Annotated in this window: 103 protein-coding genes (2 of these 103 only partly in view); 45 read left to right on the top strand and 58 right to left on the bottom strand. The window is 72.8% G+C overall.

Features of this window, described 5'->3' with window-relative positions:
- On the top strand, positions 1 to 508 hold the 3' portion of the coding sequence (locus ACZ3HQ_RS22035) for a phytoene desaturase family protein (RefSeq protein WP_467513296.1). 1052 nt of this gene lie to the left of the window's left edge; the window shows 508 of its 1560 coding nt (coding positions 1053–1560); the start codon falls outside the window, past its left edge; its stop codon occupies positions 506 to 508.
- 55 nt (positions 509 to 563) lie between these two features.
- Positions 564 to 2057, top strand: a complete 1494-nt coding sequence (locus ACZ3HQ_RS22040; RefSeq protein ID WP_467513298.1) for an acyl-CoA synthetase — start codon at positions 564 to 566, stop codon at positions 2055 to 2057.
- On the opposite strand, the gene paaK is transcribed toward ACZ3HQ_RS22040, so the two are convergent.
- Positions 2054 to 3349: a phenylacetate--CoA ligase PaaK gene (gene paaK, locus ACZ3HQ_RS22045; RefSeq protein WP_467513299.1), complete on the bottom strand. Its 1296-nt coding sequence runs from the start codon at positions 3347 to 3349 to the stop codon at positions 2054 to 2056. The two genes, ACZ3HQ_RS22040 and paaK, sit on opposite strands and share 4 nt — an antisense overlap.
- A gap of 249 nt (positions 3350 to 3598) precedes the next feature.
- Here paaK and ACZ3HQ_RS22050 point away from each other — a divergent pair, with 249 nt between their 5' ends.
- From ACZ3HQ_RS22050 to ACZ3HQ_RS22060, 3 genes are all read left to right on the top strand, one after another.
- Positions 3599 to 3841: a DUF397 domain-containing protein gene (locus tag ACZ3HQ_RS22050; RefSeq protein ID WP_350907846.1), complete on the top strand. Its 243-nt coding sequence runs from the start codon at positions 3599 to 3601 to the stop codon at positions 3839 to 3841.
- 164 nt (positions 3842 to 4005) lie between these two features.
- Positions 4006 to 4908, top strand: a complete 903-nt coding sequence (locus tag ACZ3HQ_RS22055) for a universal stress protein (RefSeq protein WP_467513301.1) — start codon at positions 4006 to 4008, stop codon at positions 4906 to 4908.
- A 71-nt stretch (positions 4909 to 4979) separates the two neighbouring features.
- On the top strand, positions 4980 to 5477 hold the full coding sequence (locus ACZ3HQ_RS22060) for a hypothetical protein (protein WP_086695114.1): 498 nt from the start codon (positions 4980 to 4982) through the stop codon (positions 5475 to 5477).
- A gap of 7 nt (positions 5478 to 5484) precedes the next feature.
- Here ACZ3HQ_RS22060 and ACZ3HQ_RS22065 read toward each other — a convergent pair whose 3' ends face one another.
- Positions 5485 to 7452 carry an N-acetylmuramoyl-L-alanine amidase gene (locus ACZ3HQ_RS22065; RefSeq protein WP_467513303.1) on the bottom strand — a complete coding sequence of 656 codons (1968 nt, stop codon included), beginning with the start codon at positions 7450 to 7452 and terminating at the stop codon, positions 5485 to 5487.
- A gap of 268 nt (positions 7453 to 7720) precedes the next feature.
- Complete coding sequence (locus ACZ3HQ_RS22070) at positions 7721 to 8857, bottom strand: aminoglycoside phosphotransferase family protein (RefSeq protein ID WP_467513304.1); 1137 nt, start codon at positions 8855 to 8857, stop codon at positions 7721 to 7723.
- A 261-nt stretch (positions 8858 to 9118) separates the two neighbouring features.
- On the opposite strand from ACZ3HQ_RS22070, the gene ACZ3HQ_RS22075 reads away from it, so the two are divergent.
- Positions 9119 to 10612, top strand: a complete 1494-nt coding sequence (locus tag ACZ3HQ_RS22075) for a DNA-binding protein NsdB (RefSeq protein WP_467513306.1) — start codon at positions 9119 to 9121, stop codon at positions 10610 to 10612.
- A gap of 12 nt (positions 10613 to 10624) precedes the next feature.
- On the opposite strand, the gene ACZ3HQ_RS22080 is transcribed toward ACZ3HQ_RS22075, so the two are convergent.
- The 3 genes from ACZ3HQ_RS22080 to ACZ3HQ_RS22090 form a co-directional block, all read right to left on the bottom strand.
- Positions 10625 to 11740 (bottom strand): SpoIIE family protein phosphatase, encoded by a 1116-nt coding sequence (locus ACZ3HQ_RS22080; protein ID WP_467513307.1) that lies wholly within the window; start codon positions 11738 to 11740, stop codon positions 10625 to 10627.
- A 268-nt stretch (positions 11741 to 12008) separates the two neighbouring features.
- The gene (locus ACZ3HQ_RS22085) at positions 12009 to 12533 is read right to left on the bottom strand and encodes a DUF4232 domain-containing protein (RefSeq protein WP_467513308.1); all 525 of its coding nucleotides are present in this window, start codon (positions 12531 to 12533) and stop codon (positions 12009 to 12011) included.
- A gap of 119 nt (positions 12534 to 12652) precedes the next feature.
- A complete protein-coding gene (locus tag ACZ3HQ_RS22090) occupies positions 12653 to 14308 on the bottom strand; it encodes an alpha/beta hydrolase (protein WP_467513310.1) in 1656 nt (551 codons plus the stop codon).
- Between the two features lie 335 nt (positions 14309 to 14643).
- On the opposite strand from ACZ3HQ_RS22090, the gene ACZ3HQ_RS22095 reads away from it, so the two are divergent.
- The 3 genes from ACZ3HQ_RS22095 to ACZ3HQ_RS22105 all read left to right on the top strand — a co-directional run bounded on the left by ACZ3HQ_RS22095 (position 14644) and on the right by ACZ3HQ_RS22105 (position 17228).
- Entirely contained in the window at positions 14644 to 15363 is a 720-nt protein-coding gene (locus ACZ3HQ_RS22095) for a chaplin (RefSeq protein WP_467513311.1), read from the top strand.
- Between the two features lie 171 nt (positions 15364 to 15534).
- The gene (locus ACZ3HQ_RS22100; RefSeq protein WP_467513313.1) at positions 15535 to 16389 is read left to right on the top strand and encodes a GNAT family N-acetyltransferase; all 855 of its coding nucleotides are present in this window, start codon (positions 15535 to 15537) and stop codon (positions 16387 to 16389) included.
- A gap of 62 nt (positions 16390 to 16451) precedes the next feature.
- Positions 16452 to 17228 (top strand): GNAT family N-acetyltransferase, encoded by a 777-nt coding sequence (locus ACZ3HQ_RS22105; protein WP_467513314.1) that lies wholly within the window; start codon positions 16452 to 16454, stop codon positions 17226 to 17228.
- Positions 17229 to 17236: 8 nt separating this feature from the next.
- On the opposite strand, the gene ACZ3HQ_RS22110 is transcribed toward ACZ3HQ_RS22105, so the two are convergent.
- The 3 genes from ACZ3HQ_RS22110 to ACZ3HQ_RS22120 all read right to left on the bottom strand — a co-directional run bounded on the left by ACZ3HQ_RS22110 (position 17237) and on the right by ACZ3HQ_RS22120 (position 21361).
- A complete protein-coding gene (locus ACZ3HQ_RS22110; RefSeq protein WP_350907870.1) occupies positions 17237 to 17503 on the bottom strand; it encodes a GlsB/YeaQ/YmgE family stress response membrane protein in 267 nt (88 codons plus the stop codon).
- Positions 17504 to 17647: 144 nt separating this feature from the next.
- The gene (locus tag ACZ3HQ_RS22115) at positions 17648 to 20371 is read right to left on the bottom strand and encodes a glycoside hydrolase family 2 protein (RefSeq protein WP_467513554.1); all 2724 of its coding nucleotides are present in this window, start codon (positions 20369 to 20371) and stop codon (positions 17648 to 17650) included.
- A gap of 363 nt (positions 20372 to 20734) precedes the next feature.
- Complete coding sequence (locus ACZ3HQ_RS22120; RefSeq protein WP_467513316.1) at positions 20735 to 21361, bottom strand: sigma-70 family RNA polymerase sigma factor; 627 nt, start codon at positions 21359 to 21361, stop codon at positions 20735 to 20737.
- A 112-nt stretch (positions 21362 to 21473) separates the two neighbouring features.
- On the opposite strand from ACZ3HQ_RS22120, the gene ACZ3HQ_RS22125 reads away from it, so the two are divergent.
- Positions 21474 to 22463 carry a MerR family transcriptional regulator gene (locus ACZ3HQ_RS22125; protein ID WP_467513317.1) on the top strand — a complete coding sequence of 330 codons (990 nt, stop codon included), beginning with the start codon at positions 21474 to 21476 and terminating at the stop codon, positions 22461 to 22463.
- Here the strand turns inward: ACZ3HQ_RS22125 and ACZ3HQ_RS22130 are convergent.
- A complete protein-coding gene (locus tag ACZ3HQ_RS22130) occupies positions 22438 to 23814 on the bottom strand; it encodes a cryptochrome/photolyase family protein (RefSeq protein ID WP_467513319.1) in 1377 nt (458 codons plus the stop codon). The genes ACZ3HQ_RS22125 and ACZ3HQ_RS22130 overlap by 26 nt on opposite strands.
- A gap of 70 nt (positions 23815 to 23884) precedes the next feature.
- Positions 23885 to 25471, bottom strand: coding sequence for an SDR family oxidoreductase (locus ACZ3HQ_RS22135; RefSeq protein ID WP_467513320.1), 1587 nt, complete (start codon positions 25469 to 25471; stop codon positions 23885 to 23887).
- A gap of 196 nt (positions 25472 to 25667) precedes the next feature.
- Between ACZ3HQ_RS22135 and ACZ3HQ_RS22140 the strand changes: the two genes are divergently transcribed.
- Positions 25668 to 25835 carry a hypothetical protein gene (locus tag ACZ3HQ_RS22140; RefSeq protein ID WP_467513322.1) on the top strand — a complete coding sequence of 56 codons (168 nt, stop codon included), beginning with the start codon at positions 25668 to 25670 and terminating at the stop codon, positions 25833 to 25835.
- On the opposite strand, the gene ACZ3HQ_RS22145 is transcribed toward ACZ3HQ_RS22140, so the two are convergent.
- Positions 25832 to 26863 carry an acyl-CoA dehydrogenase family protein gene (locus ACZ3HQ_RS22145; protein ID WP_467513323.1) on the bottom strand — a complete coding sequence of 344 codons (1032 nt, stop codon included), beginning with the start codon at positions 26861 to 26863 and terminating at the stop codon, positions 25832 to 25834. The genes ACZ3HQ_RS22140 and ACZ3HQ_RS22145 overlap by 4 nt on opposite strands.
- Positions 26864 to 26915: 52 nt before the next feature.
- Here ACZ3HQ_RS22145 and ACZ3HQ_RS22150 point away from each other — a divergent pair, with 52 nt between their 5' ends.
- The 3 genes from ACZ3HQ_RS22150 to ACZ3HQ_RS22160 all read left to right on the top strand — a co-directional run bounded on the left by ACZ3HQ_RS22150 (position 26916) and on the right by ACZ3HQ_RS22160 (position 29435).
- Entirely contained in the window at positions 26916 to 27824 is a 909-nt protein-coding gene (locus tag ACZ3HQ_RS22150; RefSeq protein ID WP_467513325.1) for an aldo/keto reductase, read from the top strand.
- A gap of 96 nt (positions 27825 to 27920) precedes the next feature.
- Positions 27921 to 28310 (top strand): VOC family protein, encoded by a 390-nt coding sequence (locus tag ACZ3HQ_RS22155; RefSeq protein WP_467513327.1) that lies wholly within the window; start codon positions 27921 to 27923, stop codon positions 28308 to 28310.
- Between the two features lie 54 nt (positions 28311 to 28364).
- Positions 28365 to 29435, top strand: coding sequence for an adenosine deaminase (locus tag ACZ3HQ_RS22160; protein WP_467513328.1), 1071 nt, complete (start codon positions 28365 to 28367; stop codon positions 29433 to 29435).
- Here ACZ3HQ_RS22160 and ACZ3HQ_RS22165 read toward each other — a convergent pair.
- Positions 29417 to 29932, bottom strand: coding sequence for a mycothiol transferase (locus ACZ3HQ_RS22165; protein ID WP_030815185.1), 516 nt, complete (start codon positions 29930 to 29932; stop codon positions 29417 to 29419). The two genes, ACZ3HQ_RS22160 and ACZ3HQ_RS22165, sit on opposite strands and share 19 nt — an antisense overlap.
- 45 nt (positions 29933 to 29977) lie before the next feature.
- Positions 29978 to 30880: a LysR family transcriptional regulator gene (locus ACZ3HQ_RS22170; RefSeq protein WP_467513330.1), complete on the bottom strand. Its 903-nt coding sequence runs from the start codon at positions 30878 to 30880 to the stop codon at positions 29978 to 29980.
- A gap of 143 nt (positions 30881 to 31023) precedes the next feature.
- On the opposite strand from ACZ3HQ_RS22170, the gene mgrA reads away from it, so the two are divergent.
- The 3 genes from mgrA (at position 31024) to ACZ3HQ_RS22185 (ending at position 33447) form a co-directional block, all read left to right on the top strand.
- Positions 31024 to 32016: an L-glyceraldehyde 3-phosphate reductase gene (gene mgrA, locus ACZ3HQ_RS22175; protein WP_467513331.1), complete on the top strand. Its 993-nt coding sequence runs from the start codon at positions 31024 to 31026 to the stop codon at positions 32014 to 32016.
- Positions 32017 to 32425: 409 nt separating this feature from the next.
- The gene (locus ACZ3HQ_RS22180; RefSeq protein ID WP_381145251.1) at positions 32426 to 32836 is read left to right on the top strand and encodes a hypothetical protein; all 411 of its coding nucleotides are present in this window, start codon (positions 32426 to 32428) and stop codon (positions 32834 to 32836) included.
- A 152-nt stretch (positions 32837 to 32988) separates the two neighbouring features.
- Positions 32989 to 33447: an ATP-binding protein gene (locus ACZ3HQ_RS22185; protein ID WP_399569007.1), complete on the top strand. Its 459-nt coding sequence runs from the start codon at positions 32989 to 32991 to the stop codon at positions 33445 to 33447.
- Positions 33448 to 33667: 220 nt separating this feature from the next.
- Here ACZ3HQ_RS22185 and ACZ3HQ_RS22190 read toward each other — a convergent pair whose 3' ends face one another.
- A complete protein-coding gene (locus tag ACZ3HQ_RS22190; RefSeq protein WP_467513333.1) occupies positions 33668 to 34558 on the bottom strand; it encodes an RNA polymerase sigma factor SigF in 891 nt (296 codons plus the stop codon).
- 291 nt (positions 34559 to 34849) lie between these two features.
- Here ACZ3HQ_RS22190 and ACZ3HQ_RS22195 point away from each other — a divergent pair, with 291 nt between their 5' ends.
- From ACZ3HQ_RS22195 to ACZ3HQ_RS22210, 4 genes are all read left to right on the top strand, one after another.
- Entirely contained in the window at positions 34850 to 35332 is a 483-nt protein-coding gene (locus ACZ3HQ_RS22195) for a VOC family protein (RefSeq protein WP_467513334.1), read from the top strand.
- A 115-nt stretch (positions 35333 to 35447) separates the two neighbouring features.
- Positions 35448 to 36242: a VOC family protein gene (locus ACZ3HQ_RS22200; RefSeq protein WP_467513336.1), complete on the top strand. Its 795-nt coding sequence runs from the start codon at positions 35448 to 35450 to the stop codon at positions 36240 to 36242.
- Positions 36243 to 36275: 33 nt separating this feature from the next.
- Entirely contained in the window at positions 36276 to 36977 is a 702-nt protein-coding gene (locus ACZ3HQ_RS22205; RefSeq protein ID WP_467513337.1) for a ribonuclease H family protein, read from the top strand.
- Positions 36978 to 37067: 90 nt separating this feature from the next.
- Positions 37068 to 38285, top strand: a complete 1218-nt coding sequence (locus tag ACZ3HQ_RS22210) for an FAD-dependent monooxygenase (protein ID WP_467513556.1) — start codon at positions 37068 to 37070, stop codon at positions 38283 to 38285.
- Positions 38286 to 38414: 129 nt separating this feature from the next.
- Here the strand turns inward: ACZ3HQ_RS22210 and ACZ3HQ_RS22215 are convergent, their stop codons facing one another.
- Positions 38415 to 39302, bottom strand: a complete 888-nt coding sequence (locus ACZ3HQ_RS22215; RefSeq protein WP_467513338.1) for a LysR family transcriptional regulator — start codon at positions 39300 to 39302, stop codon at positions 38415 to 38417.
- 139 nt (positions 39303 to 39441) lie between these two features.
- Between ACZ3HQ_RS22215 and ACZ3HQ_RS22220 the strand changes: the two genes are divergently transcribed.
- Both ACZ3HQ_RS22220 and ACZ3HQ_RS22225 read left to right on the top strand, forming a co-directional pair.
- A complete protein-coding gene (locus ACZ3HQ_RS22220) occupies positions 39442 to 40326 on the top strand; it encodes an SDR family oxidoreductase (RefSeq protein WP_467513340.1) in 885 nt (294 codons plus the stop codon).
- A gap of 65 nt (positions 40327 to 40391) precedes the next feature.
- Positions 40392 to 40886 (top strand): DUF6328 family protein, encoded by a 495-nt coding sequence (locus tag ACZ3HQ_RS22225; RefSeq protein WP_467513341.1) that lies wholly within the window; start codon positions 40392 to 40394, stop codon positions 40884 to 40886.
- Here the strand turns inward: ACZ3HQ_RS22225 and ACZ3HQ_RS22230 are convergent.
- From ACZ3HQ_RS22230 to ACZ3HQ_RS22255, 6 genes are all read right to left on the bottom strand, one after another.
- Positions 40859 to 41536 (bottom strand): DUF2238 domain-containing protein, encoded by a 678-nt coding sequence (locus ACZ3HQ_RS22230; RefSeq protein ID WP_467513342.1) that lies wholly within the window; start codon positions 41534 to 41536, stop codon positions 40859 to 40861. The two genes, ACZ3HQ_RS22225 and ACZ3HQ_RS22230, sit on opposite strands and share 28 nt — an antisense overlap.
- A gap of 98 nt (positions 41537 to 41634) precedes the next feature.
- Positions 41635 to 42669: a hypothetical protein gene (locus tag ACZ3HQ_RS22235; RefSeq protein WP_467513344.1), complete on the bottom strand. Its 1035-nt coding sequence runs from the start codon at positions 42667 to 42669 to the stop codon at positions 41635 to 41637.
- Positions 42670 to 42784: 115 nt separating this feature from the next.
- The gene (locus ACZ3HQ_RS22240) at positions 42785 to 43783 is read right to left on the bottom strand and encodes a polyprenyl synthetase family protein (protein WP_467513346.1); all 999 of its coding nucleotides are present in this window, start codon (positions 43781 to 43783) and stop codon (positions 42785 to 42787) included.
- Positions 43780 to 44820, bottom strand: coding sequence for a tetratricopeptide repeat protein (locus ACZ3HQ_RS22245; RefSeq protein WP_467513348.1), 1041 nt, complete (start codon positions 44818 to 44820; stop codon positions 43780 to 43782). The genes ACZ3HQ_RS22240 and ACZ3HQ_RS22245 overlap by 4 nt, the downstream gene beginning before the upstream one ends.
- 175 nt (positions 44821 to 44995) lie before the next feature.
- Entirely contained in the window at positions 44996 to 45673 is a 678-nt protein-coding gene (locus tag ACZ3HQ_RS22250) for an AIM24 family protein (RefSeq protein WP_366566105.1), read from the bottom strand.
- 72 nt (positions 45674 to 45745) lie between these two features.
- Positions 45746 to 46957 (bottom strand): serine hydrolase domain-containing protein, encoded by a 1212-nt coding sequence (locus tag ACZ3HQ_RS22255; RefSeq protein WP_467513350.1) that lies wholly within the window; start codon positions 46955 to 46957, stop codon positions 45746 to 45748.
- Positions 46958 to 47271: 314 nt separating this feature from the next.
- Between ACZ3HQ_RS22255 and ACZ3HQ_RS22260 the strand changes: the two genes are divergently transcribed.
- Together ACZ3HQ_RS22260 and ACZ3HQ_RS22265 are read left to right on the top strand one after the other, a co-directional pair.
- Positions 47272 to 49068, top strand: coding sequence for a M4 family metallopeptidase (locus ACZ3HQ_RS22260; RefSeq protein ID WP_467513352.1), 1797 nt, complete (start codon positions 47272 to 47274; stop codon positions 49066 to 49068).
- A 191-nt stretch (positions 49069 to 49259) separates the two neighbouring features.
- Positions 49260 to 50468 (top strand): SGNH/GDSL hydrolase family protein, encoded by a 1209-nt coding sequence (locus tag ACZ3HQ_RS22265; RefSeq protein WP_467513354.1) that lies wholly within the window; start codon positions 49260 to 49262, stop codon positions 50466 to 50468.
- 7 nt (positions 50469 to 50475) lie between these two features.
- On the opposite strand, the gene ACZ3HQ_RS22270 is transcribed toward ACZ3HQ_RS22265, so the two are convergent.
- The 3 genes from ACZ3HQ_RS22270 to ACZ3HQ_RS22280 are packed head-to-tail and all read right to left on the bottom strand — an operon-like array spanning position 50476 to position 53974.
- A complete protein-coding gene (locus ACZ3HQ_RS22270; protein WP_467513356.1) occupies positions 50476 to 50826 on the bottom strand; it encodes a UBP-type zinc finger domain-containing protein in 351 nt (116 codons plus the stop codon).
- Positions 50823 to 52301, bottom strand: coding sequence for an ATP-binding protein (locus tag ACZ3HQ_RS22275; RefSeq protein ID WP_467513357.1), 1479 nt, complete (start codon positions 52299 to 52301; stop codon positions 50823 to 50825). Before ACZ3HQ_RS22275 ends, ACZ3HQ_RS22270 begins: the two co-directional genes overlap by 4 nt.
- Positions 52298 to 53974, bottom strand: coding sequence for an NAD(P)/FAD-dependent oxidoreductase (locus ACZ3HQ_RS22280; RefSeq protein WP_467513359.1), 1677 nt, complete (start codon positions 53972 to 53974; stop codon positions 52298 to 52300). The genes ACZ3HQ_RS22275 and ACZ3HQ_RS22280 overlap by 4 nt, the downstream gene beginning before the upstream one ends.
- 170 nt (positions 53975 to 54144) lie before the next feature.
- On the opposite strand from ACZ3HQ_RS22280, the gene ACZ3HQ_RS22285 reads away from it, so the two are divergent.
- Positions 54145 to 55029 carry a universal stress protein gene (locus ACZ3HQ_RS22285; protein WP_467513360.1) on the top strand — a complete coding sequence of 295 codons (885 nt, stop codon included), beginning with the start codon at positions 54145 to 54147 and terminating at the stop codon, positions 55027 to 55029.
- A gap of 4 nt (positions 55030 to 55033) precedes the next feature.
- On the opposite strand, the gene ACZ3HQ_RS22290 is transcribed toward ACZ3HQ_RS22285, so the two are convergent.
- Together ACZ3HQ_RS22290 and ACZ3HQ_RS22295 are read right to left on the bottom strand one after the other, a co-directional pair.
- Positions 55034 to 55780 carry an MBL fold metallo-hydrolase gene (locus ACZ3HQ_RS22290; protein ID WP_467513362.1) on the bottom strand — a complete coding sequence of 249 codons (747 nt, stop codon included), beginning with the start codon at positions 55778 to 55780 and terminating at the stop codon, positions 55034 to 55036.
- Between the two features lie 56 nt (positions 55781 to 55836).
- Positions 55837 to 56466 (bottom strand): alpha-ketoglutarate-dependent dioxygenase AlkB, encoded by a 630-nt coding sequence (locus tag ACZ3HQ_RS22295; RefSeq protein ID WP_467513363.1) that lies wholly within the window; start codon positions 56464 to 56466, stop codon positions 55837 to 55839.
- Between the two features lie 121 nt (positions 56467 to 56587).
- Between ACZ3HQ_RS22295 and ACZ3HQ_RS22300 the strand changes: the two genes are divergently transcribed.
- Positions 56588 to 57202 (top strand): TetR/AcrR family transcriptional regulator, encoded by a 615-nt coding sequence (locus ACZ3HQ_RS22300; RefSeq protein ID WP_467513365.1) that lies wholly within the window; start codon positions 56588 to 56590, stop codon positions 57200 to 57202.
- A gap of 59 nt (positions 57203 to 57261) precedes the next feature.
- Positions 57262 to 58935: an FAD-binding dehydrogenase gene (locus ACZ3HQ_RS22305; protein WP_467513366.1), complete on the top strand. Its 1674-nt coding sequence runs from the start codon at positions 57262 to 57264 to the stop codon at positions 58933 to 58935.
- A gap of 10 nt (positions 58936 to 58945) precedes the next feature.
- On the opposite strand, the gene ACZ3HQ_RS22310 is transcribed toward ACZ3HQ_RS22305, so the two are convergent.
- Positions 58946 to 59293, bottom strand: coding sequence for a DUF488 domain-containing protein (locus ACZ3HQ_RS22310; protein WP_467513368.1), 348 nt, complete (start codon positions 59291 to 59293; stop codon positions 58946 to 58948).
- A 152-nt stretch (positions 59294 to 59445) separates the two neighbouring features.
- Between ACZ3HQ_RS22310 and ACZ3HQ_RS22315 the strand changes: the two genes are divergently transcribed.
- A complete protein-coding gene (locus ACZ3HQ_RS22315; RefSeq protein ID WP_467513369.1) occupies positions 59446 to 60873 on the top strand; it encodes a M1 family metallopeptidase in 1428 nt (475 codons plus the stop codon).
- A 3-nt stretch (positions 60874 to 60876) separates the two neighbouring features.
- On the opposite strand, the gene ACZ3HQ_RS22320 is transcribed toward ACZ3HQ_RS22315, so the two are convergent.
- Positions 60877 to 62097 (bottom strand): saccharopine dehydrogenase family protein, encoded by a 1221-nt coding sequence (locus tag ACZ3HQ_RS22320; RefSeq protein WP_467513371.1) that lies wholly within the window; start codon positions 62095 to 62097, stop codon positions 60877 to 60879.
- A 127-nt stretch (positions 62098 to 62224) separates the two neighbouring features.
- Between ACZ3HQ_RS22320 and ACZ3HQ_RS22325 the strand changes: the two genes are divergently transcribed.
- Positions 62225 to 62947, top strand: a complete 723-nt coding sequence (locus tag ACZ3HQ_RS22325) for a TetR/AcrR family transcriptional regulator (RefSeq protein WP_467513372.1) — start codon at positions 62225 to 62227, stop codon at positions 62945 to 62947.
- On the opposite strand, the gene ACZ3HQ_RS22330 is transcribed toward ACZ3HQ_RS22325, so the two are convergent.
- On the bottom strand, positions 62913 to 63797 hold the full coding sequence (locus tag ACZ3HQ_RS22330) for a LysR family transcriptional regulator ArgP (RefSeq protein WP_467513373.1): 885 nt from the start codon (positions 63795 to 63797) through the stop codon (positions 62913 to 62915). The genes ACZ3HQ_RS22325 and ACZ3HQ_RS22330 overlap by 35 nt on opposite strands.
- 66 nt (positions 63798 to 63863) lie before the next feature.
- Here ACZ3HQ_RS22330 and ACZ3HQ_RS22335 point away from each other — a divergent pair, with 66 nt between their 5' ends.
- Both ACZ3HQ_RS22335 and ACZ3HQ_RS22340 read left to right on the top strand, forming a co-directional pair.
- Positions 63864 to 64481: a LysE/ArgO family amino acid transporter gene (locus tag ACZ3HQ_RS22335; RefSeq protein ID WP_467513375.1), complete on the top strand. Its 618-nt coding sequence runs from the start codon at positions 63864 to 63866 to the stop codon at positions 64479 to 64481.
- Positions 64482 to 64575: 94 nt separating this feature from the next.
- Positions 64576 to 65871 carry an MFS transporter gene (locus ACZ3HQ_RS22340; protein ID WP_467513376.1) on the top strand — a complete coding sequence of 432 codons (1296 nt, stop codon included), beginning with the start codon at positions 64576 to 64578 and terminating at the stop codon, positions 65869 to 65871.
- 9 nt (positions 65872 to 65880) lie between these two features.
- On the opposite strand, the gene ACZ3HQ_RS22345 is transcribed toward ACZ3HQ_RS22340, so the two are convergent.
- Entirely contained in the window at positions 65881 to 66336 is a 456-nt protein-coding gene (locus ACZ3HQ_RS22345; RefSeq protein ID WP_130336025.1) for a cyclic nucleotide-binding domain-containing protein, read from the bottom strand.
- Between the two features lie 259 nt (positions 66337 to 66595).
- Positions 66596 to 66853 carry a hypothetical protein gene (locus ACZ3HQ_RS22350; RefSeq protein WP_467513378.1) on the bottom strand — a complete coding sequence of 86 codons (258 nt, stop codon included), beginning with the start codon at positions 66851 to 66853 and terminating at the stop codon, positions 66596 to 66598.
- Between the two features lie 152 nt (positions 66854 to 67005).
- Between ACZ3HQ_RS22350 and ACZ3HQ_RS22355 the strand changes: the two genes are divergently transcribed.
- Complete coding sequence (locus ACZ3HQ_RS22355; RefSeq protein ID WP_467513380.1) at positions 67006 to 67443, top strand: ATP-binding protein; 438 nt, start codon at positions 67006 to 67008, stop codon at positions 67441 to 67443.
- 50 nt (positions 67444 to 67493) lie between these two features.
- Positions 67494 to 68321 (top strand): SigB/SigF/SigG family RNA polymerase sigma factor, encoded by an 828-nt coding sequence (locus ACZ3HQ_RS22360; RefSeq protein WP_467513381.1) that lies wholly within the window; start codon positions 67494 to 67496, stop codon positions 68319 to 68321.
- 10 nt (positions 68322 to 68331) lie between these two features.
- Here ACZ3HQ_RS22360 and ACZ3HQ_RS22365 read toward each other — a convergent pair whose 3' ends face one another.
- The 9 genes from ACZ3HQ_RS22365 to ACZ3HQ_RS22405 all read right to left on the bottom strand — a co-directional run bounded on the left by ACZ3HQ_RS22365 (position 68332) and on the right by ACZ3HQ_RS22405 (position 82765).
- The gene (locus ACZ3HQ_RS22365) at positions 68332 to 70587 is read right to left on the bottom strand and encodes an FUSC family protein (protein ID WP_467513382.1); all 2256 of its coding nucleotides are present in this window, start codon (positions 70585 to 70587) and stop codon (positions 68332 to 68334) included.
- A 110-nt stretch (positions 70588 to 70697) separates the two neighbouring features.
- Positions 70698 to 72092 carry an NAD(P)/FAD-dependent oxidoreductase gene (locus ACZ3HQ_RS22370; RefSeq protein WP_467513384.1) on the bottom strand — a complete coding sequence of 465 codons (1395 nt, stop codon included), beginning with the start codon at positions 72090 to 72092 and terminating at the stop codon, positions 70698 to 70700.
- Positions 72093 to 72293: 201 nt separating this feature from the next.
- On the bottom strand, positions 72294 to 72728 hold the full coding sequence (locus tag ACZ3HQ_RS22375) for an ATP-binding protein (protein ID WP_467513386.1): 435 nt from the start codon (positions 72726 to 72728) through the stop codon (positions 72294 to 72296).
- 147 nt (positions 72729 to 72875) lie between these two features.
- Complete coding sequence (locus tag ACZ3HQ_RS22380) at positions 72876 to 74780, bottom strand: AMP-dependent synthetase/ligase (protein ID WP_467513388.1); 1905 nt, start codon at positions 74778 to 74780, stop codon at positions 72876 to 72878.
- A 259-nt stretch (positions 74781 to 75039) separates the two neighbouring features.
- Positions 75040 to 77247 (bottom strand): 1,4-alpha-glucan branching enzyme, encoded by a 2208-nt coding sequence (glgB, locus tag ACZ3HQ_RS22385; protein ID WP_467513389.1) that lies wholly within the window; start codon positions 77245 to 77247, stop codon positions 75040 to 75042.
- A 3-nt stretch (positions 77248 to 77250) separates the two neighbouring features.
- Entirely contained in the window at positions 77251 to 78615 is a 1365-nt protein-coding gene (locus ACZ3HQ_RS22390; protein WP_467513391.1) for a maltokinase N-terminal cap-like domain-containing protein, read from the bottom strand.
- A gap of 31 nt (positions 78616 to 78646) precedes the next feature.
- Complete coding sequence (gene treS / locus ACZ3HQ_RS22395) at positions 78647 to 80365, bottom strand: maltose alpha-D-glucosyltransferase (RefSeq protein ID WP_467513393.1); 1719 nt, start codon at positions 80363 to 80365, stop codon at positions 78647 to 78649.
- A complete protein-coding gene (locus tag ACZ3HQ_RS22400) occupies positions 80362 to 82353 on the bottom strand; it encodes an alpha-1,4-glucan--maltose-1-phosphate maltosyltransferase (protein ID WP_467513394.1) in 1992 nt (663 codons plus the stop codon). The genes treS and ACZ3HQ_RS22400 overlap by 4 nt, the downstream gene beginning before the upstream one ends.
- Positions 82354 to 82465: 112 nt before the next feature.
- The gene (locus ACZ3HQ_RS22405) at positions 82466 to 82765 is read right to left on the bottom strand and encodes a DUF5133 domain-containing protein (protein WP_031183318.1); all 300 of its coding nucleotides are present in this window, start codon (positions 82763 to 82765) and stop codon (positions 82466 to 82468) included.
- A 302-nt stretch (positions 82766 to 83067) separates the two neighbouring features.
- On the opposite strand from ACZ3HQ_RS22405, the gene ACZ3HQ_RS22410 reads away from it, so the two are divergent.
- Together ACZ3HQ_RS22410 and glgX are read left to right on the top strand one after the other, a co-directional pair.
- Positions 83068 to 83574 (top strand): pep a2, encoded by a 507-nt coding sequence (locus ACZ3HQ_RS22410; protein WP_467513396.1) that lies wholly within the window; start codon positions 83068 to 83070, stop codon positions 83572 to 83574.
- 23 nt (positions 83575 to 83597) lie between these two features.
- On the top strand, positions 83598 to 85712 hold the full coding sequence (gene glgX / locus ACZ3HQ_RS22415; RefSeq protein ID WP_467513398.1) for a glycogen debranching protein GlgX: 2115 nt from the start codon (positions 83598 to 83600) through the stop codon (positions 85710 to 85712).
- A 58-nt stretch (positions 85713 to 85770) separates the two neighbouring features.
- Here the strand turns inward: glgX and ACZ3HQ_RS22420 are convergent, their stop codons facing one another.
- Together ACZ3HQ_RS22420 and ACZ3HQ_RS22425 are read right to left on the bottom strand one after the other, a co-directional pair.
- Positions 85771 to 86583: a VOC family protein gene (locus tag ACZ3HQ_RS22420; RefSeq protein ID WP_467513399.1), complete on the bottom strand. Its 813-nt coding sequence runs from the start codon at positions 86581 to 86583 to the stop codon at positions 85771 to 85773.
- Positions 86584 to 86794: 211 nt separating this feature from the next.
- Complete coding sequence (locus tag ACZ3HQ_RS22425; RefSeq protein ID WP_467513401.1) at positions 86795 to 87586, bottom strand: RNA polymerase sigma factor SigF; 792 nt, start codon at positions 87584 to 87586, stop codon at positions 86795 to 86797.
- Positions 87587 to 87943: 357 nt separating this feature from the next.
- Between ACZ3HQ_RS22425 and ACZ3HQ_RS22430 the strand changes: the two genes are divergently transcribed.
- The gene (locus ACZ3HQ_RS22430; RefSeq protein ID WP_467513403.1) at positions 87944 to 88468 is read left to right on the top strand and encodes a hypothetical protein; all 525 of its coding nucleotides are present in this window, start codon (positions 87944 to 87946) and stop codon (positions 88466 to 88468) included.
- A 25-nt stretch (positions 88469 to 88493) separates the two neighbouring features.
- On the opposite strand, the gene ACZ3HQ_RS22435 is transcribed toward ACZ3HQ_RS22430, so the two are convergent.
- Both ACZ3HQ_RS22435 and ACZ3HQ_RS22440 read right to left on the bottom strand, forming a co-directional pair.
- Complete coding sequence (locus ACZ3HQ_RS22435; RefSeq protein ID WP_467513405.1) at positions 88494 to 89270, bottom strand: NPP1 family protein; 777 nt, start codon at positions 89268 to 89270, stop codon at positions 88494 to 88496.
- A 109-nt stretch (positions 89271 to 89379) separates the two neighbouring features.
- A complete protein-coding gene (locus ACZ3HQ_RS22440; RefSeq protein ID WP_467513558.1) occupies positions 89380 to 90330 on the bottom strand; it encodes an ATP-dependent DNA ligase in 951 nt (316 codons plus the stop codon).
- Positions 90331 to 90521: 191 nt separating this feature from the next.
- Between ACZ3HQ_RS22440 and ACZ3HQ_RS22445 the strand changes: the two genes are divergently transcribed.
- The 3 genes from ACZ3HQ_RS22445 to ACZ3HQ_RS22455 all read left to right on the top strand — a co-directional run bounded on the left by ACZ3HQ_RS22445 (position 90522) and on the right by ACZ3HQ_RS22455 (position 92434).
- Complete coding sequence (locus ACZ3HQ_RS22445; RefSeq protein WP_467513407.1) at positions 90522 to 90896, top strand: DoxX family protein; 375 nt, start codon at positions 90522 to 90524, stop codon at positions 90894 to 90896.
- A complete protein-coding gene (locus ACZ3HQ_RS22450) occupies positions 90893 to 91354 on the top strand; it encodes a peroxiredoxin (RefSeq protein WP_467513408.1) in 462 nt (153 codons plus the stop codon). The genes ACZ3HQ_RS22445 and ACZ3HQ_RS22450 overlap by 4 nt, the downstream gene beginning before the upstream one ends.
- Positions 91355 to 91459: 105 nt before the next feature.
- Positions 91460 to 92434 carry a TauD/TfdA dioxygenase family protein gene (locus ACZ3HQ_RS22455; protein ID WP_467513409.1) on the top strand — a complete coding sequence of 325 codons (975 nt, stop codon included), beginning with the start codon at positions 91460 to 91462 and terminating at the stop codon, positions 92432 to 92434.
- Between the two features lie 10 nt (positions 92435 to 92444).
- On the opposite strand, the gene ACZ3HQ_RS22460 is transcribed toward ACZ3HQ_RS22455, so the two are convergent.
- The 3 genes from ACZ3HQ_RS22460 to ACZ3HQ_RS22470 form a co-directional block, all read right to left on the bottom strand.
- On the bottom strand, positions 92445 to 93110 hold the full coding sequence (locus tag ACZ3HQ_RS22460) for a response regulator (RefSeq protein WP_467513410.1): 666 nt from the start codon (positions 93108 to 93110) through the stop codon (positions 92445 to 92447).
- The gene (locus tag ACZ3HQ_RS22465) at positions 93107 to 94468 is read right to left on the bottom strand and encodes a sensor histidine kinase (protein WP_467513412.1); all 1362 of its coding nucleotides are present in this window, start codon (positions 94466 to 94468) and stop codon (positions 93107 to 93109) included. Before ACZ3HQ_RS22465 ends, ACZ3HQ_RS22460 begins: the two co-directional genes overlap by 4 nt.
- Positions 94469 to 94556: 88 nt before the next feature.
- Entirely contained in the window at positions 94557 to 94970 is a 414-nt protein-coding gene (locus tag ACZ3HQ_RS22470) for a (R)-mandelonitrile lyase (RefSeq protein WP_467513413.1), read from the bottom strand.
- A gap of 350 nt (positions 94971 to 95320) precedes the next feature.
- Between ACZ3HQ_RS22470 and ACZ3HQ_RS22475 the strand changes: the two genes are divergently transcribed.
- Positions 95321 to 97738 carry a M4 family metallopeptidase gene (locus ACZ3HQ_RS22475; protein ID WP_467513414.1) on the top strand — a complete coding sequence of 806 codons (2418 nt, stop codon included), beginning with the start codon at positions 95321 to 95323 and terminating at the stop codon, positions 97736 to 97738.
- A gap of 64 nt (positions 97739 to 97802) precedes the next feature.
- Here ACZ3HQ_RS22475 and ACZ3HQ_RS22480 read toward each other — a convergent pair whose 3' ends face one another.
- The 3 genes from ACZ3HQ_RS22480 to ACZ3HQ_RS22490 form a co-directional block, all read right to left on the bottom strand.
- Positions 97803 to 98999: a glycoside hydrolase family 64 protein gene (locus tag ACZ3HQ_RS22480; RefSeq protein WP_467513416.1), complete on the bottom strand. Its 1197-nt coding sequence runs from the start codon at positions 98997 to 98999 to the stop codon at positions 97803 to 97805.
- A 135-nt stretch (positions 99000 to 99134) separates the two neighbouring features.
- A complete protein-coding gene (locus ACZ3HQ_RS22485; protein WP_467513417.1) occupies positions 99135 to 99890 on the bottom strand; it encodes a dienelactone hydrolase family protein in 756 nt (251 codons plus the stop codon).
- Between the two features lie 49 nt (positions 99891 to 99939).
- The gene (locus ACZ3HQ_RS22490; RefSeq protein WP_350908184.1) at positions 99940 to 100560 is read right to left on the bottom strand and encodes an L-threonylcarbamoyladenylate synthase; all 621 of its coding nucleotides are present in this window, start codon (positions 100558 to 100560) and stop codon (positions 99940 to 99942) included.
- Positions 100561 to 100826: 266 nt separating this feature from the next.
- Here ACZ3HQ_RS22490 and ACZ3HQ_RS22495 point away from each other — a divergent pair, with 266 nt between their 5' ends.
- Positions 100827 to 102362: a helix-turn-helix domain-containing protein gene (locus tag ACZ3HQ_RS22495; protein WP_467513419.1), complete on the top strand. Its 1536-nt coding sequence runs from the start codon at positions 100827 to 100829 to the stop codon at positions 102360 to 102362.
- Between the two features lie 138 nt (positions 102363 to 102500).
- Here the strand turns inward: ACZ3HQ_RS22495 and ACZ3HQ_RS22500 are convergent, their stop codons facing one another.
- Together ACZ3HQ_RS22500 and ACZ3HQ_RS22505 are read right to left on the bottom strand one after the other, a co-directional pair.
- A complete protein-coding gene (locus ACZ3HQ_RS22500; RefSeq protein ID WP_467513420.1) occupies positions 102501 to 103733 on the bottom strand; it encodes a serine hydrolase domain-containing protein in 1233 nt (410 codons plus the stop codon).
- Between the two features lie 115 nt (positions 103734 to 103848).
- Positions 103849 to 104967, bottom strand: coding sequence for a PP2C family protein-serine/threonine phosphatase (locus tag ACZ3HQ_RS22505; protein ID WP_467513422.1), 1119 nt, complete (start codon positions 104965 to 104967; stop codon positions 103849 to 103851).
- 229 nt (positions 104968 to 105196) lie between these two features.
- Here ACZ3HQ_RS22505 and ACZ3HQ_RS22510 point away from each other — a divergent pair, with 229 nt between their 5' ends.
- Positions 105197 to 106102 (top strand): GNAT family N-acetyltransferase, encoded by a 906-nt coding sequence (locus ACZ3HQ_RS22510; protein WP_467513423.1) that lies wholly within the window; start codon positions 105197 to 105199, stop codon positions 106100 to 106102.
- Here the strand turns inward: ACZ3HQ_RS22510 and ACZ3HQ_RS22515 are convergent.
- From ACZ3HQ_RS22515 to ACZ3HQ_RS22530, 4 genes are all read right to left on the bottom strand, one after another.
- Positions 106099 to 106938 carry a Gfo/Idh/MocA family protein gene (locus ACZ3HQ_RS22515; RefSeq protein ID WP_467513425.1) on the bottom strand — a complete coding sequence of 280 codons (840 nt, stop codon included), beginning with the start codon at positions 106936 to 106938 and terminating at the stop codon, positions 106099 to 106101. The genes ACZ3HQ_RS22510 and ACZ3HQ_RS22515 overlap by 4 nt on opposite strands.
- 36 nt (positions 106939 to 106974) lie before the next feature.
- Positions 106975 to 107958 carry an ATP-grasp ribosomal peptide maturase gene (tgmB, locus tag ACZ3HQ_RS22520; protein ID WP_467513426.1) on the bottom strand — a complete coding sequence of 328 codons (984 nt, stop codon included), beginning with the start codon at positions 107956 to 107958 and terminating at the stop codon, positions 106975 to 106977.
- 16 nt (positions 107959 to 107974) lie between these two features.
- Entirely contained in the window at positions 107975 to 108166 is a 192-nt protein-coding gene (tgmA, locus tag ACZ3HQ_RS22525; RefSeq protein WP_467513428.1) for a putative ATP-grasp-modified RiPP, read from the bottom strand.
- A 194-nt stretch (positions 108167 to 108360) separates the two neighbouring features.
- Complete coding sequence (locus tag ACZ3HQ_RS22530) at positions 108361 to 109227, bottom strand: fructosamine kinase family protein (protein WP_467513429.1); 867 nt, start codon at positions 109225 to 109227, stop codon at positions 108361 to 108363.
- 337 nt (positions 109228 to 109564) lie between these two features.
- Between ACZ3HQ_RS22530 and ACZ3HQ_RS22535 the strand changes: the two genes are divergently transcribed.
- Positions 109565 to 110122 (top strand): hypothetical protein, encoded by a 558-nt coding sequence (locus ACZ3HQ_RS22535; RefSeq protein WP_467513431.1) that lies wholly within the window; start codon positions 109565 to 109567, stop codon positions 110120 to 110122.
- 113 nt (positions 110123 to 110235) lie between these two features.
- On the top strand, positions 110236 to 110865 hold the full coding sequence (locus tag ACZ3HQ_RS22540) for a class F sortase (protein WP_467513433.1): 630 nt from the start codon (positions 110236 to 110238) through the stop codon (positions 110863 to 110865).
- Positions 110866 to 110875: 10 nt separating this feature from the next.
- Here the strand turns inward: ACZ3HQ_RS22540 and ACZ3HQ_RS22545 are convergent, their stop codons facing one another.
- Positions 110876 to 111132: the final stretch of a GDSL-type esterase/lipase family protein gene (locus ACZ3HQ_RS22545; protein WP_467513434.1), read on the bottom strand. Its footprint extends 922 nt past the window's final position; only the last 257 of its 1179 coding nucleotides appear in the window; the start codon falls outside the window, past its right edge — the gene reads right to left on this strand; the stop codon is at positions 110876 to 110878.

Below are 111132 nucleotides of genomic sequence, written 5' to 3' on the forward strand. Positions count from 1 at the left end.
AACCGCCCACGCCCAGGCCGCCGCCGGTGAACTCCCCGCCGCCCCGCCCTCGGAGATCTACTGCCACTCCCTGACCGACCCCACCATCCTCGGCCCCGACCTCGCCGCACGCGGCTACCAGACCCTCACCCTCTTCGGCCTGCACACCCCCGCCCGCCTCTTCGCCCAGGACAACGACGCGGTACGCGAGGAACTGCTGAAGGCCACCCTCGCCCAGCTCGACGCCCACCTCGCCGAACCCCTCGCGGACTGCCTCGCCACCGACGCCGACGGCCGTCCCTGCATCGAGGCCAGGACACCGCTCGACCTCGACCGCGACCTCGGCCTGCCCGGCGGCAACATCTTCCACCGCCCCCTCACCTGGCCCTACGCCCAGGACGGCACCGGTCGCTGGGGCGTGGAGACCCGGCACGCAGGCGTCCTCCTGTGCGGCGCGGGCGCGGTGCGCGGCGGCGGGGTCAGCGGGGTGCCGGGACACAACGCGGCGATGGCCGTGCTGGGGGAGTGACCCCGGCCGCAGAAGATCTTGACCTCGGGACCGGCCGGCCCGAGGATCGGCTCTCATGACACAGGGACACGGCAGCACCGTCGACGGGGTGCTGCGCCGCAGCGCCCGCCGCACCCCGGCACGCGTGGCGCTGAAGTACGGCGACCGCACCTGGACCTACGCGGAACTGGACGACGCCGTCTCCCGCGCCGCCGCCCTGCTGCTGGCCCAGGGTCTCCAACAGGGCGACCGGGTCGCCGCCTACGGCCACAACTCCGACGCCTACCTCATCGCCTTCCTCGGCTGCGCCCGCGCGGGCCTCGTCCACGTCCCGGTCAACCAGAACCTCACCGGCGCCGACCTCGCCTATCTGCTCGACCAGTCCGGCAGCGCTCTCACCCTCACCGACCCGGCCCTCACCGGCCGGCTCCCGGCCGGCACCCGCACCCTCCCGCTGCGCGACGCCGACGGCTCCCTGCTCGCGGGGCTGGCCGGCACCGAGCCGTACGACGGGCCCGAGCCGCGCACCGAGGACCTCGTCCAACTGCTCTACACCTCCGGCACCACCGCGCTGCCCAAGGGCGCGATGATGACCCACCGGGCGCTGGTCCACGAGTACCTCAGCGCGATCACCGCCCTCGACCTGAGCGCCGGCGACCTCCCCGTGCACGCGCTGCCGCTCTACCACTCGGCGCAGACGCACGTCTTCCTGCTGCCCTACCTCGCGGTCGGCGCCACGAACACGATCCTCGAAGGCCCCGACGGCGACCGCCTCCTCGACCTGATCGAAGAGGGCCGCTGCGACAGCCTGTTCGCGCCGCCCACCGTGTGGATCGCGCTCGCCGGCCGGCCCGACTTCGCCGACCGCGACCTGAGCGGCCTGCGCAAGGCGTACTACGGCGCCTCGGTCATGCCGGTGCCCGTACTGGAGAAGCTGCGCGAACGGCTGCCGGGGCTGGCCTTCTACAACTGCTTCGGGCAGAGCGAGATCGGCCCGCTCGCCACCGTCCTCGCCCCGGACGAGCACAAGGGGCGCCTCGACTCCTGCGGCCGCACCGTGCTCTTCGTCGACGCCCGCGTGGTGGACGAGGAGGGCACGGAGGTGCCCGACGGCACCCCCGGTGAGATCGTCTACCGTTCACCCCAGCTCTGCGAGGGCTACTGGGACAAGCCCGAGGAGACCGCCGACGCCTTCCGCGACGGCTGGTTCCACTCCGGCGACCTCGCGGTACGCGACGCCGACGGCTACTTCACGATCGTGGACCGGGTGAAGGACGTCATCAACTCCGGCGGCGTGCTGGTCGCCTCCCGCCAGGTCGAGGACGCCCTCTACACCCACGACGCGGTCGCCGAGGCCGCCGTGATCGGGCTGCCCGACGAGCGCTGGATCGAGGCCGTCACCGCCGTCGTCGTGACCCGCGACGAGGTCACCGAGGACGCGCTGATCGCCCACGTCCGCGAGCGGCTCCCCGCCTTCAAGGCCCCGAAGCGCGTGCACTTCGTGGACGGCCTCCCGCGCAACGCCAGCGGCAAGATCCTCAAGCGCGAGCTGCGCGACCGGCTCGGCTAGCGCGGGCGGAGGTCCACGATGCGGCGGATCTTGCCCACCGAGCGCTCCAGCGACTCCGGCTCCACGATCTCCACGGACACCGACACCCCGATGCCGTCCTTCGCCGCCGCCGCGATCGACCGGGCCGCCGCCTCCCGCATCTCCGGCGTGGCACCCGGACGCGCCTCCGCCCGTACGGTGAGCGCGTCCATGCGCCCCTCCCGCGTCAGCCGGAGCTGGAAGTGCGGCGCCACACCGGGGGTGCGCAGCACGATCTCCTCGACCTGGGTCGGGAACAGATTGACCCCGCGCAGGATCACCATGTCGTCGCTGCGCCCGGTGACCTTCTCCATCCGCCGGAACACCCGCGCCGTGCCCGGCAGCAGCCGGGTCAGGTCCCGCGTCCGGTAGCGGACGATCGGCATCGCCTCCTTGGTGAGCGAGGTGAACACCAGCTCGCCCCGCTCGCCCTCCGGCAGCACCTCACCGGTGACCGGGTCCACCACCTCCGGATAGAAGTGGTCCTCCCACACATGCAGACCGTCCTTGGTCTCCACACACTCCTGCGCCACGCCCGGACCGATCACCTCCGACAGGCCGTAGATGTCCACGGCGTCGATGGCGAACCGCTCCTCGATCTCCCGCCGCATGCTCTCCGTCCACGGCTCCGCCCCGAACACCCCCACCCTGAGCGAGGTGGAGCGCGGGTCCACGCCCTGCCGCTCGAACTCGTCCAGCAGCGTCAGCATGTACGAGGGGGTGACCATGATGACGCCGGGCCCGAGATCCTGGATCAGCCGCACCTGGCGGGACGTCATGCCCCCGGACGCGGGCACCACCGTGCAGCCCAGCCGCTCGGCGCCATAGTGCGCGCCCAGTCCTCCGGTGAACAGCCCATAGCCGTACGCCACATGGACGATGTCGCCGGGCCGTCCGCCCGCGGCCCGGATCGAGCGGGCCACCATGTCCGCCCACACCGAAAGGTCGTTGTCGGTGTAGCCCACCACCGTGGGCAGCCCCGTCGTCCCACTGGACGCGTGCAGCCGCCGCACCCGCTCGCGGGGCACCGCGAACATCCCGTACGGGTAGTTCGCCCGCAGGTCCGCCTTGGTGGTGAAGGGGAAGTGCGCGAGGTCGGCGAGCGAGCGGCAGTCCTCGGGGCGCACCCCCGCCTTGTCGAAGGACTCCCGGTAGAACGGCACGTGGGTGTAGGCGTGCCGCAGCGAGGCGCGCAGCCGCTCCAACTGGAGCGTCCGCAGTTCCTCGGGCCCGAGCCGCTCGCCCGCGTCCAGCAGGTCCGTCTCCTCCGCCATCGGGGCATCCCCTCGCACACGACACGCGTCACGACACGCAATACGGACGACCGATCATTCGGTCGATCTTGCCGAGGCCAGTAATTCAGGCCGCCGGGCCCCGGGCAAGAGGCAGGCGCGGATTTTTCCGTGCGCGACCCGCCGCCCGCGTACACCCGCCCGCCACAAGGTCCCCCTCACGTGGCCTGTCCGGCGTCCTGGCCGGTCGCTAGGCTGAGCCGCGGACGACGTAATGGGAGGAGCACGGACGTGGCCGAGAGCACCATCCAGCAGCAGTCGCTCACGGGCTGGGACAAGCCGGAACTGGACCTCAGCGGGGCCGAGTGGCAGTCCAGCAGCGGAGGCCGGGGCGACGTCCAGATCGCCTTCGTCGAGGGCTTCGTCGCGATGCGCAACAGCCGCCGCCCCGAGAGCCCCTCCCTGATCTTCACCCCCGCCGAATGGGGCGCCTTCGTCCTGGGGGCCCGCGAGGGCGAGTTCGACCTCACCTGACGCACCGGGCGGACCCGCGCCGGAGCCGACCGGGGGTGTTCCGGCCGCGATTGCCCAACACGCGCCCCGCGCCGCCCCCGGCCGAGCGCCGCCTGAGCGAGGCTGGCCCCGACGACAGGGCCGCCCCGGCACGGGGGGAGGCCGCGTCCCGGGAGGTGAGAACGATGAGCGCTGTGCCGGTCATCGCCGCGGTCGACGGTTCCGAGGACAGCCTGCGCGCCCTCGACTGGGCCCTGGAGGCCGCCCGCCGCCGCGTCGCACCGCTGCGCGTGGTGCATGTGCGCCAGTACGCCGCCTGGGGCCAGGCCGACATCCTCGTCGCCGGACCGCCCGACGACAGCGGCGACCCCGTCCTGGACGAGGTCCGCGACCGGCTCGCCGGCCTGCCCGACCTGCCCACCGTGGAGTACGTCGCCGTCGAGGGCGTGCCCGGCGCGGTCCTGCCCGAACTCGGCGCCGACGCCCAGTTGCTGGTCCTCGGCTCGCGCGGCCGGGGCGGCTTCGCCAGCCTGCTGCTCGGCTCCAACTCCGTCGCCGCCGCCCGCGACACCGCCTGCCCGGTGGTGGTCGTCCCCCGCCCCGGCCGCGAGGTGCACGCCCAACCCCCGGCCGGGCCCGGACGCCGGGTCGTCGTCGGACTGCACGTCGACAGCCCCGACGACGGCGTCCTCGGCTTCGCCTTCGCCGAGGCGTCGCTGCTCGGCGCCCGCCTCCAGGTGATCGCCGCCTACCCGTGGCCCGTACAGACCTGGTCCGCCCCCGGCCAGCTCGTGCCGCCGCCCATCGACCAGGTCGCCGTGGAGAGCGAGACCCGCGTCCTCGCCGAGGGCTTCCTCGACCCGCTGCGCGCCCAGTACCCCGGCGTCGACGCGCAGGCCGAGGCGCTGCCGGGCGACGCCGCAGGGCACCTCGTCGCCCTCTCGGCCGGCGCCGATCTGGTCGTCGTCGGCCGCCACCGGCGGCGGCTGCTCGCACCCACCCGCATGCTCGGCTCGGTCACCCAGGCCGTCCTGCTGCACGCCGCGAGCCCCGTCGCCGTCGTACCCTCCGGCCCCGCCGGGGAATGACCCCGCACCGGGCCGTGCCGCGAGGGCTCCCGCACGCCGCCGGGGCCGTCCGGGCACGTACCATTGGCGGCATGTCGTTCCTCCGCCGCCGCAGCGCCACTCCCGCCGGACCAGACTTCGACGTGCTGGCCATGGACCCCGGCGACTGGCCCGGCAACCTCGGCGCGGGCCTGCTGCCCGCCCCCGACGGAAGCTGCCAGGGCGTCTTCCTGCGCTACGACCTGTTCGGCGGCCGTGGCCCCGCCATGATCATCGGCAACCTCCCCGAGGGCTCCCCGGCCCGCGAGACCGCCGAGGGCGAGATCCCCTTCGAGGTCGCCCAGCTCCTGCTGGCGCTGGACAACGAGGAGGAGGTCACCGTCGTCGGCTCCGAGGACACCCCCGTCCTCCAGGGCGACAACCTGCTGATCGTCCGCCGCCTCAAGCTCTCCGAGGGCCGGATCTCCTGCGTGCAGTTCGACCGCAGCGACGGCGTCCTGGTGACCATCGCCGCCTGGGACCGCCCCATCACCGACGACCTGTACGCCCTGCTGAAGCCGCTCCCGGCGGAGCTGTTCCAGCAGGGCTGAGGCCGCGCTAGCGGCGGGCGGCCGCCAGGTCCACGTCCGCCGCGCGGACGAACCCGACCCGGTGGCCGTACTGGATCTCGTAGTACAGGTCCTTGCCGGTGATCACCCGGTGCGAGTCCTCGGTGAAGGTGACCGCGTAGTAGTACTCGCCCGGCATCCGGTCACCGACCACGTACTTCTGCCCGGCCGGGATCGTGTACGGCAGCGGCACCACCGACTGCGCCGGGACGCCCGCCGGGTACGCCTCCTTCTCCGGGTAGGCGCGGCCGTACACCGGGACGCTCGCCAGGCCCGCCTTCGGGGTGATCGTGGCCCCGGACGCGGGGACCGCGGTGCGCTCGTGGTGGGGGTTGTGGAACCACGCCTTCTGCCCCAGGTACCAGATCGCCGTCCAGTCGCCCCAGCGGTCCGCGACCACGTACTGCTGGCCGGTGGAGACCCGCGAGGACAGGTCGTTGACCCCGTCGGTCGGCGCGGTGCGCAGGCCGACGTCCTTGATCAGCGGCGCGTTCACGTCGTGGTCGGAGTACAGCCGCACCTCGCCGGAGCCGTGCGCCGGGCAGGGCTCGCCCTTCGTCGTGCAGCCCGTGTACACCGGCTGGTTGGCGGCGTAGTCCGGCAGGATCGTCACCAGCCCCGAACGGCTGGTGCCGGTGCGCTCGAAGGGGTGGCCGAGCAACTGGAAGTAGTGCCGCCAGTCCCAGTACGGACCTGGGTCGGTGTGCATGCCGGGGATGGTGGAGGCCGTCGGGCCGGGCACGTTCTCGTGGCCCAGGATGTGCTGCCGGTCCAGCGGCACGCCGTACGCACGGGACAGGTACTTCACCAGCCGGGCCGAGGAGCGGTACATCGCCTCCGTGTACCAGGTGTCCGGGGCGGTGAGGAAACCCTCGTGCTCGATGCCCACGGAGCGGGCGTTCACATCCCAGTTCCCCGCGTGCCAGGCGACGTCCTTCGCCTTCACATGCTGGGCGATCAGTCCATCGGTCGAGCGGATCGTGTAGTTCCAGGACACATAGGTCGGGTCCTGGATCAGGTTCATCACCCCGTCCCAGCCGCCCTCGGTGTCATGGATGACGATGTACTTCACGCGTTCGGCGGCCGGACGGAGACCGAGGTCGTGGTTGCCGTAGTCGTTGTCGCCGAACTCCTCGTACGGCGCCGGGACCGACACGCACGACACCGACCGGGGGCACTCGACATCGCCGGCGGGCGCGGTGCGCAGACCGGTCCGCTCCAACTGGGCGGTGTCGGGCTGGAGTTGCGGGCTGGCCTCCAGTTCGACCCGCTGGCCGGCGTCGGTGGTGCGCTGCTCGCCGGTGCGCAGCACGTCGTACACGTCGTTCGCGTACGCGGCGGCGGTCGCCGTGTCGTCGGCGGCGGAGAAGCGGGCCACCGCGCCGTACCAGGCGGCCGGGTCGGCGCTGAGCGGCTCGCCCAGCTCGCGCTGCGCGGCCGCCAGCAGTGCGGCGCCGCCGGCGATGTTGGCCGCCGGGTCGGTGCGCAGCTCGGCCGCCGGGAGACCGGTCAGCTCCGCCGCGCGGCGCAGCGTGGTCAGCCGGGCGGGGAGCTGCTGCAAGGCGGGCGCCCCGGCCTTGGGGTGCAGCGCGGGGCGGGCGTCGTCGCCGCGGGCGTCCTCCGTGCCCTCCGCGTGGTGCTCGGTCGCGGCCAGCGCGGTACGCGCGTCGGTGAGGTGCATCGGGCCGTAGCCGCCGCTGACGCTGGGCGCCCCGGCGTGCCCGTCCCAGCGGGACTGGAGGTAGGAGACGGCCAGCAGGACGCTCTGCGGGACGCGGTACTCGGCGGCCGCGCTGCCGAAGGCGCGCTGGAGCTGATCGGCCGGGGGAGCGGTGGGCGCGGCCGGGGCGGCGCCGAGCAGCGGCAGCACCAGGGCGGCCGTGGCGAGCGTTCCGGCGGTCCGCTTCAGGCGTCTGACGCCGGGTGCGGACGACGGTTCGGGGGCGAAACCTCGCAATGCGGCCTCCTGTGACGGGCGGGGCGTGGCGGGACGGGCGGCGCCGAGCTGGGTCAGTGGTACCGGCTTGCCGACGATCCGTCAATGATGCCTTCGGGAAGATGATTTCCCACGTCACAAAGGGTTTCGGGCGAGTTTCGCGCTTGATGGGGCGCGGGCCTGCGCGGCGTCAGTGGCGTATACCAGTGACCCCCCGCCCCGCAGGCCCGGCACCCGGAACCGCGGTGCGCCGCCGCTCGGGCGCACCGCGGTGCTCTGTGTCCGCTCCCTACCGGGTGCCGACCGCCGCGCGCACGGCCCGGCGGGCCATGTGGCAGTCGTCGTGCAACCTGCGCAGGAGCAGGCGCTGTTCCTCACCGGAGGGGGTCGCACCCGAGGGGACCGGGACCGGGCCGGCGCCGTGCATGGAGCGCTGTACGGCGGTCTCGTAGGTGCGGATCTCGCGGGTCAGCACCAGCATCAGGTTGACCAGGAAGGCGTCGCGCGAGGCCGGGCCGCCCGACTGGGCGAGCTGGCTGATCTGACGGCGCGCGTCGGGGGCGTCCCCGAGGACGAGCCAGAGGGTGGCCAGGTCGTACCCCGGCAGATACCAGCCGGCGTGCTCCCAGTCGACCAGCGCCGGGCCGGCCGGGGACATCAGGATGTTGGAGAGCAGCGCGTCGCCGTGGCAGAACTGGCCCATCCCCTGGCGGCCGGCCGCGTGCGCGATGCCGTGCAGCAGCTTCTGGAGGTCGCCCAGATCGCGGTCGGTGAGCAGTCCCAGCTCGTGATAGCGGGAGAGGCGGTCCGCGTAGTCCAGCGGGGCGCCGAAGGTGCCCGCCGGGGGCCGCCAGGCGTTCAGCCGGCAGATGGCGCCGAGCGCGGCCCGGATGTCCGTGCGCGGCGGCGCCTCCAGCGGGTGGCGGCGGTGCGAGGCCACCCTGCCGGGCATCCGCTCGATCACCAGCGTGCAGTTCTCCGGGTCGGCCGCGATCAGGCGCGGCACGCGCACCGGCGGACGGTGCCGGACGAAGGAGCGGTAGGCAGCTATTTCGTGCCGGACCAGCTCGGCCGCCGCCGGTGTGTGGTCCAGCAGGCACTTGGCCACCGCCGTGCTGCGTCCGGTCGTCCCCACGAAGGTGACGGACCGTGGGCTGCGGCGCAGCACCTGCACCGGGGCGAACTCCGGGCAGATCCGCTGCACCGCGGCGATGGCGGTGCGGAGTGGGGCGCCCTGCGGGCCGGACAGGTCGAGCCTGCCGCTGAGCGGCTGGGAACCGGGCTGCCCGGGAATACGTGGTGCCCGGCCCACTCCCAGGAGGGATGCTCCGGGTCGCGCCGCCGGGTCCAGATACGGTCCGCCGCCCACGGGGCGGGGACGTGGGGGCCGGGGCGGGGCGGACACGGAGGACGATGCTGCGTACATGGGAGATACAGATCCCTTCGTGTGCCTGCTGTGCCTGCCTGTGCGTCGCTTGTCACGAGCTGTGCGCCCACCCGGCCCGGTCCTCCCAGGCACACCCTGGGGAGTGCCCCTGGGAGGACCGGGCCGGGGTGGCGCTTTCCTACCTGACACCCGACGTCCACTGGCACACCATCTGGCGCACCCTGGCGAACCCTGGCGAATAGTCGCCCGGCAACTTGCACGGGGCTACTGTCAACTCAGCCGAGAACCTGGGGGCTTGACGTGAGCGGACAACCCAACACCCGCTTTGCGGACCTGTTCGGCATGGCCGGCTGGTCCAAGGGCGAACTCGCGCGACTGGTCAACCGGCAGGCGGCGGCCATGGGCCATCCCCAACTGTCGACGGACACCTCGCGGGTACGGCGCTGGATCGACATGGGAGAGATCCCGCGCGATCCGGTGCCCAGGGTGCTGGCGGCTCTGTTCACCGAGCGTCTCGGCCGTGTCGTGACCATGGAGGACCTCGGTCTGGTACGGCACGGGCGTGCGGGGAAACGGCAGGGCGACGGGAAGAGCGAAGATCCCGACGGCGTGCTGTGGGCGCCCGAACGAACCGCCGCGGTCCTCACCGAATTCACGGGAATGGACCTCATGCTCAACCGACGCGGCTTGGTGGGCGCGGGTGCCGCGCTCGCCGCGGGAACCACACTCAGCAGCGCCATGCACGACTGGTTGCACACCGACCCCACGCTCCGGGCCGACGCCCCCGTCCTCGACGACCCACTGCACGCGGAACCCGCCGGGTTCGACCGCTACGAGGCCGCCCCCATCGGGTCCCAGGAGGTCGAGGAACTGGAGGGCTCGGTCAAGGTGTTCCGGGCCTGGGACGCCGCTCGTGGCGGCGGCCTCCAGCGCAAGGCGGTCGTGGGCCAGCTCAACGAGGTGGGCGGAATGCTCGCCTACCACCATCCACCCCAGCTCCAGCGACGCCTGTGGGGCGTCGCCGCCAACCTCGCGGTCCTGGCGGGCTGGATGTCCCACGACGTGGGTCTGGAGCCCACGGCACAGAAGTACTTCGTCATCGCCACACACGCCGCGCACGAGGGCGGCGACCGTCCCCGCGCCGGGGAGGCGCTGTCGCGGGCGGCCCGCCAGATGGTGCACCTGGGCCGCCCGGACGACGCCATGGACCTGATGAAGCTGGCCCAGTCCGGCTCGGGGGAGGAGCTCCAGCCCAGAACCAAGGCCATGTTCCACACCATCGAGGCGTGGGCGCAGGCCGCCATGGGCCGGGGCCAGGCGATGCGCCGCACACTCGGCCAGGCCGAGGACCTGTTCGTCTCCGACCGCCAGGACACCCGGCAGCCGGACTGGATGCAGACCTTCAAGGACGAGGATCTGTACGGCATGCAGGCCCTGGCCTACCGCACGCTCGCCGAGCACGACCCGAGCGCGGCCGTGCACGCCCAGCACTACGCCCAGAAGGCACTGGCGCTCAGGACCGACGGGCGGGAGCGGTCGAAGATCTTCGACCATCTGTCCATGGCCTCGGCCTGCTTCATCGCGGACGACCCCGAACAGGCGGCCCGGTACGCCCGGTTGGCGCTGATGGCGATGGGAGCCAACTCCTCCCGCCGCACCTGGGACCGGCTGCGCGAGATGTACCGGCTCACCGCCGAGTACGCGAGCTACCCGAAGGTCGGTGAACTGCGGGAGGAGATCAGGCAGGCCCTGCCCAAGCCCCGGAGCCGCAGCACCGGCGCGGCCCCGGCATGACGAAGGACGGCGCTACCCGGACACCCTGACGACGAGCACACACGCGTCGCCGTCCTGACCCGCGCCCAGTTCCCCGGCCAGCAACCGCACGCACTCCCGCGCGGTACGGGCCGTGCACAGTCGTGCGCCGAGACCGAGCAGGCGTGCCACGTCCGTCTCGCTCACCCGCTCGGTGTGCAGGAGAAGCAAGTCGCCCGGTCGTAGGGTGAGTTCGGCCTGCCCGTAGGCCGATTCCGCGCTCGGTGGCGGGTCGTCCGGTGCGGTCAGCCGGCGGCCCGTCCCGTCGCGGAACAGCAGCGGGACGGGCCGCCCGGACCGCGCCCAGGTGAAGGTGCGGTTCTGCGGTTCGTAATGGCAGCAGACCGCCTCGCGCAGCGAGGTGGCGGCGCCCAACCGGTCCAGTATGGCCAGGAGTTGAGCGGGTCGCGTGCCCGCGAGCGCCAGGCCGTGCACGGCGCCGAGCAGGGTGGCGGGGTCCGGGCCGGTGAGGTCGCCGACGCTCAACAGGGCCGATCCGCCCGGCAGTTCCAGGGCGTCGCACCAGCCGGCCGCCGCCGTGACGGGCGCTGCGCCGGACATGCGGTGTGCCGCGAGGTCGAGAGTCCGCGGCTCGTGCGGGGGTGGCCGGCGGACCCGCGGCGGGTCCGGGGCCGCGCCCACCGGCCGTCCGCGCAGGCTGAGTTCGCTCACGTCCCGGATCACGGCCCACATGGAGACGGCGCCGCCGTCCGTGCCCAGCACGGGCTCGCCCGTCATGTGCACGGTGCGCACCGAGTCGTCGGGCCGTCGCACCCGGAACTCGCCGTCGATCGGCCGGGCGTCCACCAGGCAGCCCGTCACCATCGCGGTGAGGTGCCGCCGGTCCTCCTCGTGGACCAGCACCGGTAGTTCGTCCAGGGTGAGCGCGGGGACGGACGGGTCAAGGCCGAGGATGCGGTACAGCTCCACCGACCAGTCGGCCTCGTCGGTGAGCAGGCCCCACTCCGCCCGGCCCACCTGCTGGTCCGAATCGTTTCCCCGGGTGTCCCGCCGTACGGCGAGCCGCCGATTCCGCGGGGTCAGCGCCTCCACCGGGCCGCGTCCTGGCGGCTGGGCGGACGGGCGGTCCGCGGAGACTTGGGGCGGCATGACGCACTCCGAGGGGACGGTAGGGCCAGGGGGAACGGAGGGACCGGTACGACTGTGGCACAGCCCGCGATGCCCCGTAAGGGAATTGGCAACACACGATACGGGGGTGCTTCGGGCATATGCCAGGGTCTTCCCGGAGTGGTTCACGCGGTCCCGGAGGCTAAGCGCCGCGCCGGTCAAGTCGTAGTCGACGTACGGGACTTGACCCATCGGTGTGGACCCGGCGCGGCGCTCGCGCGTGCGTTCGCCGTTCACCTGTTCCTATGCGTCAGTCGAGGCCGATCGCCTTGTCCGCCTTGGCGCGCGTCGGCTGCCACCACGTCGTCACCGGCTCCCAGACCCGGACCTCCCGCCCGGTGCCGAGCCGGGCGGCCGGGAAGTCACGGCCGTACTGGGACGCCGAGGCCGACACCCCGAGCGACGGGGAGCGCCGCGCCTCCGGGTCGGACGGATTCCCGATGGTGCGGACCACCCCGTAGGCCGTCGTGCCGGCGTCCAGCCGGTAGGTGCCCCGGCCGCCCTCGGGCGTCGGCAGCGCGGCGCCGTCCAGCTCACCGAAGGTGATCGTCGGCACCCGGTCCACGAGACAGGCGCGGGAGGAGGAGTTGGTCACCGAGAAGCGGACGAAGGTCGTCCGCCCCTTCACCGCCTTGGCGTGGATGTCGAGCGCCTTCGCGGCGCACCGGACGGGCGCCGCCCGGTCCTGCGGGGCCGCCTGGCCCGGCGCGGCGGCCAGCAGCAGGGCTGCGGAGGCGGCGAGGACGGGCACGGTGTGGACGGTACGGATACGCATGAGGGGGTCCCCCTGTCACGATCGGGTCCGGTCGGCGGGCTGGGGCCGCGCCTACCCGGTGTGACGCCGGACATGACCGCGCAGTTGCGGCGTCACCCTTCGCTCACGGGTTCCGCCGCTCACCTGTCCGGCGACACGGTGGAGCTCCACGCCTTGCCGTCCGCCGGGCACGAGCTGCCGCTGGGCGGCAGTGTGCCGTACATCAGGAAGTCGTCGACCTTGCGGTGCACACACTTGGACGAGGTGTAGCCGGTGTGCCCGTCGCCCTTGTTGTCCAGCACCACGGCCGAGGGCCCCAGCCGCCGTGCCGTCTCCTCGGCCCAGCGGTACGGCGTCGCCGGGTCGCCGCGCGTGCCGACCAGCAGCATCCGCGCGGACGGCACGTCCTTCACCGAGTCCCTGATGTAGTCGGTGCCCTTGGGGCGGCCGTAGCACATCAGCAACTGGGTGAGCCGGTAGCGGCCGAAGACCGGGGAGGCGGCGTCGTAGGAGGCGCGCAGGTCGGTGAGGTCCTTGGTGAGGCGGGCGGCGGTGGGCCGGTCCGGGTCGTCCGCGCAGTTGACGGCCATCAGTGCGGCCGTGAGGTTGTCGATCGGCACCTGCCCCGGATCGGTCAGCCCGCCGTCGTTCCTGCCGGTCCCGTTCGCCCGCATCGGCAGTCCGACGCCGCCCGAGGCGAAGGTGAGCACCCGGCGCGCGTCCCCGTCCTCCACCAGCGTGGCGAGCGCCCGCTCCAGCGACGGCCACAGCTCCTTGCTGTACAGCCCCTGCCCGATGGCGCCCACCAAATCCTGCCCGGAGAGGGTGCCGCCGAAGTCGGTGGGCACGGGGTGCTCGTCCAGCGAGCGCACGAGCTGGAGCACCTGGTCGTCCGCCGCCCGCCGGTCCTGGCCGAACGGGCAGCCCATGTCCGTCACGCACCAGTCCAGGAAGCCCTCCAGCGCCGTCTGCTGCCCCTGGGCGCCCGCCACCCCCTGCTCGGACAGCGGTTCGGTCAGCGTGTCCACCCCGTCCAGGGCCATCCGCCCGACCTTGCGCGGAAACTGCGCCGCGTACACCGCGCCGAGCCGGGTGCCGTAGGAGAAGCCCAGGTAGTCCAGCTTCTTCTGGCCGAGGGCCTGGCGTATGACGTCCATGTCGCGGGCCGCGTTCACCGTGCCTATGTGCTTGAGCACCGGCCCGGAGTGCTTGGCGCACAGCTCCGCGGACTGCCGCAGCAGGGTCATGAGCCGCTGCGGGCTGCTGACGTCGACACTGGCGTCCGAACCGGACGAGTCGGACGAGTCGGAGGGGGGTTCCTCGCCGACGCCGCAGCTCACGGGGGAGGAGCGGCCGACCCCGCGCGGGTCGAAGGCGACCACGTCGGAGCCGTTGGTGAGGTCCATGAACTCCTTGCCGCCGGCCGCGAGCTGGTTCACCCCCGAGGCGCCGGGCCCGCCGAAGTTCAGCAGCACCGCGCGGTGCCCGGAGCCGGTGGCCCGGTAGCGCGCCAGCGCGAGATCGAGCGTGGCCGCCTTCGGATGGGCGTAGTCCAGCGGGACGGTCACCTTGCCGCACTGGAGATCCCTCGGCATGTCCGGGCCCGTGCAGCGGGCCCAGGCGACCTTCTGTTCGTAGAAGCGGGCCATGCCGGGCCGGTCGGCCTGTTCGGGCCGGGACCCGGCGGCCACCGCCGCGGGCAGGCTCGCGCCGACCAGCGCCAGGGCGAGCACTCCCGCACCCGCGCCGCGCCGAACGGCGGATCGTCTGGACTGCTGCCTCACCTTGGCCGGCATCGCTCGCCTCCCAGGGCACCACCGCCCTGAACAGGGGCGGCGCCGTCCTCACCATAAGCGGGCCCCGCACCGGTCGCCTCCCGGCCGTCCGGGCGTCACCTCCGGTCCGGCGCCGCCGGCACCCCCTCCTCCGGCCGGGTGAACGGTCCACCTATCCGCGTGGGTGCCGCGACAGCGGCTTGACGTGCGGTTCGAACGACCGTGCCCCCCGAACGGGTGAAAGCCGCACAGGCCATAACCCGAACGGTCCGTACGCGTTCTATGTGGTGCGGGTGACTGCCCGCTACGACTTTCTGGAAGGCAGGGAACCTATGAAACGGGCTACCCGAAACGGTGTGATCGGCGTCGCCGCCGCCTCCGGTGCGATGGCCATGGCCATGCCCGTCTCCGCCGCTTTCGCGGCTGGTGGTGCCACCGCCGACGGCGCCGCTGTCGGCTCGCCCGGTGTGCTCTCCGGCAACACCGTCCAGGCCCCGGTCAGCGTCCCGCTGAACGCGTGCGGCAACAGCGTCGACGTGGTCGGTCTGCTCAACCCGGCCTTCGGCAACTCCTGCGCGAACACCGGCTCCGACAACGGCGGCGGCGCGGTGAGCGACGGGGGCTCCGGCAGCAAGGCGGGGGGCAGCAAGGCCGGCGGCACCAGGGCGGGGAACGTCGGGGGTGGCGGCGCCACCGCGCACAGCGTCACCAAGGGCTCGCCCGGCGTGCTCTCCGGCAACGGCATCCAGTTGCCGGTCGACATCCCGGTGAACGCGTGCGGCAACAGCGTGGACGTGGTCGGCGCCCTCAACCCGGCCTTCGGCAACCACTGCGAGAACCACTCCGAGGCGCCGACCCCGCCGCCGGTCGCGCCGCCCAAGCACCAGCCGCCGGCCCCGCCGAAGCACCAGCCGCCGGCTCCGCCGAAGACCGTGGTGCCGCCCACCCATGAGACGCCGCCCAGCCTGGCGCACACCGGATCGGACTTCGCCGCCCCGGCGCTGGCCGGCAGCGCGGCCTTCCTGGTGGCGGGCGCGGCCCTGTACCGGCGGTTCCGCCCGGACAGCCTTCGCTGACCCCGCTCCACCGCACGGCCCCACCGACTTGAGCACCACTCGGTGGGGCCTTTGTAGCGCCTGCGCCCGGTACGCACCCGGTCCCCACGGGTCCGGCGTGACGTGGGGCCGCCCGATCGGGAAGGATGCGGCGCGAGCGACCCCCCGACCCCACGGAAACGGAGCGCGGCGATGACGTCACCGGCCCCCCAGGAGTTCACCGTCACCCAGGCCACCCTGGACGACTGGCCGGTGATCAGCGGCTGGGCGGCGGCCGAAGGCTGGAATCCGGGACTCTCCGACGGCCCCGCCTTCTTCGCCCAGGACCCCGAGGGCTTCTTCCTCGGCCGCATCGACGGCGAACCGGTCTCCGCGATCTCCGTCGTCAACTACGGCACCGACTACGCCTTCCTCGGCTGCTACCTCGTCCGCCCCGACCTGCGCGGCCACGGCTACGGCCTCACCACCTGGAAGACCGCGCTCGCCCACGCCGGGGAACGCACCGTCGGCCTGGACGGCGTCGTCGACCAGCAGGACAACTACCGCCGCTCCGGCTTCGCACTCGCCCACCGCACCGCCCGCTACACCGGCCCCGCCCCGGCGGCCGAACCGCCCGCCGGAGTGCGCCACGCCCAGCCCGGCGACCTGGACGCCATCACCCGCTACGACGGCGCCTGCACCCCCGCCGACCGCCCCCGCTTCCTCGCCGAGTGGCTCACCGCCCCCGGCCACCACACCTGGGTACGCCACGACGGCGAGCACCTCACCGGCTACGGCGTGATCCGCCCCGGCGCGGACTGCCTGCGCATCGGCCCCCTCTTCGCCGACACCCCCGACGACGCGCGCGCCCTGTTCGCCGCGCTCACCGCCGACCACACCGGCCGGCAGATCGCCATCGACGTACCCGAGCCGAACAAGGCGGGCGTCGAGATGGTCCTCGCGGCCGGACTCACCCCCTCCTTCGAGACCGCCCGCATGTACACCGGCCCGGTCCGCGAGCACGCCGCAGAGCGCGTGTTCGGCATCGCCACGCTCGAACTGGGCTGAGCGCAGGGCTCGTTCGGGGTAATCCCGTTGCCCGGACCGGGCCCGGATGCTGGAGTGACCGCATGGATCACGCCGCGGTACTCGCCCGCTACGACCTCGAGATGCGGCGGAACGCCCGCCCCGACGCGCCCGGCGCCCGGATCGAACGGACGGGTGCCGTGGTGCGCCAGGTCGCGGGCGAGCGGGGCTGGAACGGCGTCCTCTGGTCCGGCCTCGACGCGGCGGGGGCCGATCGCGCGATCGAGCAGCAGATCGCGTACTTCACGGGCCTGGGCCGGGACTTCGAGTGGAAGCTCTACGGCCACGACCGGCCGGAGGATCTGGGCGAGCGCCTGACCGCGGCGGGGTTCCGGGCGGAGGAGCCCGAGACGCTGATGGTCGGCGAGATCGCGGAACTCGCCCTGGAGGAAAGGCTCCCGGACGGCGTCCGACTGGTCCGGGCCGCCGACGCGGCGGGCGTCGACCTGGTGGTGGCGGTGCACGAGCGGGTCTTCGGCACCGACGGCACCGCCCTGCGCGCTCATCTGCTGGCCCGGCTCGCCGCCGACCCCGGCACGGTCCTCGCCGTGGTCGCGCTGGCCGGGGACGAGCCGGTGGCCTCCGCCCGGCTGGAGCTGGTGCCGGGCGGCGACTTCGCCGGACTCTGGGGCGGCGGCACCGTCGAGGAGTGGCGGGGCCGGGGTCTGTACCGCGCCCTGGTCGCCCACCGCACCCGCGTCGCCGCCGCCCGCGGCTGCCGTCACGTTCAGGTGGACGCCTCCGCCATGAGCCGCCCCGTCCTGGAACGCCTCGGGCTGCACGCCCTGACCACCACGACTCCGTATACGTACGAGAGGTGACCCTAGGGTCAGCGGCGGCGGCCCACCGTCCGGTCCAGCGCGGCGATGCCGACCGCGGCCAGCGCGATCTGGATCAGCCACTCGATCCAGTCCGGCCCGTCGGTGTCCGCGACGCCCAGGCCCGCCGCGATGGCCGAGCCCAGCAGGGCGGCCACGATGCCGACGAGAATGGTGACGATCACGCCGATGTGCTGGCGTCCCGGCACGACCAGCCGCCCCAGCACGCCGATCACGATGCCGATGATGATCGCGCTGATGATTCCTGAGATCTCCATGTCCACCCCTAGTGGTCTCGGCCCCTGCTGCAGTGGCATGTGCCCGCTGCGGACGGAGCCAGTCCACTGCGGCGCCGCCCCCGGGAACTCCCACCGGGAGAGTGCCCGTGGCGGCGGCCGTCGACGCGGCGGGGCGGGGGGAATTCAGGAAGCGGGGACCGTCCGTTCCGGGGTGTTCCAGCCGGAGACCCGCACCCGGGGCGCCGAGCCGCGCAGGTCCGCCGTGCGGTAGGTGGCGGTGAGCGTCACCGACTCGCCCGGCCAGAGCCCGACCTGGTTGTCCGACCAGCGCACCGGGAGGACCGGCCGGCCCTGGGCGTCGACCAGATGGACGTCCGTCAGCAGCGAGGGGGTCCGGCCGCCGCCGGTGCGGCGCAGGGTCACCGTCGTGGTGGACAGCCCGCCCGAGGAGCGGGTGGCCGCGGCCGCCGACACCGGTACCCGCGCCATCGTGGAGAGGCCCTTCAGGTCGGCGTAGGCGGTCGTCGGGGTGTACCACCAGTCGGTGTGCGCCCAGTCGAGGGTGTCGGGCCGGGTGGAGAGCCAGTACACGTTCCGGCTCACCTCCCTGCCGTCCGGGCCGGTGAGCACCAGACGCAGCAGATGGGTCCGGGAGGTGCCGCCGACGTCCTTCGGCAGCGTGAACGCGGTGGAGTGCGCGCCGTCGCCGGGTACGCGCAGCCCGGTCAGGGTGCGCGTGTGGCGCGGGGTGCCGTCCGGGTCGAAGAGGGTGGCCCGCGCGGTCAGGCCGGTGGCGGGGGCGTGGCGGTCGTTGACGACGACCACCGAGCGGTCGTCGTAGGAGTACTGGACGTGCAGTGGCTCGCCCGCCTTCCTGGCGCCGAAGTAGGCGCCGTTCTGGTCGAGATAGCGGTCCATGAGCTGCCAGTGCAGTGAGGTCCAGCCGCTGTTGAGCATCCAGTGCACGATCCCGGTGGCCGGCTTGTCGGCGTCGTGCGCGTTGCGGCGGTACGCCTCGAACTCGGCGCGGACGTTCTCGTACTGGGCGAGCTGCGCCTTGCGCACGTAGTCGGTGAGGCCGGCCGGGGCGCCGTAGCGGGCGGTCAGGGCGTCGTTGTAGAGCTTCAGTGTGGAGAACACCGCCGAGGGGGAGCGGTGGTACTGCTTGGCCGCCGGGGTCTGCCACAGAGTGTCCAGCTCGGCGGGGGTCATCATCCGGCGCAGGGTGTCCAGGGTGGGGATGCTGGGGCCCGCGCTGGTCTCGGAGTTGAAGCCGGTGGCGCCGCCCTCGCGCTTGGCGTACCAGTAGGCGGGCGGTACCCAGTCGTAGGGGCCGCTCATCTTCATGCCCGAACGGCCCAGTCTGGGCGAGGAGTTGTCCGAGGCGGCGGGGACTACGGGGGTGGGCCAGTCGGCGGCCGCGAGGGCGTCCAGGTAGTTTTTCTCGATCGTGGCGTTCGGTGCCGCGTCGCTGCCGATCAGGAAGGAGATGACGCTCGGGTGGCTGCGCAGCCGGGCCGCCTCGGCGGCCATGGACGCCTTCGCCACGGCGTGGTCGTCCGCGTCCCACTTCTCCCCGGAGCCGTCCTCGTTGACCTGGCCCTCCCACTTGTCGCAGCACTCCCAGCCCGGCAGCGTGAGCACGCCGAGCCGGTCGGCCAGGTCGAAGAACTCGTCCGGCTCGATGTGCCCCTCCAGCCGGACCGTGTTCAGCCCGAGGTCGAGGACGTACCGCAGCCGGTCCTCCACATAGCCCCGGTCCCAGCGCAGGAACTGGTCCGGGGACCAGCCGCCGCCCCGGATCAGCAGCGGGCGCCCGTTGATCCGGTACTGGCGGGCGCCGTCCTTGTTCAGGTCCGCCCGCACGTCACGGACGCCGAAGGTCTGGGACGCGGTGTCGGAGACGGCACCGGCGACGGAGACGGTGAGCCTCAGGTCGTACAGCGGCTGGCCGCCCATCCCGGCGGGCCACCACACGCGCGGGGACCGCAGGCGCAGGCCGGGTACGTCGGCGGGGGAGAAGGCGACGGTGCGCGACTCGTGTGCGGCGAGGGGGACCCGGCGGGTGAGCGGGGCCCCGGCGACGCTGCCGGAGACCAGGGCGGTGACGGCGCGGCCGGTGTCGTTGCGCACCCGTGCCTTCACCGTCAGGTCGGCGGTGTCCAGGGACGGCACGGCGAGCCTGGTCACCACGTGGGCGTCACCCAGCGCGACCGGGCCGCCGCGCCGGACCAGGACGTCGCGGACCAGGCCCATGTTCTGGTCCGGGGGCGGCTGGAGCCAGTCGAGCCAGCCCATGCTGAGGTCCCGGTTCGGATCGTTGGGCCGCACCCGGAAGGCGACCGTGTTGCGGCCGGGCCGCACCAGCGACGTGATGTCCAGCTCGTGCCGTGTGTACGCGCCCTTCACCTGCGCGTCCGTCGCCACCCGGTGGCCGTTGACGTGCACCTCGGCGCCCGGGACGACCCCGCTGAAGTCGAGCCGGGTGCGCCGGGAGGTGTCGTGCACGGTGAAGTCGGAGCGGTACCACCAGGGCACCTGGAAGTCGGCCTTCGGGATCTTGCGCAGGTTGGTGGAGCGGAAGGGGTCGGGGTAGCGGCCCTCGGCCAGCAGGGCCGCGAGGACCGTGGAGCGGGGGCCCGCGTGGTGCCAGCCGCGCGCCGGGTAGCCGGGTGAGGAGAGGGCGGCCGCGGAGTCACCCACCTTCGCGGTGGACTGGAGGGCGAAGGAGGTGAGCGGGGTGGCGGAGCCCGCCGTGTCCGGGACGCGGGTGACCCCGCCGGCCGGGAGGGGTGCGGGGGCGCGGTCCTTCGGGCTCGCCCAGGCGGTGGTGGTGAGGGTGCCGATCAGGCCGAGGAGCGCCGCGGCCGTGGCGAGGCGGCGGCCGGGGGCGGGGCGAGCGGACAGGGCGGTCTCCAGCCTCGTGAGGTCAAGGAACGCTATGGCCCGGCTCAAGCTAGAAAGTGCCGCGAACCGTGTCAAAGACCTCCGGCCGGGACGCGCCGCCCGCGCGCACGAGGAGGCCGGTCCGCTCCGGCGGACCGGCCTCGCGTCCTTCGTTGTCGGTGGGAGTCTGCGTACGGTCCTCCTTCCGTCGAACCGAGCGGACTCGACCGCGTCCGGTGGGCCTGCGGTGGAGTGCCGCGTATCGCGTATCCATCCATTCTGCGCCTTTTATTCCCGTATGTGTAGGGGGGTTCGGGCAATACTTCGACCGGATTGCTTCGACCGGATTGCTTCGGCCGGTTCCGACCCCCGTACCGGCCCCGCTCAGACGGCCGCCCGCTGCGGCTCCCGCCGCTCGATGCCGGAGCGCAGCCGGTGCAGGCCCCGGCGGGCGTGGCTCTTCACGGTGCCGAGCGGCCAGCCCGTGCGGGCGGCGATCTGCGGCTGGGTGAGGTCCTCGTAGAAGGCCAGGTAGAGCACCCGGCGCTGGGCGGCCGGCAGCCGCCCCAGTTCGCTGCGGACCAGGAGCCGGTCGAGCACCGTCTCCGGGTCGGCGGCGCTCTCCGCGCCGAGCGCGGCGCGGGACAGGGACGCGGCCGCTGCCGCGACCAGCTCGCCGCGCCGGGCGCGCGCCGCCAGCGCGTCGAAGATCTTGCGCCGGGTGATGCCGACGATCCAGCCGCCCAGCGGACCCCGGTCCGGCCGGTAGCCCGCACGGCCCCGCCACACCCCGAGGAAGACCTGCTGGGTCACGTCCTCCGCCTCACCGGCGTTCCCCAGCGCGCGGCGGGCGAGGGCGTACACCAGCGAGGACCAGCGCCGGTACACGGCCGCGAGACAGTCCTCGTCCCCCGCGACCAGGCCCCGCGCCAGCTCCTCGTCGTCGCACCCGTCCCCGGCCGGGGCCACGGGCGGCGCGGCAGTGGCGGGCGGGGACGGGTACGAGGTCATGACCGTGCTCCTCGGGGCTCCTCGGGTGGGACGGTCAGGTCATCGTGGGAGCCGGTGCCGGGTGCCGACAACTCGCATCGTTTCTGCGTCGTTCCCGGCGTAGAGTCGAGGCATGGACGACGAAGTGGCCGGTGCCGGACTGACCACCGGCGCGCTGGCCCGCAGGCTCGGTGTCTCGCCCACCACCCTGCGCTCCTGGGACCGCCGCTACGGCCTCGGCCCCGCCGCCCGCACCGACGGCAGACACCGCCGCTGGACCCCGGACGACGTGGCCGTGCTGGAGGCGATGTGCCGCCTGACCTCCTCCGGCGTACCGCCCGCCGAAGCCGCCCGCGCCGCACGCGACACCACCCGTCCGCCCGCCGGCCGGACCCCGGCCCCCGCGCCCCGCTCCCGCGCCCCCGGCGCCCTGCCGCTGGGGGACGTGCGCCAGGAGTGCCGGGGCCTGGCCCGCGCGGCCGTCCGCCTAGACGCCCCGGCCGTGGAGGAGCAACTGGACGCTGTGGTCGCCGAGTACGGCCTCACCGTCGCCTGGCAGGACGTGATGGCGCCCGCCCTGCACGCCGTGGGCCGCAAGTGGGCCTCCTCCGGGGACCGTTACATCGAGGTGGAGCACCTGCTGTCCTGGCACGTCTCCACCGCCCTGCGCCGCCACACCCCCCGGCTCCGCCCGCCCGGCACCCCCGTCACCGGGCCCGTGCTGCTCGCCTGCGCCCCCGACGAACAGCACACCCTCCCGCTGGAGGCGCTCAACGCCGCGCTGGTCCACCACGGCGTCCCCACCCGGATGTTCGGCGGCGCCGTCCCCGCCGACGCGCTCGCCGCCGCCGTACGCCGCCTCGGCCCGGCAGCCGTCGTGCTGTGGTCCCAGGCCCGCGCCACCGCGAGCCTGCCGCTGGCCCGGCATGTCGCGGGCATCGAGTGGGGCGTGCGCGGCGCCCGGGGGCAGACCCTGATGATGCTCGGCGGCCCCGGCTGGGCGGGCCGCTCCTGCCACGGCATGCTCCGCCCGACCGGACTCGCCGACGCCCTCGACACACTGACCGCCGCCTACGGCATGGGGCCCGGCCGGCATCTCACTCCAGCCCACGCGCGTGCTTGAACCGGTCCAGGCCGTCCTTGAGGTCGACGATCGGGTCCGGGTAGTTCCCGGTCTTCGCCCGCTCCGACCCCTTGAGCTTCCACGGCTCGTGCACCGCCGGCCCCTCCACGTCCGCCAACTCCTCGACCCAGCGCCGGACATAGGCGCCGTCCGGGTCGTACCTCCTGGCCTGGGCCGTCGGGTTCAGCACCCGGTTGGGGCGGGTGTCGGTGCCCGTGCCGGCCGTCCACTGCCAGTTGAGCTGGTTGTTGGCGACGTCCCCGTCGACCAGCAGGTCCAGGAAGTGCCGGGCGCCCACCCGCCAGTCCACGTACAGCGTCTTGGTCAGGAAGCTCGCGGTGAGCAGCCGGCCCCGGTTGTGCATCCAGCCCTCGTGCCGCAACTGCCGCATCGCCGCGTCCACGATCGGGTAGCCGGTACGGCCCGCGCGCCACGCCTCGATGTCCGCCTCGGCCTTCGCGCCGGTGCGCCAACGGTCGCGCCGGGTGCGGTAGTCGGCGCGGGACGCCTGCGAACGCACCGCCAGCAGTTGCCGGTTGAAGTCCCGCCAGGCGACCTGCCGTACGAACGCCTCCGCGCCCGCACCGCCCTCCAGCCGTGCCCGGTGCACCAGTTCCACCGGCGAGACCGTGCCGAAGTGCAGATGCGGGGAGAGCCGGGAGGTGCCGTCACCGGCCAGATCGTCGTGCTGGTCCTCGTACGCGTCGATCCCCGAGCGCAGCCAGTCGGCCACCATCCGGCGCCCCTTCGCCTCACCACCTTCGGCGAGCCCCGGCGAGGTGCCCGGCACCGCGTCGCGGGACGGGAGTTCCTCGGACGTGACGCCCTCCGGCACGCTCACCTTCCGGGGCGCGCCGAGCGGGTCGCGCCGCGCATGCCCGGACCAGCGGCGGAAGTACGGCGTGAACACGGCGAAGTGGTCCGAGGCCGTCGGCGTCACCGCGCCCGGCTCCACGGCGGCGGTCACCGTGTCATGGACGTGTAGCCTGCGGCCGTCCGCCTCCAGCGCCTCGCGCAGGGCGTGCTCGCGGTGGTGCGCGTAGCCACTGGCGTCGGCGGCCAGGTGCACCTCGTCGGCGTCCGCCTCCGCGACCACCTTCAGCACCTCGGCCACCACGTCCCCGGAGCGCAGCACGAGCCGGCCGCCGCGCTCGCGCAGTCCGGTGTCCAGGTCCCGCAGGCAGTCGGCGAGGAACGCCAGCCGGTTGGGCACGGCGAACCCCGCGCCGTCGATGCCGTCGTCGCGCACGAACAGCGGCACCACCTGCCGGGCCCCGTCCAGGGCGGCGCGCAGCGGCGGATGGTCGTGCAGACGCAGATCGGCGGTGAAGAGGACGACCGAGGTGTTCATCGAACGGCTCCGGAGCAGGGGATGCTTACGGTGGACTCTTCCGGGCGAGCGCCCCGGACGGACGCGGACGTCAACGCCGCGCCCGCTTCTTCAGCCTCCGGTGCTGGAGCCCCAGGTTCTTGATGCCCCGCTTCCGCAGCCCCCGGTTCCTCATCGTCGGGACCGGACCGAAGACGGCGGCCCGCGCGATGTTCCGGGCCATCCCGCCGAACACGATCGCGTGGAACGGCGACACCGCCCACCAGTACGCCTGGCCGAGCAGCCCGCGCGGATGGAACAGCGCGCGCTGGCGGTACCGGCTGCGGCCCTCGCCGTCCGGCTCCGCGTACATCTCCAGCCAGGCCAGGCCCGGCAGCCGCATCTCGGCCCGCAGCCGCAGCAGATGGCCCGGCTCGATCTCCTCCACCCGCCAGAAGTCCAGCGAGTCGCCCACCCGCAGCCGCTCCGCGTCCCGGCGGCCCCGGCGCAGCCCCACCCCGCCCACCGCCCGGTCCATCCAGCCGCGCAGGGACCAGGCGAGCGGGAAGGAGTACCAGCCGTTGTCGCCGCCGACCCCCTCGATCACCCGCCACAGCCGGTCCAGCGGGGCGTCCACCACCGTCTCGCGCTCGTCGGTGTACAGGCTGCCGCCCGCCCAGTCCGGGTCGGTCGGCAGCGGATCGCTCGGCGCGCCCGGCACCGACGCCGACGACCAGCGGGTGGCCACCTTGGCCTCCCGCACCCGGCGCAGCGCCAGCCGGACCGCCTCGTCGAAGGTGAACGGATGCCCGGGCGGGTCGGGCAGATACCGCCGGATGTCGTGCTCGCGGCACACCACCTCGTACCGCAGCGACTCGGTCAGCGGGCGCGCGATGGAGGCGGGCACCGGGGTCACCAGGCCCACCCAGTGGCTGGACAGACCCGGCGTGAGCATCGGCACGGACAGGATCAGCCGGTGCGGCAGCCGGGCGAGCCGGGCGTACCTCAGCATCATCTCCCGGTACGTCAGTATGTCCGGCCCGCCGATGTCGAAGGTCCGGTTCACGTCCTCCGGCAGCCGCGCCGAGCCCACCAGCAGCCGCAGCACGTCTTTCACGCCGATCGGCTGGATACGGGTGTGCACCCAGCTCGGTGTCACCATCACCGGCAGCCGCTCGGTGAGGTAGCGCAGCATCTCGAAGGAGGCCGAGCCGGAGCCGATGATCACTGCCGCGCGCAGGACGGCCGTCGGCACCCCGGACTCCAGCAGGATGTGGCCGACCTCGGCCCGCGAGCGCAGATGCGGCGACAGTTCCCGCTCCGGCACCCCGGCCGGGGTCAGCCCGCCGAGGTACACGATCCGGCGCACCCCTGCCGCCTTGGCCTGCTCACCGAAGTACCGGGCCGCGCGCCGGTCGGTCTCCTCGAAGTCGTCCCCGCTGCCCAGCGCGTGCACCAGGTAGTACGCCACGTCGACGTCCCGCATCGCCTCGGCCAGCGAGTCGGGGTCCGTCACATCGCCCCGTACCACCTCCACGTCACCGGCCCACGGATGGTCGCGCAGCTTGTTCGGGGTACGGGCCAGACAGCGCACCTGGTGTCCGGCGGCGAGCAGCTCCGGCACGAGCCTGCCCCCGATGTAGCCGGTCGCCCCGGTCACCAGGCAGCGCAGCCCGCCCTCGGGCTCGTCGTCGTTCATCGTCCTACGGCTCCTCGGCATCGGCGTCCGGCCGTGGTCCGCCACGGCCTCCCCGTGATCCCTTCCCGCCCGGCGCCACAGGTGGATGCGGTTGTGCCTAACGGCGTACAACGGCATGTCCGCGCTATAGCCGGGCAACCGACGAGGTACAGGTTCCGTGTCCCGTCCGAACCTTCCGCCGGAGGTGTCCGCCGCCATGAATCCGACAGTGCTGGAGCGTTTCCCCGCAGGCTCACCGCGCGGCTCCTGGCCCGCCGAGGAGTACGCCGCCGCCCGCCGCGCCGAGGGCGAACCCGCGACGGTGGTCATGGACCTGAAGTCGGACGCCTTCCTGGTCGTGGTCGAGGGCCGCGCGGACGACTAGGGCGTCAGCGCCTCCAGATGCGCCTTCCGGGTCTCCGCCGTCTGACCCTGGATCAGCAGGAACATCCCCTCGCGGGCGAGGCGTTGGGCCTTGGACTTGAGGGCCATCGAACGGCCGCCGCCCGCTACGACGGCCGCCGTGGTGGCGGTGTTCAGGGCCGCGTACGCCTCCGCCCGTACCGCCAGGCGCTCCTCCACCCGCTCCAGCGGGGCGGGGTGGTCGGCCAGGGCGTAGGCGCGGGTGCGGACGTCCGCCAGCCGGGCCCGTAGCGGGGCCGCTGTCTTCTCGTCCAGCAGGGACAGGGCCGCCGAGGCGATGCCGAAGACCGCCGGGTTGGCGTTCAGGGTCTTCGCCCGGTCGGTGGGAGCCCAGTCGGCGTACGGGAGGCGGAGGGCCACCGAGGCACCGGGGACGCGCAGGCCGTCCAGCTCCAGCGACACCGTGCGAGCGGCGGTCAGGGCGGCCAGGCGGAGGAGTTCGGAGGCGCGCAGGCCGGGCTGTTCGCGGGCGTCCACGAAGGCGAACACCGCCTCGTCCCCGTCCGTCAGGCCGGCCAGGAGGAGTACGTCGTTCAGGCCCCAGCCGGTGTACCAGGGGACCGTTCCGTCGAAGCGCCAGCCGGTGCCGTCGCGGCGGGCCCGTACCGGGGCCCGGGGGTGGGCGCGCAGTTGTGCGTACGCCACCCCGGACAGCAGCTCGCCGCGCGCCAGCGGGCCCGACAGGCGCTCACGGGCGGCCGGTTCGCCCCGCGCGAGAACCTGCACGGGAGTGTGGTGCTGCGACTGGACGAACCAGGTCGAGCCGCATGCGCCCGCCAGGATCTCCGAGACCTCCCGCACCACGGCAGGCGGCGCCGCCGAGCCGCCGTCCTTCGCCGGGGCGGTCAGCCCCAGCAGCCCGGACCGCTTCAGAGCCTCGATGTGGCTCGCGGGCACGCCCTCCTGGTCCACCCGCTCCGCCTCGGGCTCCAGCAGCTCGGCGGCGAGCAGACGGGCGCGGGCGACGAGCGGGTGATCGGTGATCGTCATGCGTCACTTCCTACCCGGCCTCCCCGCCCGGCACCTGTGGCACACTCCGCCGATGACCACCGAAACGATCACCGCGGCGGACTCCGGCACCCTCACCCTCGGCGACCTCACCGTCCACCGCGTCGGCCTCGGCGCGATGCGGCTGACCGGCAACGCCGCCTTCCACCTGGGCACCCCCAGCGACCGGGCCCGCTCACTGGCCGTCCTGCGCCGGGCCGTGGAACTCGGGGTGAACCACATCGACACCGCCGCCTTCTACTTCTCCTCCCTGCGCTCCGCCAACGAACTGATCAACACCGCCCTCGCCCCCTACGCCGACGACCTGGTCATCGCCACCAAGGTCGGCCCCTTCCGCGAGCAGGACGGCTCCTGGGGCACCGCGGCCCGCCCCGACCAACTGCGCGGCCACGTCGAGGAGAACCTCCGCCAGCTCGGCCGCGACCACCTCGACCTCGTGTACCTGCGCCGGATGCGCCAGGACTCCGTCGCCGAACACTTCGGCGCCCTCGCCGAGTTGCGGGAAGAGGGCCTCATCCGGCACCTCGGTGTCTCGGCGATCGAACCCCGGCACCTCGACGAGGCCCTCGCCATCGCCCCCGTCGTCGCCGTGCAGAACCGGTACGGGCTCGACACCCCCGACCCGGAGGGCAAGGCACTGCTGAAGCTGTGCGAAGAGCGCGGCATCGCCTTCGTCCCGTACTACTCCGTCGCCGGGGAAACCGGTGAACGGGGCACCCACGAGCGGGTCGCGGCCGACGCGGACGCCGTGGTCGCGGAGATCGCCCGCGCGCACGGCGTCAGCCCCACCCAGGTCCGGATCGCCTGGACCCTCCATCAGGGCCCGCACGTCCTCGCCATCCCCGGCACCGGCGATCCCGGCCATCTGACCGAGAACATCGCGGCGGGCACCCTGAGGCTCACCGACGGCGAACTGACCCGCCTGAACGCCTGCCGCCAGTAGTCGAGCACCCCGCCGGCCCCCTCTCAAGGGGAGACTGGCGCGGCGGAAGTTTTACGTATAACCTCTCCCGCTAACCACCCCCACCGGAAGGCTCCGATGCGCCGCGTTGCCCTGGTCACCCTCGTCGTGGACGACTACGACGACGCCATCCGCTTCTACACCGAGGCCCTGGGATTCCGGCTGGCCGAGGACGAGCCCCGCCCGGACGGCTCCCGGTGGGTCGTGGTGGAACCGGGCGCCGAGCAGGGCACCGGCCTGCTGCTCGCCCGCGCGAAGGACGACGGCCAGCGCGCCCGCGTCGGCGACCAGACCGGCGGCCGCGTCGGCTTCTTCCTGCACACCGACGACTTCGCCCGCGACCACGCCCGCATGACCGCCCACGGGGTGACCTTCCTGGAGGACCCCCGCCACGAGCAGTACGGCACGGTCGCCGTCTTCCAGGACCTCTACGGCAACCGCTGGGACCTGCTCCAGCCCGCCGCCTGAACGCCGCACGAATCCCATCCGCCCCATCCGCACGACCCGCCGAGGAAGCACGCCATGACCGCGCCCCGCATCGACACCGAGACCCTCCGCCGGCTCCCCAAGGCCGTCCTGCACGACCACCTCGACGGCGGCCTGCGCCCCGCCACCGTCATCGAGCTCGCGGCCGCGGTCGGCCACACCCTGCCCACCACCGACCCCGACGAATTGGCCGCCTGGTACGTCGAGGCCGCGGGCTCCGGCGACCTGGTCCGCTACATAGGCACCTTCGAGCACACCCTCGCCGTGATGCAGACCCGCGAGGGCCTGCTGCGGGTGGCCGAGGAGTACGTCCTCGACCTCGCCGCCGACGGCGTCGTCTACGCCGAGGTGCGCTACGCCCCCGAGCTGAACACGCGCGCCGGGCTGACCCTGGCCGAGGTCGTGGAGACGGTGCAGGAGGGCCTCGCGGCCGGCATGGCCAAGGCGGCCGCCGCCGGGACGCCGGTACGCGTCGGGACCCTGCTGTGCGGCATGCGGATGTTCGACCGGGTCGGTGAGGCGGCCGACCTGGCCGTCGCCTACCGCGACGCCGGGGTCGTCGGCTTCGACATCGCCGGCGCCGAGGACGGCTTCCCGCCCGCCGACCACCTGGCCGCCTTCGAGCACCTGCGCGCCGAGAGCGTGCCGTTCACCATCCACGCGGGCGAGGCGTACGGCCTGCCCAGCATCCACCAGGCCGTCCAGGTGTGCGGCGCCCAGCGCCTCGGCCACGGCGTCCGCATCACCGAGGACATCGTCGACGGCAAGCTCGGCCGCCTGGCCGGCTGGATCCGCGACCGCCGGATCGCGCTGGAGATGTGCCCCACCTCCAACCTCCAGACCGGCTGCGCCACCTCCATCGCCGAGCACCCCATCACCGCGCTGAAGGACCTCGGCTTCCGGGTCACCCTCAACACCGACAACCGCCTGGTCTCCGGTACCACCATGACCCGCGAGATGGCGCTGCTGGTTCAGGAGGCGGGCTGGACGGCGCAGGACCTGCGCACGGTCACCGTGAACGCGGTCAAGAGCGCCTTCATCCCGTTCGACGAGCGCAAGGCGCTCATCGAGGACGTCATCCTGCCGGGTTACGCCGAAGCGCTCTGAAGCAGCCCCTTGACGTAGGCGGCCTGTCCGACGTGCTGGAGATCGTCGGACAGGACGCTCACCAGGCGCACGCCCAGCGTGACCGGGGGCTCCCAGCGCTCGTCCACCACCCGCTCCAGATCCTTGGCGGCCAGTGTCCGCAGTACGCCGAGGGTCTGGTCGTGCACCGCGTCGTAGTACCCGGCCAGCAGCACGGTCGAGGGGACCCGCACCTTCGCGGCCTGCTCGGGGGTGTGGCCGTAGCCGGTGTCGTGGTGCGGCAGCTCCAGGTCGAAGCGGTCGGCCCAGTCCCGCGCCAGCCACACCTGGTCCAGCCCGAAGGCGTCGGCGATGTGGTCGTCCTGCACCCGGCTGAGATGCCACAGCAGCCAGGCGATGGAGTTCGCGCCGGGCGCGGGGGAGTGGTCCAGGTCGTCCGCGCCGAGTCCGTCGAGCACGGTGTGGACTTCTTCCCGGATACGGTCGTAGCCCTCGATGAGGATCTCCTTCGCGTACATGTTCCCACCCTCGCGCATCCCCGCCCCCGGCGCGAGAGCGTGACGTCACTCCGCTTCGCCGGGTTCCGCCTCCGGGGTGTCCAGCAGGGCGATCAGGGCGCGGGCGGCCGGGCTGGTGGCGCGCTCCGGGGGCAGCAGGGCCACCGTCTCGTACGCGGCCTCGCCGACGCCCTTGAGCGGAAGCGCGGTGAGCGAGGTGCGCTTGTGCCGGAAGTGCCGGGGGACGACCGCGATGCCGAGGTTCTCGTCCACCAGGTCCAGCAGGCTGTGCACGTCGTTGACCTCCAGCGCGACCGTACGGCGCACCCCGGCCGCGGCGAACGCGGCGTCCGTGGCCCGGCGCGGCCCCCAGTCCGGGTGGAAGTCCACGAACACCTCACCGGCCAGCGCGGCCGGGTCCAGGACCGCGCCGAGTTCGGCGAGCCGGTGCTCCGGATGGCACAGCACGGTCATCGGCTCGCTGGTCAGCGGCACCGAGCGCAACTGGTCGCCGTCGGCCGGGACGCGGTAGGCGAAGGCGAGGTCCAGCCGGCCCGCCGACACCCCCTCCGCCAGCGCGCCCGAACCGCTCTGCCGCAGCCGGATCTCCACGTCCGGGTGCGCCCGCCGGAAGGCCGCCAGCAGCCCCGCCACATGCACCCCGGCGATGCACTGCTCGGCTCCCAGCGCCAGCGTGCCGCGCAGCACCCCCTGCACCGCCGCCACCGCCTCGTGCGCGGAGCGCACCTGCGCGAGGATGCGCTCGGCCTCGACCAGCAGCGCCCGCCCGGCCTCCGTCAGCGTCACCCGGCGGGTGGTGCGCACGAACAGCGGCGCCCGCAGTTCCCGTTCCAGGGCGCGGATCGATGCCGAGAGCCCCGACTGGGACACCATCAGCCGCTCGGCGGCACGGGTGAAGTGCTGGTCCTCGGCGACCGCGACGAAGTGCTGGAGATGACGCAGTTCCATGATTGAGAAGCCTAGCCGCTGAAATCCATCGGATTCTTCTGTTGGACCACTGACCGGGCTCCGGGGAAGAGTGGGGGGAGGCTGCCGGACGCGTACGGGTCCGGCGCCGGGAAGACCGTGTGCCAACCCCTTATGGAGTCGCGTTGTACACCGCCCACCCCGACCGCTACGCCGACCTGCCCTACCGGCGCTCCGGACGCAGCGGACTGAAGCTCCCCGCACTGTCGCTCGGCCTGTGGCACAACTTCGGCCCCGACCGGCCGGTGGAGACCCAGCGCGCGATCCTGCGCCGCGCCTTCGACCTCGGGATCACCCACTTCGACCTGGCCAACAACTACGGCCCGCCGCCCGGCGCCGCCGAGTCCGCGCTCGGCGAGGCGCTGAAGGCCGACTTCACCCCGTACCGCGACGAGCTGGTCATCTCCACCAAGGCCGGCTATCTGATGTGGCCCGGCCCGTACGGGGAGTGGGGCTCGCGCAAGTCCGTGCTGTCCTCGCTCGACCAGAGCCTGACGCGGATGGGCCTGGACCACGTCGACATCTTCTACTCGCACCGCTTCGACCCCGAGACCCCGCTCGAGGAGACCATGGGCGCGCTGCACTCGGCGGTCCAGCAGGGCAAGGCGCTCTACGTCGGCGTCTCCAACTACTCGGCGGAGCAGACCCGCGAGGCGGCACACATCCTGGGCGAGCTGGGCACCCCGCTCCTCATCCACCAGCCCCGCTACTCCCTCCTCGACCGGCGCCCGGAGGAGCAGGGGCTGCTGGACACCCTGGACGAACTCCAGGTCGGCTCCATCGTCTACTCCCCGCTGGAGCAGGGCCTGCTGACCGGCCGTTACCTCGACGGCATCCCGGAGGACTCCCGCGCGGCGAGCGACAGCCCGTTCCTGAAGTCCGACGCCCTCACCGAGGACCTCGTCCGCCGGCTGCGCGCCCTGAACGAGATCGCCGCCTCGCGCGGCCAGACCCTGGCGCAAATGGCACTCGCCTGGGTGCTGAGGGGCGGACGGGTGACTTCCGCTCTTGTCGGCGCGAGCAGCGTCAGGCAACTGGAGGACAGTGTCGGCGCCATCCGGAATCTGGAATTCGACGCGGCCGACCTGGCTCGTATCGACGCCGTTGTGCAGACTTGAACTCGCCGGAGCGGTAGCGGCGGAAGGCGGAAGTTTTTTGCGCCTTCACAATTTCTTCGCGTATTCCGGCGAGGAGGGCGCTGAATTCCTGCCACGCCCGGAAGCGGAACCGCAGCAGAGCCCAGGGGAGCCCCGCCCCTGGGCTCTTGCCTTGTACGGGCCCGCGCGAAGGGCCTCGGCGCGCCGCTCACGGTCGATAATCCGCCAACTAATGCGGGGCTCCGCCGCGCCTCACATGATTCGGCCAGAATCGGGGCATCGCATATGCCAGGAGAGTGGCCGGAAAGACATGGTGACAGTGTTTCCATTGTGGCGATACTCAAAATGCCAGGGGCACTTCACCGCACAGGAGCCGCACGGAAAAGAGAGGGACCGGTCGGCACACCGGCGAGGCAACGGGGGAGTGATCGTGCACGATGAATTCCTGTGCCATGTCACCGCGTACGGGATCTGCGGCGGTCAGCGGGTAGGCGTACCGCTGGGCACCTACCGCGCGCCCACCCTGGCGCTCGCCCTGTGGTGGCTGCGGGACCGCGCCTCCTGGATCGCCGAACGCCTGGACCCCAGCCCCGAGGGCGAGAAGATCCCGGCGGGCGCCCTCGTCCCCGTCCCGGACACCGTGGCCGACGTCCCGACCCTGCTGCGCGCCTGGTGCTCCGACGACACCCGGCAGGAACTGGTCGCGGACGAACTGGCCGGCGGACGCCTGGTGCGGATCGCCGCGAGCGACGACACCACCGAGTACGAGCTCCTCGCCGAGTCGGTCGACGCCCTGCGCATGCAGCGCACCGTCCCCGCCTTCGTCGTCCCCGTAGCCTGAGCGCGAAGCCGCGGCCGCGGCCCGGTCGCGACACGCCAGGGGCGCGTGCGCGCACAGCGAACGCATTGGGTGGAATGCGCGGGCCGAGTCGGGGTACGAGCACCAGAGGCAACATGGCGACCGGCCGGACCGGGCATTTCGAGAGAGACACCATGACCGAACACCTGGGCGTGGCAGTGGCAGTGATACCGACTGGTTTCGACGTACCCGTGGAACCCCTTCGGCGTACGGCGCACTACACCGGGGAGCCAGGATGCATCGCCGACGCGCGAGCCTTCGCCGGGCGGTTCCTGGAGCAGTTGCGGACCGAGTGGTGCGCCACCGTGGACAGCCGCACCAGCGGGGAACTGCTGCTGGTCGTCAGTGAGCTGGTCACCAACGCCGACCGGCACAGCGGGGGCCCGTACATCCTGGAGCTGGAGGGCACCGACAGCGCGGTGAGCGTCTCGGTGTACGACAGCAGCGTCGCCCTGCCGCGCTTCTTCCCCAAGGACCCCGAGCGGGTCGGCCATCACGGCCTGGAGATCGTGCGCGCGGTCGCCTCGGAGATCACCGTGGACCGCGTACCGGTGGGGAAGCGTGTGCGCGCCCTCATCCGGCTGGACGGCTGAGCGAACCCCTTCCCGGCCCTCCTGGAATTATGAACGCCGACCGCGATCCGGTCGGCGTCGTCGTGTGCCCAAAACGCTTCGTGTGCCCGGAAGCGGCGCTGTTCGTGTGCCTGGAAGCGGCGCGGGAGAAGGCAGGGCATCAGGGCATGAGGAAGGGCGGCCCGGCCGAACCGGACCGCCCTTTCCTGCGTCAAGACTTCAAGGCGTCAGAGCGTGATGCTCAGGCGCAGCCCAGCTCGCCGAGCATGCCCTCGCGCAGCCGCGCGATGATGCGCTTGATCAGACGGGAGACGTGCATCTGCGAGCAGCCCAGCTTCTCGCCGATCTCCGCCTGGGTGGCCTCCTCCACGAACCGCATGTGGATGATCTGGCGGTCGCGGTCGCTCAGTTCGGCCATCAGCGGGGCGAGGGCGTGGAAGTCCTCGACCAGACGCAGACCCTCCTCCTCGACGCCGATGAAGTCCGCGAGGACCGCCTCGCCGTCCTCACGGCCGTCGCCGGTGAGGGCGGCGTCCAGCGAGCTGGAGTTGTAGCCGTTGGAGGCGAGCTGCCCCTCGACGACCTGCTGCTCGGTGATGTTCATCAGCGTGGCCAGCTCGGCGACGGTCGGGTCGCGGTCCAGCCGGCTCGACAGCTCCTCGCGGGCCTTGGCCAGCTCCACGCGCAGCTCCTGGAGCCGGCGCGGCACGTGCACCGCCCAGGTGGTGTCGCGGAAGAACCGCTTGATCTCACCCACGATGTAGGGCAGCGCGAAGGAGGTGAACTCCACCTCGCGCGAGATCTCGAACCGGTCGATCGCCTTGATCAGGCCGATCATGCCGGTCTGGACGATGTCCTCCATGTCGTCGCCCCGGCCCCGGAAACGCCCGGCGGCGAAGCGCACCAGCGACATGTTCATCTCGATGAGGGTGTTGCGCGCGTACTGGTATTCGTGCGTGCCCTCTTCCAGCTCCGCCAGCCGGCGGAAGAACTGGCGGGACAGCGCCCGCGCGTCACGCGGGGCCACGGACGCGGGGTCCGCGATACCAGGAAGGGTCTCCTCGTCCGTCCTGTCCTGCGCGGCCTTCTCCGCGACCTCTGCTTGTGACCGGATGCCGACGGCGGTGTCCATTACCTCTCCCACGTAAGTCACGGTTCGACGACTGCTCCCGAAGCCCTGGTTGCCCGAGGCCATGGTTGCCGCGTGGTCCCCGGCTACCCGGAAAACCCCGCCCCATGCACGTCTTCTCTCACGGGCCGGGTACCCCCGGTCACGCGACGCATGCAGTCGACTTTCGACGTGGCTCGAAATAGCCGAAGTGGCTTGATCTTATCGACCTGCGACCGATGAGTTCCGGGGCGGGGGGCGGTCGACACCCATGAGCGCGCGACCGGCGCCGCGACCCGCACAGGAGGTCTCCCCATGTCCCACGGTGGTTTCACCACATGTCTCTGGTTCGACGGCCAGGCCGAGGAGGCGGCGCACTACTACGTCTCCGTCTTCAAGGACTCCGGCATCGGCCGGATCACCCGCTGGAGCGAGGCCGGCCCCGGTGAGGCCGGGACCGTGCTCACCGTCGAGTTCACCGCCAACGGCCAGAAGTTCGTCGCGTTGAACGGCGGCCCCGAGTTCAGCTTCAGCGAGGCCGTCTCGTTCATGATCCTCTGCGCCGACCAGCGGGAGGTCGACCACTACTGGACCCGGCTGACCGAGGACGGCGGCGAGGGCGGCCCCTGCGGCTGGCTCAAGGACAAGTACGGCGTCTCCTGGCAGGTCTGCCCCGAGCGGCTGCTGGAGATGACCAACGACCCCGACCCGCAGAAGGCCGCCCGCGCCTTCGCCGCCATGATGAAGATGGGCAAGCTCGACCTCGCCGCCCTGGAGAAGGCATACGCGGGCGAATGACCCTCGGCGCACACCTCGCCGATGGTGTGCCGGGCGTTCTGTGCCAGTACCGGGTCGGTACGCCAGTGGCCGGCGTGACAATCCGGGACGAACCGTCAACACGAGAGGACCGACCATGACCACGCGATCCGAGGGAACGCCCTGCTGGGCCGACGCGATGTTCACCGACCTGGAGGGCGCCAAGCGGTTCTACGGCGACGTCCTCGGCTGGACCTTCGGCGAGTCGTCGTCGGAGCACGGCAACTACACCCAGGCGTACGCGGACGGCAAGGCCGTCGCCGCGATCGTCCCGCCCATGCCCGGCCAGGAGAGCGCCTCGCAGTGGTGTCTCTACTTCGCCTCACCGGACGCCGCCGCGACCGCCGCTAAGGTCAAGGAGAACGGCGGCGAAGTACTGATGGAGCCCATGCGGGTCGGTGACTTCGGCACGATGGCCATCGCCCGCGAGCCCAGCGGCGCCGTGTTCGGCATCTGGCAGGGCGACGCCCACGAGGGCTTCGAGGCGGTGGCCACCCCCGGCGCCTACTGCTGGGCGGAGCTGTTCACCCGCGAGCCGGAGAAGGCGGACGCGTTCCTGTCGGGCGTCTTCCCCTACCGGATGAAGGAGATGGCGGACGAGCATGTCGACTTCCGGGTGTTCGACCTGGGTGCCGACCCGGTGCTCGGCCGGATGCGGATGGGGGAGGAGTTCCCGCCCGAGGTGCCGTCGTACGTCAACGTCTACTTCACCGTCGACGACTGCGACGCGGCCGTGGCCCGCGCCACCGAGCGCGGCGCCGTGCTCCACTTCGGCCCGATGACCAGCCCCTTCGGCCGGTTCGCGGCCCTCACCGACCCGCAGGGCGCCAGCTTCTCGGTGATCGACATCACCACGACCGAGGGCGACATGCCCGACTTCAAGGACGCCTGACCCGGCCGGTCGGACCCCGTGCGCGGCCATGGCATGATCGGGCACATGCGTGAACGTGTGGTGGCCGCGTGCGACGGGGCTTCGAAGGGAAACCCCGGACCGGCCGGATGGGCGTGGGTGGTCTCCGGCGACGACGAGCGGACCCCGGCCCGCTGGGAATCGGGCCCGCTCGGCCGGGCCACCAACAACGTCGCCGAACTCACCGCGCTGGAGCGGCTGTTGACCGCCGTCGAGCCCGACGTGCCGCTGGAGGTCCGGATGGACTCCCAGTACGCGATGAAGGCCGTCACCACCTGGCTGCCCGGCTGGAAGCGCAACGGCTGGAAGACCTCCGCCGGCAAGCCGGTCGCCAACCAGGACCTCGTGGTCCGCATCGACGCGCTGCTCGACGGCCGCTCGGTCGAGTTCCGGTACGTGCCCGCCCACCAGGTCGACGGCGACCCGCTGAACGACTTCGCCGACCGCGCCGCCAGCCAGGCCGCCGTCGTGCAGGAGGCCGCGGGCAGCGCCCACGGCTCGCCCGAGCCGCCGCCCTCGCCCGACACCCCGGCGCCGTCCGCCCGCCGCAAGCCGGCCCGGCGCGCCACCGGCGCCTCCGGGTCCGCCTCCGCGCGGACCATCAAGGCCAAGTTCGCCGGCCGCTGCCTCTGTGGCCGCTCCTACGCGGCCGGCGAGTCCATCGCCAAGAACGCCCAGGGCTGGGGCCACCCGGAGTGCCGTACCGCCACCGGCTGACCGGTCCCGCCGGATGACGCCGGGCCCGGCCGTACGCCATCGCTGCTACCCTGCGAGGCCGATCGACTACGTCCGGTGACTTCCAGGGGTGTGCGCGTGAAGGTCGTCTGCGTCGGAGGCGGGCCCGCGGGCCTGTACCTCGCCATCCTGCTCAAGCGGCAGAACCCGTCCCACGACATCACCGTCCATGAACGCGCCCCCGAGGGCTCCACGTACGGCTGGGGTGTCACCTACTGGCAGGGTCTGATGGACCGGCTCCGCGCCCATGACCCCGAGTCGGCGGACGCCATCGCCGCGAACTCGGTCCACTGGCACGAAGGCGTCGCCCACGTACGGGACTTGAGCACCCGTCAGCCCGGCGACCAGGGCTCCGGCATCGGCCGCCACCGCCTCCTCGAACTGCTCGCCGCGCGTGCCCGAACCCTGGGCGTACGGCTGGAGTTCGAGAGCGAGATCACCGAACCCCCCACCGGGGCCGACCTGGTGGTGGCCGCCGACGGCATCGGCAGCGCCCTGCGCACCCGGTACGCCGAGGAGTTCGGCACCCATGTCACCCACGGCCGCAACCACTTCCTCTGGCTCGGCACCACCAAGGTCTTCGACGCCTTCACCTTCGCCTTCGTCGAGACCGCGCACGGCTGGATCTGGGCCTACGGCTACCCGTACGACACCGGGCACAGCACCTGCGTCATCGAGTGCTCGCCCGAGACCCTCACCGGGCTCGGCCTGCACAGCGCCGACGAGGGTGAGGGGCTCGCCCTGCTGGAGCGGCTCTTCGCCGGCCTCCTCGACGGCCACCCCCTCATCGGCCGGGCGGGCGACGGCACGAGCATCCCCTGGCTGACCTTCCGCACCCTCACCAACCGCACCTGGAACTACGGCAGCCTCGTCCTGCTCGGTGACGCCGCCCACACCACCCACTACTCCATCGGCGCCGGCACCACCCTCGCCCTGGAGGACGCCATGTGCCTGGCCACCGCCCTGCGCGAGCACCCGGCGCTCCCTGACGCCCTCGCCGCCTACGAGAAGCGCCGCCGCACCGAGCTGCTGTCCGCGCAGAGCGCCGCCCGCTACAGCGCCCGCTGGTACGAGAGTCTGCCCCGCTACATCGAACTGCCCCCGCACCGCATGTTCGCCCTGCTCGGCCAGCGCCACTCCCCGCTGCTGCCCTACGTCCCGCCCCAGCTCTACTACGGCCTCGACAAGGCCGCCGGACAGCTCGAACCGCTGCGCCGGCTCAAACGCTGGCTCGGCCCCCGCGCCGCCCGCGCCCTGCACGCCGCACGCACCCCAGACCGCCCCCGCTGAGCCTCTGCGCCCCGGCGCCATCCCCGTGCCGGCGTCGGGAGGCATCCGGCCCGGCCGAGGTCGCCGACCCCGGTCACCCGCGTAAACAACGCTGCGGGTCAATACACCTCAATACACCCTCAATACACCTCAATACACAGAGGGCCCGGTCAGCAGTGACTCCGCGCAGCGGCGGAACGCGGCGAGCAGACGGCTGTTGTCGCCCGCGCGGGTGGCCAGCGCGACATGGCAGGGCTCCACGCCGTGCAGCGGGATCGCGGTCAGATCGGGCCGGGCCGGCATCCCCGGCGCGGCCGCCGCGATCGCCAACGCCTGCCCGGACGCGACCAGTTCGAACTTGTCCTCGATGTCCCCGATGAACGGCCCGTCCGGCGCGGGCCGCCCGTCCGGGCGCGGGTCGATCCGCCAGAACGCGTCCCACAGCGGGTCCGGGACGCGGGGGAGGGGCTCGTCCGCGATGTCGTCCAGCGTCACCGACTCCTTGCCCGCCAGCCGGTGGTCCAGCGGGACCACCACCACGCGCGGCTCGTCGTAGAGCACGCTCACCCGCAGCCCGTCGGTGGCGAACGGCAGCCGGGCCACCAGCGCGTCCACCCGGTGGCCGAGCAGCGCCTCCGGCGCCTCGTGCCAGCGCAGATGCGTGGCCCGCACGTCCGCGTCCGGGAACCGGCGCCGCAGCTCCCGCACCGCGGGGGTGACCAGCACCCCCGCGGTGTAGCCGACGACGATCCGGCTGGGCACGGCGGCCGCCCGCGCCTCCGTGGCCGCCTGGTGCGCTGCCCGCAACAGCGCCCTGGCGCGGGGGAGGAAGACCTCGCCCGCCTCGGTGAGCCGGGTGCCCTGCGGGGTGCGGTCCAGCAGCTCGACCCCCAGCTCCCGCTCCAGCCGCCGTACCTGACGGCTCAGCGAGGGCTGGGTGATGTGCAGGGCGGTGGCCGCGCGGCCGAAGTGCCGGTGCTCGGCGACGACCGTGAAGTACCGGACCAGCCGGAGATCGAGATCCGCGAAGTCGGACATGCCCTCCAGCGTACGACCCCCGCGTACCTGCGGTGATGCCCGGAACGTATTGCGCGATGCGGAAGAAGCCTTGGACGCCCGCACGGTGCCCGGCCGACGATGGAGGCACTTCCACCGACCATTCGAGGAGAGCTTCACCATGCGTGTTTTCGTCACCGGGGCCACCGGGTTCATCGGCTCCGCCGTGGTGCCCGAACTGATCGGAGCCGGGCACGAGGTCGTCGGCCTCGCCCGCTCGGACGACGGCGCGGCCGCGCTGAAGGAGGCGGGCGCCGAGGTGTTCCGGGGCAGCCTGGACGACCCCGAGGGCCTGGCCCGCGCGGCGGACGGCGCCGACGGGGTGATCCACCTGGCCTTCGTCCACGACTTCACCGACTTCGACGCGGCCGGCGCCACCGACCTGCGGGCGATCGAGGCGATGGGTGCCGCCCTGGCGGGCTCCGGCCGGCCGCTCGTGGTCACCTCCGGCACCGCCATCGCCCCGGCGGGCCGGCTCGCCGTAGAGACCGACGCGCCCGCGCCGGGCACCCACCGCACGCCGTCGGAGGAGGCCGCCGTCGCGCTGGCCGAGCGGGGTGTACGCGGGTCCGTGGTGCGGCTCGCGCCCTCCGTGCACGGGCGCGGCGACCACGGCTTCGTCCCGCAGCTCATCAGGACCGCCCGCGAGAAGGGCGTCGCCGCCCACGTCGGGGACGGCGCCAACCGCTGGCCCGGTGTCCACCGGCTCGACGCCGCCAGGCTGTTCCGGCTGGTGCTGGAGCAGGCCCCGGCCGGCACGCGGTGGCACGCGGCCGCCGACGAGGGCGTGCCCTTCCGGGAGATCGCGGAGGTCATCGGCCGGCACCTGGACGTGCCCGTGGTGACCGTGCCGGCCGAGCGGGCGGGGGAGCACTTCGGGTTCCTCGGCCGGTTCGCCGGGATGGACAACCCCACCTCCAGCGCCGCGACCCGGGAACGGCTCGGCTGGCGGCCCACCGAGGCCGGACTCCTCGCCGATCTGGACGAGGGCCACTACTTCGAGTGAGCCGGCACCGTACGACCGGACAGGTGACCGGTTTGAAAGAACGTTTGCGCGGTTAATTGCACCGCATGACCGAGGAGGCACCGCGCAGGGGGCGGGACGAGACCAGGGAAGAGCGGGCCGACCGCAAGTGGGGCGAGCTGATCCAGGAGGTACGTGTCGCGCAGACCGGCGTACAGATCCTGTTCGGCTTCCTGCTCACGGTGGTCTTCCAGCCCAAGTACGCCCAGCTCTCGAGCACCGACCAGTTCATCTACATCGTCACCGTGGTCCTGGGGGCCTGTGCGACCGGCGCCCTCATCGGGCCGGTCTCCCTGCACCGCCTGGTCTCCGGGCGCCGGGTGAAGCCGCAGGCGGTGAAGCTGGCCGGGGCGCTGACCTTCGTCGGCCTGGTGCTGCTGCTCGCCACCATGGCCAGCTCGCTGCTGCTGATCCTCCGGGTGGCCACCCACAACGGCTATGTGCCGTGGCTGGTCGGGTCGGTCGTCTGCTGGTACCTGGTCTGCTGGTACGGCCTGCCGATATGGGCCCGCCGTCAGCACACCGACCCCGAGGACCGCTGACGCGCGGTACGGGCCCCGAGGGCCGCCAGTGAGCGGTCGTGGACCCGGCCGAGCAGGAGCAGGGAGAGCACGGAGCCGATCAGGGCGCAGAACATGTCCCACTGGGTGTCCCACACATCGCCCTGGGTCGCCAGGAAGGCGTCCGCCCCGCTGCCGCCGATCACCGCGGCCAGCCACTCCAGCAGCTCGAAGCAGGCGCTGAAGGCCAGGCAGGCGCACACCGTCAGCGGGGCCAGCCAGCGGCTGCCCCGCAGCGGCGAGGTACGGGTGAGCAATTCCCGCACCAGGATCGCCGGGACGAAGCCCTGCATCAGATGCCCGAACCGGTCGTACGGATTGCGGCTCAGGTGCAGGGTGTCCCGGACCCAGTCGCCCGCCGGCACCTGCGCGTACGTGTAGTGGCCGCCGACCGCCAGCACCAGGGCGTGCGCCGCGAGCAGACCGCACAGCAGCCCGGTGAGGGGGAAGCGCCGCCACAGGAGCGCCACCAGCGGCAGCCCGAGCAGCACCCAGAAGGTCTCCAGGAACCACGTCGTACGGTCCCGCGCGCCCCACGCGGACACGGCCAGGCCCACGGCGGCCACGCCCGCGAACACGACGGGCGGCACCGTGCGGCGGACGGCCGGCCGGTCGGGGTGGACTGCGCTCATGGCGGACTCCAGGGGCTGGACGGGGTCGGTCGCCCCATCGTCCGGCGCCCCGGCGCGCGGGGCATGAGTACCGGTACTCATGCCCCCGCCGCGCGTCCCTAGGACTTGTCTGCCACCGCGCCGCGCAGCGCGGTGAGGCAGGAGCCGATCGCCTGCTGCAACTCCTCCAGGCGCCGGACCATGTCGTCCTCGTAGAAGTCCTGGGCGTCGTCGAAGGTCAGCTCCTCGAAGGCGCGCGTCGCCTTCTGCAGGCTGCCGTAGAACTTGGTGCGCCGCTCCCGCACGCGGAGTTCGGGGTCGGCCTCGACGGTGTCGGCGACCAGCGACTTCAGCGTGTCGTACGCCTCCACCGCCCACTCGCCGGTGTCCTCGCCGTCCTCCAGCTCGTCGATCAGCGACAGATGACGCTCGGCCTCCTCGCGCAGCTCGGCGGGCGCGTCGACGGTCTGCCCGGCGGGGGTCTTGATCTGGCCGGACTCGGCGATCTGCCGGACGTAGCCGATTCTGTCGGCGGCGCGGCTCTCGGTGGCGACGGCCTTCTTCAGGTCGTCGGTGCGTACCACGTCCCGCGCCAGCTCGGCCTGGAGCTCCGGGTCCTCCCTGATCCGGTCCAGCAGGGCGGAACGGGCCGCGCGGGCGGTGGACGGGTCGGCCAGGATGGCGGCGCGCAGCGCGGTCGGGTTCTCGGCCACCTCCAGCGCCTTGGTCGGCCGGATGCCCTCGGCCTCGGCGGCCTCCGCGATGGCCGTGCCGCGCTCGGACGTGGCGCTGCTGCGGGACGAGTAGTAGCTCAACCAGACGTCGGAGTCCGGGAGTCGGACGTCCTGGCCGGGCTCCAGCGTCTCGAACTGAGGGACCAGGCCGTCGTCGGCGGCCCGGTCCCAGGCCCGGTAGTAGCGCATGACCCGCTCCGGGGAGCACTCCGCCAGCTCCGCGAACTCCTTCGCGGACACCTTCGGCGTCTCCCCGGCCGCCTGCCCGCCCGGCCGCACACTGCGCGCCACCATCAGCGCGAAGGCCCAGCCGCCGGTGCGCGCGTACACCCCGAACTCGCGGGCATCACGAGCCACCAGGTCGGACAGGGGTGCCGGGGTGGCGGCGGTCGTCTCGGAGGGGTCGATGGCCAGGGTCACGGATGGCTCTCCTGCGTACGGGGGCTCGATGGTGCGGCCACCCGGCCGGCCGGGCGCCGAGGGCAGCCTATATGGCCCGATAGGCGATGTTTGGCCGCCGGCCGTGCCGGCCGTTTCAGCGTTCGCGGTCCGCGAGCGCGTCCAGCAGGGCGCCCAGCTCGGCCGCCGCGCCCGGCTCCAGCGGCAGCCCGTCCAGCAGCGTACGGGCGGTGGCCAGGTGCGCGCGGGCCTCCGACAGGGCCGCGGCCCGGCCGCCCGCCGCCTCGATCAGCGCCGCCGCCTCCGCTGTACGGTGCCGCCGGAGCAGGCCGGGCAGCCGGGCACCCTCGGGAGCGGCGAGCGCGGTCAGCACCGGGTACGTCCTCTTGCCCTCGCGCAGGTCACCGCCCACCGGCTTGCCGGTGACCTCGGGGCGGCCCCAGATGCCCAGCACGTCGTCCGCGAGCTGGAAGGCGATGCCCGCGTGCCGTCCGGCCCGGTCCAGCGCGGCGACGACCGGGCGCGCGGCCCCGCCCAGCAGCGCGCCGAGCGCGAGCGAACAGCCCAGCAGGGCACCGGTCTTGCCCTCCGCCATCACCCGGTACTCGTCCGGCGTCACCGCTTCCGGACCCGTCCACGGACGGGCGGCGAACAGCAGGTCGTCGGCCTGCCCCCGCAGCACGTCGGCCAGCGCGCCCGAGAGCAGCCGCACCCCGCCGGGCACGTCGGCCAGCGTTCCGACGGCCAGCGCGAACAGGGCGTCCCCGGCGAGGACGGCGGGACCCGTGCCGTACGCCTTCCACAGCGCCGGGCGGCCGCGCCGGGTGGCGTCGCCGTCCATGATGTCGTCGTGCAGCAGCGAGAAGGCGTGCACCAGCTCCACCGCGACCGCGCCCGGCACCCCGGCCCCGGCGTCCGCACCGGCCGCCCGCGCCCCGAGCACCGCCAGCGCCTGCCGCACTCCCTTGCCGCCGGCGTCCGCGCCCTCGCGCCAGCCGAAGGAGTACGCGGCCATCTCCGCCAGCCACGGATGCAGCCCGGCGACCGCCTCTTCCAGCGCGGGCCGCACCAACTCGCGGGTCTCCAGCAACACGTGGGCCGCCGAGATCCGCTCCGCACGGAACACCGCCGTCATCGGGCACCCTCCGCCTCGGGCACGAACTCGGCCTGCGCCCGCGCCACCATCTCCCGCGCGTGCTTCAGCCCCGAGCGCTCCAACACCACGGCCAGCGAAGCCAGTTCCGCCGCCGTCTCCTCCGGGTCTCGGCCGAGCCTGGCCAGCGACTTGGCCAGACCGAGGCGGGACAGCGCCTCGCCGCGGGGTTCGTCCATCGTGCGGAACTCGGACAGCGCCAGGCCGTACAGGTCCCGCGCCTCCTCGTAACGCCCGGCGCGGTACAGGACGTTGCCGCGCATCTTGTGGTTGTAGGCGAGCGCGCTGGACAGGTTCATCGCCCGGCACGTCTCCTCCGCCCGCGACAGCAGCTCCAGCGCCCGGCCGGTGTCCCCGTCCCGCGCCGAGAGGATGTCCGCGAGCCCCCGCAGCGCCCAGGCGTGACCGCGCCGGTCGTCGGCGCGCTCGGCTATCTCCGCCGCCTCCTCGAACAGCGCGTACGCCCTCTCGAAGTCACCGGTGTTGCGGTGCATCTGCGCGATGCCCTCCAGCGCCCACACCGTGTGCCGGGCCTCGCCGCGCCTGCGGGCCTCGGCCAGCAGTTGTTCGTGCAACCGGCCGACCGCCGCGTAGTCGCCCTGGATGCGCCCGGTCTCCGCGAGCCCGGCCAGCGAGTAGCCCCGGACCACGATGTCGCCGCCGTGCTCGCCGAGTTCGGCCGCCAGCCCCAGCAGCCGCCAGGCCAGCGGGAACGCCCCGCGCTGCCGGGCCAGCGTGCCCCCGCTCCACAGCGCCCACGCCATCGCCGCGGTGTCCCCGGCCGTACGGGCCGCGCGGTAACTCGCCTTCCACGCGCGGTCGGCCTCCGCCGTGCTGCCGAGCCGCCGGTGCGCCTCGGCCACCGCGAGACCGCAGCGGGCCACCTCGGCGGGGTGCCCGGCCCGCTCGGCCTCGCGCAGCCGCTCCAGGCCCTCGGCGAGCACCTCGGTCAGCGAGGAATTGACGGACAGGGTGGTCAGGGCGCCCTGGTACTCCGGGGCGAAAGCCTTGCCGTACATGTGAACCCTTCTATACACCACGTGTATACGCGTCGCGTATACCACGCGGGCGAATCGCCCCGGTCCACCGGGGGCCGGGGCGTGGTCGGTCGTGGGGCAAGACGCGGGTACGGCGACGGGGGTTGCCCGTGCGACGCGGATCACTCCGGGTGGCGCCGGGAACCCCCGTACTTGGTCAGTGCTGTTGGGGCTTCTGCGGGGTGGCCTCGCTGGGCCGGACCACCACGACGCCCTCGCCCTGGAGCATGAGCTGGACGGCTTCGCCCGAACCGCCGCGCAGCATCGACCCGATGGACTGCGAGCGGTGCAGCGAGGTGCGCAGGTTCGCGGTCCAGCCGACCACCGCGTCCGTGTCGACGTACACCGGCGCCTGCTCGGAGACCGGGATCACCAGCGGGTTGCCCTCGCAGATCAGGCCGAGTCGGCCGTGCCCGCTGAACACGCTGTTGAACAGGCCGCCGCCCGCGATGCCGGAGCCCTTCACCGTCTTGATCTCGTAGGACAGCGACGCGTCGAAACACAGCACGTTGCGGCCGTTGACGGTGAACTGGTCGCCGGGCTCGACCTCGACGATGAAACAGTTCTGCGCCTCGTGCGCGAACCACGCCTCGCCTCGCCCGCGCACCACCATCAGCGGCAGCCCCTCGCCGGTCACCGCGCGCTTGAGCATGCCGCCCACGCCCTGGCCCTTGCGCTCGAACTGCAGGCTGCCCCGGTGGGCGATCATCGCGCCCTGCCGGGCGAGCATCTCACCGTCCACCGCGTACCTGACGCACTTGCCGTTCTCTATCGCCATGCCCGGCTCGACGGCCGGACGGACCATGTGCTCACTGGAAAAGAGGTCACCCTTCATGAGCGCATGGTGTCCCGGACGAACCCGTTCCGCCAAGATCACGGAGCCGACGGGCCGTCCGGGACGGGGAGTTCAGCGCGCCGTGGAGGCCGGGGCGATGTCCGCGTTGCGCTCCACCAGCACCGGGCCGCGCCGCTGCTTGGCGCTCTTCCCGCAGAACGCCGGCTCCAGGGCGCCCGCCAGCGCGTTGAGCACCTTGCCGTTGTTGGAGGTGGTGGCCACCGCCGTCAGCGCCCGCTTGCCGTCCTTCGTGGCGAACGCGTACGTGTAGTAGCCCTGCACCGCGCCGGTGTGCCCGTACACCGACACTCCGCAGGACAGGTCCCGGCGGCGCAGGCCGAGGCCGTACGCGGTGGTCGCGTCGACCTTGGTGAAGCGCTCCATCTGCGCGAGCCGGGCGGCGGAGAGCAGCTTGCCGCCGAGCAGTGCCGCGTAGAACGTGTTCAGGTCCTTGGCGGTGGAGATCACGGCGCCCGCGCTCTGCGCCCACGACACGGTCTGCTCGGTCGCGTCGACCAGCGGGTCGCCGGACCGGTCCGGGGTCAGATAGCCGCGCGCGAACCGGCCGGGGATCTTGGTGTCCGGGTGGACGTAGAAGGTGTCCCGCAGTTTCAGCGGGCCCAGGATGCGGTTCTGGTACGCCTCCTTGACCGGGCGTCCGGTGAGCTTCTCGATGAGCATGCCCGCCACCACGAAGTTGGTGTTGGAGTACGAGTAGGCCGCGCCGGGCGCGTTGATGCGCGGCTTCTTCAGGGAGAGCGCGACCAACTGGGGGTAGGTGAACACCTTCTTGCGTACGGCTTCGAAGCCGGCGACGCTCTGGGCGAACATGTCGTTGGTGTAGTCGTACAGCCCGCTGCGGTGGCTCAGCACGTGCCGCACGGTGACGGCGTCGCTCGGCAGCAGCTTCGGCAGGTACCGGTTGACCGGGGCGTCCAGGTCCAGCTTGCCCTCGTCGGCGAGTTGGAGCAGGACGACCGAGGAGAACGTCTTGGTCACGCTGCCGATGCGGAACCGGTCGGCGGTGCTGGCCGCGCGTCCGGTGCCCCGGTCCGCGACACCCCGGCTGAGCAGATGGCTGCGGCCGTGGTCGTCGATCCGGGCCAGCGCCGCCGGCGCGCCCTGGGTGCGGACCGTGCGCAGCGCCCCGTCCACGCCCGCCGTGTCGGGCGCGGGGAGCGCCGCCGCGCCCTTCTCCCCGGTCGCCGCCTGCGCCGGGACGACGAGGAGCGACAGCGCCACCGCCCCGAGTACCGCGGTCCTGCCCACCGTTGCCGAGATCATCAGGTCACCACTCCCGTCCACACCGCCGTTGCTGCGACATGCGTCACATTCCGGCCTGGAACCTAGGGGATTGACGGCCCGTCTCCCCAGTCGACACACAGTCGGCCATGCGGCGATCACTCCGGGGTGTCCTTTGGGTAAAGGATTGTCCCGGAGAACAGCGAAATGGATCATTCCTTCTTTACGTGGCCATGACTCATCCGAAAGGGTGAGCCTTCGGGGCGCGATCCGACTGCCCCGATGGCTGCCCAACGGCGCCATGTGTCACGGCGGCCGGCGCGCCCGGCCGCCGTCGAACGAAGGAACAACTCCTGGTGCGCAGACCGCACATACGCAGTGTGGCCGTCGCCGTCGCGGTGGCGACGGCGGCCACGGGCCTGGCCGGCACGGCCTTCGCCCGCCCCGCGCCCTCGGCTGCCCGCGCGGCCGCCGAAGGCGTCCGGACCGCCGCACGGACCGGGCCCGTGGTGAACGCGGCCCGAGCGGCCGCGTTCGCCCATGCCGACGCCTCCGGGGTCGGCACCGGTGACGAACTCCGCGTGCAGGACGTCATGTTCGACCCCGAGGGCGGCCGTCACGTCCGCTTCCAGCGCGCCCACAGCGGCATGCCGGTGCTCGGCGGCGACCTCGTCGTCCACCTCGACCGGCGGCTCGGCTACACCGGTGTGACCACCGCGGCCGGCCAGTCCGTACGGGCCACCGCCTCCGACGCCCGGATCACCGCCAGGCAGGCAGCCGCCAAGGCGGCCGACGCCGCCGAGGGTGATGCCACAACCGCCGAACTCGTCGTCGACGCGCGCGACGGCGGGACCGCCCTCGCCTACCGGGTCACCGTCACCGGCAGTGCCCTGGACGGCGCGAGCGGCTCCCGCACGGTCGTCGTGGACGCCGTCACCGGGGAGGTCCGCAGCAACACCCCGGACGCGGACGAGTTCCTGTCGCCCAAGCTCCGCGAGGCGCTGCGGGCACGGGGCGAGACGGTCGCCCCGTCGACCTCCGCCCCGGCCGCGCCGAGCCTCCTCGCGGGCATCACCTCGGGCGCCTCGGGCTACCCGGCGACCGCGCGCGGCACCGGCAAGACCCTGTTCGTGGGCAGCGTCCCGCTGACCACCACGCAGACCTCGCGCGGCCACTTCCAGCTCAAGGACCCCACCCGGTACAACACCGAGACGCGGGACGCCAAGGGCAAGTACACCGAGTCCTTCGGCAGCGGCACCGCGATCACCGGAACCAGCAACGTCTGGGGCAACGGCAGCACCAGCAACCGCAACAGCGCGGCCGCCGACGCCCAGTACGGCATCACCAAGACCCTGGACTTCTACAAGAAGACCTTCAACCGCGCGGGCATCGCCAACAACGGCAAGGCCGCCCGCGCGATGGTCCACTGGGGCCGCGGGGTCGGCAACGCCTTCTGGGACCCGGCCTGCGGCTGCATGCTGTACGGCGACGGCGACGACATGATCAAGAAGCCGCTGGTCGTCCTCGACGTCACCGGTCACGAGCTGACCCACGGCGTGGTCGACGCCACCGCCAAGCTGGAGGCGACCTACGTCGACAGCGACGGCAACCAGTACGGCGAACCGGGCTCGCTCAACGAGTCCCTCGCCGACATCTTCGGCTCCAACGTGGAGTTCTTCGCCGCCAACGCCAAGAACCCGCCGAACTACCTGCTGGGCGAGAAGCTGGGCCTGAAGCAGAAGTTCCTGCGCCGTCTGGACCGTCCCTCCCTGGACAAGCTGGAGGGCACTGTCGACTACTGGTCGAAGGCGACGTACGACACCGAGGTGCACGCCGGTTCCGGCGTCTCCTCGCACGCGTACTACCTCCTGGCCGAGGGCAGCGGCAAGAAGAAGATCGGCGGCGTCTCCTACGACTCCCCGACCTACGACGGCGGCGCCGTCAAGGGCATCGGCCGCGCCAAGGCCACGGCGGTCTTCTACCGCGCCCTGACCCGCTACATGGTCTCCACCACCGACTTCCACGACGCCCGCGTGGCGACGCTGAACGCGGCCAGGGACCTGTACGGCGCGACGAGCACCGAGTACCGGACCGTCGACCGGGCCTGGGCCGCGGTCAACGTCAAGGCCGCCAACACCCCGGCGAACCGCTGACACCCCCGGCTCCCGCCAGGCCCCGTCCCGCCTCCGCGCGGGGCGGGGCCTTTGTGCGCAAGGCTCAAGTGGGCAAGGCCCTTGTGCGCAAAAGGCTCTTGTGCGCAAGTGGACACGGAGCGTACCGAGGTGCGGGGCGCGGGTGTCGGCGGGACCATCGCAGGCATGGGCCAGACGAAGGAGACGGCCAGGTGAGCGGCCGGGGGAGAGCGTGCCGGGCGGCCGCCGTCCTGCTGCTCACCCTCACCGGCCAGGCGACGCCCGCCCTGGCGGCCACCCCGCCGGCCGGGGCCACCGTGCGCGGCTCCGGCATCGTCACCTGGGCCGCGAGCGCCCAGCGCGTCGGACAGGGTGCCGACCGGGCCTACCGGCTGATCGTGCGGGTCAGCGCGGGCGGGAGCGACCTGCGCGTCCGGCTGTCCAACGCCTTCGGGGACCGCCCGCTCACCGTCGACGCCGCCCACGCGGGCCTCCAGGACCGGGGGGCGGCCCTGAAACGGGGCAGCAACCGGGCGCTCACCTTCGGCGGCGAGCACACCGTCACCGTTCCGCCCGGCGGCGCCGTCTGGAGCGACCCGCTGCCCGGCCCGGTCCCGGCCGGGGCGCGCCTCGCCGTCAGCCTGCGCACCCCGGACGCCCGGGGACCCGCCACCGGCCACGAGATGGCCCTCACCACCTCCTACCTCGGCCGGGACGCCGACCCAGGCGGCGACGGCGACACCGGCTGGGCCCTGACCACCGGCTCCTGGTGGTACCTCGACGCCGTCTCCGTACGCCCCGCGCGCCCCCGCGCCGGCGCGGTCGTCGCGCTCGGCGACTCCATCACCGACGGGTGGGGGTCCACGCCCGGACTCGACCGGCGCTGGCCGGACGACCTCGCCCGGCGGCTGCGCGCGGAGGGCATGGGCGTCGCCAACGAGGGGATCTCCGGCAACCGGGTCCTGACCGACACCAACGGCGGTCCGCGCGCCGGGACTCGGCTGGAACGGGACGTCCTCTCCCAGCCCGGCGTGCGCACGGTGATCCTCTACGAGGGCGTCAACGACCTCAAGGCGCGGGACGGCGCGAGCGCGGCCGAGATCGTCGCCGGTTACCGGGAGATCACCAAGCGCGCCCACGCGGCGGGCCTGTGCGTGGTCGGCGCCACCGTCGCCCCCTTCAAGGGCTGGCCCCAGTGGAACCCGCAGGCCGAGAAGGTGCGCCGGGAGGTCAACCACCAGGTGCGCACCGGCGGCGACTTCGACGCCGTCGCCGACGTCGACCGCGCCCTGCGCGACCCCCGCGACCCCGCCCGGCTGCGCCCCGACCTGGACAGCGGCGACCACCTCCACCCCGGCGACGACGGCATGCGCGCCATCGCCGGGGCCGTCGCCCCGCCGAGCCGGGACTGCCGGCGCTGACGCCCATTCAGCTCAGCAGCCGCGCCCAGTCGGCCGGGACCCGCCCGGCCGGCCCCGGTACCGGCTGGTCGGCCGGGTGGCTCTCGGGCGGGGCCAGCGCGGGGCCGGACTCGTACAGTTCCTTCGTGGCGTAGTTCCAGAACCACTCCTCGCCCGGCTCGAAGCTGCGCAGCACCGGATGGCCGGTCTCCCGGTAGTGGGCGGTGGCGTGCTTGCCCAGCGAGTCGTCACAGCACCCGATGTGCCCGCACCGCGCGCAGCGGCGCAGATGGAACCACCAACTGCCCGCCCTCTCGCACTCCACGCACCCCGTACCGCTCGGCGGCACGGACGGGTCGATCGCGGTGTCCTCACTCATGCGCTCTCCTCTGGTGTGTCGGGTCTGCCGGGTTCGCCGGACGGGTTGTCCGCGGTCAGCGGGAGGCGGACCTGGAAGCGGGTGTCGCCGGGGGCCGACTCCAGCCGCAGGGTGCCGCGGTGCTTGTCGACGACGATCCGCCGCGAGATGTCCAGCCCCAGACCGGTGCCCGCGCCGACCGGCTTGGTGGTGAAGAACGGGTCGAAGATCCGCTCCCGGATCTCCGGCGGTACACCGGGCCCGGTGTCCGCGAACTCCACCAGCGCCAGCTCCCCGTCCCGCGCCGTCCGCACGGTCAGCGTGCCCCCGCCGCCGTCCTGGGTCATCGCGGACACCGCGTTGTCGATCAAATTGGTCCACACCTGGTTCAGCTCCGCCGGATACCCCGGCAGCGACGGCAGCGTACGGTCGTAACTGCGCACCACCTCGATGTGCGGGCCGAGCTTGCCGGAGAGCATCAGCAGGGTGCTGTCGAGGAGTTCGTGCACGTCCACCACGCGGAACGGCGCCCGGTCGAGCTGGGTGTACTGCTTGGCGGCGTCGACCAGTTGGGAGACGCGGGTGGTGGCATCCTCGATCTCGTTCATCAACAGCTCGGTCTCGATGGTGTAGTTGAGCCAGCCCACCGCGCCGCCCAGGATCTCCTGGTCCACCGTGGAGGCCACCCGCTCCAGCCAGTCGGCGTCCAGCCCGGCCTGCACGAACACCGGCGCCAGCCGCCAGCCGTCCTCGATGCCGTGGTCGGTCAGCCAGTCGGCGAGCGCGTCCTCCCGGTCGGCCGCCTCCAGCGGACCGAGCGCCGGCGCCTTGGCGACCCGCTCGGCGGTGCGCTCCTGGAGCTCGATCAGGCCGGCCAGCGCGTCGCGGGAGAACGGCCCCTCCGCGATCAGCGCCAGCTTGTGCCGCATCCGGGCCACCCGCTCCCGCAGGGTGGAGGTGGCCCGCACCGCGGCCGCCGCCGGATTGTTCAGCTCATGGGTGAGCCCCGCCGACAACGAGCCCAGCGCCAGCAGCCGTTCGCGCTGCCCGATGGCCGCCTGCGTGCTCTTGGAGCCGAAGAACAGCCCCTCCAGCAGATGCACCGCCATCGGGAACCAGGCCCGCATGACCTCCGCGAACACCGTCGCGGGCAGCACGAAGAACCGCGTCGGCTCCGTCACCCGCATCGAGTTGTTGTACACCTGCCGCACCCGGTCCCCGAGATACGCCTGCATCGCGCCGCCGTACACCCCGCGCTGGTCGGTCCGGGACACCTCCACGTCCTCGGCGCCGATCCGCCGCGACAGCACGACCGCGCCCTCGATCAGCACGTAGAAGCAGGTCGCCGGGTCGCCCTCGGTGTACACCGGGCCCGGCTCGAACAGCTCCACCCGGCCCTCCCGGCACAGCCGCCCCAACTGCTCGGGCGACAGCCGCTCGAAGAGGAACAGGCTCCCGATCTCGCCGGGGCTGCACGGCAGCGGCCGCCCGCTCACGACTGCTCCAGATACCGGTGGACGAGCATCACGGCCATGGCTCCCTCTCCTACGGCGGACGCGACCCGTTTGGCCGACTCGGCGCGCGCGTCGCCCGCCACGAACACGCCCGGCACACTGGTCTCCAGGTGGTACGGCGGCCGGTCCAGCTCCCAGCCCTCCGGCAGCTCCCCGTCCACGGTCAGGTCCGGGCCGGCCAGGATGAATCCCCGCCGGTCGCGGCGCACGGTGCCGTCCAGCCAGCCGGTCAGCGGGGCGGCGCCGATGAACACGAACATCCACTGCGCCTCGACCTGGTCGGCCTCCCCGGTGTCCACCCGGCGCAGCGTCAGCCGCTCCAGCCGGTCCGAGCCGTGCGCCGCCTCCACCTCCGTGCGGGCGCGCACCGCGATGTTCGGGGCCTCGGTGATCTGCTGGACCAGGTAGTGCGACATCGACGCCGACAGATCGGCCCCGCGCACCAGCAACGTCACCGACTTGGCGAACCGGGACAGGTACATCGCCGCCTGCCCGGCCGAGTTGGCGCCGCCCACGATGAACACGTCGTGGCCCTGGCAGGACGGCGCCTCGGTCAGCGCCGACCCGTAGAACACCCCGCAGCCGGTCAGCCCCGCGCAGCCCTCGGCGGTCAGCCGCCGGTACTGCACCCCGGTCGCCAGGATCACGCTGTGCGCGCCGATCGCGGAGCCGTCCGCGAACCGTACGACCCGCGCGGCGCCGTTGACCTCGAGACCCGTCACCTCGCGCGCGGTGAGGATCTCCGCGCCGAACCGGGTCGCCTGGCGGCGGGCGCGGTCGGTGAGCTGGGCGCCGGAGACGCCGTCGGGGAAGCCGAGGTAGTTCTCGATGCGGGAGCTCTGCCCGGCCTGGCCACCCGTCGCCGAGCGCTCCAGCAGCACCGTACGCAGCCCCTCCGAGGCTCCGTACACCGCAGAGCCGAGCCCGGCCGGACCGCCGCCGATCACCACCAGGTCGTAGAAGTCGGCCGTCGGTGTGGTGGCGAGCCCCACCCGCGCGGCCAGCTCCGGGGCCTCGGGCTCGACCAGCACCCCGCCGTCCGGGGTGATCACCAGCGGCAGCCGCAGACCGTCCTGCCCGGCCGCCGCCAGCAGCCGCCGGCCCTCCGGCTCCTCCACCGAGTACCAGCGGTAGGGCACCTGGTTGCGGGCCAGGAACTCCCGTACCTCCGCCGACCGCGCCGACCAGCGGTGGCCCACCACCTTCATGAACGGCACCGGCCGGTGGTCCCCGGCCCGCCAGGCCGCCAGCAGGTCGTCCACCACCGGGTACAGCTTCTCCTCCGGCGGGTCCCACGGCTTGAGCAGATAGTGGTCCAGGTCCACCACGTTGATCGCGTCGATCGCCGCCCCGGTGTCCGCGTACGCGGTCAGCAGCACCCGGCGCGCGCCCGGGTAGACGTCCATCGCGCGTTCCAGGAACTCGATGCCGTTCATCACCGGCATCCGGTAGTCCGCCAGCAGCACCGCCACCGAGTCCCCGCGCAGCTTGAGCTCCCGCAGCGCCTCCAGCGCCGACGGTCCGGACTCCGCGCGCACCACGCGGTACGACGCGCCGTAGCGGCGCCGCAGATCGCGGGCGACCGCGCGGGACACGCCCGGATCGTCGTCCACGGTCATCAGGACGGTCCGCGCTGCCTCGGTCGGCTCTGCCATGCCTTCTCACCCCGGGCGGTCGGGTGCACGGGACGGTCCCGCCCATCGTATGTGCGTTTCTTCCGCTTCGCCCCGGTGCGTTTCGGGCCGTCGGGTGGCGGACACGTCCGTCCGCTGTGGCAGGGTCATGGCGACGACGGAACATGCCGTTCGACGAGGAGGCTTCACGTATGACACGCCCGATCACGGCAGGGGTGGACGGTACCGAGGAGAGCCTGGCGGCGCTGGACTGGGCGGCCCGCGAGGCCGTGCGCCGTGGCCTGCCGCTGCGCGTGGTGCACGCCTGGGAGGAGATCGGCGAACTGCCCGCCGACCGGGACACCCAGCGGACCTGGGTGGAGGAGGGCATCGGCCGCGCCGTCGGCTCCCTCGCGGAACGGCACCCCGGCCTGGACACGACCGTCGAGCTGACCGAGGACGACCCGGTGGACGCGCTCCTCGCGGCCGGCGCGGACGCCGAGGCGCTGGTCCTCGGCACCCGCGGGCACGGCGCGGTGATGGGCTTCCTGCTGGGCTCGGTCGGCCTCCGGGTCGTCGCGGAGACCGGACGGCCGGTGATCCTGGTCCGCGCGGGCGACCGACCGGAGGCCGAGTCCGCCGGGCGGGAGATCGTCGTCGGCCAGCACGGCACCCCGGAGGACAGCGCCGCCGCGCTGCGCTTCGCCTTCGAGGCGGCGGCCGCCCGCGGGGCCACCGTCCGCGCGGTGCGCGCCTGGACCCTGCCGCCCGTCTTCGCCTACAGCCCCGGCTCCCTGAAGCTGCTGGACGAGGCGGGCGGCCTCGAACCGTACGAGAAGCGGGCCCTGGCCGACGCGCTGCGGCCCTGGCGGGAGCGGTTCCCCGGCGTGCCCGTCGCGGAGCACGTCGAGATGGGCAGCGCCGGGCAGGTGCTGGTCTCCCAGGCCGCGCGGGCCCAGCTCCTCGTGGTGGGGCGCCGGGCGCGCCGTACGGCGGTCGGCGCCCGGATCGGCTCCGTGGCGCACGGGGTGCTGCACCACGCGGGCAGCCCGGTCGCCGTGGTCCCGCAGGACCGGCCGGGCGCCGACCCGGCCTGACCGCTCAGGACGCCCGGTCGCGGGCCTGCTCGGCGGCGGCCCGCACCGGGCCCCGGTACAGCGGGCCGTGGCCGGGCAGCAGCATCTCGCCGTCCAGTTCGCCGATCAGCGCCAGCGAGGTCACGGCCCGGTCCGTCTCGTGGTGGAAGAAGCCGTGCAGCATCTGCGGGCCCCGGAGGCGGGAGGTGGCGTGCCCGGTGACCAGGGCGTCGCCGGAGATCACGACGCCGGCCTCGGGCAGGTGGTAGACGCAGTGCCCGTCGGTGTGGCCGGGCGTGTGCACGGGCACCGGGCGCCCCGGCAGATCGAGGGGGCCGCCGGACTCGAACGGCTCGGGCTTGACCACCGGGTGGTGGCCGGTGCCGCCCGCCTTGATCACTTCCACCGCCCACGGCACCACACCGGGCCGCCAGGCGTTGCGCACCACGTCACCGACGGAGCACTGCTGGAGGAAGTCGCGCCGGGCGTGCGGGACTTCGGCCGGATGCAGCAGCACCGGCGTGCCGTGGACGTCGCGCAGGTACTCGGCCGAGCCCAGGTGGTCGTTGTGCGCGTGGGTGATCAGCACCGCCGTCACCGCCTCGGGCGAACTGCCCACGGCGACGAGGGAGTCGAGCAGTGCCCGCCGGTCTCCCGGATACCCGGTGTCGATGAGCGTGACGTCCTCGCCGTCCTTCAGGATCACCCAGTTGACGTGGTGGCCCCGCACCAGGTGGACGCCGTCCGCGACCTGCTCTGCCTGTGCCCGCATGTTCGCCTCGGATTCCGGCCGATGACTTGACCCGCGTCAGCCAATCAGACGCCGGCTCAGCGCACCCCGCGAGGGCGGAACTGGATGCTGATCCGGGGCCCGGCGGCCCGCGCCGACTTGGGGACGCAATGTTCCCAGGTGCGCTGGCAGGAGCCGCCCATCACGATCAGGTCGCCGTGTCCGAGGGGCCGGCGCACGGCCACCGCGCCCCCGCCCGCCGGACGCAGCAGCAGATCGCGCGGGGCGCCGACCGAGAGGATCGCCACCATCGTGTCCTCGCGGCTGCCCCGCCCGATCCGGTCCCCGTGCCACGCCACGCTGTCCCGGCCGTCGCGGTAGTAGCACAGCCCGGCCGTGACGAAGGGTTCGCCAAGCTCCGGCCCGTAGTGCGCCGAGAGTGCCTCGCGGGCCTCCGTCAGCACCGGGTGCGGGAGCGGGTCCCGGTCGCGGTAGAAGGACAGCAGGCGCGGTACGGACACCACGTTGTCGTACATCCGGCGCTGCTCGGCCCGCCAGGGGACCTCGGCGGCGAGCTGTTCGAACAGGGCGTCGGCCCCGCTCAGCCAGCCCGGCAGCACGTCGATCCAGGCCCCGGAGCCCAGTGCGGTCCGGCCCAGTCCGTCGAGAGGACCGAGGCGCAGCTCGTCGGCCTGGTCGAACAGCGAACTCTGGAGGTGCGTGGACATGGGGACAGCGTACTCCTGAATCGAAAATGCGTTCTATTGATCACGGAGCGGCCGCCGGCACGGCTCTTTCGATACATCGACGTATCGGATACATTCCCGTATCGAAACGGAGGTGCGGGCGATGACGGCCGACCAGAAGGCGCCGCGCGTCACCAGGCGGCGGGCGCGGACGCGGGCCGAACTGCTCGCCGCCGCCTTCGCGGTGTTCGCGGCCAAGGGGTTCGGACGGGTCTCCATCGAGGAGGTCTGCGAGGCAGCCGGATACAGCCGGGGAGCCTTCTACTCCAACTTCGCCACCCTCGACGAGCTGTTCTTCGCCCTCTACCAGGAGCGCGCCGACCTCATCGCCGCCCAGGTCGCGGACGCGCTCGCGCAGGACGGCCCGGCGCTGGACGTGGCCGCCTCCGTGGACCGGGTCGCCGACGTGCTCCTCCTCGACGTGGACTGGCTGCTGGTGAAGACCGACTTCCTGGTGCACGCCGCCCGCGACCCCGCCGTCGCCGGGACCCTGCTCCACCACCGGGCCCGGCTGCGCGCGGCCGTCGCCGACCGGCTCCGTCGCGCCGAGGCCACCGCCGCCCCGCCCGGCGGGGTGGACGCCGCCGCCCGCGCGGTCGTCGCCGCCTACGACGGCGTCACCGTCCAGCTCCTGCTGGACAAGGACGTCGACGCCGCCCGCGACTGGCTCAAGCACCTCCTCACGCCCCTGCTGACCGGCGGCGGCGACCCGGAATGAACCCTGCATGAATCCTGCACGACCCCTGCACGACCCCTGGACGGAAGGACGAGGACTCCATGGACGCGGACGTCATAGTCGTGGGAGCGGGCCTGGCCGGCCTGGTCGCGGCGCACGAACTCACCAGCCGGGGCCGCAAGGTGGCCCTGCTGGACCAGGAGAGCGCCGCCGACCTCGGCGGCCAGGCGTTCTGGTCCCTCGGCGGCCTCTTCCTGGTCGACTCGCCCGAACAGCGCCGCCTCGGCGTCAAGGACTCCCTCGACCTCGCCTGGAACGACTGGCGGGGCAGCGCCGGCTTCGACCGCCTGGACGACGAGGACTCCTGGGCGGTGCGCTGGGCCCGCGCCTACGTCGAGTTCGCGGCCGGGGAGAAGCGGTCCTGGCTGCGCGGCCACGGCATCGAGCTGCTGCCCACCGTCGGCTGGGCCGAGCGCGGCGACCTGCGCGCCGACGGCCACGGCAACTCCGTACCCCGCTTCCACATCGCCTGGGGCACCGGCACCGGCGTGGTCGAGCCCTTCGTGCGCTACGCCCGGCAGGCCGCGCGGGACGGGCTGCTCACCTTCCACCACCGGCACCGCGTCGACGGACTGCTCATCGACGGCACCACCGCGCGCGGGGTACGCGGCACCCTGCTCGCCCCCGACGACTCCCCGCGCGGTGTCGCCTCCAGCCGGGAGGCGGTGGGGGAGTTCGAGCTGACCGCGCAGGCCGTCGTCCTCACCACCGGCGGCATCGGCGCCAACCACGACATCGTCCGCCGCTACTGGCCCGAGCGGCTCGGCACGCCCCCGGCCGACATGGTCACCGGCGTCCCCGCCTACGTCGACGGCCGCATGCTCGACATCAGCGCGGAGGCCGGGGTGCGCCTGGTCAACCGGGACCGGATGTGGCACTACACCGAGGGCCTCGCCAACTGGGACCCGGTCTGGCCCGGCCACGGCATCCGCATCCTGCCCGGCCCCTCCTCCATCTGGCTCGACGCGCGCGGCCGCCGCCTGCCCGACCCCTGCCTGCCCGGCTACGACACCCTCGGCACCCTGCGCCATCTGCGCACCACCGAGGACCTCGCGGGACACGACCACTCCTGGTTCGTCCTCACCCGGAAGATCATCGAGAAGGAGTTCGCCCTCTCCGGCTCCGAGCAGAACCCCGACATCACCGCCAAGGACCGAAGGGCCGTCCTCCGTGACCGGGTCCTCGGCAAGGGCGCCCCGGCACCGGTGCGGGCGTTCCTGGACAAGGGCGAGGACTTCGTCACCGCCGGCACGCTGGAGGAACTGGTGGCCAGGATGAACGGCCTGACCGGCGAGACCCTGCTCGACCCGGCCGAGGTGCGCCGCCAGATCGAGGCCCGTGACCTCCAGATGGCCAACCCCTACAGCAAGGACTCCCAGGTCCAGGGCATCCGCAACGCCCGCCGCTACATCGGGGACCGGCTTGGCAGGGTCGCCGCCCCGCACCGCATCCTCGACCCCGACGCCGGCCCGCTGATCGGCGTCCGGCTGCGGGTGCTGACCCGCAAGACCCTGGGCGGCATCCAGACCGACCTCGACTCCCGCGCCCTCGGCCTCGACGGCAGCCCGGTCGACGGGCTCTACGCGGCCGGTGAGGTGGCCGGCTTCGGCGGGGGAGGGGTGCACGGGTACAACGCGCTGGAGGGCACCTTCCTCGGCGGCTGCCTCTTCTCCGGCCGCGCGGCGGGCAGGGCGGCGGCCCGGCAGACCGGCTGACGGCGCCGGATCAGGAGGCGAGGAGGTCCCGGAGCACCGACGCATGGCTGTGCTCCGGGTCCCGGCCCGCCGTGAGCAGGGTGACCGGGCCACGGGAGACCAGCTCCCGCAGCGTGCCGAGTGCCCCGGCGGCCTCGGGAGCGGTCAGCTCCTCCTCGTAGCGGCGCCGGAACTCGTCGTACGAACCGCCGTGGTGGTACCAGCGGCGCAAGTCGTCCGAGGGGGTGAGCGCCTTGGGCCACTCGTCGAGGCGGGCCTCCTCCTTGGAGACCCCGCGCGGCCAGAGCCGGTCCACCAGGACGCGCAGGCCGTCGTCCGGCTCCGGCGGTTCGTAGATGCGGCGAACCCGCACGCTCACGGCGGCACCCTCTTCCGCTCGCAGGGACGGTCCGGACGAGCGTACGCCGGGCACGCCGGAACGGCCCGGGGCGATCCCGAGCGCAGGACAGCCGGGGGTCCGGCGCCCTAGTCTGTGGCGGAGCGATCACCGTCGTCCCCGAAGGAGCGCACGTGACGTCCTCCCGCCGTCCGGCCGCACGACGCCGCACCGCCCTCCTGGGCCGCGAGACGGTCCTCGCCACCCTCCCCCTCGCGGTCGCCGCCCTCCTCGGCGCCGCCGCGCCCCTGGCTCCCGGCACCGCCGGGGCGGCCGGCGCGGGCGACCCGTACTTCCCGCTGAGCGGCAACGGCGGCTACGACGTACGCCACTACGACCTCACGCTCGGCTACGACACCGGCTCCCGGCACCTCGACGGCACCGCCGTCCTCACCGCCCGTGCCACCCAGCGCCTGAGCCGCTTCGACCTGGACCTGAGCGGGCTCACCGTCACCTCCGTGCGCGTCGGCCGCGACGACGCCCGGTTCACCCGCAAGGGCCAGGAACTCGTCGTCACCCCGAAGAGCACCCTGCGCGAGGGCCAGGAGTTCAAGGTCACCGTCCGCTACAAGGGCCGGCCGAAGCCGGTCACCGACCCGGACGGCTCGACCGACGGCTGGATCCCCACCGACGACGGCGCCTTCGTGGCGGGCCAGCCGCAGGGCGCGATGACCTGGTTCCCGGCCAACAACCACCCGCTGGACAAGGCGTCCTACGACTTCACGATCACCGTCCCCGAGGGCCGTACCGCCGTCGCCAACGGGGTGCTGCGCGGCCAGCGCACCGAGCACGGCCGCACCACCTTCCGCTGGCACCAGGCCGAGCCGATGGCCGCCTACCTCGCCACCGCCACCGTCGGCACCTTCCAGGTCCGGCGCAGCACCCTGCCCGGCGGCATCCAGCTCTACGACGCCGTCGACCCCCGCGAGGCCCGCGCCGCCGACCCGGTGATGAAGAAGCTGCCCTCGGTGCTGAAGTGGGAGGCCGGACTGTTCGGCCCCTACCCCTACCGCGCCGCCGGCTCCATCGTCGACCACGCCCCGGACGTCGGCTACGCCCTGGAGACCCAGACCCGGCCGGTGTACGACTCGGCGCCCGACCTGGACACCCTCGTGCACGAGACCGCCCACCAGTGGTTCGGCGACTCCGTCTCCCTGACCAAGTGGCAGGACATCTGGCTCAACGAGGGCTTCGCCAGCTACACCGAGTGGCTCTACGAGGAGCAGCACGGCGGCGACAGCGCCCAGAAGACCTTCGACGGCCTGTACGCCCGCCCCGCCAAGGACAGCCTGTGGGCCTACCCGCCCGGCAACCCCGGCAACGGCGGCAAGATCTTCGGCACGCCCGTCTACGACCGGGGCGCGATGGCCCTGCACCAGGTGCGCAAGGCCGTCGGTGACCGGGCCTTCCTCCGCATCCTGCGCGCCTGGGCCGCCCAGCACCGGGACGGGCACGGCACGACCGAGCAGTTCACCCGGCTCGCCGAGAAGGAGTCCGGGAAGAAGGTCGCCCCGGTGCTGCACACCTGGCTGTACACCAAGGGCAAGCCGAAGACCGCCTGACGGTCACTGCTCGCGCATCCCCCACGGGGAGCCGTACGCGGTCAGCAGGTCGAGGAACGGGCGGGCCGGGAAGGCTTCCGGGCCCAGCACGCCCGCGCCCGACCAGGCACCGGTGGCGAGGAGTTCGAGGGCGACCACCGGGTTCACGGCCGTCTGCCAGACCACGGCCTGGGAACCGTACTCGGCCATCGACCACTCGTTGTCGACCACGTGATAGAGGTACACCTCGCGCGGCGAGCCGTCCTTGGTGCCCCTCACCCAGGTGCCCGCGCAGGTCTTGCCGCGCATCCGGTCGCCCAGCGTCGCCGGGTCGGGCAGCCCCGCGGCCACCACGTCCCGCGGCGAGACCGCGACCGGACCGTCCGGGCCCGGCACGGTCACCGGCGTGGTGCGGTCCAGGCCCAACTGGTGCAGCGTGCGCAGCGTGTCGGTGAACTCCCGGCCCAGCCCGTACTTGAAGGTGACCCGCCGCGCGTCCGTCCAGCGCGGTATCAGCAGCACCTCCTCGTGCTCGACGTTCACGCACTCCACCGGGCCGATGCCCTCGGGGAAGTCGAACACCTCCGGCTCGCTGAACGGCTCGGTGGTGAACCAGCCGCGCCCCTCCTCGTACACCACCGGCGGGTTCAGGCACTCCTCGATCGTGGTCCAGATGCTGAAGGAGGGCGCGAAGTCGTAGCCGTCCACGGTGAGGTCGGCGCCGTCGCGGACGCCGATCTCCTCGATGGAGTCGAAGAGTTCGTCGGCCGCGTACCGGGCGAACACGTCCGACAGGCCCGGCTCCACGCCCATGCCCACCAGCGCCAGCGCGCCCGCGCGCTCCCAGTCGGCGGCGGCCGCGAACTGCTCGTCGCCGAGCTTCACCCCGCACTCCTCGTACGGGCGCTCCGGGTGCGGGCGGGACAGTGACATCGCCATGTCGACATAGGTGACCCCGGCCCCGCGGGCGGCCCGGAACAGCGGCATCACGAATCTGGGGTCGGTGGCGTTCAGCAGCACGTCGCAGCCGTGCCGGGCGAGCAGCCCGGCGACCGCCGCCTCGTCGGCCGCGTCCACCCGCTCGGCGACGAACCGGCCCGCGTCCGCGCCGAGCGCCGCGACGGCCGCCTCCGCTCGGTCGGGGTCGTAGTCGGCCACCACCATCAGGTCGAAGAACGGACGGCGGGCCGCGATCCGGGTGACGGCGGTGCCCACACCACCGGCGCCCACGAGCAGTACACGCATGACGGAAACTCCCTGCCTGACACGGACGGAACAAGAACGGGACAGGCGCGCCTTGCCGTGAATCCAACGCCCCGCCCCGCGTTAAGGTCAATGGCGTTGGCATAAGGACCGCAGAGAGGGCCGGCTCGTGCCCAAACCCGTCGTGCCCGAGGAGAAGCGCCGCAGGCGCCGGCCCACCCGCAGCGGCACCGTGCTCTCCGAGGAGCTGATCGTCACCACCGCGCTGCGCCTGCTGCGCGAGCACGGCAGCGCGGGGCTCACCGCGCGCCGCCTCGGCCTCGCCCTGGACTGCGACCCCAGCACCCTCTACCGGTACTTCCGGGGCATGGACGACCTCACCCTGGCCATCGGTGACGCCCTCATCGGCCAGGCCCTCGACGGCTGGCGGCGCACCGGCCGCTGGCGGGCCGACCTGCGCGCCATCGGCACCCGCATCCACGCCGCCTACGTCGCCCACCCCCAGGCGGCGCTGCTCACCGTCAGCCGGGTCACCGGCCGCGCCCATGAACTGGCCGTCGACGAGGCGGTCCTGGACGTCCTCGCCCGCGCCGGGTTCCCGTTGCCCGAGGCGGTACGGGTCTATCACGCCTTCATCGACCAGACCCTCGCCTTCGCCGCCCTGGACGCCGCCACCCTGGCCCTGCCCAGCGCCTCCCAGCGCGCCGACGAGGACCAGTGGCACTCCACCTACGCCCGGCTGCCCCGTTCCACCCACCCGCGCATCGCCGAGGCCGCCCCGCTGCTCGCCCGGCAGATGGTGCACAGCGCCTACCCGACCGCGCTGGAGATGCTGCTGGACAGCGCGGCCGCCCGGCTCAGCGGCGCAGCGCCCGCGCCGCCGTCGCGCTGACCGCCTCGGCCAGCGCCGCCAGCGCGGGGGAGTCCAGCCGCCACTGCTGCCAGTACAGCGCCACGTCCAGCCACCGCCCCGGCGCCAGCGGCACCACCCGGCCCGCCGCGAGCAGCGGCTCCGCCTGGGACTCCGGCACCATGCCCCAGCCGAGCCCGCGCGCCACCGACTCCGCGAACCCCTCCGAGGTCGGCACGTAGTGCCGCACCGGGCCGGCGCCGGTGCCGCCGAGCCCCCGTACGAAGGCGTCCTGGAGGTCGTCCTTGTCGTCGAAGACCATCACCGGCAGCGCGCCCAGCGCCCCGGCGAGCGGCCCGGACGGCAGCCGCGCGGCCAGCTCCGGCGCCGCCACCGGCAGATACCGCAGCCGGCCCAGCGGACGCACCGAGCAGCCGGGCACCGGCTCCGCCGACCCCGTCACCGCCGCCATCACCAGGCCCTCGCGCAGCAGTGCCGCCGTGTGGTCCTCGTCCTCCCGGCGCAGCTCGAAACTGAGCCCCGGCACCTCGGTGAGCGCGTCCAGGAACCAGGTCGACAGGGAGTCGGCGTTCACCGCGACCGACACCCGCGTCGGCTCCCCGGCGCCGCTCATCCCCAGCTCGTCCCGCGCGTCCTGCTCCAGCCGGGCGAGCTGTCGGGCGTACCGCACCAGGACCGCGCCGGAATCGGTCGGGCGGACCGGCTTGGTGCGCTGGAGCAGCACCCGGCCGGTGCGCTGCTCCAGCGCCTTCACCCGCTGGCTCACCGCCGACGGGGTCACGTGCAGCGCGGCGGCGGCCGCGTCGAAGGTGCCCTCGTCCACCACCGCCAGCAGCGTCCGCACCTGGTCCAGAGGAAGCTCGTTCATCACGAGCGCTAATGTTACGTAAGAATCTTTAGCTGTACGCGCGGTGATCCGGTCCGTAGCGTCAACGGCATGAACCACGCGCTCACCGCCGCGGCCGCGGGCTTCGGCACCGGCCTCTCCCTCATCGTCGCCATCGGCGCCCAGAACGCCTTCGTCCTGCGCCAGGGGGTCCGCCGGAACGCCGTCCTCGCCGTGGTGGGCATCTGCGCGCTCTCGGACGCCGTGCTCATCGCCCTCGGCGTCGCCGGGGTCGGCGCGATCGTGGTGGCCTGGCCGGACGCGGTACGGGCCGTCGGCATCGTCGGCGGCGTCTTCCTGGTCTGCTACGGCGCCCTCGCCGCCCGGCGCGTCCTGCGCCCCGGCACCGGCGGACTGAGCACGGACGGCGAGGCGGCCGGCTCGATCCGGCGCGCGGTGCTCACCTGCCTGGCGATGACCTGGCTCAACCCGCACGTCTACCTGGACACCGTCTTCCTGGTCGGCTCCCTCGCCGCCGACCGGGGTCCGCTGCGCTGGACCTTCGGGCTGGGCGCGGCGCTGGCCAGCCTGTGCTGGTTCGCCGCCCTCGGATTCGGCGCCCGGCTGCTCGGCCGCGTCCTGGTCCGGCCCGCCGCCTGGCGGGTGCTGGACGGCCTGGTCGCCCTGACCATGCTCGGCCTCGGCGCGATGCTGCTCATCGGCGCCTGAGGCGGGTCCGGCCGCGAAGGGTTCGGTGTTCGCCGGGCGTTGCTGCGATAGTGAGGCCCGAAATCGAAAGATGTATCGAGCAACCAGGACCTCCGTGGACACGAGCGAGAGCAGCAGCACCGACGCGACCGAGACGCCCGGAGGGGACCCGCCCGCACGCGGCTGGCGCCGCTGGGGGATGGACACCCGCCCCCTGCGCATCCCGGCCTACCGGCGCCTGTGGTCGTCGACCATCGTCACCGCCGTCGGCAGCCAGCTCACCGCGGTCGCCGTACCCAAGCAGATCTACGACATCACCCAGTCCTCGGCCTGGGTCGGCTACGCCAGCCTCGCCGGGCTGGTGCCCATGGTGGTCTTCGCGCTGTGGGGCGGCGCCGTCGCGGACACCGTGGACCGGCGCAAGCTGCTGCTGATCACCAACATAGGCATCGCGGTGACCTCGCTGCTGTTCTGGGCCCAGTCCGTCACCGGACTGGACTCGGTGCCGGTGCTGATGATCCTGCTCGCCGCCCAGCAGGCGTTCTTCGGCCTCAACCAGCCCGCCCGCAGCGCCTCGATCGCCCGGCTGGTCCCGGCCGAGGAGCTGCCGGCCGCCAACGCGCTCGGCACCACTGTGATGCAGACCGGCGCGGTCGCCGGGCCGCTGCTCGCCGGTGTGCTGATCCCGGTCATCGGACTGCCCGAGCTGTACCTCATCGACGCGCTCGCCCTGACCTTCACCGTGTGGGCCGTCTTCCGGCTGCCCGCCCTGCCGCCGCTCGGAGGGCACCTGGCCCGCCGCGCCGGGGTACGGGAGATCGTGGCCGGGTTCCGCTACATCGCCGGTCACAAGGTGCTGCTGCTGTCCTTCCTCGCCGACATCGTCGCCATGGTCTTCGGCATGCCCCGCGCCCTCTTCCCGGAGCTGGCCGCGCACACCTACCGCGCCTGGGACGAGGGGTACGCGCTCGGGCTGCTCTTCGCCGCCATCCCGGTCGGCTCGGTGCTCGGCGGACTGTTCTCCGGCGCCTTCTCGCGGGCCCGCCGCCACGGCCTCATGGTCATCGGCTCGGTGGTCGGCTGGGGGCTCGCCGTCGTCGGGTTCGGGCTGAGCGGCAACCTCTGGGTGGCCGTCGCCTTCCTCGCCGCCGGAGGCGTGGCCGACATGGTCTCCATGGTCTTCCGGGGCGCCATCCTGCTCTCCGCCGCGACCGACGAGATGCGCGGCCGGATGCAGGGCGTCTTCACCGTGGTCGTCGCGGGCGGACCCCGCCTCGCCGACGTGCTGCACGGCACCGCCGGGTCGCTCTTCGGGACCCGCGCCGCCGTCGCGGGCGGTGGGGCGCTGGTCGTCGTCGTGATGCTGGCGCTGGCCGCCGCCACGCCCGCGCTGCGCCGCTACCGGATCTGACCGACGGGGCTACAGCGGGGTGCTCCGCCGGATCGCGTACTGGTCCATCAGCTTGCCGCGAGTCGTCTCCAGCCGGTGGGCCAGGATCTCGGCCACCGTGCGCACCAGCGACAGCCCGAGCAGCGGGTCCTCCACGCACAGCGCGAGCACGGAGGGCCCGTCGAACTCGTAGGCGCGGACGTTGCTGAACGCCACCGCCCCGAAGTCCCACTCGTACGGCGGGAAGAGCCAGGACCAGCCGAGCAGGTCACCGGCGCCGAGCGTGGCCACGGTGATGTACTGCCGGGAGGTCACCTGCTGGTCCAGGGAGACCGCGCCCGAGCGGATCACCCAGAACCGGTCCGCGACACCGCCCGCCTCGAAGACGCGGGTGTCCTCCGGGAAGGACACCTCCTTCGCCAGCTCCATCAGCCGCTCCCGCTGCGCCTGTGGCAGGGCGGTCGGCAGTTTGATCGCTTTGGTCATACGCGGGGCTCCTCACCGGCGGCCGTTCGGGTGGTTCCCTAAGCCCATTGGAGCCGCTGCCGCCGCGAGGGGCACCTCGAAGAAGCCGGGCGGGCCGGCCCGCCGTGCCCAGGGCAGGGAAAAGCCCTGGCTGGACGGGGGAAACCAGCCAGGGCAGTCGGTGCGGAAGCGCGCGGAACACACGGGTACCGATCCGGGGCGCGCCCCGATATGGATGAACGATAAACCACGGGGCGTCCGACCGGTATGGGTACCGGCATCACGTGACGTGCCTCACTCCCGTCGCGCCCGTCCCGCCCGCGTCCGCCGGATGACTGCCCGGCGCGACGATCTCCGTCAGCACCCCCGCCACCACCTGGTACGTCAGCGCGCGCTCGGTCGCCTCCCGCGCCCGGTCCGGATCGGTGGCCGTCAGGCTCTGCGCCCGCTCCAGCCAGACCCGCTCCTCCTCGGCGGCCAGATCCCGGCTCCGCCGGATGCGCCGCAACAGTTCGTCCGCGTCCACGACATCGCTCATACCGGGCTCCTACCCGCACGGTGGCCCGGTAAAGGCTCCCGTGTCCCCGGTGTTTGACATCGCCGCGAGGGGTCAGCCGCAAGGAAGAGACCCCGGCCGTCCGGGCGACGCCCCTGGAAAGACCGGGCACCGCGCTAGGGAGGGACGACACCATGTGCGAGCAGCGCGCGACCAACACCCCGGCCGTGCCTCGGCAGAGCCGCAGGACCATGGCGTACCGGCCGGCGGACGCCCGCAGAGACGTACGCCGCGCGGTGACCGAACGCTGTCGTGACCGCGCGCTCACCTGCCCCGACGAGACCCTTGAGGACGCCCTGCTGGTCGCCTCCGAGCTGACCACCAACGCCATCCTGCACGGCGGCGGCATCACCCGCTTCGAGGTCGACGTGGACACCCGCGGCGTACGGCTCTCGGTGAGCGACCGCAGCGACGAACTGCCCGACACCACCGCCCGGTTGGGCACCGACACCGACCGGAGCCGCACCGGCGGCCGGGGCTGGCCCATCGTCAGCCTGCTCGCCCGTGACGTACGGATGGCCGGACTCCCGCGCGGCGGCAAGTGCGTCACCGCCGTCGTGCCCCTGCGCTGAACACGGCCCCTTCCCGGCCGCGCACCCGCCACCGTCTGGAGCGCCCGTTCATGCCGATCCACTCCGCGAACACCCCTTCCGCCGAGGCCGGCCGGCCTCGGCGGAGCCACGACGACGCGCCCGACACGACGGCCCTCTTCGCCGAGCTGGCCGGCCTGCCGGACGGCCCCGCACGCGACGCCCTGCGCGCCGAACTCACCACCGCCTGGCTGCCCATGGCCCATCGCATCGCCGCCCGCTTCCGCGACCGGGGCGAGAACGCGGAGGACCTGCGCCAGGTGGCCGCCCTCGGCCTGGTCAAGGCCATCGACCGGTTCGACCCCGCACGCGGCGCCTTCGAGAGCTACGCCGTGCCGACCATCACCGGCGAGGTCAAGCGGCATTTCCGCGACCGCACCTGGGCGCTGCGGGTACCGCGCCGGGTGCAGGAGCTGCGCAACCGGGTCCGCGTCGCCCGCCGCGACCTCACCGAGCGGCCCGGCGGCCGGGCGCCCAGCGTCGCGGGCATCGCCGGGCACACCGGGCTCACCGAGGCGGAGGTCGCCACCGGGCTGGAGGCGCTGGACAGTTACAGCACCCTCTCCCTGGACGCCGAACCGGCCGGCGAGGGCGGCACCCTCACCGACAGCCTCGGCGCCCCCGACCCCGCCTACTCGGTCGTCGTCGACCGCGAGGCCGCCCGGCGCAGCCTGAGCCGCCTGCCCGAACGCGACCGGGACATCCTCTACATGCGCTTCTTCGAGGACCTCTCCCAGAGCCGCATCGCCGCCCGCCTCGGCATCTCCCAGATGCACGTCTCCCGGCTCCTGCGGCACATCTGCGCCCGCGTCCGGGCCGAGGCCCAGGACCCCCGCGCCGACGGGCCCCTCAGGCGTTAGGGGCCGGCCGTCACTTCTTCGCCGCCTCCACCTTCACCGGGACGCCCAGCGGACGGGCGAGGCCGGAGACCGCCTCGTCCAGGCGCTGGAGGTGGCGCAGCACGCGGTCGGTGACCCGGCCCCAGCGGGGGGTGGCCAGGGTGCCGGGTTCCAGCATGGACGCGATGCTCGGGCCGGTCTCCAGCTCGGCCGAGGAGTGCGGATCGCGGACGTGGTCGGCGATCGCCTCGATGTTGTGCACGATCCGGCTGCACACCCCGCGCAGCCGCGGATCGGCCGCGATCGACGGGTTGCTGGGCAGCAGCTCCGCCGTGGCCGCCAGCGCCCGCCCGTGGTACGCGCAGGTCTCCAGCAGCGCCACCACGTACCGCGCGGTGTCCCGACGGGAGCGCAAGGGGGTGACCGGGTGCGTCAGCGGCTTGGTCGCCGCGTGCAGGTCGGCCAGCGCCTGGTCCAGCTCGCGGGCCTGGTCCACCAGGTCCGTGTGCGGCCGCCCGCTGAGCTGGTCCACGGCCGCCTGCGTCAGCTCGGCCAGCTTGTCCAGCACCTCCACCAGCAGCTCGTTGGTGCGCCGGTCGGTGCGCACCGGCAGGACGACCGCCGCCGTGATCACCCCGCAGGCCGCGCCCAGCGCCGTCTCCTCCACCCGCAGCACCAGCACCGACATGCTGTACGTGTTCAGCAGCGTGTAGAGCAGTCCCAGCGCCGCCGTCACGAAGAACGACATCAGCGTGTACGACAGGGGAGCGGTGTAGAACATGGCGAACACACACACCAGCACCAGCGCGAACGCCGTCCAGGTGTGGTGTCCCACCGCGCCGGCCAGCCCGATACCGGCGACCACGCCGAGGACGGTGCCGAGCAGCCGCCGGCCGCCCTTCACCAGGATCTCCCCGGTGGAGGTGGTGTTGATGAAGACGATCCAGCAGGTCAGCACCGCCCAGTACCAGCGCTGGTGGGACAGCAGCTCACCGCCCACGATGGCCAGCGACGCCCCCACCGTGACCTGGAGGGCCGCCCGGGTCGTGGGGCGCCGCAGCCCGGTCTCCTCGGGCTTCTCCGGATCGGGCTCCTCGCTGATCTCGATCGCCGCGTCCTCGGCGTCCAGCTCCTCACGGGACCTGCTGGTCGCCGGGCTGTCGTCGGACTCGTCCTGCGGGCCGTCCAGCGCGGTCCGCAGACCCAGCACCGCGCGCGCCGCCTCACCGATGCCGCGGAACACGTCCTGCACGGCCGGGGACGCGTCGGGCAGGTTGTCCTCCTCGCGGTAGCCGAGCAGCCGGTTGCGCACCTGGGCCAGGGCCGTCCCCGACGTCTCGCCCACCGGGCGCAGCACCAGCAGCCGCAGCGCCTGCAGGTCCCGGCGAATCATCTCCGTCGCCGGGTCCCGCACCGGCAGCATCCGGCCGGGCGGCGCCGGCGCGCCCGGCAGATACAGGGTGAGGGTGTCGGTCCGTTCGGCGCTGCGCGCGGTGAGCAGCATCAGTCCGAGCCGCTCCGCGGCGATCTCGGCGTCCGCGACACGGCGCTGCACCAGCCGGGCCATCGCGTCGTCGGAGGTGCCGCGCTCCAGCCGGCCCTGGATCATCAGCGCCGTCTCGTGCAGCCGGGCCGTACCGGTGCGCAGGTCCTCCACGACCTTGTCCACGTCGTCCGGGCCCGCGTCCAGCAGCTCGATCTGCGTGCCCAGCAACTGCCCCAGCCGGGCCCGGAACGCCCGCCGCAGCCGGTCCAGCGTGCCCGCCTCCGTCTGCGGCATCAGCACGAACCGCGCGAACGCGCTGCACCCCACCGCCACCGTGATCACGATGTACAGCGAGGGCAGCATCGACGGCGTCGCCCGAACGAACAGCGACAGGAAGTAGACCTGGAAGCCGATCAGCCCGAGCCCGGTGGCCCGGTCACCGAACCGGCGCCCGTAGACGGCCGCGAAGATGATCAGCAGGAAGGAGATGTCGCTGACCAGCGGCCAGCGGTTCAGCACCGCCCCCGCCGACACCGCGGCCAGCGCCACCGGCAGGGACAGCGCCACCGTGACCGCCTGCTTGCTGCGGTCGGTCTCCCGGACGGCGAAGGTCGCCGCCATCGCCGCCATCGCGCCCGCGACCAACTGGGGGACCGGGAAGCGCAGCGAGGCCAGCAGCATGAGGGTGAGGGCGATCGCGGCCACCGTGCGCAGCCCCGCGATCAGCCGCAGCAGTCCCGGATCGGACGCGGCGAGCCGGTCCCACAGCCGTACCAGAAGCGCCCGTCCCCTTGCCTTCACGCCGCCGCGCTCTCTCTTCCGTGCCGGACCATGATCTACGACCAAGGATGTCACGGAGGCCGCCGCCCCCACCACGGGACGGCGGCCTCCGGCACTCCGGCTGACCCGGTTCAGCCCCCGGTCACCTTCCCCCGCACCCTGCCCTCCGCCTCCGCGGTCCGCACCTCACTGCGCACCTGGTCCGGCGTCAGATACGAGTCCGTGTACTCGAAGTCCTTGAGCTGGGCGGGCTTGCGGGCCTGGAAGCCCGTACGGACGAAGTCGTCCCCGGCGATGGCGTTCAGCAGCCAGTTCACCAGCACCCGCGCCTTGGCGACGCCGGTGCGCAGCGCCGACCAGTGGTAGCCGCGTGCCACGGCCTGGGCGAGGATGCCGCGCAGCTCGATACCGAGCGGCCGGGACACCGCGTCCTTGCCGCCGAGGTCCACCACGAGACCGAGGTCCTTGTGGACGTACGGCTCCAGCGGCTCGCCGCGCAGCGAGTGGATGATGTTGTCCGCCACCTTCGGGCCCTGCCGCATGGCGTGCTGCGCGGTGGGCGGGCAGATCGCGTCCTTCTCGCCCTTGGCGAGGTCGGGCACGGCCGCCGCGTCGCCGAGCGCGAACACCCCGTCGTGCCCCGGTACGGTCATCTCCGGGGTCACCGCGAGCCGTCCGCGCACCGTCTCCGCGTCCATCGTGCCGATCAGCGGGCTGGCGACCACACCGGCCGTCCAGATCAGGGTGTGCGTCGGGATCACCCGGCCGTCGGTGAAGGTGACCTCGTCCTCGGTCACCTTGGCCACGGACACCCCGAGGGAGACGTCGATGCCCCGGTCGCGCAGGATCTTCAGCGCCTGCTTGCCGAGCCGGTCGCCCAGCTCCGGCATCAGCTTCGGCGCGATGTCGATCAGATGCCAGCGGATCAGGCTCGGGTCCAGCCGCGGATAGCGCCGGACCGCCGCGTGGGTGAGCCGCTGGAGGCAGGCCGCCGTCTCCGTGCCCGCGTAACCGCCGCCGACCACCACGAACTGCAGCCGCGCCGCCCGCTCCTCGGGGTCGTCGCTGGCGTCCGCGAGGTCGAGCTGCGAGATGACGTGGTCACGGATGTACGCGGCCTCCGCGAGCGTCTTCATCCCGAAGGCGTGCTCGGCGAGGCCGGGGATGTCGAAGGTGCGGGTCACGCTGCCCGGTGCCAGCACCAGGTAGTCGTAGGGCTCGTTGATGATCTCGTCGGTGATGGTGCGGATGACGCACACCTTCGCCGCCAGATCCACCCCGATCGCCCCGCCCGGAATGATCCGGGTGCGGTACTTCTTGCTGCGGCGCAGCGAGACGGCGATCGACTGCGGCGTCAGCACGCCGGAGGCGACCTGGGGCAGCAGCGGAAGGTAGAGCTGGTAGGAGAACGGCGTCACCAGGGCGACGTCCGCCTCGTCGGGGCCGAGTTTGCGCTCCAGCCGGCGGACACACTCGACTCCGGCGAAGCCTGCGCCGATCACCAGAATCCTGGGTCGTCGTGTCACGGTGTTGTTCCCTTCTGCGGCTCCCGTCGGTCCGGATGGACGCCGTTCGCATGCCCGGGACCACTGCCACCACACCCGATCCCACCGTGCTCCGAGCCGTTCCGCCAGTCGGAAGCGCCCGGCGGCGAACGCGTGGGCAGCAGCCTGCCCCTCCACGCACCGGAGTAACCCGATTCCGCACCGCTACACCTTCCGGCGCTCTCACCAGGGCAGGAAGACGTGAATGTCCTTGCCGTCCTCGACCACCACCACGCTGACCTGATCGCACAGGGTGTGCACCAGATGCCAGCCGATGCCCCCGCCGCCCGAACTCGGCCTGAACGGGCGCGGCTCGGGCACCACCGTGCTGGTGTCGTGCATGGTCACATGCACCCCGTCGAAGGTGCGCCGCATCCGCAGCCCGAACGGGCCCGGCGCGAACTGGATCGCGTTGGCCGCCAGCTCCGTCACCACGAGCAGGATGTCGTCCCAGTACTCCGGCGCGGTGGGCGGCGCGTCGCGGGCGAGCCCGCGCAGGAACTCCTCCGCGGCCAGCCGCGCGCCCGTCACGTTCGGAAGTTCGCCGGGGAAGGCGTAGGCGCGCTCGTGCGCCCTCTCGGAGGGAGGTGTGCCGTCCCAACGCCGCTCTGTCGCCATCTCGCATTCCCCGGCCGCGGTCTCCCGGAGCGGGCCCGGATCGGGCACCGCACTCCAGGGCGGTCATCGTCGCTGGTCAGTTCACCAGGGCGGGTTCCCAGCGCGACGCGGATTACGCGTACCCGTGCCACCCGACGGGGGACGGACTCACCGGAAGACGTCGTCCGGCTCGTCCCAGTCCACCGGTTCCGGGCTCCGCCCGCCGCGCGCGGCACGCGAGCGCGCCTTGTACATCGCGTCGATCTCGGCCGCGTAGTGCCGCGCGATGACGTCCCGGCGCAGCTTCAGCGACGGCGTCAGCAGACCGTTGTCGGGGGCGAACGGCTCCTGCACGACCCGGTAGACCCGGATGGACTCGGCGCGCGACACCGTGCTGTTGGCCGACGCGATCGCGCGGGCCAGCTCCTCGCGCAGCGCGCTCTCCTCCCGGCTCTCCCGCCCCTCGAAGTCGCCCTGGAGCGCCAGGGCGGCCCGCCAGTGCGAGAGGAACTCCGGGTCCAGGGTGATCAGCGCGCCCACGCAGGGCCGGTCCTCGCCGACGACCACCGCCTGATGGATCAGCGGGTGCATCCGCAGCCGCTGCTCCAGCGGAGCGGGCGCCACGCTCTTGCCGCTGGAGGTGACGATGAGGTCCTTCTTGCGGCCGGTGATGGTCAGATACCCCTCCCGGTCCAGCCGCCCGATGTCCCCGGTCGACAGCCAGCCCCCGCGCAGCACACCGCGGGTCCGCGCCTCGTCGCCGATGTAGCCCTGGAACACCGACGGGCCGTGCACCAGGATCTCCCCGTCCTCGGCCACCCGGACCTCGGTGCCCGGCAGCGGCATGCCCACCGTGCCCGACTTCTCCCGGCCCAACGGCTGCATGGTGATCCCGCCCGAGGTCTCCGTCAGCCCGTAGCCGTCGTGGATGTACAGGCCGATGCCCTCGAAGAACAGCGACAGTTCGCGGCTCAGCGACGACCCGCCCGAGGTGCCCCGCCGGGCCCGGCCGCCGAGCGCCGAGCGGAGCTTGCGGTACACCGTCCGTTCGTACAGGGCGTGTTGCAGCCGCAGTTCCAGGCCGGGGCCGGTGCCGATGCCGAGGCGGGCGCGCTCCTGGGCCTCCGCGAAGTCCCGCGCGGTCTGCGCCGCCCGCTGGAACAGCGCGCCGCGGCCCGCCTGCTGAGCCGTCCTCAGGAACGTCTTGTACAGCTTCTCGAACACCGAGGGGACGCCGTAGAGATACGTCGGCCGGAAGGTGCTCAGCGCCGAGGCGAGCGCCTCCTGGCTCGTCTCCGGCTCGTGCGCCATCAGGATGCCGCCGCGCAGACACATCGTCTGGATCATGATCCCGTACACGTGCGAGAACGGCAGGAACGCCAGTACCGAGGGCTGTTCGCCCGGCTGTGCCACCGTGTGACCCCAGCCGGCCAGCAGCACGTCGCACGGGTAGGCGATGCCGCGGTGGCTCAGTGCGCAGCCCATCGGGCGGCCGGTGGCGCCGGAGGTGTAGGTGACGGCCGCGGTGGAGTCCGGCAGCACGATCCGGCGCAGCGACTCCACGGTGGTCAGCGGGATGTCCACGCCCCGCTCGGTGAGCTCGGTCAGCGCGCCCGCGTCCAGTTGCCAGACGTGCCTCAGCCGGGGCAGCGCCGCGCACACCGTGCCGACCGTCATCACGCCCAGTTCGTCCTCGACCGCGACGGCCACGCAGCCGGCGTCCCGCAGAATCCACTCGACCTGGTCCCGCGAGGAGGTGGGGTGGACCGGGACGATCTCCGCGCCCACGGTCCACAGGGCGTGCGCCAGCACCGTCCACTCGTAGCGGTTGCGGGCCATCAGGGCGACCCGGTGGCCCGGCGAGATCCCGGCGGCCACCAGCCCCTTGGCCAGCCCGACCACGTCGTCCCGCAGCCGGCCGGCCGTGATCGTCTCCCAGTCGCCGGGGGCGCCCTTCGCGTGCCGGGCGAGCAGCGGGAGTTCCGGGTTCTTCGCGGCTCGCTCGAAGACGGTGTCGGCGAGCCCGCCGGTGGGCGGCGGGAAAGCTGCCGGAGCGGAGGCGACGTCGCGCATGCGCTGCTCCTGGAAGTACGGAGGGTGACCCCGCCGATCGGCTCTGTGTCGGCGGTGCACGAATGTAGCGCGGGGAAGCGGTTTCGGTGCGGGGAAGGAGAAAGTCGTGATCCCCTGATGACCTGCGGATGTCCGGTGGGTCCCGCGTGCCGCCGTTCCGTACGGGTATCGGCGCGGTTCGCCGGGACATGCCGAGAGGGGCGGCCGGGGGTCGTCGTGACCTCCGGCCGCCCCTCTCCGGGCGCGGGTACCGGTGGGCTCAGCGGGCGGGCGTGAGCCAGACCGTGGCGAGCGGTGGCAGCGTCAGGCGCAGCCGCCCGTCCTGAGGGCAGAGCTTGCCCGCGTCACCCACCCGCACACCGCTGCCGCCGTACCGGACCGCGTCGGTGTTGAGCGCCTCCTGCCAGGCGGGCACCTGCTCGGGCGCCCAGAGCCGGTAGTCCTCCCGGACCACGGGCGAGAAGTTGGACACCGCCAGCAGGGGAGTGCCGTCCTCGGCGTACCGGACGAACGCGAAGACGTTGTCGTCGGCCGCGTCGCACATCGACCACTGGAAGCCGCCCGGGTCGGTGTCCCGCTGCCACAGCGCCGGGGCCTTGCGGTACACCGTGTTCAGATCCCGCACCAGGTCCCGCATGCCGCGGTGGTCGGCCGCCGAGTGGTAGTCGTCGGCCAGCAGCCACCACTCCGGCCCGTGCTTCTCCGACCACTCCGCGCCCTGCGCGAACTCCTGGCCCATGAAGAGCAGTTGCTTGCCGGGGTGGGCCCACATGAAGCCCAGGTACGCCCGGTGGTTCGCGCGCCGCTGCCACCAGTCGCCGGGCATCTTCGACACCAGCGCCTGCTTGCCGTGCACCACCTCGTCGTGGGAGATGGGCAGCACATAGTTCTCGCTGTACGCGTACACCATCGAGAACGTCATGTCGTGGTGGTGGTACTTGCGGTGCACCGGTTCCTTCTGCACGTACTCCAGCGAGTCGTGCATCCAGCCCATGTTCCACTTCAGCCCGAACCCGAGACCGCCGCTGTCGGTCGGCCGGGTCACGCCCTCCCACGCCGTCGACTCCTCGGCGATGGTCACCACACCGGGGCAGCGCCGGTACACGGTCGCGTTCATCTCCTGGAGGAACGCCACCGCGTCCAGGTCCTCGCGCCCGCCGAAGACGTTCGGCGCCCACTGCCCGGAGTCCCGCGAGTAGTCGAGGTAGAGCATCGAGGCGACCGCGTCCACGCGCAGCCCGTCGATGTGGAACTCCTCGCACCAGTAGACCGCGTTGGCGACCAGGAAGTTGCGCACCTCGGTCCGGCCGAAGTCGAACTCGTACGTCCCCCAGTCCGGGTGCTCCGCCCGCCGGGAGTCCCCGGGCTCGTACAGCGGGTCCCCGTCGAACCGGGCCAGCGCCCAGTCGTCCTTGGGGAAGTGGGCCGGCACCCAGTCCATGATCACGCCGATGCCCGCCCGGTGCAGCGCGTCCACCAGGAACTTGAAGTCGTCCGGCGAGCCCAGCCGCGGGGTGGGCGCGTAGTACGAGGTGACCTGGTAGCCCCACGACCCGCTGAACGGGTGCCCGGCCACCGGCATCAGCTCGACATGCGTGAAGCCCAGGTCTTTTACGTACGCGGGGAGTTCCTCGGCCAGCTCGCGGTAGGTCAGCCCCGGCCGCCAGGACGGCAGATGCACCTCGTACACCGACATCGGCGCCCGGTGCACGGGTGTGTCGCCCCGGTGCGCCATCCACTCGGCGTCGTCCCACGCGTAGCGCGAGGAGGTGACGACGGAGGCGGTGTCCGGCGGGACCTCGGTGAGCCGGGCCATCGGGTCCGCCTTCAGGAACCGGTGCCCGTAGCGCGAGGTGATCTCGAACTTGTACTTGGCGCCCTCGCCGATCCCCGGCAGGAACACCTCCCACACGCCGGCCGCGCCCAGCGAGCGCATCGGGTACTGCGTGCCGTCCCAGAAGGTGAACTCCCCGGCCAGCCGCACCCCCTGGGCGTTCGGCGCCCACACGGTGAAGCGGGTGCCCGCGACCCCCTCGTGGGTCATCGGCTCGGCGCCCAGCGCCTTCCACAGCTCCTCGTGCCGGCCCTCCCGGATCAGATGCAGATCCAGCTCACCGAGCGCGGGCGCGAAACGGTACGGGTCGTGCACCGTGTGCTCGCCGTCCTCGTACGCCACCACCAGTTCGTACGCGGGGATCTCCGGGCAGGGCAGCACGGCCGAGAACAGGCCGTCGCCCTCCGAGACGAGCGGTGTGCGCACCCCGTCGGCCAGGACGCTCACGCCGAGCGCGTTCGGGCGCAGGGCGCGGAACAGCACGCCGCCGGGCACCGGGTGCGCGCCCAGCAGGGCGTGCGGGTCGTGGTGCGCGCCGCCCAGCAGACGGTCGCGCTCCTCGCCCACGAGGGCGATGCCACAGGTGCGTGCGGGGCCCGAGGTCTCGGGCAGTGACGTGTCGCGCAGTGCCATGGTTCAGCCTCTCCACTCGGCGAGCCGCTCGATGGCCGCCATCGGGACCGGAAGCCAGTCCGGCCGGTGTCTCGCCTCGTACAGGACCTCGTACACCGCCCTGTCCGTTTCGTGTGCGCGCAGCAGCGCCTGCTCCTCGCGCGGGTCCCAGCCCGCGCGGGCCGCGTACCCCGCGCAGAACGCCTCCCGGCAGCGGCTCGCCCACTCGGGCCGCCAGGGGCGGCGCTGCCGGGCCGCGTAGTCGAAGGAGCGCAGCATCCCGGCGATGTCACGCACCGGGGACTGCGCGGTCCGCCGCTCGGCGAGCGGCCGGGAGGGCTCGCCCTCGAAGTCGATGACGAACCAGTCGGCCCCGGCGCGCAGCACCTGGCCCAGGTGCAGATCACCGTGGACGCGCTGGGCGGCCGGACCGGACTCGCGGGCGGCCAGCGCTCCGAACGCGGCCCTCAGGCCCGGCACATAGGGCCGCAGCCCCGGCACCGCCCGCGCCGCCGCGTCCAGCCGTCCGCACATCGCGTCGGCCGTGACGCCGTTCTCGTCCCCGCCGGCCGCCGGGAAGGCCCCGGCCAGCGCGAGGTGCACCTCGGCCATCGCGCCGCCCAGCTCGCTCGCCTCGGCGGTGAAGTCGTCGCCCCGCGCGAGCGCCCCGAGCGCCAGCTCCCAGCCGTCGACCGCGTCCGGCAGGAACGGCTGGAGCACGCCCAGCGTGGCCGGCCGCGGCGCGGTGGTGCAGAACCACGCGACCGGCGCGGGCACCCGCGCGCACCCCTGCGCGGCCAGCGCCTGCGGCACCTCCAGATCCGGGTTGACGCCCGGCTGGATACGGCGGAACAGCTTCAGGATGTACGCGTCGCCGTACACGATCGACGAGTTGGACTGCTCGCTGGTCAGCAGCCGGGGCGCGAGACCGCCGGGCACCTCGGCCGCCGCGTCCACCTCGAAGCGCAGCGGTCCCGCCTTGCCGGGCTGCCGCAGCCGCTCCAGCAGCAGATGCGCGCAGCGCGGGTCGTGCAGCGCGTCGTACACGGCGAACCCGGCGAGCGGGCCGTGCTCGGCGCGACCGATGTACGCCCGCTCCAGACCCGGCGCGGGCCGCTCGCGGAGGCCGAGCAGCAGTTGGTAGCAGTCGCCGGGCGGGGGAGTGCCGCCGGGCGTGGGCACGGGGGTGTGCGAGGCGTTCACCAGCAGGTGCAGGCAGCCCGGGAACAGCTCGGTGACGGACAGCACCGACAGATCGGTGGCCGGGCGGTCCTTGCCCGCGAACCAGCGCTGCCGGGGCAGCCATGCGCCCAGCAGGCCGCCGAGCGAGGCCAGGAGCCCGTCGGCACCGGTCGCCGCCGGGGGGCTGAGGGTGGTGGTCTTCGGCATGGTGACGCGTCCTTTCCTCGGCGCCGGGCGCTCAGCGGCGGCGGCCGATGCGGGATGCGGGTCGGGTGAGCCGGAACCAGTAGAAACCGTGGCCCGCGAGGGTCAGCAGATACGGCAGTTCACCGATGGCTGGGAACTTCACCCCGCCGATCAGCTCCACCGGGTGACGCCCGTCGAAGGTCCGCAGGTCGAGTTCGGTGGGCTGCGCGAACCGGGAGAAATTGTGCACGCACAGCACCAGGTCGTCGCCGTATTCGCGGAGGAAAGCCAGCACCGCCGGGTTGGACGAGGGGAGTTCGGTGTAGGAGCCGAGCCCGAAGGCGGGGTTCTGTTTCCGGATCTCGATCATGCGGCGGGTCCAGTGCAGGAGGCTGGACGGGGAGGACATGGAGGCTTCGACGTTGGTGACCTGGTAGCCGTGGACCGGGTCCATGATCGTGGGCAGGAAGAGCCGGCCGGGGTCGCAGGAGGAGAAGCCGGCGTTGCGGTCGGGGGTCCACTGCATGGGGGTGCGGACGGCGTCGCGGTCGCCGAGCCAGATGTTGTCGCCCATGCCGATCTCGTCGCCGTAGTACAGGATCGGCGAGCCCGGCAGGGAGAGCAGCAGGGCGGTGAAGAGCTCGATCTGGTTGCGGTCGTTGTCGAGGAGTGGGGCGAGGCGGCGGCGGATGCCGATGTTGGCGCGCATACGCGGGTCTTTCGCGTATTCGGCCCACATGTAGTCGCGTTCCTCGTCGGTGACCATTTCGAGGGTCAGCTCGTCGTGGTTGCGCAGGAAGATGCCCCACTGGCAATTGGTGGGGATCGCGGGGGTCTTGGCGAGGATTTCCGAGACCGGGTAGCGGGATTCACGGCGGACGGCCATGAAGATGCGGGGCATGACGGGGAAGTGGAACGCCATGTGGCATTCGTCGCCGCCGGTGGAGTAGTCGCCGAAGTAGTCGACCACGTCCTCGGGCCACTGATTGGCCTCCGCCAGCAGCACGGTGTCCGGGTACTGGGTGTCGATCTCGCTCCGGACGCGCTTGAGGAAGGCGTGCGAGGCGGGCAGGTTCTCGCAGTTGGTGCCCTCGGCCGCGTACAGATACGGCACCGCGTCGAGCCGGAAGCCGTCGATGCCGAGGTCCAGCCAGAACCGCAGGGCGGCCAGGATCTCCTCCTGCACGGCAGGGTTCTCGTAGTTGAGGTCCGGCTGGTGCGAGAAGAAGCGGTGGAAGAAGTACTGTCCGCGCACCGGGTCGAAGGTCCAGTTGGAGACCTCGGTGTCGACGAAGATGATCCGGGCGTCCTGGTACTGCTTGTCGTCGTCGGCCCACATGTAATAGTCGCCGTAGGGGCCCTCGGGGTTGGCGCGGGACTCCTGGAACCACGGGTGCTGGTCACTGGTGTGGTTCATGACGAAGTCGATGATGACCCGCATGCCCCGCTGATGGGCCGCGTCCACGAACTCCACGAAGTCGGCCAGGTCACCGAACTCGGGCAGGACGGAGGTGTAGTCCGCGACGTCGTAACCGCCGTCACGCAAGGGGGACTTGAAGAACGGCGGGAGCCACAGGCAGTCCACGCCGAGCCACTGGAGATAGTCGAGCTTGGCGGTCAGCCCCTTCAGGTCGCCGACACCGTCGCCGTCGCTGTCGTGGAAGGAGCGGACCAGGACCTCGTAGAAGACGGCACGTTTGAACCACTCGGGGTCCCGGTCCTTGGCCGGAGTGTCCTCGAAAGTGTCCGGCACGGGTTCGTTCACGGTCATGACGCTGAAGGCCCTCCGATCTGGGACGTCGCCGGCTCGGCACGCAGGACGTGCGCGGGGGCGCGGCCGGGGCTGAGGCGGACGTAGTTGTCACGGCCCCAGTGGTAGGTCTCGCCCGTCAGTTCGTCGTGCACGGACAGGGCGTCGTTCCAGTCCAGGCCGAGTCGCGGCAGGTCCAACGAGACCGTGGCCTCCTGGGTGTGGTGCGGGTCGAGACTGACGACCACCAGGACCGTGTCGTCGCCGGTGCGCTTGCTGAAGGCGAGCACCGCGTCGTTGTCGGTCCGGTGGAAGCTGAGATTGCGCAGCCGGTGCAGTGCGGGGTGCCTGCGGCGGATCTCGTTGAGGCGGGTGATCAGGGGCGCGATGGTCCGTCCCTCACGCGCGGCGGCCTCCCAGTCCCGGCGTTCGAGCTGGTACTTCTCGGAGTTCAGGTACTCCTCGCTCCCCGGCCGGAGCGCCTGGTTCTCGCACAGCTCGTAGCCGCTGTAGATGCCCCAGGTGGGGGAGAGCGTCGCCGCGAGCACGGCACGGATCTCGAAGGCGGGACGGCCGCCGTGCTGAAGGTAGCCGGGCAGGATGTCGGGGGTGTTGGCGAAGAAGTTGGGCCGCATGTAGGCGGCCGCCTCGCCCGACAGCTCGGTGAGGTACTCCGTGAGTTCCTGCTTGCTGTTGCGCCAGGTGAAGTAGGTGTACGACTGCTGGAAGCCGATCTGGGCGAGGGTGTGCATCATCGCCGGACGCGTGAACGCCTCCGCCAGGAAGATCACGTCGGGGTCGGCGCGGTTGATCTCCCCGATGACCCGCTCCCAGAACACCACGGGCTTGGTGTGCGGGTTGTCGACGCGGAAGATGCGGACGCCGTGGTCCATCCAGTGCCGCAGCACCCGCACGGTTTCCGTGACCAGGCCGTCCATGTCGGCGTCGAAGGCGATGGGATAGATGTCCTGGTACTTCTTCGGCGGGTTCTCGGCGTAGGCGATCGTGCCGTCGGGGCGGTGGTGGAACCACTGGGGATGCTTCTCCACCCACGGGTGGTCGGGGGAGCACTGGAGAGCGAAGTCCAGGGCGACTTCGAGGCCCAACTCGCCCGCCCGGCCCACGAAGTGGTCGAAGTCCTCAAGCGTGCCGAGGTCCGGGTGGATCGCGTCGTGACCGCCCTCGGGGGAGCCGATCGCCCACGGAACACCCACATCGTCCGGGGTCGCGGTGAGCGTGTTGTTGCGGCCCTTGCGGTGCGTGGTCCCGATCGGGTGGATCGGCGGGAGGTACACCACGTCGAAGCCCATCTCCGCGATGGCCTCCAGACGCCGCTCCGCCGTACGGAACGTGCCGTGGGGCTCGTCCACCGTGCCTTCGGAACGGGGGAAGAACTCGTACCAGGAGCCGTACAGGGCGCGCTCGCGCTCCACCAGCAGGGGCATCGGGTCCGAGGCGGTCACCAGGTCCCGCAGGGGGTACCGGGCGAGGACCGCCTCCACCTCCGGGCCCAGGGCGTCCTTCAGACGGTGGTTCACCGAGAGGGTGTCGTCGCCCAGGGCATGGGCGGCTGCCAGGACGAGGTCGCGCTCCGGGCCCCTGGGCGCTCCGGCGGCCGCGCGCTCGTAGAGTTCCGCGCCCTCCTCCAGCACCAGGCCGGTGTCGATCCCGGCCGGGATCTTGATGCCGGCCGCGTGCCGCCAGGTGGCGATCGGATCGGACCACGCCTCCACGCGGTAGGTCCAGCGGCCGGTGGCGTCCGGGGTGATGTACGCGCCCCACACGTCACTGCCGGGGGACAGCTCGCGCATCGGGGTCCACGGGCCGCGCCGGCCCTGGGGACCGCGCAGGACCACATTGGCGCCCACCGCGTCATGTCCCTCACGGAACACGGTCGCGGTCACCTGGAACGTCTCCCCGGCCACCGCCTTCGCCGGGCGCCTGCCGCACTCCACGGCCGGCCGGACATCACGTACCGGTACGCGGCCGATGGCCGGGGTCCTGCGCATGGATCTCACCTCCGCCGTGCGCGAAGCCGGGCACACGGGGCCCGGCTTCGCGGTCCTGGATACGGGGGCGGCAGGTGCCGTCCCGTAGGGGAACGCCAGTTACGGTGCCAGGTCAGGGGCTTGGCGCCGTGGATCGCCGCTCCGGTGACTGCGCGCGTCGCGCCGTCCGGCCGGGCTGCGGCCGCCCGTCCTGCTCGCTCAGCCGGCCGGGAGGGGTGGAGCGCAGATACCGCTCCGCGGCGTCCGCCGCTTCCCTGGCGCAGCGTTTTCCCATCAACACGCACAACGTGTAGCCCGAGTCCTCGAAGGTGCTCCGGACCGTGCGGTCGTGGGGCGAGGCGAGCATCACGCGCTCCCACGCCCGGTAACGCCGCAACTGCCGGGCCACTTCGGCCTTGGCGGGTAGCAGCATGGTCCCCTTCACCTTCCACGGCTCTCGACGTCGCGTTCCCGACGGTCGGGTGGTGTCCGAGCACGGGAGGGCGCGGAACCGTTACGGCGATCGAGGGCTTTCACTCATGGTGCACGTGTAAACACACTCCGTCCTGTTGGATCTTCAACGACCCCGCCGTTCGTGATGCTCGTGTTGCACGAATGGCGTAGCAGCCGCAGTGTGGGTGGTGACTCAGAAGCGACTGGCATTCACGCTGAGTGTCCGGTGATCCCGCCGGACGGCCGTGGAGCAGGAGCTTCGCCGGTGAGGAGCAAGCGACAATGGAGACCGCAGTGCCTCGCTACTACCACCTCGACGTGGAAGTCAGCCCGGAACGGGTGGGACAGGTCAGCCGCATCCTGGCCGCCCACCTCAGTCACTGGGACCTCGACAATCTCGTGGACCCCGTCCGCCGCGGCACCGAGATTCTGCTGCGCGCCATCGACCAGCACGCCCCGGACACCACCACCTCCATCGAGATGTGGTGGAACGGCCAGCACCTCATCACCGCCATCGGCGGCGGCGACCGCGACCTCGGCCCCGACGAGGGGCTGCGCGCCTGCCTCGCGGACATCGCCGCCATGAGCGACGGGTGGGGCTGCTGCGCCACCGAGACCGGGGCCAGGATCATCTGGTTCTCGCAGCGTGCCCGTGCCGACCAGCGGGTCCCGCTGGTCCCGACCGCTCCCTCGCCGCACATCAGGCGGATGCTGCGGGTACCCCGCGCCGCTCCGCCGCCCGCAGGGGTCGCCGAAGTGCCCGCCGACGCGCTGGCGGGCGCCCGGTGACGGCCAGGAAGTCCCGGAAGGGGGTGCCCGTGTGGAGCGGGCACCCCTATCCGTTGGGCGCCTCCTACGACGGCCAGGGCACCAACTTCGCGCTGTTCAGCGAGGTCGCCGAACGCGTGGAGCTGGTCCTCGTCGACGACAAGGGCGCCGAGACGCCCGTACCCCTCCACGAGGTAGACGGCTTCGTCTGGCACGGGTATCTGCCGGAGGTCGGCCCCGGCCAGCGCTACGGATACCGGGTGCACGGTCCCTGGCAGCCCTCCCTCGGGCACCGCTGCAACCCGGCCAAGCTGCTGCTGGACCCCTACGCCCGCGCCGTTGACGGCCAGATGGACAACGACCCCTCGCTGTACGAGCGCGACCCGCACGGCCCGGCGCCCGCCGACAGTGCCGGGCACTCGATGCTGGGCGTCGTCACCGACCCCTACTTCGACTGGGGCGACGACCGCCCACCGGGGCACCCGTACTCCGAGTCCGTCATCTACGAGACCCATGTGCGCGGTCTGACCCGGACCCACCCGGACGTGCCGGAGCGGCTGCGCGGCACCTACGCCGGGCTGGCGCACCCCGCGATCACCGGGCATCTGACCTCGCTCGGTGTGACCGCGGTCGAGCTGATGCCGGTCCACCAGTTCGCGCAGGACGGTGTGCTGCGGGACCGGGGGCTGTCCAACTACTGGGGCTACAACACCATCGGCTTCTTCGCCCCGCACAACGCCTACGCCGCCCTGGGCTCGCGCGGCCAGCAGGTCAACGAGTTCAAGGCCATGGTGAAGGCGATGCACGCGGCCGGCCTCGAAGTCATCCTCGACGTGGTCTACAACCACACCGCCGAGGGCAACGAGATGGGCCCCACCCTCTCCTTCCGGGGCATCGACAACGCCTCGTACTACCGCCTGGTCGACGGCGACTGGGCGCACTACTACGACACCACCGGCACCGGCAACAGCCTGCTGATGCGGCACCCCTACGTGCTCCAGCTCATCATGGACTCGCTGCGGTACTGGGTGACCGAGATGCACGTCGACGGCTTCCGCTTCGACCTCGCGGCCACCCTGGCCCGGCAGTTCCACGAGGTGGACCGGCTCTCGGCGTTCTTCGACCTCATCCAGCAGGACCCGGTGATCAGCCGGGTCAAGCTCATCGCCGAGCCCTGGGACCTGGGGGAGGGCGGCTACCAGGTCGGCAACTTCCCCCAGCTCTGGTCGGAGTGGAACGGCAAGTACCGGGACGCCGTACGGGACTTCTGGCGGGCCGAGCCCGGCTCGCTGGGCGAGTTCGCCTCGCGGCTCACCGGCTCCTCCGACCTCTACCAGGCCAGCCGGCGCCGGCCCCGGGCCAGCGTCAACTTCGTCACCGCGCACGACGGCTTCACCCTGCGCGACCTCGTGTCGTACAACGACAAGCACAACGAGGCCAACGGCGAGGGCAACCGGGACGGCGAGAGCGACAACCGGTCCTGGAACTGCGGCGTGGAGGGCGACACCGACGACCCGGCCGTGCTCGAACTGCGGGCCCGCCAGCAGCGCAACCTGCTGGCCACCCTGCTGCTCAGCCAGGGCATCCCGATGCTCGGTCACGGTGACGAGCTCGGCCGCACCCAGGGCGGCAACAACAACGCCTACTGCCAGGACAACGAGGTCTCCTGGATCGACTGGGACCTCACCGACGAGCAGCGCGCCCTCGTGGACTTCACCCGGCGCCTGATCGGCCTGCGCGCCGAGCACCCCGTGCTGCGCCGGCGCCGGTTCTTCCGGGGCGAGAGCACGGCCGAGCGCAAGCGGCCGCTGCCCGACCTGATCTGGCTGCGGCCCGACGCGCGCGAGATGACCGACCAGGACTGGCGGCGCGGCGACGCGCACTCGGTGGGCGTCTTCCTCAACGGCGACGCCATCGCCGAGCGGGACGCCTACGGCGGCCGGGTCGTCGACGACTCCTTCCTGCTGCTCCTGAACGGCTTCTGGGAGCCGGTCGACTTCCGGCTGCCCGCCGCGTCCTACGGCGAGCGCTGGACCACCCTGATCGACACCGCCGACCCCGAGGGCGTGCCCGACGAGCGCGAGCGCAAGGCGGGCACCCGGCTGCGGGTCGAGTCGCGGAGCCTGGTCCTGCTGTCCCGGCCGTCCCGCGACGGCTGAGCGGGGACGACGAAGGGGGCGCCCACCACAATCCGGTGGGCGCCCCCTTCGCCGTCCGTCAGCGCGGGTCGCGCGCGGTCACCGTGAACTGGGCGCCGTCCTGGTCCCGCAGGACCGCCTCCCGCTCGCTCTCGCTCAGCACGCTGCCGCCGTGCTTCTCGGCGCTGCGGGCGCAGCGCGCCACGTCCTGGACCGAGAAATGGATCTGCCAGTGCGGCCGCACCGAGGGGTCCGGGGCGGCCTCCACCGCGCCGGAGTCGATCCGCGCCACCACGGTCCCCTGGCTGCGCAGCACCACCTCGCCGCCCTCGTACTCGACCTCGCAGCAGCCCGGCTTCCCGGTGGCCCAGTCCAGCACCTCGCCGTAGAAGATCGCCGAGTCGAAGGCGTTGCGGGTGTGCAGGCGGATGAAGGCGGGGGCGGAGCGGCGCCAGGACTCCCAGTCGGAGAACAGCTCGCCCTGCCAGACGCCGAAGGTCGCCCCGTCCCGGTCGGCGAGCAGCGCGCCCCGGCCGGGCGGGAAGGACAGCGGACCCACCGCCGCCGTGCCGCCCCGCTCCCGGACCCGCGCCACCGCCACGTCTGCGTCGGGCACGGCGAAGTACGGCGTCCAGGCCACCGCCGTCTGCCACATCCCGGCGACCGCGGCGATCCCGGCGATCGGCACGCCGTCCGCCAGTGCGATCCGGAAGTGGTCGCCGAGGCGGGCGTCGCGCCAGCGCCAGCCCAGCACGGCACTGTAGAACTCCTCGGTGGCGTCGAGGTCGCGGCTGGTCAGGCTCACCCAGCAGGGAGCGCCGACGACGGAGTTCGTCGAGACGGTGTCCTTCTTCTTCCGCAAGCCACCGCTGACGGATGTGTGGTGATTCATGACGGTCGCGTCCTGCTCTCGGGGCCCGGCGGCCACCGGTCTCGACCAGTGTCCGGCCGGAAGGGGGTCGGCTGCCTCCCGACTACCCCGCAGGAAGGCCCTGATGTGCGGTGACATCCCCCGGCCACGCAGCGCGTCCGGGTCGTCACGAAGACGGGCGGCTCTCGCCCGAAAGAGTGAAGGTTCGGCGGGGCGGGGTGAGGGAGCCGGCTCAGTTGGCCTCGGTGAGCAGTTCCTCGCGCAGCCGGTCGAAGCAGCCGCTCAGCAGCCGGGAGACGTGCATCTGCGATATGCCGAGCTGCTCGGCTATTCCGCTCTGCGTCATACCGCGGAAGAACCGCAGGTAGAGGATGGTGCGCTCGCGCTCGGGCAGGGCCGCGAGGCAGGGCTTCACGGCCGCCCGGTCCACCACCAGGTCGAAGCCGGGGTCCGGCTCGCCCAGGGAGTCACCGAGCGCGTACCCGTCCGTGCCGGCCACGTCGGCGTCCAGGGACAGCGCGGAGAAGCACTCCAGCGCCTCCATGCCGGTGCGCACCTCGTCCTCACTGAGCCGGGTGTGCGCCGCCAGCTCCGCCACGGTGGGCGGTCGGCCCGGAATGGTCTGCGCCAGTTCCTTGCCGGCGCTGCGGACCCGGTTGCGCAGGTCCTGCACCCGGCGCGGCACGTGCAGGGTCCACATGTGGTCCCGGAAGTGGCGCTTGATCTCGCCGGTGATCGTCGGCACCGCGTACGCCTCGAAGGCCCGGCCGCGCTCGGGGTCGTAATGGTCCACGGCCTTCACCAGGCCCAGGGCGGCCACCTGGTACAGGTCCTCCAGGGATTCGCCGCGGCCCCGGAAGCGGACGGCGATCCGCTCGGCCATGGGCAGCCACAGCCGCACCAGCTCGTCCCGCAGCGCCGCGCGCTCGGGACCCTCGGGCAGCCCGGCAAGGCACTCGAAGGCGTGGGCCGTGTCAGGGGCGTCGTCGTGAGGGTGGGTTTTCGTGCTGCCAGTTACAGACATCGCGTGCACTTCTCTCGCGGGCTGGGACGACAGGCACATTCGGCACTGCAGTCCCTCTTCCCCAGTGTGCGGCAAAAACAAACAAACATGCCAATAAGGGACGAAACCCGTGTCGGTCTTGACCCGGTTTTGGAGTGGGTGGCTCCATGGACGCGGGCCGTGAGAGGCGGTCGCCCGGAGTGATGTGCGGCACGCGCGCGAGCGGTGGCCGCGCACCCGCCCGGACGGTTTCTCCTGGGCACGGCTTGATCGCCGAGCGAAGCGGGCGAACCGCCTGGCCATGTGGCATTCCGCTCATTTGACAGTGTGCTGAGCACACGGATAGACAGCAGCTCGCGGATGGTCGAGAGGGGCACTGTGTACGAGCCGAACGTGGTCGGTGACTGGCAGGAGTATGGCGAGCACGCCGGTCTGCGGGTCCGCGTCCACCGTCTGGAGACGGCCGAACCGCCCCGGGGGCGTGACGACGCCGCGGCCGGGCTGACGTACTTCAGCGTCCGGGTGACGATCGAGAACCGGGGCATCCGCCCGTGCAGCGTCCAGCTCGAGGACGGCCAGATCGACGTCCGCGTCGGCGCGGACGGCGAGGGCGCCTTCATCGACTGGCGCAACTCGCAGTTCATCGAGGGCTTCGACGTGTACCCGCTGCGCCGGGCCACCGCCGTGGTCCACGCGGCCGCCGCCGAGGACGCGCTCACCCACGTCGACGTCCAGGTCCATCTGCGGGTGGACGACGAGTGGACCGACCGCAGGCTGTGGGCCGGCGGCATCGGCCTCACCGAGACGGCCCAGGTGGCCACCGCCGCGGCCTGCGGGCCGGACAGCCTGGCGCACCAGCTCACCGCGTACCTGGAGGAGCGGACCGAACCCGGCACCGCCTGACGGGCGCCGGGCCGGTCCCAGGGGGTCAGGCGTTCGGGTCGAAGGAGATGCCGGCCGGCTTCGCCGACGCCAGGTGCGAGGCGAAACTCGCGTCCTTCAGGCCGAAGTTGGCGCTGCCGAAGTCATATCCGCTCAGCTTGTCGCGCAGACCGGGCGGGTAGCCGTCCCAGCCGACCAGCGCCGGGTACTGCCAGGTGTGCTTGTGGTTCTCCGGCGGCTCGTCGCCCGTGGTGGCCAGCCGGAAGCAGTGCGTGCCGATGCCGTCCTTGTGGTAGACGACCTTGGCGTGCGTGCCCTCGAAGCGGACCTCGGAGACCGGGTGCACGGTGAAGGAGCCGTGGTTGGACGTCGACACGTACCGCGTCTGCCCGTCCTGCACCCACACCACCACGTGCTCCCAGTCGTTGCGGTGGCCGCCGATGCTGGTGCCGGGCAGGGCCTGGTCCTTCTCGAAGTACAGGCCGTAGAGATAGCCGCACCAGCCGTTGTTGCACTTGGCGCGCGAGTAGCCGTTGGTGTTGTCCAGGTCCGAGGCGTCCCGGCAGTTGCCGTTGAGCGCGCCGGTCGGGTTCAGGCCGGGGTTGATCGTGCCGTCGGGACCGATGGCGGGCGTCGAGTAGCAGCCGTCGGTGTCGTAGTCGAACGCGGGCTGGTACTTCAGCTCCTCGGCCGTGGCGTTGACCGGGAGGGCGAGCGGGGGAGCGGCGAAGGCCGCGGCCGGGAAGGCGAGCACGAGGGTGGCGGCACCGGTGAGCGTGGCGAGCCATCTGCCGCGCCGGCGGCGGGACGTGGACGAACCCACTTCAATCTCCAACTGCGTTGGGGGACAAGGCAGTTCAGCATCCCGGCCGAAGGGTCCGCTGTGAAGCCGTCCCGCCTGTCCCACAGGTGAAATCCTGTCAGCCGAGGGCTCACAGCTCGTCGGGAAGGTCCGCCGCCGACTCCTCGGGCGTCAGATCGGGGCGCAGCCGCAGCCAGCTCGGCTGGCGCAGCAGTCCCGCCCGAGTCCGGGTGCTGAAGCCGACCTCGCCGACCAGCCGGGGCAGCACCCAGTGCGCCCCCGGAATCCGGGGCACGGGATCGAAGGGGCACCGCTCGCTCGCCGAGGCCGCCAGCAGCGCCGCCAGCTCGGTGCGCTCACCCTCGCTCCAGCCCGTGCCCACCCGGCCCGCGTACACCAGCCGTCCTCCTGCACGCTGGCCGACCAGCACCGCGCCGGGCAGTCCGGAGAGGCGGCCCTTGCCGGGCAGCCAGCCGCCGACGATCACGTCCACGCTCCGGGTGTTCCGGATCTTGATCCAGTTCCGGGAGCGGATGCCCGGCTCGTACACCGAGTCCAGCCGCTTGCACACCACCCCCTCCAGGCCGTGCTCCCGCGTCATCCGCAGCGCCTCTGCACCGTGCCCCACCACCGCGCCCGGCACCGACCAGCGCGGACCGTCCAGGCCGAGGCCCGCGAGCAGTTCGCGCCGCCGCGCGTACGGGGTCGCCGTCCGCGGCCCGGCGAGGTACGGCACGTCGAACAGCACCAGGTGGACCGGCGCCCGCGCCGCCCGGTGGGCCGCCAGGGCCGGGGTGTGCGCGAGGCCCATCCGGTTCTGCAGCGCCTGGAAGTCGGCCCGCCCCTCCGCGTCCAGCGCCAGCACCTCGCCGTCCAGGATCGCGGGCGTGTCGCCCAACGCACCGGCCAGCGGCGCGAGTTCGGGATAGGCGGCGGTGATGTCCTCCCCCGAGCGGGCGCGCAGCAGCAGGGTGCCGTCACCGGGCAGGTACACCATCACCCGCTGCCCGTCCTGCTTGGTCTCGTACGCCCAGCGCGCGTCCTGGGCGGCCGGCGGCAGGGTACCGGGGGTGGCGAGCATGGGGCGGACGAACGGCAGCGGGGCGACGGTCACGGCAGAACATGTCGACCGCGCCGGACGCCCCCACGCACCCCGCGCCACCGGTTCGCCCGGACGGCTGAAGGGCGCGCCGTCATCGCGCCCGCACCCGAGCCGCCGACCAGGCCCTACCGTCAAGTAATATCCGGCGGCAGGCCACCGAAGGAGACATCGTGCCCCCACGCTCGCCCCTGCTGCTCGCCGGTCTGCTGGCCTCGGCCGGGATCGCCCACTTCGCCACGCCCAAGATGTTCGACGCACTCGTCCCCCGTGGCCTGCCCGGCTCCCCGCGCACCTGGACCTACGCCAGCGGGGTCGCGGAACTCGCCCTCGCCGCCGGGGTCGCCGTGCCCGCCACCCGCGCGCCGGCCGCGAAGGCAGCCGCCGCCTTCTTCGTCGGGGTCTTCCCCGCCAATGTGAAGATGGCGGTCGACTGGCGGCACCGTCCGGCCCCCCAGCGCGCCGCCTCCCTCGCCCGGCTGCCCCTCCAGGTGCCGCTGGTGCTGTGGGCCCGTGGCGTCGCCCGCAACGCGAAGGGACAGTCATGAGCCTCCAAGTCGGTGACACCGTCGAGGACTTCGAGCTGCCGGACGAGACCGGCACCGGACGGCGGCTGACGGAACTGCTGGCCGACGGCCCCGTGGTGCTGTTCTTCTACCCGGCCGCCCTCACCCCCGGCTGCACCGCCGAGGCGTGCCACTTCCGCGACCTGGCGGCCGAGTTCGCGGCCGCCGGGGCCCGTCCCGTGGGCATCAGCGGCGACACCGTCGAGAAGCAGCAGGAGTTCGCCGGGCGCCACACCCTCGGCATGCCCCTGCTCTCCGACACCGACGGCACGATCCGTGAACGCTTCGGTGTCAAGCGGGGTTTTACGCTCGCGCCCACCAAGCGGGTCACCTTCGTCATCGGGCGGGACCGCACGATCCTGGAGATCGTCAGGAGCGAACTGCGCATGAACGCCCACGCCGACCGGGCGCTCGCCGCGCTGCGGGCGGCGAAGGGCTGAGCCCTGCTTTTGCAGGGCAGATGTCAGCCGTCGGCGCTCGCCAGGGGCGCCGACGGCTGACACGATCACGGTGAGGCCCGTACGACGACCTTCGGGAGCGCGGACATGAACACGGACAGCACCTCGGCGGACCGGCCCGAGCACGTCGCGGGCGTGGTCGTGAAACCGGTCGCCGGGCACATCGGCGCCGAGATCACCGGCGTCGATCTCGCCGCACCGCTCGACGATTCCGTTGTGGCGTTGATCAGGGAGACGATGCTGCGCTGGAAGGTGGTGTTCTTCCGGGACCAGCGGCTCGACCACGCCGGGCACGTCGCCTTCGCCCGCCGCTTCGGCGAGCCCGTGGTGCTGCGCAAGCGGGGGAGTGCCTCGCCCGAGGGGTTCCCCGAGGTGGAGACCACCGCCGACCGGCTGGAACTGGGCGGCCGGTTCGGCATGGAGCACGACGAGTGGCTGCGCAGGCGCCGGCACTCCCTGCTGCGGGGCTGGCACTGCGACCACGGCGCCCGGATCGACCCGCCGGCCGCGACCGTCCTGCGCGCCGAGACCGTACCCCCGTACGGCGGCGACACCACCTGGGCCAATCTGGCCGCCGCCTACGCCGGGCTCTCCGCGCCGGTGCGCGCCTTCGTGGACGGGCTCCGGGCCGAGCACCGGCTCGGGGTCGGCTACCAGCCCCGGCCCGGCGACGACGCGTATGTGCGGCACCTGCTGGACCACCAGGTCGCCTCCGAGCACCCCCTCGTGCGGGTGCACCCGGAGACGGGGGAGCGGGTGCTGTTCGTCAACGGGTACTACCTGGAGCAGATCTCCGGGGTCTCCCGCCCGGAGAGCGCCGCTCTGCTGGAGATGCTGCTGGAGCAGGTGGTGCGCCCGGAGTACACCGTCCGCTTCCGGTGGGAGCCCGGCAGTGTGGCTCTCTGGGACAACCGGGCCACCGTCCACCTCGCCCCGGGCGACACCGCCCACGTCGGCCACCCCCGGATCATGCACCGGGTGATGCTCCAGGGCGACGTGCCCGTGGGCGTGGACGGCATCGCCTCCAAGCCGCTGGTGGGCACGGAACCAGGGCGCTGGTAGCCCCGCCGGCTCACCCCGGTGTGACCAGCCGCGCCTCGTAGGCGAACACCGCCGCCTGGGTGCGGTCCCTCAGGCCCAGCTTGACCAGGATGCGGCTCACATGGGTCTTGATGGTGGAGTCCGCCACCACCAGCCGCCCGGCGATCTCGGAGTTCGACAGGCCCTGCGCGATCAGCACCAGCACCTCCGTCTCCCGCTCGGTCAGCTCGCCGTAGGCCGCGTGGGCCGCCGGCATCGGGCGGGGGGCCTCGGAGAGCCGGGAGAACTCGTGGATGAGCCGCTTGGTGACGGTGGGCGCGAGCAGGGCCTCCCCGGAGGCCACCACCCTCACTCCGTCCGCCAGTCGGCGCGCCGAGGCGTCCTTGAGGAGGAAGCCGGAGGCCCCGGCCCGCAGTGCCTGGTACACGTACTCGTCCAGGTCGAAGGTGGTGAGCACCAGCACCTTCGCCGCCGCGTCCGCCGCGATGATCTCCCGCGTCGCCTCGATGCCGTTCATCTCCGGCATGCGGATGTCCATCAGCACGACGTCCGGGGCGAGTTCACGCACCCGCGCGACCGCTTCCCGGCCGTTGACCGCCTCGCCGACGACCTCGATGTCCGGCATCGCGTTCAGCAGGACGGAGAAGCCCTCGCGGACCATCATCTGGTCGTCGGCGATCACCACACGGATCGTCATGCGTCACCCTCGCTCGGGGCGGCCGCCGGGACCGGCAGGAACACGGCCACCTCGTAGCCGCCCTCGGCCGTCGAGCCCGCCGTCATCTCGCCGTTCAGCATGGAGACCCGCTCCCGCATGCCCGTGATGCCGTGCCCGGCGCCGGGGGAGGGCTTGATGAGACTCGGCGCGGGCGGTGCCCCGTTGACCACACGCAGGCCCAGACCGCCGAGCACGTACGCGATCTCCACCCCCGCGTCCGCGCCCGGCGCGTGCCGCAGGGTGTTACTCAGGGCCTCCTGCACGATCCGGTACGCCGACAGCTCCACACCCGGCGGGAGTTCACGCACCGCGCCCGTCACCGTCCGGGTCACGTCGAGCCCGGCGTCCCGCACATTGGCGAGCAGGGCGTCCAGGTCGGCGAGGGTGGGCTGCGGGGCGTCCGGGGCCTCGTAGTCCTGGGCGCGGACCACGCCCAGGACCCGGCGCAGCTCGGTCAGGGCGGCCACCGCGTTCTCCCGGATGGTGGCGAACGCCTTCTCCAGCTCGGGCGGCGGGTTCTGGACCCGGTACGGCGCGGCCTCCGCCTGGATGGCGACCACCGACATGTGGTGGGCGACCACGTCGTGCAGTTCACGGGCGATGGTGGTGCGCTCCTCCAGCAGGGTGCGCCGCGAACGCTCGTGCTCGGTGACCGTCTGGTGGACGCTCACCTCGCGCCGGGCCTGCCTGAGGATCTGCCGCACCGAGACGGCCAGCAGGAGGACGCCGGCGAAGAACAGCAGCGGCCCCAGGTCGGACCCGTAGCCGAAGTAGCTCGGGCCGAACAGGCCGTCGGCGAGGACCCCGTAGGCCGCCGTCAGCAGCCACATCCAGGCGGCCGTGCGGGGGCGGGTGCGCAACGCGACGACCGTCAGCACGGCGAGGTGCCCGACGAAGCCGCCCGGCGGGAACGGGGACTCGCCGGAGGAGCCGGCGGACAGGACGAGGGCGACCGTGTTCGCGGCCAGGGAGACCCAGAACGCCCCCGCCGGACGCACCAGCGTCAGCAGGACCGGAGCCCCGGCCAGCAACGCGCACAGCAGGGAGGCCGGACCGGCGCCGTCCGTGCTCGCCAGCGCGAGGAACGCCGCCATTCCGGCGAGGACGACGACCGCCGCGTGCGGTGCCCGGGCCCCGTACTCGCGCATGCGCTCGGAGCCGCTCCGGGTGAAGCGGCCGCCGGGTTCGGTGGGCGGCAGCGGGCGGTAGGCGAAGGCGTCGTGGAACAGGTCCTGCCGCAGCCCGCGCAGGGCGTCCGCGGCGAACCGGAACTCGGGGCTGCGCTGCCGCGCGGCCCGGCCCGGCGGTATCGGCTCGGTGTGCGTCGTCTCGGTCACGGAAGAGACGTTAGGCGGAGGGCGGGGGTGCGGTCGTCCCCTCACAGGCGGGTTCTCGGGGGTCCGTCTCAGGGAGGAGGCGCGGTGTTCAGTCGTTGGAGCTGCGCGGACGGCCGTACTGCTCCTCGGTGACGGCCTCGCGCCAATCCGTCTCCAGGGTGCCGTTCCCGGCGCCCTCCCACAGGGCGAGATGCTCCATGAAGGTGTCCGGCGCGGCGCCGTGCCAGTGCTCCTCGCCCGGCGGGCAGGTGACGGTCTCGCCCGGCCGGGCCGCGAGGACCACGCCGTCGCGGGTGCCGACCAGGGCGGTGCCGGAGACGACGTGCAGGGTCTGGCCCAGGACGTGCGAGTGCCAGTGGGTACGGGCACCGGGCGCGAACCGCACGAGGTTGGCCCGCATACGGGAGGGCTCCTCGCCCGCGCAGATCACGTCGAACCACACGTCCCCGGTGAACCACTTGGACGGACCCTTGGCGGTGGGGACGGGCTGCGTGAACTCCATGGTCATTCACTCCGGAAGGTGCGGTTCCGCGGACGCCCGCGGCGCCCGGCGCCCGGAGGGCGTCCAGTTCCGAGGGTCACACGGACCGGCGCCCGGTGCGGGACTCCGGCGGCCGAACGGGTTGCCAAGATCCGGCGCTCCGGAATGCGGACAGCCATGGCCATTTCTTTGTCCGGCTATCAGAAAGGTTTTACGTACCGAGGTTTGAGGTCGAATCGAATCGCCGGAAGCCCGGCGCCCTCCTAGGGAAAACCCTCGCTTGCCCCGGTGCTTGGTGACATGACCTAGTCAAGGTGCCATTCTCGCCCCGTACGCGCATCCTCCCCACTTCCTTCACTGGAGGAGTACGAGTGAGACGCCTTCCCCACAGACCCCTTTCCGGCACGGTCTCCCGCAAGGGAGCCACGGTCGGAGCCGCCCTGCTGTCCACGGCGGCGCTCCTCGCCGTGGCCGTCCAGGCGACCCCGGCGGCCGCCCGGCCCGCCGCCCCCCACACCTCGCCGCGCACCGGCGCCCTGGAGGCCAGGCTCAGCCCCGCCCAGCACGCGGCGCTGGTCAGGACCGCCGAGCAGGGCACCGACGACACCGCCCGCTCCCTCGGCCTCGGCGCCAAGGAGAAGCTGGTCGTCCGGGACGTCGTCAAGGACAACGACGGGACCCTGCACACCCGTTACGAGCGCACCTACGCGGGCCTGCCGGTCCTCGGCGGCGACCTCGTGGTGCACACCCCGCCCGCCTCCGTGGCCAAGGGCACGGTGAGCACCACCTTCAACACCAAGCGGGTCATCAAGGTCGCCTCCACCACCCCGGCCGTCACCAGGTCCGCCGCCCAGTCCGCGGCGCTGAAGACCGCCAAGGCCCTGAAGGCGGAGAAGCCCGCCGCCGACAGCGCGCGCAAGGTGATCTGGGCCGGCTCCGGCACCCCGACCCTCGCCTGGGAGTCCGTGATCGGCGGCTTCCAGGACGACGGCACGCCGAGCAAGCTGCATGTCATCACGGACGCCGGCACCGGCAAGGAGCTGTACCGCTTCCAGGCGATACAGACCGGCATCGGCAACACCCAGTACAGCGGCCAGGTCACGCTGACCACCGCGCAGTCGGGGTCCAACTACACCCTCACCGACAGCACGCGCGGCGGCCACAAGACGTACAACCTGAACCACGGCACCTCCGGCACCGGCACGCTGTTCTCCCAGACCAACGACACCTGGGGCAACGGCACCACATCCAACGCCGCCACGGCCGGCGCGGACGCCGCCTACGGCGCCCAGACGACCTGGGACTTCTACAAGAACACCTTCGGCCGCAGCGGCATCAAGAACGACGGCGTCGGCGCCTACTCCCGCACGCACTACGGCAACGCGTACGTGAACGCGTTCTGGGACGACTCCTGCTTCTGCATGACCTACGGCGACGGCACGGGCAACAACGACCCGCTGACCTCGCTGGACGTCGCCGGCCACGAGATGAGCCACGGCGTCACCTCCAACACCGCCGGTCTCAACTACACCGGGGAGTCCGGGGGGTTGAACGAGGCGACCTCCGACATCTTCGGCACCGGTGTGGAGTTCTACGCCAACAACGCCGCCGACCCCGGTGACTACCTCATCGGCGAGAAGATCGACATCAACGGCGACGGCACCCCGCTGCGCTACATGGACAAGCCCAGCAAGGACGGCGCGTCCAAGGACAGTTGGTCCTCCAGCCTCGGCGGGCTGGACGTGCACTACTCCTCGGGCCCGGCGAACCACATGTTCTACCTGCTCTCCGAGGGCAGCGGCACCAAGGTCATCAACGGCGTCACCTACAACAGCCCGACCTCGGACGGCGTCGCGGTCACCGGCATCGGCCGGGACAAGGCCCTCCAGATCTGGTACAAGGCGCTGACGACGTACATGACGTCCAGCACCAACTACGCGGCCGCCCGCACCGCCAGCCTGAACGCGGCCACCGCGCTCTACGGCGCCAACTCCGCCGAGTACGCGGCCGTCGGCAACGCCTTCGCCGGGATCAACGTCGGCAGCCACATCAACCCGCCGGCCAGCGGGGTCACCGTCACCAACCCCGGCAACCAGAACGCCACCGTGGGCAAGGCGGTCAGCCTCCAGATCCAGGCCAGCAGCACCAACAGCGGCGCGCTGAGCTACAGCGCCACCGGGCTCCCGGCCGGGCTGTCGATCAACGCCTCCACCGGCCTGATCTCCGGCACGCCGACCGGCGCGGGCACCTCCAGCACCACGGTCACTGTCACCGACTCCACGGGCAAGACCGGCACGGCCGCCTTCACCTGGACGGTCAGCGCCACCGGCGGCGGCTGCTCGGCGACCCAGTTGCTGGCCAACCCCGGCTTCGAGTCCGGCAACACCGGCTGGACCGCGAGCAGCGGCGTCATCACCACCGACAGCGGCCAGGCCAGCCACGGCGGCTCGTACAAGGCATGGCTGGACGGCTACGGCTCCACGCACACCGACACCCTGGCCCAGTCGGTCGCGATCCCCGCGGGCTGCAAGGCGACCCTCACCTTCTACCTGCACGTGGACTCGGCGGAGACCACCACCAGCACCCAGTACGACAAGCTGACGCTCACCGCCGGTTCGACCACCCTGGCGACCTACTCCAACCTCAACAAGGCCACGGGGTACGTCCAGAAGACCATCGACCTGTCCTCGCTGGCGGGCTCGACGGTCAGCCTGAAGTTCACCGGGGTCGAGGACTCCTCGCTCCAGACCAGCTTCGTCATCGACGACACCGCCCTGACGACCGGCTGATCGGCACCTCCCCGCACGACAAGGGTCCCGCACACCCCGGTGTGCGGGACCCTTCGTGTTCCCGTCAGTTCAACGGGTCCAGCGTGAGGTACGCCTGCTGCGGGTTGCCGTCGTTGACGAGCGACTCGTGGTTGCCGACGTCGTCGAAGGCGAAGGCGTACGCCTTGCCGTCGGCCATCTGCGCGTGGATGGCCTTCGCGTACTGGTTGGTGACCCCGTCCTGGTAGAAGCCGGCGTTCGAGCTGTCCGGCTGGTTGGGGTTGCTCAGCAGCGTGGAGCGGTTGTAACCGGCGCACAGGGTACGGGAGATGGGACCGCGCACCTGGTCGTTGGGCGCGTCCAGCAGCTTGTGGCAGCCGAAGATGCTGGCGGCGTCCGGCTTCTGGAAGCTGGTGACCACCGCGCCCGAGGAGTTGGTGAAGTTCATGACGTTGCCCGAGACCCGGCCGAAGTACTTGGTGTTCGGCTGGTCGGTGAACGGTGTCACGGTCAGGGTCTGCGAGGAGTACTTGGACCAGACCCGGTTGACGTAGTCGTCCATCACGTTCGCGGGCAGCGCCCCGGTCTCCACGCCGTACAGCGGGGAGAGGGCGCGCAGCACGGTGCCGTCCGAGCGGGTCTGCACCAGGCCCGACCAACCCGACTTGCTTCGCAGCGAGTTGATGACGGCCGAGTAGCCGCCCGGCTTGAGGTGGCCGGTGGTGGCGACCTGGCCGTTGCCGCGCTTCACGCCGACCGCGTAGGGCGCCGAGAACATGTCGACCTGGGTGCTGTTGAGCCAGAGCCCGGCGTCGTTCAGCGTGTACTCGGACCAGCTGAACAGGATGTCCCGGTTCGGGTCCGAGGGGTTCTGCACGGCCGGCTGCACCAGGCCGCCGGTGGTGAGGCGGAAGTCCAGCTTGCGGCCGTAGGAGAAGTAGATGCGGCCGGAGAACTTCGGTATCCGGATGGTGGTGGACTGACCCGGACCGGGCCCGGCGATGGCCGCGTCCGGTGCCGGGGTCGGCGGGTTGCCGCCCGCCGGCCAGGCGTGGAAGGTGCCGCCGGCGTCGGCCCAGCCCTGCCGTCCGGAGGACAACTGGGTGCCGAGGTCGTAGATGTACACCGGCTCGGAGCGGCCCGAGTTGTTGGTGATCTGGAGCGGGATCGTGTCTGGCACCGCGGCACTGGCCTGGCCGGCGGCGCCGAACGTCAGCACCGAGCCGACCAGGGCCGCCGTCGCCGTGGCCGACAGCGCGGAACGAGCGATTCTTCGAGTCAACTCTCCACCTCCGTGTGGGGGTTCGGGGCGGCACGGGTACTGGTCCGTACCTTTTTGAGAGCGCTCTCAGAGTGCTTGTGTGTCACGGACGTGTCAATCAGTTGAACCGAACACGTTCCGTTACCCGAGCGATCGTCAGAAGGTGCGCCGCAGGAGGGAGTTGAGCGCCTCCCAGTGGCGCTCCTCGGCCGCCGCGTCGTAGGACGAGGTGTCCTTCTGGGTGTAGCCGTGCGGCGCGCCCTCGTAGACCTCGCTGGTGTGACGGACCCCGGCGGCCGTGAGCGCGTCGTCCAGGCGGCGCATCTGCTCCTCGGGCATCGAGGGGTCCTGGTCGGCGTGGCCGAAGTACAGCTCCGCCGTGATGCGGCCGGCGCCCAGATGCGGGCTGTCCGGGGCGTCGGTGGCCAGGTTGCCGCCGTGGAACCCGGCGGCCGCCGCCACCTGCTCGGGATGCGTGGCCGCCGCGCGCAGCGCCAGCCGGGCGCCCATGCAGTACCCGGTCACCGCCACCGGCCCGGCCGCGACCAGCGGGGACTCCTCCAGCCGGCCCAGGAACGCGTCCGCGTCCACCTCCGCCTGCTCGGGCGTCAGTGAGTGCACCAGCGGGCCGAGCCGCTCCCAGATCGCGGGGTCGGACTCCGGGTCGATGAAGTCGGGCAGCTCCACCACCGGGGCTTTCCCCTGCCGGTAGAAGACGTTGGGCACGAGCACGGTGTACCCCTCGGCGGCCAGCCGGTCGGCCATCCCCTTCAGCCAGGGCCGCAGCCCGTAGGCGTCCTGGTAGAAGAGGACGCCGGGATACGGCCGTCCGTCGGCGGGGTGGGTCAGATAGGCATCGGCGTCGCCGTCCCGCGTGGGGATGGTGACGGTCGTTCCCTGTACGTCGGTCATGACGAGCACGCTTCCTGGTCGGTCCGGGCCGGTGCGGGGCGGTGTGGGTCTACTCGAACCGCGCGGGGTCGCCCGCGCCCACCCGCACGATCTCCGCCTCGCCGCTGGAGAAGTCCACCACCGTGGTCGGCTCGGTGCCGCACTCGCCGGAGTCGACCACCGCGTCCACCACGTGGTCGAGCCGGTCCTTGATCTCCCAGCCCTGGGTCAGCGGCTCCTCCTCGTCCGGGAGCAGCAGCGTGCTGGACACCAGCGGCTCGCCCAGCTCGGCCAGCAGCGCCTGGGTCGCCACATGGTCGGGGATGCGCACGCCCACGGTCTTCTTCTTCGGGTGCAGCAGCATGCGCGGCACCTCGCGGGTGGCCGGCAGGATGAAGGTGTAGCTGCCGGGCGTCGCCGCCTTCACCGCGCGGAACACGTCGTTGTCGATACGGACGAACTGCCCGAGCTGCGCGAAGTTCTGGCACATCAGCGTGAAGTGGTGCCGGTCGTCCAGCCTGCGGATGGAGCGGATGCGCTCCATGCCGTCCTTGCTGCCCAGCTTGCACCCGAGCGCGTAACACGAGTCCGTGGGATAAGCGATCAGCGACCCCGACCGGACCGCGTCCGCGATCTGCGCCACGGCGCGGGGCTGCGGGTTGTCGGGGTGCACGTCGAAGTACTTGGCCATCCGCCGAGCTTAAGCCGTCACCTCCCGTCACTCGCGCAACCCCCACCCGGCCGGGTGTAGGACGCGGCAGCCGGGGCATCAGCACGTCGAGGCACCCGGAGCACCCCCCCGGCTCCGGACCCCGCCGTCTCCGCCGGTGGCCAACGCCCCCCAGGCCACCGGCGGAGCTTTGTCCGTGTTCACCCGGCGACGCGCGGCGGAGGTGTCGGGTAACGTCGGCCGTCGAACGCCGAGGCCGAGACGGGGACGGGGACGAGGTGCACGACGTGGCCGCCCGAGCCGGCGAGGGCACCCAGGGCCCACCGCCGTACGACACCGCCGCCACGTGGGCGGAAGAGCTGCTCGACCAGTTGCGTCCCGCGGTGCGGCACCCGCGCCGGGTCGCCGCGTGGCTCGCCCGCACCGTGCGCGCCGCCGTCGGCCTCGAGGACGCCGACGGCCGGCTCCTCGCCGGTGACCGCCTCCCCGTCGATCCCGCGATCCGCGCCGACGTGGCCACCGGCCGGATCTCCGCCGCCGCCCTGGAGGACGGCGGACGCCATGTCCACCTGGTCGGCATCCGCCACCCCGGACCCGGCCGCGCGGCCGGCGCCGTGCTCACCGTGGCCCGGCCCGAACCCTTCGACCGGCGCGCCGCCGAGATCGTCCACCGCACCGCCGGAATCCTAGGCCTGCTGCTCAGGGAGGGTGAACTCGCCCGCTCCGCACGCCGGTTGCGCCGCGCCTCCGCCGATCTGCGCCTGGCCATCCTGCAACTGCTCATGGTGGAGGACGTGGTCTCCGCACGCCGCGTCGCCGCCGGACTCTGGCCCGGCCTGCTCGAACAGGACACCGCCCGCGTCTACGTCGTCGAGGGCACGCCCGCCGGACGCGACGCCCTCGCCGAGGAGTGCGCCGACCTCACCGAGGGCCGCGCGCTGGTCGTGCGCTGCCCCGCCATGGACGGCCATGTCATCGTCGTCAGCCCCGCCTCGGCGCCGGGGGAGAGGCTGCGCACCCTGGTCGCCGACCGCCCGGACACCTACCTCGGCGGCAGCCGCCACCAGCGCCTCGCCCGCACCGCCACGGCCTACGGCCAGGCAGTCAGTGCCCTCGCCGTCGCCCGGTTCAGCCCCGGCCGCTGCGCCGTCTACGCCGAGCGCACCCACCCCGAGCGGCTGCTGGACCCGGCCGCGCTGCGCACCTGGTCCGCCCGGACCCTGCGCCCGCTGGACACCCTGCCCCACCACACCCGCGCCGAGCTGCTCGCCACCACGCGGCTGGGCCTGGACTTCACCGCGGTCAGCGCCGCCAAGATGCTCGGCGTCAGCCGCAACACCGTCCGCGCCCGCATGGAGCGGCTCCAGACTCTGCTGGACACCGACCTGACCGACCTCACCACCCGCACCGCCGTCCGCCTCGCCCTGCTCACCGAGGCGGCGCAGGGCCCCTACGACCCCGGCACCGCCCAGCCCCCGCACACCGGGCCGCGCTTCACCGACCTGCTCGACTCCGCCGCGCTGCGCGACTGGGCCCGCGACCTGCTCGGCCGGCTGGACGGCGACAACCGCGACCTGCGCGCCACCCTCAGCGCCTGGATCTCGGCCGGCGCCAACGCCGAACGCGCCGCGAAACAGCGGGGCGTGCACGCCCAGACGGTCCGCGAACACGTCCGCGCCGCCGAACCCGTACTCGAACGCCAGCTCCTCGCGGGCGGCAGCGACCTGTACGAGGTGGTCCTCGCCCACCTCGCGGACGGCACCCTCGCCGCCCCCGAGGCCAGAGCGAACGGGGACCAAGCGGACGCACCTGTGCACGGGTGAGTGCTCACCGGCACGGACCGGGCACCGCTGCGATGGTCACCGCGAGGCGGCGCGGTTAAGTTCGGCAGTCCAGCGGGGGTACGACCGGAGCGGGGGGCCGGTCGTACCCCTCTCGCACGCCCGCGCCCGGCACCTGGTTCAGTGCTGGGCGTTCTGCGCGGGCAGGTCGAAGACGTGGGCGGGGGAGATCACCTTGGTGATGGCCTGTCCGAACAGGGTGCTCGGCTCCTCGCCGTCGTGGACGATGTCGGTGTTCAGCAGCACCACCAGCGAGGTGCGCGCCGAGGGCAGATACACCGTCAGCGACTCGTACCCCGGCAGCGAGCCGTTGTGGCCGATCCAGCCGTGCACATTGAAGATGCCCAGGCCGTAGCCCGCGTCCGGGTAGCCGGTCGGCGGGGTGAGCAGGCGCTGGCGCTGGGTGGCGGGGGAGACCATCTGCCCGCCGTCCGGGAACCGCCCGGTGGCCACCGTGCGGGACCACACCCGCAGGTCCTCCAGGTCCGAGACCATCGCGCCGGCCGCCCAGCCCCAGGACGGGTTCCAGCCGGCCGTCTCCACGATCTTCCCGTCCGCCGTCTGGTCGGTGTACCCCTGCGCGTGCGGCTTCGGGAACTCGGCGCCCTCGGGGAACGAGGTGTGCTTCATCCCGGCGGGGTCCAGCACATGCTGCTGGATGTAGTCCCCGAGCCCCTGCCCGCTCTGCTGCTCCACGACCAGACCGAGCAGGATCAGATTGGTGTTGGAGTAGTCGAACTTCGTGCCCGGCTGGAACTGCACCGGGTGCTTGAAGGCGTAGTCGAGCAACTGCCGCGGAGTGAAGGGGCGTTGCGGGTCCGAGGTGAGCGCCTTGACGAAGTCGGGGTCCTGGGAGTAGTTGAACAGGCCGCTGCGCATGTCGGCGAGTTGGCGCAGCGTGATCTTGTCGCCGTTCGGCACGTCGGCGATGTACCGGCCGATCGGGTCGTCCAGATCCACCTTTCCCTGGTCGACCAGTTGCAGCAGCGCCGTGACGGTGAACGTCTTGGTCTCGCTGCCGATCCGCATGTACAGGTCCGGGGACATCGGGCGCTTGCTGCTCTTGTCGGCGACGCCGAAGGAGCGGACGTAATTCCCCTTGTCGGGGGTCCAGACCCCGACCGTGACGCCGGGGACGTTCGCTTCGCGCATCACCCGCTGGACGGCGTCGTCGATCTGCCGGTTCACCTCGGGCGTGAGGGCCTGTACGTCGGGGCCCGTGGGGGAGGGGCTCGGGGACGGCGCGGTGGGCGGTGCCGCCAGGGAGGGGGCCGCGGTGAGCGGGACGACGAGTGCGCCGAGCGCGGCCGCGGTGGCGAGCCTCCGGCGCAGGCGTGCTGGGGAACGGGGCATGGCTGACTCCAAGCACATGAGAGCCGGAGCTGCGGCGGGGCTGACACCCCGGGGTTTTCAGCATAGGAGCGCTTCCCCGGCCTCGCCCGTCGGCCGTTCGGGTGAGCGCCGGGGCTCAGCGGGGCGCCTGCTCCGTGCTCCTCTCCGGGGCCAGGACCAGCACACTGGCGTCGTCGTCCACGCGGTGGCCGAGGTGGCGTACGTCCTCCCACAGGGCGTCCGGGAGCGCGGTGGTGCCGGTGTCCGCGAGGGCGGCCAGGCGGTCGGGCAGCGGATAGAAGCGGCCGGAGGTGTCCCGCGCCTCCCACAGGCCGTCGGTGGCGATCAGCAGACGGTCGCCCGGGCCCAGGGTCACCGTGACCTCCTTCGGCGGGTCGACACCGAGGAGGCCGATGCCCAGCGGCGGGCCCGGCGCCACCGTCAGCTCCCGCGCCCGCCCGGCGCGCAGCAGGACCGGTGGCGGATGCCCGCAGGTCACCACCCGTACCGTCCGGGTGTCCGCGGAGAACTCCAGCAGCACCGCCGTGGCGAACAGCTCCGCGTGCCGGACCCCGGACGAGTCCACCGCCAGCCTGCGGTCCATCCGGGCGGCCACCGCCTCCAGCGCCCGCTGGTCCAGCGCCGCCTCCCGGAACGCGCCCAGCAGCGCCACCACCGTCCGCACCGCCGACAGCCCGTGCCCCTGCACGTCCCCCATGACCGCCCGCACCCCGTAGGGCCCGTCGCGGACGTCGAAGAAGTCCCCGCCCAGCAGCGTCCCGTCCTGCGCGGCCCGGCTGAACCCCACGCACCGCAGGTCCCCGACCCGCTCCGGCAACGGCGGCATCACCGCCCGCTGCACCGCCTCGCCGATCTCCCGCTCGGTGTCCAACTGGGCGTCCCGGCGGCTGCGCACGTAGGACACGAACACGCTCAGCAGGGCCACGAAGGCGATGGTCAGCAGGTCGGTGTCGCCCGGCCGGTCGAGATGGGTCAACGGCACCAGCAGCGACACGATCACCAGCGCGCCCAGCACCGCCGTGGCCAGGGGCCCGTACGACAGCACCGCCAGCGGCGGGATCGCGCCGAGGAGGAAACCCAGATCGCTGGCGTGCGGGGTGAAGAGGGTGGCCAGCGTGACCGCGATCAGCAGCAGCACCGGGAGCACCCGCACCCACGGCGGCGGGGGAGCGCCCCGCAGCCACCCGCGCCGCTCCCGCGTTCGGCCCGGCGACCAGCCACGCGGCGATCTCACACGCCCACGCTACGCCGGGGCCGCCCCCGCCGCCCGCCCCGTAAAACCCGTGGACGCCCGCGCGGGAGTTCCCCTACTGTGGCGCGAGCACGCCCCGTGACGGACCAGAAGGGAGGCGAGCGTCATGTACATCCCACAGCACGCGCGCTCCCCCCACTCCGTCATCCGGGTGTGCCCCTGACCGGACCGGGAGCGCCTTGACCACAGGCACATCTTCCCGGAGGACACCTTGACCGCACCGGTCATCCGCACGCTCGACCCGAGCAGTGCCCACCTGTTCCACGACTCGCCCGACCCGCTCGGCCTGAGCGAGCGGCACCGCACCACCCACTACCGCCCCGACTGGCAGCGCGTCGCCCTGCGCGACGGACGCCCCGTCGCCCGCGCCGCCTGGTGGGCCCGCGCCGAGGACCCGACCCCGCTGCTGATCAACTGGTTCGACGTGGCCGAGGGCGAGGAGGAGGCGGGCGCCGAACTGCTGCGCACCGCCCCGTGGGCCACCCCGGAACTGGAACTCGACCTCCCGCCCGGCTGGCGCGACGACCCGGCGCTGGCCTCCGCCGTCGCCACCCGCACCGCCGCCGCCCGCCTCGCCGGGTACGAGCCCCTCGTCGAGCGCTTCCTCTACCGCTGGACCCCCGGCCTGGGCCTGCCCGAGCAGCCCGGCCGCCTGGAGTTCACCCCGGAACCGGACGACGCCGTGTTCCTCGACGTCCTGCGCCGCATCCACTCCGTCACCCTGGACGCCCACGCCCTCCGTGCCGTCGAGAAGGGCGGTGTCGAACTGGCCGCCCAGCAGGAGCTGGACTTCTTCCACTGGTGCCCCTCGCCCCGCGAGTGGTGGCGCCTGGCCCGCACCCCCGAGGGCGAGATCGCCGGCATCCACGTCCCGGCCCGCAACCCCTCCGGGCCCTGCGTCGGGTTCATCGGCGTGGTCCCCGAGCAGCGCGGCCACGGCTACGCCTATGACCTGCTGGCCGACTGCACCCGCTTCCTCGCCGACCAGGGCGCCGACTTCATCGCGGCCGCCACCGACCAGGGGAACTTCCCGATGGCCGCCCACTTCGCCACGGCCGGCTACCCCGTCGTCCGGGAGCGCGTGAACTTCTGGGCGGACGGGGAACCGGCCGGCTAGTCGGCCGGTTCGCTGAGCCGCGCCTGCGCCGCCGCGAGGATCTCCGTCACCCGGAGGCCGAACGCGGCGTCGCAGGCGTGTCGGCGGCCGGTGCGGGCGGCGGACTCCAGCGCGTCCACCGCACGGGCCAGCGCGGGCACCGCGCCCTCCGAGCTCCTCGGCAGCAGCGCCACCCCCGACTCGCCCCGCAGCTCCACATCGGCCCCGGCCGCCGAGGGCGGCGCCGACAGACTCAGGGTCAGCGTGCTCGACGCCCCGGTGGCGTGGTCCAGCACCAGATGCACGGTGTCCGCGGGACCGTGCGCGGCCGCGAGCACCTGCCGTACGTCACCCAGCACCGGCAGCAGGACCGACAGCGCGTGCGGGCCCACGTCCCACAACGCGCCCCGCTCCCGCCGCCACGCCGACGCCGCGAACGGGCTGTCGCTGGTGAACACCGAGCCCAGCCACTGCGCCCGCGCCGTGAACCACCCCGCCTCGGCGGCCTGTTCCCCGATCCACGCCTCCGGCTCCTTCTGGAAGCGGGTGGTGAAGAACACCACCGACGCCACCCGGGCCCGCTCCGCCTCCTCGGCCACCGCCCGCGCCTCGGCCACCCCCAGCGCCAGCGGCTTGTCCAGCAGCAGATGCCGTCCGGCCCGCGCCGCGCGCACCGCATCGGCCAGCAGCTCGTCCACGTCCGGGTACGCCCGCACCCCGTACTCCCCGGCCAGCGCGGCCGCCGCCTCCGGGCGGCGACCCCACACCCCGGCGAACTCCACTCCGGGGTGACCGGCCAGCGCCGGGGCGTGTGCGGCGCGCGCCCAGGGGCCCGTTCCCAGCAGTCCGATGCGCATCGAGCGCTCCCTTCTTCCCGCCGTATTCCTACGGCATCAGGGCACGGCGTCCCTGTTCCCGTGGGAATACGGCTCCACGGGCCGGTCGTCTCCGGCCAGCCAGTGGGCGATCGTCTCCGCGATCGGCTGACCGGTGTCCAGCTCGACGAAACCGAACTGGCCCGACTGATTGCACTCCAGGAACCACCAGGTCCCCTCCGCGTCCTCCGCGAAGTCGAAGGCGCCGTAGGACAGTTCGGCGGCCTTCAGGTAGCGGCGGACCGACACCGCCACCCGAGGCGGCACCTCGGCGGCGAGCCAGGGGGAGACGGACGGGGCGAAGCGGACGTCCACATGGTCGGGGTGGGCAGCCGGATCGACCGGTTTGCGCGCCGCCAGCAGCCGGTCCCCGACCGCCGTCAGCCGGATGTCGGCCCGCTTGGCCACCCGCCGCTGGAGCAGCGTCGGCCCGAAGGCCACCGCGCTGAAGTCGGTGCCGGGTGCCACCCGGCTGGTCGGCACCGCGCGCGGCGGCTCCTGCGGATGCGCGCCCGAGACCGGCTTGACCACCACGTCCCGGTGCCGCTCGGCGAACTGCCGCGCCGTCTCCGGGAAGGTGGTGATCAGCGTGGCCGGCACCGGCAGCCCGCTGCGCTGGGCGAGCCGCAACTGCCACGGCTTGTGCCGGGCGCGGCGGGCCGCGTCCGGATGGTTCATCCAGCGGGCGTCGCTGCACCGCAGCATCCCGTACAGCGCCTGCGCCGACTCCTGGGTCAGCCAGGAGGACGGCTGGGCGGCACGGGCGGCCGCGTCGCCCGGCCTGCGCACCCAGATGGAGCGCAGGCCGCTCATCCCGACCAGACGCCCGCCGACGGCCAGTTGGCCGCCCAGCGCGTCCCCCGTGTACTCGCCGGAGAGCGCCACCCCGTTGGTGAGGTCGGCGGGGTCGAACCGGACGACGGGCACGCCCGCCTCGCCCAGCCGCAGGACCACCATGTCCGCCGTGACGTCCTCGTCACTGGTCAGGATGAGCACGGTCATCGTCGAAGGCCCGCGATCAGTCGTCGAAGTGCGTCTTGGAGCCCGCCGTGGAGGTGGTCGTCCCCAGGGCGAGCAGGATCGCGTGGTCGGTCGCGGCGATCCGCCCGTCCGGCAGGACGTTCAACTGCAGGGCGGAGTCGTACGCGTACGGAGTGGTGACATCCAACTGCCCGGTAGGCCGTGCGTAGTTGAGCGTGAACGGTTGCATGGTCTCTCCCCTGTTTCGTCCTTCACGTCCTTATACGAATCGAACGAGTGGTTGGTTTCCTCACACTCCGTGACCAGAGCCCGGAGGGAGGCACCGTGAACCGATGGGTCAGCAGGAAGGACGCCGCGCGGGGCGCGGTGGCTGCGCCCCACCGCACATTCGTCTGCCCCGTCGGCCCTCGGTGTGAGCCTGCTTCACCCGGCCAAGGTGGCGCGCGCGGCGGACAGGGCCTGTTCCGCGTAGCCCCGGCCGAACAGCACCGCGTGCACCAGCAGCGGGAAGAGCTGGTGCGCCCCGACCCGGTCGCGCCAGCCGTCGGCGAGGGGGCTCGTCTCCTGGTAGCCGTCGAGCACCCGCTCCAGGTGCGGGCAGCCGAAGAGGCGGAGCATCGCCAGGTCGGTCTCCCGGTGGCCGCCGTGCGCCGCCGGGTCGATGACACGGACCTCGCCGTCGGCGCCCCACAGCACGTTGCCCTGCCAGAGGTCGCCGTGGAGCCGCGCGGGCGGCTCGGCGGGACCGGCGAGCGCGGGCAGCCGCTCGCACACCGCCTCGATCACCCCGGCCTCGCCCGGCCGCACCGTGCCCGCGTCGACGGCGGACCGCAGATACGGCAGCACCCGGTGCCCGGCGTACCAGGAGGGCCAGTCGTCACTCAGGACGTTGCGCATCGGCGCCCGGCCGATGTACGCCTCCTCGGGCCCGTCCGGCGGGGCGGCGCCGAACGCGGGGGCGCCGGAGGCGTGCAGGGCCGCCAGCGCGCGGCCGAAACGCGTCGCGGCTCCGGCGTCGGGGGCGCCGGTCGGCACCCGTTCGCTGACCAGGGACCACTCGTCGTGCCCGAGCACCTCCGGCACCCGCACCGCACGCGCCGCACCGAGCCAGCGCAGCCCGGCCGCCTCGGCGCGCACCGCGCCGGGGCCGTCGCCGCGCTTGACCATGACGGTGGTGCCGTCCTCGAGGGTGACCTCGGCGGGCGATCCGGTCCCCACCGGGCCGCCCGTGACCCGGCGCCCGGTGAGCCGGGCCGCCGTCAGCGCTGGATCTTCGACTCGCTCGATCACGGCCCCAGGGTACGACCCGCAAAAGCCCCGCCACGTCAGGAACTTCGAGCATTGCTACGACAATTTTCGGCCAAGTTTGCCCGGAATGCCGGGCGGTGACGTCCGTTCCGCCCCCGAGGACCGGCCGGGGCCCGCGCCCGCCCGCCGGACGGGTGATCGGTCGGCCCGTTCGGGGGTCGTACCGGCGTGTCGCTGCGGCAGACGGGTGGAGAGCTGACCCGGCTGGACGGCCCGGATGGTGCGCGGCGACGGCCGGTCCGACGGTGGATCATGTCGAGGCCGGGTCATGTCAGCCGATGAGGAATCCGCTGCCCGGCCACGGCGGAAGGACTCCGACATGCGCTCTGCCCGCATTCTTCTCGCCACGGCGGCCGCGTCCGCCGCCCTCGCCCTGGCCACCCCCGGCACCGCGCTCGCCGGGGACGACGGCGGCCGGGACGACTCCTCGTACAACAAGCAGCAGGACAGCGACTCGGACCGGGACAAGGGTTCCGGTGACGGTGACAAGGAGTCCGGCGGCCGGGACTCCGGCGGCAAGGACTCCGGCCGCGACTCCTACGACTCCGACTCCGACAGCGACGGTCCGCGCGGCGGCGTGCACACCGGTGGGGGCGCCCTCGCCGCGGTCAACAGCGACGACTGGAGCTCCGATTCCGGCGACGACAGCCGCTTCGACCCGGAGAGCTACAAGGACAAGGGCGACGGCGGCGGCAGCGGCGGCAAGGACAGCGGCGGCAAGGGCGACTCCGACGAGCCGCGCGGCGGCATGCACACCGGTGGCGGCGCCCTCGCCGGCTCCGGTGGCGTGACCACGGGCGGCGTCGCCGTCCTCGCCGCCGGCGCCGTCGGCGCCTACGCGCTGCGCCGCAAGAAGGCCGCCGGGCCGGCCTCCTGACCGTCCCCGCACCCCAGGGGCCGTGGCCGCCGCCGGCGCCGTACCGCGTCGGCGGCCCGCGCCCCCCTTGTTCCAGATCCCTGGGCTGCCGTGCCCGAGCGAGGTGGTGTCCGATGGCAGCAGACCCTTCCGGTGAGAACGCGGGCCGCGGCGGCCGGCTGACGCTGTGGGGCGTGGCCGTCGCCGTTCTGGCGCTCAGTGTGTTCGGCGGCCACCACGGCACGGGCGACGGCACCGACACGGCCCGCGCCAAGACCGCGACGGCGGGCGCGGTCCGGGCGGGAGCACCGCTGCCCCGCTCCGCGCCGACCCGGCTGCGCATCCCGAAGATCGGCGTGGACGCGCCCTTCACCGCCCTCGTGCTCGCCTCCAACGGCCAGTTGGAACCCCCGCCCGCGGCCAACACCAACCTCGTCGGCTGGTACAGCAAGGGCGCCTCACCCGGCGAGAAGGGCACCTCGGTGATCGCCGGCCACGTGGACACGGCCACTTCGGCGGCCGTCTTCGCCAACCTCGACGACCTGACGCCCGGCGACCGCTTCTCCGTGGAGCGCGCCGACGGCAACACCGCGACCTTCGTCGTGGACAGCGCCGACACCTTCGCCAAGGACGACTTCCCCAGCGAGCGGGTGTACGCGGACGCCAAGCGTCCCGAGGTCCGGCTCATCACCTGCGCCGGGGACTACGACCACTCGGCCAAGGACTACACGGAGAACCTGGTCGTCTTCGGCCACCTCGTCTGAGGCGCCGCGGTCAGTGGGCGCGGGGCGCCAGCGGCCCGTCGGGGGCGAAGGCGAGCGCGGCGAAGCGCTCGCCGATCCGCCGGTGCCCGGCGCCCTCCGGGTGGAGCCCGTCGGGCAGCGGCAGTTCCGCGAAGTCGGCCTCCCCGTACAGCTCGCGCCCGTCGAGGACGTGCAGGTTCGGGTCCTCGGCGGAGCGCTGGGCCACGATCCGGGCCAGCTCCGCGCGTACGGCGTTCAGCGTCAGCTTGCCCTGGGCGGTCTCCGCCG

The sequence above is a fragment of the Streptomyces sp. NPDC018263 genome (assembly GCF_055562575.1).

What these genes read in the sequence shown, in the direction of transcription:
- ACZ3HQ_RS22165 (WP_030815185.1), bottom strand. Translation starts at nt 29,932, where the DNA reads ATGTACGCGAAGGAGATCCTCATCGAGGGCTACGACCGTATCCGGGAA.
- treS (WP_467513393.1), bottom strand. Translation starts at nt 80,365, where the DNA reads ATGACCGTGAACGAACCCGTGCCGGACACTTTCGAGGACACTCCGGCC.
- ACZ3HQ_RS22350 (WP_467513378.1), bottom strand. Translation starts at nt 66,853, where the DNA reads ATGAGCGATGTCGTGGACGCGGACGAACTGTTGCGGCGCATCCGGCGG.
- ACZ3HQ_RS22500 (WP_467513420.1), bottom strand. Translation starts at nt 103,733, where the DNA reads ATGCCCCGTTCCCCAGCACGCCTGCGCCGGAGGCTCGCCACCGCGGCC.
- ACZ3HQ_RS22515 (WP_467513425.1), bottom strand. Translation starts at nt 106,938, where the DNA reads ATGCGCATCGGACTGCTGGGAACGGGCCCCTGGGCGCGCGCCGCACAC.
- ACZ3HQ_RS22320 (WP_467513371.1), bottom strand. Translation starts at nt 62,097, where the DNA reads ATGCGTGTACTGCTCGTGGGCGCCGGTGGTGTGGGCACCGCCGTCACC.
- ACZ3HQ_RS22120 (WP_467513316.1), bottom strand. Translation starts at nt 21,361, where the DNA reads ATGACCTCGTACCCGTCCCCGCCCGCCACTGCCGCGCCGCCCGTGGCC.
- ACZ3HQ_RS22100 (WP_467513313.1), top strand. Translation starts at nt 15,535, where the DNA reads ATGACGTCACCGGCCCCCCAGGAGTTCACCGTCACCCAGGCCACCCTG.
- ACZ3HQ_RS22360 (WP_467513381.1), top strand. Translation starts at nt 67,494, where the DNA reads ATGCCGATCCACTCCGCGAACACCCCTTCCGCCGAGGCCGGCCGGCCT.
- ACZ3HQ_RS22205 (WP_467513337.1), top strand. Translation starts at nt 36,276, where the DNA reads ATGATCGGGCACATGCGTGAACGTGTGGTGGCCGCGTGCGACGGGGCT.
- ACZ3HQ_RS22425 (WP_467513401.1), bottom strand. Translation starts at nt 87,586, where the DNA reads ATGTCTGTAACTGGCAGCACGAAAACCCACCCTCACGACGACGCCCCT.
- ACZ3HQ_RS22150 (WP_467513325.1), top strand. Translation starts at nt 26,916, where the DNA reads ATGACCACCGAAACGATCACCGCGGCGGACTCCGGCACCCTCACCCTC.
- ACZ3HQ_RS22270 (WP_467513356.1), bottom strand. Translation starts at nt 50,826, where the DNA reads ATGAGTGAGGACACCGCGATCGACCCGTCCGTGCCGCCGAGCGGTACG.
- ACZ3HQ_RS22405 (WP_031183318.1), bottom strand. Translation starts at nt 82,765, where the DNA reads ATGCTGCTACCCGCCAAGGCCGAAGTGGCCCGGCAGTTGCGGCGTTAC.
- ACZ3HQ_RS22355 (WP_467513380.1), top strand. Translation starts at nt 67,006, where the DNA reads ATGTGCGAGCAGCGCGCGACCAACACCCCGGCCGTGCCTCGGCAGAGC.
- ACZ3HQ_RS22455 (WP_467513409.1), top strand. Translation starts at nt 91,460, where the DNA reads ATGAACACGGACAGCACCTCGGCGGACCGGCCCGAGCACGTCGCGGGC.
- ACZ3HQ_RS22135 (WP_467513320.1), bottom strand. Translation starts at nt 25,471, where the DNA reads ATGAACGACGACGAGCCCGAGGGCGGGCTGCGCTGCCTGGTGACCGGG.
- ACZ3HQ_RS22490 (WP_350908184.1), bottom strand. Translation starts at nt 100,560, where the DNA reads ATGGCCAAGTACTTCGACGTGCACCCCGACAACCCGCAGCCCCGCGCC.
- ACZ3HQ_RS22195 (WP_467513334.1), top strand. Translation starts at nt 34,850, where the DNA reads ATGTCCCACGGTGGTTTCACCACATGTCTCTGGTTCGACGGCCAGGCC.
- ACZ3HQ_RS22185 (WP_399569007.1), top strand. Translation starts at nt 32,989, where the DNA reads ATGACCGAACACCTGGGCGTGGCAGTGGCAGTGATACCGACTGGTTTC.
- ACZ3HQ_RS22300 (WP_467513365.1), top strand. Translation starts at nt 56,588, where the DNA reads ATGACGGCCGACCAGAAGGCGCCGCGCGTCACCAGGCGGCGGGCGCGG.
- paaK (WP_467513299.1), bottom strand. Translation starts at nt 3,349, where the DNA reads ATGGCGGAGGAGACGGACCTGCTGGACGCGGGCGAGCGGCTCGGGCCC.
- ACZ3HQ_RS22110 (WP_350907870.1), bottom strand. Translation starts at nt 17,503, where the DNA reads ATGGAGATCTCAGGAATCATCAGCGCGATCATCATCGGCATCGTGATC.
- ACZ3HQ_RS22170 (WP_467513330.1), bottom strand. Translation starts at nt 30,880, where the DNA reads ATGGAACTGCGTCATCTCCAGCACTTCGTCGCGGTCGCCGAGGACCAG.
- ACZ3HQ_RS22240 (WP_467513346.1), bottom strand. Translation starts at nt 43,783, where the DNA reads ATGACGGCGGTGTTCCGTGCGGAGCGGATCTCGGCGGCCCACGTGTTG.
- ACZ3HQ_RS22200 (WP_467513336.1), top strand. Translation starts at nt 35,448, where the DNA reads ATGACCACGCGATCCGAGGGAACGCCCTGCTGGGCCGACGCGATGTTC.
- ACZ3HQ_RS22155 (WP_467513327.1), top strand. Translation starts at nt 27,921, where the DNA reads ATGCGCCGCGTTGCCCTGGTCACCCTCGTCGTGGACGACTACGACGAC.
- ACZ3HQ_RS22285 (WP_467513360.1), top strand. Translation starts at nt 54,145, where the DNA reads ATGACACGCCCGATCACGGCAGGGGTGGACGGTACCGAGGAGAGCCTG.
- ACZ3HQ_RS22060 (WP_086695114.1), top strand. Translation starts at nt 4,980, where the DNA reads ATGTCGTTCCTCCGCCGCCGCAGCGCCACTCCCGCCGGACCAGACTTC.
- ACZ3HQ_RS22125 (WP_467513317.1), top strand. Translation starts at nt 21,474, where the DNA reads ATGGACGACGAAGTGGCCGGTGCCGGACTGACCACCGGCGCGCTGGCC.
- ACZ3HQ_RS22420 (WP_467513399.1), bottom strand. Translation starts at nt 86,583, where the DNA reads ATGAATCACCACACATCCGTCAGCGGTGGCTTGCGGAAGAAGAAGGAC.
- ACZ3HQ_RS22250 (WP_366566105.1), bottom strand. Translation starts at nt 45,673, where the DNA reads ATGAAGGGTGACCTCTTTTCCAGTGAGCACATGGTCCGTCCGGCCGTC.
- ACZ3HQ_RS22380 (WP_467513388.1), bottom strand. Translation starts at nt 74,780, where the DNA reads ATGCGCGACGTCGCCTCCGCTCCGGCAGCTTTCCCGCCGCCCACCGGC.
- ACZ3HQ_RS22255 (WP_467513350.1), bottom strand. Translation starts at nt 46,957, where the DNA reads ATGATCTCGGCAACGGTGGGCAGGACCGCGGTACTCGGGGCGGTGGCG.
- ACZ3HQ_RS22145 (WP_467513323.1), bottom strand. Translation starts at nt 26,863, where the DNA reads ATGACGATCACCGATCACCCGCTCGTCGCCCGCGCCCGTCTGCTCGCC.
- ACZ3HQ_RS22400 (WP_467513394.1), bottom strand. Translation starts at nt 82,353, where the DNA reads ATGCGCAGGACCCCGGCCATCGGCCGCGTACCGGTACGTGATGTCCGG.
- ACZ3HQ_RS22245 (WP_467513348.1), bottom strand. Translation starts at nt 44,820, where the DNA reads ATGTACGGCAAGGCTTTCGCCCCGGAGTACCAGGGCGCCCTGACCACC.
- ACZ3HQ_RS22440 (WP_467513558.1), bottom strand. Translation starts at nt 90,330, where the DNA reads ATGCTCGCCACCCCCGGTACCCTGCCGCCGGCCGCCCAGGACGCGCGC.
- ACZ3HQ_RS22290 (WP_467513362.1), bottom strand. Translation starts at nt 55,780, where the DNA reads ATGCGGGCACAGGCAGAGCAGGTCGCGGACGGCGTCCACCTGGTGCGG.
- ACZ3HQ_RS22280 (WP_467513359.1), bottom strand. Translation starts at nt 53,974, where the DNA reads ATGGCAGAGCCGACCGAGGCAGCGCGGACCGTCCTGATGACCGTGGAC.
- ACZ3HQ_RS22390 (WP_467513391.1), bottom strand. Translation starts at nt 78,615, where the DNA reads ATGCCGAAGACCACCACCCTCAGCCCCCCGGCGGCGACCGGTGCCGAC.
- ACZ3HQ_RS22040 (WP_467513298.1), top strand. Translation starts at nt 564, where the DNA reads ATGACACAGGGACACGGCAGCACCGTCGACGGGGTGCTGCGCCGCAGC.
- ACZ3HQ_RS22220 (WP_467513340.1), top strand. Translation starts at nt 39,442, where the DNA reads ATGCGTGTTTTCGTCACCGGGGCCACCGGGTTCATCGGCTCCGCCGTG.
- ACZ3HQ_RS22305 (WP_467513366.1), top strand. Translation starts at nt 57,262, where the DNA reads ATGGACGCGGACGTCATAGTCGTGGGAGCGGGCCTGGCCGGCCTGGTC.
- ACZ3HQ_RS22055 (WP_467513301.1), top strand. Translation starts at nt 4,006, where the DNA reads ATGAGCGCTGTGCCGGTCATCGCCGCGGTCGACGGTTCCGAGGACAGC.
- ACZ3HQ_RS22460 (WP_467513410.1), bottom strand. Translation starts at nt 93,110, where the DNA reads ATGACGATCCGTGTGGTGATCGCCGACGACCAGATGATGGTCCGCGAG.
- ACZ3HQ_RS22410 (WP_467513396.1), top strand. Translation starts at nt 83,068, where the DNA reads ATGGAGACCGCAGTGCCTCGCTACTACCACCTCGACGTGGAAGTCAGC.
- glgB (WP_467513389.1), bottom strand. Translation starts at nt 77,247, where the DNA reads ATGGCACTGCGCGACACGTCACTGCCCGAGACCTCGGGCCCCGCACGC.
- tgmB (WP_467513426.1), bottom strand. Translation starts at nt 107,958, where the DNA reads ATGACCGTGCTCATCCTGACCAGTGACGAGGACGTCACGGCGGACATG.
- ACZ3HQ_RS22295 (WP_467513363.1), bottom strand. Translation starts at nt 56,466, where the DNA reads ATGTCCACGCACCTCCAGAGTTCGCTGTTCGACCAGGCCGACGAGCTG.
- ACZ3HQ_RS22450 (WP_467513408.1), top strand. Translation starts at nt 90,893, where the DNA reads ATGAGCCTCCAAGTCGGTGACACCGTCGAGGACTTCGAGCTGCCGGAC.
- ACZ3HQ_RS22335 (WP_467513375.1), top strand. Translation starts at nt 63,864, where the DNA reads ATGAACCACGCGCTCACCGCCGCGGCCGCGGGCTTCGGCACCGGCCTC.
- ACZ3HQ_RS22485 (WP_467513417.1), bottom strand. Translation starts at nt 99,890, where the DNA reads ATGACCGACGTACAGGGAACGACCGTCACCATCCCCACGCGGGACGGC.
- tgmA (WP_467513428.1), bottom strand. Translation starts at nt 108,166, where the DNA reads ATGCAACCGTTCACGCTCAACTACGCACGGCCTACCGGGCAGTTGGAT.
- ACZ3HQ_RS22345 (WP_130336025.1), bottom strand. Translation starts at nt 66,336, where the DNA reads ATGACCAAAGCGATCAAACTGCCGACCGCCCTGCCACAGGCGCAGCGG.
- ACZ3HQ_RS22070 (WP_467513304.1), bottom strand. Translation starts at nt 8,857, where the DNA reads ATGTACGCAGCATCGTCCTCCGTGTCCGCCCCGCCCCGGCCCCCACGT.
- ACZ3HQ_RS22540 (WP_467513433.1), top strand. Translation starts at nt 110,236, where the DNA reads ATGGCAGCAGACCCTTCCGGTGAGAACGCGGGCCGCGGCGGCCGGCTG.
- ACZ3HQ_RS22160 (WP_467513328.1), top strand. Translation starts at nt 28,365, where the DNA reads ATGACCGCGCCCCGCATCGACACCGAGACCCTCCGCCGGCTCCCCAAG.
- ACZ3HQ_RS22230 (WP_467513342.1), bottom strand. Translation starts at nt 41,536, where the DNA reads ATGAGCGCAGTCCACCCCGACCGGCCGGCCGTCCGCCGCACGGTGCCG.
- ACZ3HQ_RS22085 (WP_467513308.1), bottom strand. Translation starts at nt 12,533, where the DNA reads ATGCGTATCCGTACCGTCCACACCGTGCCCGTCCTCGCCGCCTCCGCA.
- ACZ3HQ_RS22130 (WP_467513319.1), bottom strand. Translation starts at nt 23,814, where the DNA reads ATGAACACCTCGGTCGTCCTCTTCACCGCCGATCTGCGTCTGCACGAC.
- ACZ3HQ_RS22080 (WP_467513307.1), bottom strand. Translation starts at nt 11,740, where the DNA reads ATGCCGCCCCAAGTCTCCGCGGACCGCCCGTCCGCCCAGCCGCCAGGA.
- ACZ3HQ_RS22535 (WP_467513431.1), top strand. Translation starts at nt 109,565, where the DNA reads ATGCGCTCTGCCCGCATTCTTCTCGCCACGGCGGCCGCGTCCGCCGCC.
- ACZ3HQ_RS22215 (WP_467513338.1), bottom strand. Translation starts at nt 39,302, where the DNA reads ATGTCCGACTTCGCGGATCTCGATCTCCGGCTGGTCCGGTACTTCACG.
- ACZ3HQ_RS22470 (WP_467513413.1), bottom strand. Translation starts at nt 94,970, where the DNA reads ATGGAGTTCACGCAGCCCGTCCCCACCGCCAAGGGTCCGTCCAAGTGG.
- ACZ3HQ_RS22105 (WP_467513314.1), top strand. Translation starts at nt 16,452, where the DNA reads ATGGATCACGCCGCGGTACTCGCCCGCTACGACCTCGAGATGCGGCGG.
- ACZ3HQ_RS22225 (WP_467513341.1), top strand. Translation starts at nt 40,392, where the DNA reads ATGACCGAGGAGGCACCGCGCAGGGGGCGGGACGAGACCAGGGAAGAG.
- ACZ3HQ_RS22190 (WP_467513333.1), bottom strand. Translation starts at nt 34,558, where the DNA reads ATGGACACCGCCGTCGGCATCCGGTCACAAGCAGAGGTCGCGGAGAAG.
- ACZ3HQ_RS22140 (WP_467513322.1), top strand. Translation starts at nt 25,668, where the DNA reads ATGAATCCGACAGTGCTGGAGCGTTTCCCCGCAGGCTCACCGCGCGGC.
- ACZ3HQ_RS22090 (WP_467513310.1), bottom strand. Translation starts at nt 14,308, where the DNA reads ATGCCGGCCAAGGTGAGGCAGCAGTCCAGACGATCCGCCGTTCGGCGC.
- ACZ3HQ_RS22375 (WP_467513386.1), bottom strand. Translation starts at nt 72,728, where the DNA reads ATGGCGACAGAGCGGCGTTGGGACGGCACACCTCCCTCCGAGAGGGCG.